97 protein-coding genes and 1 pseudogene (2 of these 98 cut by a window edge) are annotated in these 115,343 nt (G+C 63.8%); 62 read left to right on the forward strand and 36 right to left on the reverse strand.

Annotation, left to right across the window (positions count from 1 at the left end; translation table 11 throughout):
* Window positions 1-411, forward strand: partial view of a glutathione S-transferase family protein gene (locus tag RQX22_RS13995; RefSeq protein ID WP_315727327.1) — the 3' portion only. The gene continues 261 nt to the left of window position 1, outside the view; only the last 411 of its 672 coding nucleotides appear in the window; its start codon lies off the left edge, out of view; it ends in the stop codon at window positions 409-411.
* Window positions 412-568: 157 nt separating this feature from the next.
* Here the strand turns inward: RQX22_RS13995 and RQX22_RS14000 are convergent, their stop codons facing one another.
* Window positions 569-1,225, reverse strand: a complete 657-nt coding sequence (locus RQX22_RS14000) for a TetR/AcrR family transcriptional regulator (RefSeq protein ID WP_315727170.1) — start codon at window positions 1,223-1,225, stop codon at window positions 569-571.
* Between the two features lie 143 nt (window positions 1,226-1,368).
* Between RQX22_RS14000 and RQX22_RS14005 the strand changes: the two genes are divergently transcribed.
* The 15 genes from RQX22_RS14005 to RQX22_RS14075 all read left to right on the forward strand — a co-directional run bounded on the left by RQX22_RS14005 (window position 1,369) and on the right by RQX22_RS14075 (window position 21,645).
* Window positions 1,369-3,624 (forward strand): TonB-dependent receptor, encoded by a 2,256-nt coding sequence (locus tag RQX22_RS14005; RefSeq protein ID WP_315727171.1) that lies wholly within the window; start codon window positions 1,369-1,371, stop codon window positions 3,622-3,624.
* 18 nt (window positions 3,625-3,642) lie between these two features.
* Window positions 3,643-5,613 (forward strand): S9 family peptidase, encoded by a 1,971-nt coding sequence (locus RQX22_RS14010; protein ID WP_315727172.1) that lies wholly within the window; start codon window positions 3,643-3,645, stop codon window positions 5,611-5,613.
* Between the two features lie 5 nt (window positions 5,614-5,618).
* Window positions 5,619-6,974 (forward strand): MFS transporter, encoded by a 1,356-nt coding sequence (locus RQX22_RS14015; protein WP_315727173.1) that lies wholly within the window; start codon window positions 5,619-5,621, stop codon window positions 6,972-6,974.
* A 255-nt stretch (window positions 6,975-7,229) separates the two neighbouring features.
* Window positions 7,230-7,907, forward strand: coding sequence for a transposase (locus RQX22_RS14020; protein ID WP_315727174.1), 678 nt, complete (start codon window positions 7,230-7,232; stop codon window positions 7,905-7,907).
* A 176-nt stretch (window positions 7,908-8,083) separates the two neighbouring features.
* Entirely contained in the window at window positions 8,084-10,528 is a 2,445-nt protein-coding gene (locus RQX22_RS14025; RefSeq protein WP_315727175.1) for a LuxR C-terminal-related transcriptional regulator, read from the forward strand.
* 163 nt (window positions 10,529-10,691) lie between these two features.
* Window positions 10,692-12,824 carry a TonB-dependent receptor gene (locus RQX22_RS14030; RefSeq protein WP_315727176.1) on the forward strand — a complete coding sequence of 711 codons (2,133 nt, stop codon included), beginning with the start codon at window positions 10,692-10,694 and terminating at the stop codon, window positions 12,822-12,824.
* Window positions 12,825-12,826: 2 nt separating this feature from the next.
* Complete coding sequence (locus tag RQX22_RS14035) at window positions 12,827-14,392, forward strand: hydantoinase/oxoprolinase family protein (protein WP_315727177.1); 1,566 nt, start codon at window positions 12,827-12,829, stop codon at window positions 14,390-14,392.
* A 20-nt stretch (window positions 14,393-14,412) separates the two neighbouring features.
* Window positions 14,413-15,510 carry a DUF917 domain-containing protein gene (locus RQX22_RS14040; protein WP_315727178.1) on the forward strand — a complete coding sequence of 366 codons (1,098 nt, stop codon included), beginning with the start codon at window positions 14,413-14,415 and terminating at the stop codon, window positions 15,508-15,510.
* 83 nt (window positions 15,511-15,593) lie between these two features.
* Window positions 15,594-17,261 carry an MOSC domain-containing protein gene (locus RQX22_RS14045; RefSeq protein WP_315727328.1) on the forward strand — a complete coding sequence of 556 codons (1,668 nt, stop codon included), beginning with the start codon at window positions 15,594-15,596 and terminating at the stop codon, window positions 17,259-17,261.
* Window positions 17,262-17,389: 128 nt separating this feature from the next.
* The gene (locus RQX22_RS14050; RefSeq protein WP_315727179.1) at window positions 17,390-19,213 is read left to right on the forward strand and encodes a CocE/NonD family hydrolase; all 1,824 of its coding nucleotides are present in this window, start codon (window positions 17,390-17,392) and stop codon (window positions 19,211-19,213) included.
* A gap of 25 nt (window positions 19,214-19,238) precedes the next feature.
* On the forward strand, window positions 19,239-19,778 hold the full coding sequence (locus RQX22_RS14055) for a DinB family protein (RefSeq protein ID WP_315727180.1): 540 nt from the start codon (window positions 19,239-19,241) through the stop codon (window positions 19,776-19,778).
* Window positions 19,779-19,890: 112 nt separating this feature from the next.
* Window positions 19,891-20,067, forward strand: a complete 177-nt coding sequence (locus RQX22_RS14060) for a hypothetical protein (RefSeq protein ID WP_315727181.1) — start codon at window positions 19,891-19,893, stop codon at window positions 20,065-20,067.
* The gene (locus tag RQX22_RS14065) at window positions 20,054-20,344 is read left to right on the forward strand and encodes a plasmid stabilization protein (RefSeq protein ID WP_315727182.1); all 291 of its coding nucleotides are present in this window, start codon (window positions 20,054-20,056) and stop codon (window positions 20,342-20,344) included. The genes RQX22_RS14060 and RQX22_RS14065 overlap by 14 nt, the downstream gene beginning before the upstream one ends.
* A gap of 253 nt (window positions 20,345-20,597) precedes the next feature.
* Complete coding sequence (locus tag RQX22_RS14070) at window positions 20,598-21,359, forward strand: Crp/Fnr family transcriptional regulator (protein WP_315727183.1); 762 nt, start codon at window positions 20,598-20,600, stop codon at window positions 21,357-21,359.
* 100 nt (window positions 21,360-21,459) lie between these two features.
* Complete coding sequence (locus RQX22_RS14075) at window positions 21,460-21,645, forward strand: hypothetical protein (protein WP_315727184.1); 186 nt, start codon at window positions 21,460-21,462, stop codon at window positions 21,643-21,645.
* Window positions 21,646-21,660: 15 nt separating this feature from the next.
* Here RQX22_RS14075 and RQX22_RS14080 read toward each other — a convergent pair whose 3' ends face one another.
* Window positions 21,661-24,891: an EAL domain-containing protein gene (locus tag RQX22_RS14080; RefSeq protein WP_315727185.1), complete on the reverse strand. Its 3,231-nt coding sequence runs from the start codon at window positions 24,889-24,891 to the stop codon at window positions 21,661-21,663.
* 235 nt (window positions 24,892-25,126) lie between these two features.
* On the opposite strand from RQX22_RS14080, the gene RQX22_RS14085 reads away from it, so the two are divergent.
* Entirely contained in the window at window positions 25,127-26,257 is a 1,131-nt protein-coding gene (locus tag RQX22_RS14085; RefSeq protein ID WP_315727186.1) for a dipeptidase, read from the forward strand.
* A gap of 172 nt (window positions 26,258-26,429) precedes the next feature.
* Window positions 26,430-27,003 (forward strand): annotated as a pseudogene (locus RQX22_RS14090) (transposase).
* 35 nt (window positions 27,004-27,038) lie between these two features.
* On the opposite strand, the gene RQX22_RS14095 reads toward RQX22_RS14090, so the two are convergent.
* A complete protein-coding gene (locus RQX22_RS14095; protein ID WP_315727187.1) occupies window positions 27,039-27,830 on the reverse strand; it encodes a hypothetical protein in 792 nt (263 codons plus the stop codon).
* Window positions 27,831-27,989: 159 nt separating this feature from the next.
* Entirely contained in the window at window positions 27,990-29,945 is a 1,956-nt protein-coding gene (locus tag RQX22_RS14100; protein WP_315727188.1) for a serine hydrolase domain-containing protein, read from the reverse strand.
* A gap of 192 nt (window positions 29,946-30,137) precedes the next feature.
* Here RQX22_RS14100 and RQX22_RS14105 point away from each other — a divergent pair, with 192 nt between their 5' ends.
* Window positions 30,138-30,920 (forward strand): alpha/beta fold hydrolase, encoded by a 783-nt coding sequence (locus RQX22_RS14105; RefSeq protein ID WP_315727189.1) that lies wholly within the window; start codon window positions 30,138-30,140, stop codon window positions 30,918-30,920.
* 244 nt (window positions 30,921-31,164) lie between these two features.
* Here RQX22_RS14105 and RQX22_RS14110 read toward each other — a convergent pair whose 3' ends face one another.
* Window positions 31,165-31,491 (reverse strand): hypothetical protein, encoded by a 327-nt coding sequence (locus tag RQX22_RS14110; RefSeq protein WP_315727190.1) that lies wholly within the window; start codon window positions 31,489-31,491, stop codon window positions 31,165-31,167.
* Between the two features lie 183 nt (window positions 31,492-31,674).
* On the opposite strand from RQX22_RS14110, the gene RQX22_RS14115 reads away from it, so the two are divergent.
* Together RQX22_RS14115 and RQX22_RS14120 are read left to right on the forward strand one after the other, a co-directional pair.
* On the forward strand, window positions 31,675-32,865 hold the full coding sequence (locus tag RQX22_RS14115; RefSeq protein ID WP_315727191.1) for a tetratricopeptide repeat protein: 1,191 nt from the start codon (window positions 31,675-31,677) through the stop codon (window positions 32,863-32,865).
* Window positions 32,866-32,954: 89 nt separating this feature from the next.
* Window positions 32,955-33,371 (forward strand): VOC family protein, encoded by a 417-nt coding sequence (locus tag RQX22_RS14120; RefSeq protein WP_315727192.1) that lies wholly within the window; start codon window positions 32,955-32,957, stop codon window positions 33,369-33,371.
* A 39-nt stretch (window positions 33,372-33,410) separates the two neighbouring features.
* Here RQX22_RS14120 and RQX22_RS14125 read toward each other — a convergent pair whose 3' ends face one another.
* The 3 genes from RQX22_RS14125 to RQX22_RS14135 all read right to left on the reverse strand — a co-directional run bounded on the left by RQX22_RS14125 (window position 33,411) and on the right by RQX22_RS14135 (window position 36,458).
* A complete protein-coding gene (locus RQX22_RS14125) occupies window positions 33,411-33,830 on the reverse strand; it encodes a DUF4345 domain-containing protein (RefSeq protein ID WP_315727193.1) in 420 nt (139 codons plus the stop codon).
* 96 nt (window positions 33,831-33,926) lie between these two features.
* The gene (locus RQX22_RS14130; protein WP_315727194.1) at window positions 33,927-35,375 is read right to left on the reverse strand and encodes a serine hydrolase domain-containing protein; all 1,449 of its coding nucleotides are present in this window, start codon (window positions 35,373-35,375) and stop codon (window positions 33,927-33,929) included.
* Window positions 35,376-35,555: 180 nt separating this feature from the next.
* Window positions 35,556-36,458, reverse strand: a complete 903-nt coding sequence (locus RQX22_RS14135) for a TSUP family transporter (protein WP_315727195.1) — start codon at window positions 36,456-36,458, stop codon at window positions 35,556-35,558.
* Window positions 36,459-36,693: 235 nt separating this feature from the next.
* Here RQX22_RS14135 and RQX22_RS14140 point away from each other — a divergent pair, with 235 nt between their 5' ends.
* The 4 genes from RQX22_RS14140 (at window position 36,694) to RQX22_RS14155 (ending at window position 41,929) form a co-directional block, all read left to right on the forward strand.
* Window positions 36,694-37,449 carry an energy transducer TonB gene (locus tag RQX22_RS14140; RefSeq protein ID WP_315727196.1) on the forward strand — a complete coding sequence of 252 codons (756 nt, stop codon included), beginning with the start codon at window positions 36,694-36,696 and terminating at the stop codon, window positions 37,447-37,449.
* A gap of 66 nt (window positions 37,450-37,515) precedes the next feature.
* Window positions 37,516-38,331, forward strand: a complete 816-nt coding sequence (locus RQX22_RS14145) for a MipA/OmpV family protein (RefSeq protein ID WP_315727197.1) — start codon at window positions 37,516-37,518, stop codon at window positions 38,329-38,331.
* A gap of 230 nt (window positions 38,332-38,561) precedes the next feature.
* Window positions 38,562-40,109 (forward strand): serine hydrolase domain-containing protein, encoded by a 1,548-nt coding sequence (locus RQX22_RS14150; protein WP_315727198.1) that lies wholly within the window; start codon window positions 38,562-38,564, stop codon window positions 40,107-40,109.
* Window positions 40,110-40,174: 65 nt separating this feature from the next.
* Window positions 40,175-41,929: a DUF885 domain-containing protein gene (locus tag RQX22_RS14155; RefSeq protein ID WP_315727199.1), complete on the forward strand. Its 1,755-nt coding sequence runs from the start codon at window positions 40,175-40,177 to the stop codon at window positions 41,927-41,929.
* Window positions 41,930-42,014: 85 nt separating this feature from the next.
* On the opposite strand, the gene RQX22_RS14160 is transcribed toward RQX22_RS14155, so the two are convergent.
* From RQX22_RS14160 to RQX22_RS14175, 4 genes are all read right to left on the reverse strand, one after another.
* Window positions 42,015-42,479, reverse strand: coding sequence for a GreA/GreB family elongation factor (locus RQX22_RS14160; protein WP_315727200.1), 465 nt, complete (start codon window positions 42,477-42,479; stop codon window positions 42,015-42,017).
* On the reverse strand, window positions 42,476-42,850 hold the full coding sequence (locus tag RQX22_RS14165; protein WP_315727201.1) for a reverse transcriptase-like protein: 375 nt from the start codon (window positions 42,848-42,850) through the stop codon (window positions 42,476-42,478). Before RQX22_RS14165 ends, RQX22_RS14160 begins: the two co-directional genes overlap by 4 nt.
* A 155-nt stretch (window positions 42,851-43,005) precedes the next feature.
* Window positions 43,006-44,505 carry a tetratricopeptide repeat protein gene (locus tag RQX22_RS14170; RefSeq protein WP_315727202.1) on the reverse strand — a complete coding sequence of 500 codons (1,500 nt, stop codon included), beginning with the start codon at window positions 44,503-44,505 and terminating at the stop codon, window positions 43,006-43,008.
* Between the two features lie 11 nt (window positions 44,506-44,516).
* The gene (locus RQX22_RS14175) at window positions 44,517-47,624 is read right to left on the reverse strand and encodes a calcium-binding protein (protein WP_315727203.1); all 3,108 of its coding nucleotides are present in this window, start codon (window positions 47,622-47,624) and stop codon (window positions 44,517-44,519) included.
* Window positions 47,625-47,980: 356 nt separating this feature from the next.
* Here RQX22_RS14175 and RQX22_RS14180 point away from each other — a divergent pair, with 356 nt between their 5' ends.
* The 7 genes from RQX22_RS14180 (at window position 47,981) to RQX22_RS14210 (ending at window position 58,728) form a co-directional block, all read left to right on the forward strand.
* The gene (locus RQX22_RS14180; RefSeq protein WP_315727204.1) at window positions 47,981-48,577 is read left to right on the forward strand and encodes an RNA polymerase sigma factor; all 597 of its coding nucleotides are present in this window, start codon (window positions 47,981-47,983) and stop codon (window positions 48,575-48,577) included.
* Window positions 48,574-49,545, forward strand: a complete 972-nt coding sequence (locus RQX22_RS14185) for a FecR family protein (protein WP_315727205.1) — start codon at window positions 48,574-48,576, stop codon at window positions 49,543-49,545. The genes RQX22_RS14180 and RQX22_RS14185 overlap by 4 nt, the downstream gene beginning before the upstream one ends.
* A gap of 100 nt (window positions 49,546-49,645) precedes the next feature.
* On the forward strand, window positions 49,646-52,561 hold the full coding sequence (locus RQX22_RS14190; RefSeq protein ID WP_315727206.1) for a TonB-dependent receptor: 2,916 nt from the start codon (window positions 49,646-49,648) through the stop codon (window positions 52,559-52,561).
* Window positions 52,562-52,877: 316 nt separating this feature from the next.
* Window positions 52,878-55,019 carry an alpha/beta hydrolase family protein gene (locus tag RQX22_RS14195; RefSeq protein ID WP_315727207.1) on the forward strand — a complete coding sequence of 714 codons (2,142 nt, stop codon included), beginning with the start codon at window positions 52,878-52,880 and terminating at the stop codon, window positions 55,017-55,019.
* Between the two features lie 232 nt (window positions 55,020-55,251).
* Window positions 55,252-57,315, forward strand: a complete 2,064-nt coding sequence (locus RQX22_RS14200; protein ID WP_315727208.1) for a S9 family peptidase — start codon at window positions 55,252-55,254, stop codon at window positions 57,313-57,315.
* A 65-nt stretch (window positions 57,316-57,380) separates the two neighbouring features.
* Window positions 57,381-57,590 (forward strand): alpha/beta hydrolase family protein, encoded by a 210-nt coding sequence (locus RQX22_RS14205; protein WP_315727209.1) that lies wholly within the window; start codon window positions 57,381-57,383, stop codon window positions 57,588-57,590.
* A 520-nt stretch (window positions 57,591-58,110) separates the two neighbouring features.
* The gene (locus tag RQX22_RS14210; protein ID WP_315727210.1) at window positions 58,111-58,728 is read left to right on the forward strand and encodes a peptidylprolyl isomerase; all 618 of its coding nucleotides are present in this window, start codon (window positions 58,111-58,113) and stop codon (window positions 58,726-58,728) included.
* A gap of 120 nt (window positions 58,729-58,848) precedes the next feature.
* Here the strand turns inward: RQX22_RS14210 and RQX22_RS14215 are convergent, their stop codons facing one another.
* Window positions 58,849-60,165 (reverse strand): spinster family MFS transporter, encoded by a 1,317-nt coding sequence (locus tag RQX22_RS14215; protein ID WP_315727211.1) that lies wholly within the window; start codon window positions 60,163-60,165, stop codon window positions 58,849-58,851.
* A 386-nt stretch (window positions 60,166-60,551) separates the two neighbouring features.
* On the opposite strand from RQX22_RS14215, the gene RQX22_RS14220 reads away from it, so the two are divergent.
* The 12 genes from RQX22_RS14220 (at window position 60,552) to RQX22_RS14275 (ending at window position 80,688) form a co-directional block, all read left to right on the forward strand.
* Window positions 60,552-62,864, forward strand: a complete 2,313-nt coding sequence (locus RQX22_RS14220; RefSeq protein WP_315727212.1) for a TonB-dependent receptor — start codon at window positions 60,552-60,554, stop codon at window positions 62,862-62,864.
* Between the two features lie 180 nt (window positions 62,865-63,044).
* Window positions 63,045-64,280 carry a metal-dependent hydrolase family protein gene (locus RQX22_RS14225; RefSeq protein ID WP_315727213.1) on the forward strand — a complete coding sequence of 412 codons (1,236 nt, stop codon included), beginning with the start codon at window positions 63,045-63,047 and terminating at the stop codon, window positions 64,278-64,280.
* Between the two features lie 193 nt (window positions 64,281-64,473).
* Window positions 64,474-65,085, forward strand: a complete 612-nt coding sequence (locus tag RQX22_RS14230) for an RNA polymerase sigma factor (RefSeq protein ID WP_315727214.1) — start codon at window positions 64,474-64,476, stop codon at window positions 65,083-65,085.
* A complete protein-coding gene (locus RQX22_RS14235) occupies window positions 65,069-66,052 on the forward strand; it encodes a FecR family protein (protein WP_315727215.1) in 984 nt (327 codons plus the stop codon). The genes RQX22_RS14230 and RQX22_RS14235 overlap by 17 nt, the downstream gene beginning before the upstream one ends.
* An 83-nt stretch (window positions 66,053-66,135) precedes the next feature.
* Entirely contained in the window at window positions 66,136-68,658 is a 2,523-nt protein-coding gene (locus RQX22_RS14240) for a TonB-dependent receptor (protein ID WP_315727216.1), read from the forward strand.
* A 64-nt stretch (window positions 68,659-68,722) separates the two neighbouring features.
* Window positions 68,723-71,101, forward strand: a complete 2,379-nt coding sequence (locus RQX22_RS14245) for a S9 family peptidase (protein WP_315727217.1) — start codon at window positions 68,723-68,725, stop codon at window positions 71,099-71,101.
* A gap of 8 nt (window positions 71,102-71,109) precedes the next feature.
* Window positions 71,110-72,513, forward strand: coding sequence for an amidohydrolase family protein (locus RQX22_RS14250; RefSeq protein WP_315727218.1), 1,404 nt, complete (start codon window positions 71,110-71,112; stop codon window positions 72,511-72,513).
* 145 nt (window positions 72,514-72,658) lie between these two features.
* Window positions 72,659-73,225 carry an RNA polymerase sigma factor gene (locus RQX22_RS14255; RefSeq protein WP_315727219.1) on the forward strand — a complete coding sequence of 189 codons (567 nt, stop codon included), beginning with the start codon at window positions 72,659-72,661 and terminating at the stop codon, window positions 73,223-73,225.
* Window positions 73,222-74,184, forward strand: coding sequence for a FecR family protein (locus RQX22_RS14260; protein ID WP_315727220.1), 963 nt, complete (start codon window positions 73,222-73,224; stop codon window positions 74,182-74,184). The genes RQX22_RS14255 and RQX22_RS14260 overlap by 4 nt, the downstream gene beginning before the upstream one ends.
* Before the next feature lie 74 nt (window positions 74,185-74,258).
* Window positions 74,259-76,739: a TonB-dependent receptor gene (locus tag RQX22_RS14265; RefSeq protein WP_315727221.1), complete on the forward strand. Its 2,481-nt coding sequence runs from the start codon at window positions 74,259-74,261 to the stop codon at window positions 76,737-76,739.
* Window positions 76,740-76,780: 41 nt separating this feature from the next.
* Window positions 76,781-79,282 carry a S9 family peptidase gene (locus tag RQX22_RS14270; protein WP_315727222.1) on the forward strand — a complete coding sequence of 834 codons (2,502 nt, stop codon included), beginning with the start codon at window positions 76,781-76,783 and terminating at the stop codon, window positions 79,280-79,282.
* Entirely contained in the window at window positions 79,282-80,688 is a 1,407-nt protein-coding gene (locus RQX22_RS14275; protein WP_315727329.1) for an amidohydrolase family protein, read from the forward strand. Before RQX22_RS14270 ends, RQX22_RS14275 begins: the two co-directional genes overlap by 1 nt.
* Before the next feature lie 140 nt (window positions 80,689-80,828).
* Here RQX22_RS14275 and RQX22_RS14280 read toward each other — a convergent pair whose 3' ends face one another.
* From RQX22_RS14280 to RQX22_RS14290, 3 genes are all read right to left on the reverse strand, one after another.
* Complete coding sequence (locus RQX22_RS14280) at window positions 80,829-81,269, reverse strand: hypothetical protein (RefSeq protein WP_315727223.1); 441 nt, start codon at window positions 81,267-81,269, stop codon at window positions 80,829-80,831.
* Between the two features lie 34 nt (window positions 81,270-81,303).
* Window positions 81,304-81,651, reverse strand: coding sequence for a RidA family protein (locus tag RQX22_RS14285; RefSeq protein ID WP_315727224.1), 348 nt, complete (start codon window positions 81,649-81,651; stop codon window positions 81,304-81,306).
* Between the two features lie 151 nt (window positions 81,652-81,802).
* Window positions 81,803-81,952 carry a hypothetical protein gene (locus tag RQX22_RS14290; protein WP_315727225.1) on the reverse strand — a complete coding sequence of 50 codons (150 nt, stop codon included), beginning with the start codon at window positions 81,950-81,952 and terminating at the stop codon, window positions 81,803-81,805.
* A gap of 239 nt (window positions 81,953-82,191) precedes the next feature.
* Between RQX22_RS14290 and RQX22_RS14295 the strand changes: the two genes are divergently transcribed.
* The 3 genes from RQX22_RS14295 (at window position 82,192) to RQX22_RS14305 (ending at window position 86,142) form a co-directional block, all read left to right on the forward strand.
* The gene (locus tag RQX22_RS14295; protein WP_315727226.1) at window positions 82,192-83,982 is read left to right on the forward strand and encodes a tetratricopeptide repeat protein; all 1,791 of its coding nucleotides are present in this window, start codon (window positions 82,192-82,194) and stop codon (window positions 83,980-83,982) included.
* A 63-nt stretch (window positions 83,983-84,045) separates the two neighbouring features.
* The gene (locus tag RQX22_RS14300; RefSeq protein ID WP_315727227.1) at window positions 84,046-84,747 is read left to right on the forward strand and encodes an alpha/beta fold hydrolase; all 702 of its coding nucleotides are present in this window, start codon (window positions 84,046-84,048) and stop codon (window positions 84,745-84,747) included.
* Window positions 84,748-84,933: 186 nt separating this feature from the next.
* Window positions 84,934-86,142, forward strand: a complete 1,209-nt coding sequence (locus RQX22_RS14305) for a dipeptidase (protein ID WP_315727228.1) — start codon at window positions 84,934-84,936, stop codon at window positions 86,140-86,142.
* 285 nt (window positions 86,143-86,427) lie between these two features.
* Here the strand turns inward: RQX22_RS14305 and RQX22_RS14310 are convergent, their stop codons facing one another.
* From RQX22_RS14310 to RQX22_RS14340, 7 genes are all read right to left on the reverse strand, one after another.
* A complete protein-coding gene (locus tag RQX22_RS14310; RefSeq protein ID WP_315727229.1) occupies window positions 86,428-86,685 on the reverse strand; it encodes a hypothetical protein in 258 nt (85 codons plus the stop codon).
* An 87-nt stretch (window positions 86,686-86,772) separates the two neighbouring features.
* Window positions 86,773-88,170, reverse strand: a complete 1,398-nt coding sequence (locus RQX22_RS14315; protein ID WP_315727230.1) for a M20/M25/M40 family metallo-hydrolase — start codon at window positions 88,168-88,170, stop codon at window positions 86,773-86,775.
* An 87-nt stretch (window positions 88,171-88,257) separates the two neighbouring features.
* Entirely contained in the window at window positions 88,258-88,827 is a 570-nt protein-coding gene (locus tag RQX22_RS14320; protein WP_315727231.1) for a type II toxin-antitoxin system VapC family toxin, read from the reverse strand.
* The gene (locus RQX22_RS14325) at window positions 88,817-89,119 is read right to left on the reverse strand and encodes a hypothetical protein (protein WP_315727232.1); all 303 of its coding nucleotides are present in this window, start codon (window positions 89,117-89,119) and stop codon (window positions 88,817-88,819) included. Before RQX22_RS14325 ends, RQX22_RS14320 begins: the two co-directional genes overlap by 11 nt.
* Window positions 89,120-89,196: 77 nt before the next feature.
* Entirely contained in the window at window positions 89,197-90,684 is a 1,488-nt protein-coding gene (locus tag RQX22_RS14330; protein WP_315727233.1) for a serine hydrolase domain-containing protein, read from the reverse strand.
* Between the two features lie 206 nt (window positions 90,685-90,890).
* Window positions 90,891-91,325, reverse strand: a complete 435-nt coding sequence (locus tag RQX22_RS14335) for a hypothetical protein (RefSeq protein ID WP_315727234.1) — start codon at window positions 91,323-91,325, stop codon at window positions 90,891-90,893.
* Between the two features lie 55 nt (window positions 91,326-91,380).
* Entirely contained in the window at window positions 91,381-92,412 is a 1,032-nt protein-coding gene (locus RQX22_RS14340; RefSeq protein WP_315727235.1) for a glycosyltransferase, read from the reverse strand.
* A gap of 483 nt (window positions 92,413-92,895) precedes the next feature.
* Between RQX22_RS14340 and RQX22_RS14345 the strand changes: the two genes are divergently transcribed.
* Both RQX22_RS14345 and RQX22_RS14350 read left to right on the forward strand, forming a co-directional pair.
* The gene (locus tag RQX22_RS14345) at window positions 92,896-93,285 is read left to right on the forward strand and encodes a hypothetical protein (RefSeq protein WP_315727236.1); all 390 of its coding nucleotides are present in this window, start codon (window positions 92,896-92,898) and stop codon (window positions 93,283-93,285) included.
* A gap of 249 nt (window positions 93,286-93,534) precedes the next feature.
* Window positions 93,535-93,975 carry a hypothetical protein gene (locus RQX22_RS14350; protein ID WP_315727237.1) on the forward strand — a complete coding sequence of 147 codons (441 nt, stop codon included), beginning with the start codon at window positions 93,535-93,537 and terminating at the stop codon, window positions 93,973-93,975.
* Window positions 93,976-94,152: 177 nt separating this feature from the next.
* Here the strand turns inward: RQX22_RS14350 and RQX22_RS14355 are convergent, their stop codons facing one another.
* Complete coding sequence (locus tag RQX22_RS14355) at window positions 94,153-94,845, reverse strand: helix-turn-helix domain-containing protein (protein WP_315727238.1); 693 nt, start codon at window positions 94,843-94,845, stop codon at window positions 94,153-94,155.
* Window positions 94,846-95,261: 416 nt separating this feature from the next.
* On the opposite strand from RQX22_RS14355, the gene RQX22_RS14360 reads away from it, so the two are divergent.
* Together RQX22_RS14360 and RQX22_RS14365 are read left to right on the forward strand one after the other, a co-directional pair.
* On the forward strand, window positions 95,262-96,050 hold the full coding sequence (locus tag RQX22_RS14360; RefSeq protein ID WP_315727239.1) for a NirD/YgiW/YdeI family stress tolerance protein: 789 nt from the start codon (window positions 95,262-95,264) through the stop codon (window positions 96,048-96,050).
* 834 nt (window positions 96,051-96,884) lie between these two features.
* Window positions 96,885-97,526: a PRC-barrel domain-containing protein gene (locus RQX22_RS14365; RefSeq protein ID WP_315727240.1), complete on the forward strand. Its 642-nt coding sequence runs from the start codon at window positions 96,885-96,887 to the stop codon at window positions 97,524-97,526.
* 321 nt (window positions 97,527-97,847) lie between these two features.
* On the opposite strand, the gene RQX22_RS14370 is transcribed toward RQX22_RS14365, so the two are convergent.
* The 4 genes from RQX22_RS14370 to RQX22_RS14385 form a co-directional block, all read right to left on the reverse strand.
* Window positions 97,848-98,564, reverse strand: coding sequence for a hypothetical protein (locus tag RQX22_RS14370; protein WP_315727241.1), 717 nt, complete (start codon window positions 98,562-98,564; stop codon window positions 97,848-97,850).
* 357 nt (window positions 98,565-98,921) lie between these two features.
* On the reverse strand, window positions 98,922-100,265 hold the full coding sequence (locus RQX22_RS14375; RefSeq protein ID WP_315727242.1) for a sensor histidine kinase: 1,344 nt from the start codon (window positions 100,263-100,265) through the stop codon (window positions 98,922-98,924).
* A 28-nt stretch (window positions 100,266-100,293) separates the two neighbouring features.
* Window positions 100,294-100,971: a response regulator transcription factor gene (locus tag RQX22_RS14380; RefSeq protein ID WP_315727243.1), complete on the reverse strand. Its 678-nt coding sequence runs from the start codon at window positions 100,969-100,971 to the stop codon at window positions 100,294-100,296.
* A gap of 67 nt (window positions 100,972-101,038) precedes the next feature.
* Window positions 101,039-102,199, reverse strand: a complete 1,161-nt coding sequence (locus RQX22_RS14385) for a trypsin-like peptidase domain-containing protein (RefSeq protein ID WP_315727244.1) — start codon at window positions 102,197-102,199, stop codon at window positions 101,039-101,041.
* A 613-nt stretch (window positions 102,200-102,812) separates the two neighbouring features.
* Between RQX22_RS14385 and RQX22_RS14390 the strand changes: the two genes are divergently transcribed.
* Window positions 102,813-103,181, forward strand: coding sequence for a hypothetical protein (locus RQX22_RS14390; protein ID WP_315727245.1), 369 nt, complete (start codon window positions 102,813-102,815; stop codon window positions 103,179-103,181).
* A gap of 98 nt (window positions 103,182-103,279) precedes the next feature.
* On the opposite strand, the gene RQX22_RS14395 is transcribed toward RQX22_RS14390, so the two are convergent.
* Window positions 103,280-103,456 carry a hypothetical protein gene (locus RQX22_RS14395; protein WP_315727246.1) on the reverse strand — a complete coding sequence of 59 codons (177 nt, stop codon included), beginning with the start codon at window positions 103,454-103,456 and terminating at the stop codon, window positions 103,280-103,282.
* 163 nt (window positions 103,457-103,619) lie between these two features.
* Here RQX22_RS14395 and RQX22_RS14400 point away from each other — a divergent pair, with 163 nt between their 5' ends.
* Window positions 103,620-104,096, forward strand: a complete 477-nt coding sequence (locus RQX22_RS14400; RefSeq protein WP_410001646.1) for a GNAT family N-acetyltransferase — start codon at window positions 103,620-103,622, stop codon at window positions 104,094-104,096.
* 31 nt (window positions 104,097-104,127) lie between these two features.
* Here the strand turns inward: RQX22_RS14400 and rnk are convergent, their stop codons facing one another.
* Window positions 104,128-104,544, reverse strand: a complete 417-nt coding sequence (gene rnk / locus RQX22_RS14405; protein WP_315727248.1) for a nucleoside diphosphate kinase regulator — start codon at window positions 104,542-104,544, stop codon at window positions 104,128-104,130.
* A 454-nt stretch (window positions 104,545-104,998) separates the two neighbouring features.
* On the opposite strand from rnk, the gene RQX22_RS14410 reads away from it, so the two are divergent.
* The 4 genes from RQX22_RS14410 (at window position 104,999) to RQX22_RS14425 (ending at window position 106,671) form a co-directional block, all read left to right on the forward strand.
* On the forward strand, window positions 104,999-105,607 hold the full coding sequence (locus RQX22_RS14410) for a hypothetical protein (RefSeq protein ID WP_315727249.1): 609 nt from the start codon (window positions 104,999-105,001) through the stop codon (window positions 105,605-105,607).
* A 70-nt stretch (window positions 105,608-105,677) separates the two neighbouring features.
* The gene (locus RQX22_RS14415) at window positions 105,678-105,926 is read left to right on the forward strand and encodes a hypothetical protein (protein WP_315727250.1); all 249 of its coding nucleotides are present in this window, start codon (window positions 105,678-105,680) and stop codon (window positions 105,924-105,926) included.
* Between the two features lie 77 nt (window positions 105,927-106,003).
* On the forward strand, window positions 106,004-106,303 hold the full coding sequence (locus tag RQX22_RS14420) for an autorepressor SdpR family transcription factor (protein WP_315727251.1): 300 nt from the start codon (window positions 106,004-106,006) through the stop codon (window positions 106,301-106,303).
* On the forward strand, window positions 106,300-106,671 hold the full coding sequence (locus RQX22_RS14425; protein ID WP_315727252.1) for an ammonium transporter: 372 nt from the start codon (window positions 106,300-106,302) through the stop codon (window positions 106,669-106,671). Before RQX22_RS14420 ends, RQX22_RS14425 begins: the two co-directional genes overlap by 4 nt.
* 84 nt (window positions 106,672-106,755) lie before the next feature.
* Here the strand turns inward: RQX22_RS14425 and RQX22_RS14430 are convergent, their stop codons facing one another.
* On the reverse strand, window positions 106,756-107,073 hold the full coding sequence (locus RQX22_RS14430) for a hypothetical protein (protein ID WP_315727253.1): 318 nt from the start codon (window positions 107,071-107,073) through the stop codon (window positions 106,756-106,758).
* Window positions 107,074-107,460: 387 nt separating this feature from the next.
* On the opposite strand from RQX22_RS14430, the gene RQX22_RS14435 reads away from it, so the two are divergent.
* From RQX22_RS14435 to RQX22_RS14445, 3 genes are all read left to right on the forward strand, one after another.
* Entirely contained in the window at window positions 107,461-109,080 is a 1,620-nt protein-coding gene (locus RQX22_RS14435) for an alkaline phosphatase family protein (RefSeq protein WP_315727254.1), read from the forward strand.
* Between the two features lie 71 nt (window positions 109,081-109,151).
* Window positions 109,152-110,552 carry an NAD-dependent succinate-semialdehyde dehydrogenase gene (locus RQX22_RS14440; protein WP_315727255.1) on the forward strand — a complete coding sequence of 467 codons (1,401 nt, stop codon included), beginning with the start codon at window positions 109,152-109,154 and terminating at the stop codon, window positions 110,550-110,552.
* Between the two features lie 73 nt (window positions 110,553-110,625).
* On the forward strand, window positions 110,626-110,823 hold the full coding sequence (locus RQX22_RS14445) for a hypothetical protein (protein WP_315727256.1): 198 nt from the start codon (window positions 110,626-110,628) through the stop codon (window positions 110,821-110,823).
* Window positions 110,824-110,917: 94 nt separating this feature from the next.
* Here RQX22_RS14445 and RQX22_RS14450 read toward each other — a convergent pair whose 3' ends face one another.
* From RQX22_RS14450 to RQX22_RS14465, 4 genes are all read right to left on the reverse strand, one after another.
* Window positions 110,918-112,327 (reverse strand): hypothetical protein, encoded by a 1,410-nt coding sequence (locus RQX22_RS14450; protein ID WP_315727257.1) that lies wholly within the window; start codon window positions 112,325-112,327, stop codon window positions 110,918-110,920.
* Window positions 112,324-112,965, reverse strand: a complete 642-nt coding sequence (locus RQX22_RS14455) for an ATP-binding cassette domain-containing protein (protein WP_315727258.1) — start codon at window positions 112,963-112,965, stop codon at window positions 112,324-112,326. Before RQX22_RS14455 ends, RQX22_RS14450 begins: the two co-directional genes overlap by 4 nt.
* Before the next feature lie 103 nt (window positions 112,966-113,068).
* The gene (locus tag RQX22_RS14460) at window positions 113,069-113,233 is read right to left on the reverse strand and encodes a hypothetical protein (RefSeq protein ID WP_315727259.1); all 165 of its coding nucleotides are present in this window, start codon (window positions 113,231-113,233) and stop codon (window positions 113,069-113,071) included.
* Window positions 113,226-113,960: a Crp/Fnr family transcriptional regulator gene (locus RQX22_RS14465; protein ID WP_315727260.1), complete on the reverse strand. Its 735-nt coding sequence runs from the start codon at window positions 113,958-113,960 to the stop codon at window positions 113,226-113,228. The genes RQX22_RS14460 and RQX22_RS14465 overlap by 8 nt, the downstream gene beginning before the upstream one ends.
* Before the next feature lie 378 nt (window positions 113,961-114,338).
* On the opposite strand from RQX22_RS14465, the gene RQX22_RS14470 reads away from it, so the two are divergent.
* Window positions 114,339-114,719, forward strand: a complete 381-nt coding sequence (locus RQX22_RS14470; RefSeq protein ID WP_315727261.1) for a response regulator — start codon at window positions 114,339-114,341, stop codon at window positions 114,717-114,719.
* 58 nt (window positions 114,720-114,777) lie between these two features.
* On the forward strand, window positions 114,778-115,284 hold the full coding sequence (locus RQX22_RS14475; protein WP_315727262.1) for a hypothetical protein: 507 nt from the start codon (window positions 114,778-114,780) through the stop codon (window positions 115,282-115,284).
* A 22-nt stretch (window positions 115,285-115,306) separates the two neighbouring features.
* Here the strand turns inward: RQX22_RS14475 and RQX22_RS14480 are convergent, their stop codons facing one another.
* Window positions 115,307-115,343, reverse strand: the 3' portion of a protein-coding gene (locus RQX22_RS14480) for a hypothetical protein (RefSeq protein ID WP_315727263.1). The gene runs 614 nt beyond the window's last position; only the last 37 of its 651 coding nucleotides appear in the window; the start codon falls outside the window, past its right edge — the gene reads right to left on this strand; it ends in the stop codon at window positions 115,307-115,309.

Here is a 115,343-nt window from a genome sequence, read left to right on the forward strand (position 1 = left end):
GCGCAGCTCGAGGTGCGGCTGCTCGACCGGCTGTTCGACCTTTATGTGATGACGCCGATGCAGCAGATCGTGGCCCAGGCGCTTCGCCCGGAAGAGGAACGCGATCCCCGGGCGACGGCCGAAGCCCATAAGGTACTGGCCATGGCCTATGCCATGATCGACGCGCGGATCGGCGATCGTGCCTGGGCAGCGGGGGCGGCGTTCAGCCTGGCCGATTGCGCGGCGGCGCCGTCGCTTTTCTACGCCAATATCCTGCTGCCGTTCGGCGAGGAGCACAGGCGGCTGGCGGCTTATGCCCGCGCCTTGATGGCACGGCCTTCGGTCCGGCGCGTCATCGACGAGGCCAGGCCCTATTTCCGCTTCTTCCCGCTCCAGGATCTTCTGCCGGCCGAATATAAGGATGAGGCGTGACGCCCAGGGGGGTGGCGGGCGGGCCGCGCTTCTGCTCGACGGCTATTTGCTGCGGCGTGAGCTGAAGCGCGACTGATCCGACCTGACCGGCCACCCCTTCGCGACCCGGTCCTGCCCGCCCATCGGCACGATGACGACCGACACATAGTCAATCTGATTATGCCGAAACCGCCTGCGCCTTCACTTTTCCGATCTCCGGTTTCGCCTCCGCCGGGGACTGGCTGGGCAGTCCACGATACAGAATGGCGGCGAGCGCCTCGCGATAGGCGTCCGCCGTCATCTTCTGATGGACGAGGTCCAGGATCGACGTCCCGGACGCAACGACGGTAAGGAATATCGCGATCGACGCGGGGGGGAGGTCGTCGGGCACTTTTCCCGCCTTTTGATGTACTTCCACCGCTTCGGTCACAAGCGCCTGGGCGCGCTCGGCCGCCTCCTCGAAGGCGGATTTCAAGCCCTTGTTGCGCTGTCCGTAGACGAGCAATTCCATGTAGACGTCGAACGGCATGCCCTGCGCCTCGATCGCCTTCAACGAGGCATATTGAGCATTGATGATCGCATCGAGAAGGTTGGGAACGTCCTTAAGGTTCTCCAGCAGATGGTCGCGCGTGGCATGGGCGTGGACGACGAGGTCGTGGAGCAGTCCGTCACGCGACTTGAAATAATAATAGAGCGTCCCGGAACTGACCTTTGCCGCCCGACAGATGTCGTCGGTCGAAGTGAATTGGACGCCCTTTTTCGCGAAACATCGCAACGCGGCGCGCATGATATGCTCACGCTTCTGCTGAACCATCACCGGGTCCTTCTTACGCATTCGTCACTCCGTCCAATCCAACCATCCGTAGCCGCAATCGCCGGTTGGGCGAAAGGCGCTTGACCAAGTTCTGCATCCACTTCATATATCGGGCGCCCGCCCGAATAAAGAGGGCGTGACGAATATTGTGGGGAGTGAAGAGGATGGCGAGCTTCGAATCAGGACCCGTCTGGTCGGGACGTAGTGCAAATCCGGCAAGCCGCGGGCGGCGGATGAGGTGGCTGGCGACGGCGGCCTTGGCCGCGCCAGCCTTCTGCGCCGCGCCGGCCTTCGCGCAGGGCCAGCAAGCGGTGGGCGAAACAGCACTCCAGGACGAAGCCGAAATCGTCGTCACCGCGCAAAAGCGCGAGGAATCGGTGCGTGACGTGCCGCAGTCGCTGATTGTCGCATCAGGCGAGGAGCTGACCAGCAAGGGCATTCAGAGCCTCGAGGATCTCGCCGGCCAGTTTCCCGGCGTCACCACCTACAGTTTCGGCGGCGCTGGTCAGAACCAGATCAACATACGCGGCGTAACGATCGGCTTCGATACGGCCTCGACGGTCGCCACCTATATCGATGACGTGCCGTTCGGTTCCGGTTCGGCTTATTCCGGCTTGTCGCAGATTGGCCTTGAGCTGGGCACTTTCGACGTCCAGCGTGTGGAATTGCTGCGCGGTCCACAGGGTACCTTGTACGGTGCGACCGCCATGGGCGGCCTGCTCAAATATGTGTTGAACGAAGCCGATCCGGGTGAATTCGCCGCGACGTTACAAGCGGAAGGAACGGCCCATTCACGCAGCGAAGCCTATGCCCTGCGCGGGGCGCTCAACACACCTATCATCGCTGATAAGCTCGCGATCCGCGTCACCGGCCTCCATGCCCGTGATGGTGGCCTGGTCGACAACGTCGCTACCGGCGAAAAGACGGTCGACAGCTGGGACAAGCAGGTGGGCCGCATCTCGCTCGCCTTCACGCCCAGCGACCGGCTCACCTTGCGCGCTACCGCGCTTGTTCAAAATCTTGATCGCGACGGCTCGAGTGAAGTCTATTACAGCCGGGTCACCGGCAAGCCAGTTCATGGCGACTTCACCCACAGCCAGCCAAACGATTCCTTTTTCCGCCAGAAAGGACAGCTTTACTCGCTGAGCGGTGACTATGACCTCGGTTTCGCCAGTCTCCAGGCGACGATCGGCCATCAGCGACTGGAGAACGATCTGCTCCAGGATGTCAGCGAGGCCTATCCGGCGATATTGAGCGCCTTCTTCCCGATCGATGCTGCAACTGTACTGACGCGCCTCTATCTCAAGAAGACGACTGCGGAAGTCCGGCTTGCCTCCAGCGGCAAGCAGAAGCTCGAATATATTGCCGGCCTTTACTATACCGACGAGAATATCGAAAAATTCCAGAACCTCGCCGGCTATTTCGGCGGAGAGCTGCTGCCGATCGACATCGGCACTTTCCGCATCCCGGCCACCTATAAGGAAATGGCCGCTTACGCGAACGCCACCTATCATTTCACCGACCGCTTCGATGCCACCTTCGGCTTGCGTGTCAGCCGCAACGATCAGGATTTCGAACAGTTCGGCTCCGGTTTGATCGGCGCGTCGAACCCGGGATCCTCTGCCAAGGACACGGTCGTCACTTATCTCGGCACCGTTCGTTATCATCTCTCCGACGACAACATGCTCTATGCGCGGGCGGCGAACGGCTATCGTCCCGGAGGCCCCAACCTGGTCGTCTCGGACCCGGTCACCGGCCTGCCGTTGGGCGCGATCGCCTTCGAGCCGGACAGCTTGTGGAATTATGAGATTGGCGTGAAGCTGCGTCCGGCACGCTGGCTGACCGCGGACGTGTCGGCCTTTTACATCGATTGGTCGAACATTCAGCTGGGCGCGATACGCAACGGTATCGGCGTCTTCGCCAATGGCGGTACCGCCAGGAGCCAAGGCATCGAATTCGCCTTCACCGCCCGTCCGACGCCGAAGCTGACGATGAGCCTGCTCGGCGCATGGATCGATGCCGAGCTGACCGAGGATGCGCCCAACGTCAACGGCGTCGACGGTGAGCGGCTGCCAAACACGCCGCGTTGGTCCTTGTCAGCGGCGGCCGACTATCGGATTTTCCAGAGCGACAATATTTCGGGCTCGATCGGCGCGGGCTGGAAATATCTGGGCAAGCGTACGACCGGCTTCGACGCCAATCCGAACTTTCCGCAATATGTGCTCCCGGACTTCCACAGCGTCGACCTGCGCGCGGGGCTGGAAGCCAGGCATTGGACGCTCGATCTCTTCGTCCGCAACCTGTTTGACGAGCGCGGCCAGCTGTCGGCGTCGACCGGCTTCGCATTCGCCGGCGGACCGGCGCGCGTCAATGTCATCCAGCCCCGCACTTTCGGCGCAATCCTGACTACGCGCTTCTGATAGGGAGACGGAGACATCATGATCGCCCCGCCCGAAACACGCCCGACGACGGCGGACGAGCCGCTCGCGCCCGATGACCTTCTCGAATTGCGCTTCGTCCGCGATGCGCAATTGTCGCCGGACGGGCGGCGGGCGGCAGCGATCCTGTCGCGTGCGGACCGCCCCAGCGACGGCGAATTTTTCGAGCTGGTGCTGATCGACACGGCAAGCGGCGCGCACGATCCGCTCGTCACCGCCGATGTCCATGTGGCCGGGCCGTCCTGGTCGCCGGACGGGAGCAAGCTGGCTTATATCCGCCTGGACGGCGGGCCGCCGCGTATCTGCATCCACGATGTCGCCACCGGCGGGATCGCCGAGACGGCGGTCGAGGGCGGCGCGCCGCAGCCGCCGCTGGCCTGGTCGCCGGACGGCGCGCGGCTGGCACTGACCGTCACCAGCGTCCGGCCGCCGGCGCCCGGGATCCATCGCATCACCAAGCTGGGCTACCGGGTCGAGGGGATCGGGTTCGTCGATCAGCTCAGCCAGCGTATCGACATATTGGAGGTGGCCAGCGGCGCGATCGCCTGCATCACCGAAGGGCTCGGCAATTGCTCGAACCCGCAATTCAGCCCGACCGGCGACAGGTTGATGTTCGGCGCGATCGAAGGCGCGGCGCGGCCCGGCGGGGGCAGCGCGCCATTGCCGCACATTCTCCACTTCGCCGATGGTCTTGTGACCCGTCCGCTCGGCGAGGACTGGCATGTCACGACGACATCCTGGCTGCCCGACGGCCGGAGGCTGCTGATATTCGGCGCCTATCGCTCCACCCTGGCGGTGCCGGTCAGCGTCCTTTACACCTTCGATCTCGACACCGGTGCCTTCCAGCTTCGGACCCCGGACCTGCAGGCCCAGATCGGCATGCGCGTTCATGAAGATACGCCGATCTGGGAAATCAGCTTCACCCGCGGCCTCGAAATCATCGACGACGATCATCTCTTCGCAAGCGTCCAGGCCGGCGGCGAGACGCAGATCTGGCGGATCGCGCTCAGTGGCCCGCCGAATTTGGAGCCGGTCGTCACCGGCAACCGCGCCTGCCTCTTGCTGGGCGCGACGGCCGATAGCTTATTGTTCCTGGCGAGCGACGCCTTTCGTCCCGGCGACCTCTGCCTTGCCCGATTGCCGTCGGGCGAGGAGCAGCGGCTGACCGCGCTCAACGACCATGTGCTCGCCGCTTGGCCGCAGCTGGCCATCCGGCACCTCCCGGTCACCAGCCCCGACGGGCTCGAATTCGACGCCTGGTGTCTGGCGCCGAAGGGTGAAGAGGGGCCGCTCCCGACGATCATGTTCATCCATGGCGGCCCGTTCCTCGCGGTCGGCCATGCCTTTCGCTACGATTTCCACATGCTCGCCTCGCGCGGCTGGGGGATCGTATTCGCCAATTTCCGCGGCTCGGCCGGCTATGGCGAGGCCTTCCAGCGCAAGATCATCGGCGATTGGGCCGGCCGCGGCTTTCCCGATCACATGGCCGTGGTCGATGCGGCGGTCGCTTCCGGCCTCGCCGATCCCGAACGGCTCGGCGTCTGGGGCGCGTCGCATGGCGGCCTCGCCACCGCCTGGATCGTCGGCCACACCAGCCGCTTCCGCGCTGCGGTCGCCGAAGCCTCGGTCACCAATTATGCGACCCTTTATTATCTCAGCGACCTTGGCGACGGCTTCGCGCGCGATCTCGGCGGGCTGCCGCACGAAATCCCCGACATGTATCGCTCGCGCTCGCCGCTCACCTTCGCCCATCGCTGCACGACGCCGACCCTGATGCTGCACGGCGAAGAGGATTATCGCTGCCCGATCGCCGAGGCCGAGCAATTCTTTCGCGTCCTGATCGACGTCGGCTGCACCACCGAACTCGTCCGCATCCCGCGCTGCAACCATATGGGCGACGCCCACGGCCCCTTGAGCGCCCGGGTCGGGCAGAACGAGGCATTGGCCGACTGGTTCGAACGTTATTTGTGACGGAGATGAAAGCGGCTGGCGGCGCTGATGCGGTAAAGCCGGCCAGTCCGGAAGCTCGTCGGGTCGCGGCCGGAGGTCCGGGAACAGGCTGGGCCTGGTATGGCTTGGCGGTGCTGATCGGCACCACGGTCTTCGCTTATGTCGATCGTCAGATCATCTATCTTATCGCACCCTCGCTGCAGTTGCGATTCGGCTGGACCGATCTTCAACTCGGCGTGCTACAGGGCCTGGGCCTGGCCTTGTTCGCAAGCGTCGCCGGCTATCCGATCGGCTGGCTTGCCGATCGCTTTGGGCGGCGGCGCGTGCTTGCCGCCTGCGTCATGGTCTGGTCCGCCTCCACGGCAGCCGCCGCATTCCAGAACAGTTTCAGCGGGCTCTTTGCGGCAACCGTCGGGATTGCCGTCGGCGAGGCGGCGCTGACGCCGATCATCTTTGCCATGATCCCGGACCTGTTTCCCGAGCGGCACCGCGGCAATGCCAATTTTATCTTCTGGGGCGCTGCGGCCCTCGGCGCCTCGGCGGGGCTGGGCTTGGGCGGGATCCTGCTCGATTGGCTCTCAGATCATCAACAGCAGCTTCCGGGGCCGCTCGGCGCGATGGAGAGCTGGCGGACCGCCTTGATCCTGGTCGCCGCTCCGGCGCCTCTCGTCCTCCTTCTGCTGACGACGATCAGGATGCGGCCGAGGACCGGTCTGCCTGCCGGATCGCAGGACCCGGGCCCTGACCTCGATCGGATCGCTCCGTTCGCACGGGCGAACATGCGGATGCTTCTGTGCCTCTACGGCGCGGTCGCGGCTTATGGTCTGCCGCTCATGGCGGGTTTCATCTGGTTGCCGGTGGCGCTGCCGCGCATCTTCGGCGTGGCGCCGGCGACCGTTGGAATCGAAATGGGACTCGTCACGGCGGTTGCTGCGATCGCCGGAATGGCGCTGCCTGCTGTGGGAAGCAGGATATTGCGCCAGTCGACGATCCTCAATTCGGTCCGGATGGCGATCGTCTTTTCACTGCTCGGGACCATCCCAACCCTGGCGCTGCCATTCGCGTCCGCGGCCTGGCAGGTCTATGGCCTCGTCGGGGTGCAATTCTCGCTCGGCCTTGCGGTCGGTGCGTTGATGCCTGGATTGGTGCAGCTTATCAGCCCGCCCGGCCTTCGCGCGCGATTGCTCGTCATCCTCGGGGTCGTCGCCGCCTTGGCTCAAGGTCTTTCGCCCGTTTTTGTCGGGGGCATTTCGGGAATGATGGACAGCCCACACGGTGTGCTGACGGCGCTTGCGATCGTAGGGCTACCGGGTTGGTTCCTCACGGCAATCTTGATGATGTTTGCGCGCCGCCCCTTGGCCGCGGCCGTCACGGCGCCATGACCGCAGACGTTCCGACAGAGCCGTAAAGATATGGGCGATGCCAATGCCCTGCGAGCGTGCGGTAGGGCATTGGCCGACCCGACTCGAACGGGGTTTTTCGAGGGCCGGGCCGGATGGTCAGCTGCGGTAAGGAGCGCTCGGTCCGCTCTCTCGTGATCTTGGCATCGTGGGCGGCCCTTCCAAGGATCTTCCCGCTTTTAATAGGGACAGTATATATTTATTGCGCCGTTGGGATCCTCTCGCTATTCCTTTGTGATGCCCCGCACCGCTCGCTTGGTCGTTCCCGGCATCCCGCATCACGTCACCCAACGCGGCAATCGCTGCCAGCAGACCTTCTTCGGCGAGGAGGATTATCGTCTCTATTGCGACTTGCTTGCCGAATGGGCGCAAAAGTCGGGCACCGCGATCTGGGCGTGGTGCCTGATGCCCAATCACGTCCACCTCCTGCTGGTTCCCGCGGACGAGGATGGACTTCGCGCGACGCTCGGCGAGACTCATCGCCGTTACACGAGGCGCATCAATCAACGTGAAGGGTGGCGCGGCCATTTGTGGCAGAGCCGGTTCGCCAGCTTCGCCATGGATGAAGCCTGGTTGCGGGCCGGCTTTCGTTATGTCGAGCTCAATCCAGTGCGGGCGCGCCTCGTCGCGCGCCCCGAGCAATGGCGCTGGTCGAGCGCGAGAGCCCATCTCGGGCTCGCCGCGGACGGACTGACCGACCCTGCGCCGGGGCTGGCGCGGGTCGACGATTGGCCGGCCTTTCTTGCCGAAGGGCTGGGCGACGAGGAGCATGACGCGATCCGGGGACGGGAACGCAGCGGCTGGCCGTTGGGGAGGGCGAAGTTTCTCGATGCGGTTGCGCAGAAGACCGGGCGGGAGGTGGGGCCGAAGCCTCGGGGACGGCCAAGGAAAGTCGCGAGCATTCCAGTCGCTTAAACATATACTGTCCCTATTTGTTGCAGTCGCTTAAATATATACTGTCCCTATTTTGCGCTATTTTGCCTGTCCCTATTTTGCGCTGTCCCTATTTTGTGGGGACTGTCCCCATTTTGCGGGGATCGCGCCGGGCGAAGCGGATTCCCGTGGCCGGGCGGCGCTGCTAAAGCCGGCACATGTCGGTCAACTCCGTTCTGGATCTGAGTGCCCATTCCGGACGGCCGGTGATCCTGCTCTGCGCGCCGGCGGGATTTGGAAAGACGGCGGCGATCGATGCGTTCGCGGCCCAGCGCGATGCGCAGGGAATCGCCCTGCTGCGGCTGGATGCGACGGATCAGGCCGACAGCATTCTGAGCGCAGTGCGTGACCATGCCGCCGCCGGAGCGACCATGATCATCGATGATGCCGATCGCTTGCACGAGGCCGCCCGCAACGGCCTTCGCGAAGCGTTCGAGGCGGGCGCGAAGCAGGCGCGGCTGATCCTTGCGGCGCGTCACGCGGAAGGCCTGCATTTCGGGCGCTGGCACATTTCAGGCAATGCCGTCCTGCTCGACGGACAGGCGCTCGCCCTGCGCCGCAGCCAGTTGACCAGCCTGTGGACCGGGCGGCTGACCGCGGAACAGATCCGCCGGGTCGATCTGCTTGCCGAAGGTTGGGCCGCTCCGGCCCAGTTGCTCGCCTCCTGGGCGGCATCCGGAGGGTCGTTCGACGAGGATGGCCTCTATCTGCGGCGCAGTCTGGTGGCCAATTTCGTGCGCGAGGAGATATTGGCCGACCTCCCCGATGGCTGGCTTCCCCTGATCGAGGCGCTCGGTGTCCCGGCCAGCTTCGATGCGGATCTGGCGAGGCGGCTCGGCGGCGAGGCGATCGGCTTTTCCATCCCGCGCCTGGAAGGGCGGTTCGGTCCGCTGCTGATCGATGGAGAGGAGAAAGGGGTCTATCGCTTCAATGCCTTGCTGCGCCTGGTGCTCGGCCAAGGCCGGCAGGATCGGTCGGCGGAACAGAGACGGCTTTCCGAGCAGCGCATCGCCGATTGGGCGCTCGATAAAGGCGACATTCTGACGGCGGCGCAGATCGGCGCCGCCGATCCGTCCGGGCACCGCCTGATCGATTATGTCCAGCGCGTCGGCGGCCTGCGGCTCTGGCTGACCCGCGGCTATGACGATCTGCGCGCGGTGGTGGCCATCGCCGACCGCCTTGGCGACCGGCATCCCCGGCTACAGCTCATGCGCTGCGTCGTCCTCTTGAAGGACGGGCGGGTCGGCGAGGCCGCGCGCCTGTACGAGGCGGCGGTCGCCGCGCTTCCGCCGGACCGGGACGGCGCGCGCGACGCCGCCTTGGTTCACGCCACGATGCTCGTCTACGGCTGCCGGAGTGCGTCGCCGGACGACGATGCCATCTTCCGCCGGATGCGTGCTTATGAGGGCGATCCGGCGTGGAAGACCATGTTGCCGACCTTGCTGGCGGTGCGCCATTCCCAGCAAGGCGATCTCGATCAGGCGATGGCCGATATCGTCGAGGCGCGCAGCCACGCACAGGCCTCCGGCATCACCTACAACCTCATGTTCCTCGAGGTTCACCGGGCGATCGTCGCGCAGGCGCGCGGGCAATTGGCCGAGGCGCGGACATTGGTCGCCACCGCACGCCGGCGCTGGCGCGCCGCCTATCGCGAGGATCGTGGGGCCGAAACGGCGATTTCCGCCGTCGCCGCCCAGATCGCCTTCGAGCAGGGCCGCTGGGCCGAGGCGGAACGCCATGTCCAGCGTTCCGGACGGCGCCTGCCCGGGTCGGAAGCCTGGTTCGACATCTATATCGCCGCCTTCGAGCCCATGATCCGCCTGCAGGCCTTCGATCATGGCGTCGGCGCGGCGCTTGCCACCCTGGCCAATGTCCAGCGCCAGCTGATGGATCAGAGCCTGGAGCGTGTCGCCCATTTGCTCGACGCGCTCGCCGCCTGTCTGCACGGGGAGGAATGGCTGCGCACCGGCCATCCGGACCATGGCGAGGCACTTGCCTCCGTGTCGCCCGATCCACCCGATGCGCTGGCGACCTGGCAGGAGCGGGAGTTCGGCCTTCTCGCCAAATCCTATGCTGCTTTGGCCGGCGGCGATGTCCCGTTGGCCCGCACCCACCTCGACAGCCTCTTGCGCTTTGCCCGCCGCCGCGGCCTGCGCCGTGCCGAGCTTCGTGCACTGCTGCTCTTGACCGCGGTCGCCGATAGGGAGGGTGACGACAAGGCCGGCGCGCGCGCCTTTCGGTCGGCGCTTGCCCTCGCCGCCGAATGCCAGGCACGGGCCGTGTTCCGGATCATCGGCGGCCCTGCGGTGGCGCGGCACCTCGCCGCGGTCCGGGCGAAGCCGCCGGCGGCCATGGCCGCCTTCGTCGCCAGCCTTCCATCCGCCGCCGATGGCGAAGCCCGGGAATTGCGGCTGACGAAGCGGGAGCGACAGGTTCTTTCGGAGCTGGCGGCCGGCGGATCCGACAAGATGATCGGCCGCCGCATGGGGATGAGCGAGCATGCCGTCCGGTTTCACCTGAAGAATCTGTTCAAGAAGTTCGGCGTCCGCGATCGGGCAGCCGCCGCCTCGCGCTATCAGGCCCTGCCACACGACGTTTCCTGAAAAACCTCCTAAGTAGGATTCGAAACCTCCCAAGATCCGGCTTTGGCTTTCCGCCGCGCTTGTGGCCTTTTGAAGGGGCAGGCCGCGGCCGATGACAAGGCCGGACAGGCTCGAAGGCCAGGCGTCCGGTCCGGGCGCGGCAGGACAATGAAGCCAGGAGGGGATGATGATGAGCAAGAGCAAGGTCTGGAAGGTCGCAATGCTTGCCGGCACGATGCTGGCGGCGCCGGCGCTCGCACAGCCGGCGGCCGACCAGCCTCCGGCCGCTGAAGACGGCGCTGCCGACGACGGCATGGACATCGTCGTCACCGCCCAGCAGCGCAGCGAACGCCTGCAGGAGGTGCCGATCCAGGTGACTGCGTTCAGTGCGCAGCGGATCGAGGATGCCGGCATCAAATCCACCGCCGATGTCATCGCCCAGGTGCCGAACGTCACCTTCGACACCGGCAACAATTATCGCAGCAGCTTCATCACCATGCGTGGGCTGACCCAGATCAACAATGCCGATCCGCCCATCGCCTTCGTGCTCGATGGCGTGCCGCAGACCAACCAGGAGACGATCGGCGTCAGCCTGTTCGACGTCGAGCGGATCGAGGTGCTGAAGGGTCCGCAAGGCGCCTTGTACGGACGCAATGCCGTGGGTGGTGCGATCAATGTCATCACGAAGCAGCCGAGCAATGAGGTCGAGGGCTTCGCCAATGGCAGTTTCGCCAGCGGCCAGGCGATCAACGCGGCCGCCGGCATTTCCGGGCCGATCGTCGACGACAAGCTGCTGTTTCGTGTGTCGGGCAGCTACAAAAGCCGCGACGGGCAGATCGACAATGACTTCCTGGGCGACGAGGTCGACTTCATCGATCACGACGTCTCGGTCCGCGGCCGCTTGCTGTTCCGGCCTTCCGATCCGCTGACCATCGATCTTCGCGCCGAACATGGCGATTATCGTGCCGGCAGCAACTATTATTCCGCCATTTTTTCGGGCGATCCCAACGACTTCGTCGACCCGCAGATGAACTTCAAGGGCTTTTCGGACGGGCGCAATACCGATCTGACCGCGAAGATCGACTATGACCTGGCCTTCGCGACCCTGACGAGCATCACCAGCCACGGCCGCTTCGCGCAGAAGATCCGGGCCGATCTCGACTTCCGCAACCCGGTCGACTCGCCGGGCGGCTTCTTCGGGCTGGGCTTCCAGCTCGGCCAGGGCCAGAACCAGCGCATCACCACCACCAGCCAGGAAATCCGCTTGGTCTCGGCGAGCAACCAGCGGGTGCGCTGGCTGGCCGGCGGCTATTATCTTCACACCAAAAGAAGCCTCGTCACCCGCGGCTTCTTCGATCTGGACGGCGATCCCGGCCAGTTCGACAACCCGGCCTTGTGGCTGATCAACAAGAGCGAGCGCGGCAAGAATGATGCTTATGCCGGTTTCGCCCAGGTCGATTTCGACATCACCCCCAGCCTGACCCTGACCGGCGGCCTCCGCTACGATCATGACCGGCGGCGGCAGACCAATGTGGCCGACGACTCCACCCGAGAGGAAAGCTTCGATCACTGGCAGCCCAAGGTGACGGCGACCTGGAAGATCGACGACGATCGGCTGGTCTATGCGACCTACAGCACCGGCTTCCGTTCCGGCGGGTTCAACGCGCCGGACGTGACCGTGACCCGCTTCGACCAGGAAACGCTCAGGAACTACGAACTCGGCTTCAAGTCGCAATTCGCCGACCGGAAATTCACCCTGAACGGCGCCGCCTTCATGACCGACGTCCGCAATTATCAATTCTTCTATGTCGATGCCGCCACGGCGTCGCAGGTCATCGACACGATCGACAAGGTCCGCATCAAGGGACTGGAGCTCGAGCTGATCGCCCGCCTGGCGCGGGGGCTCGATGCCGCCGTCGCGATCGGCGTCCTCGACAGCGAAATCAAGCGCAGCCTGTTCCCGGAGGATGTCGGCAACAAGGCGCCGCGGACGGTGCCCTTCTCGGCGACCAGCTCGCTCCAGTACCGGACCGCCTTGTCCGGCAATGTCGAAGGGTTCGGCCGGATCGAATGGCAGCATTTCGGCAGGAAATATTGGTCGGCCGACAATGCGGCGGTCCAGAATGCCTATGACATCGTCAATCTGCGCCTCGGCGCCGAATTTGGCGCGATCGGCATTTATGGCTTCGTCAACAACCTGTTCGACGACCATTATTATGGCGAATTCTTCCAGCCGAAATATTCGGGTCTCGACGTCGCCATCGGATTTCCCGGGGCCCGGCGCAGCTTTGGCATCGAAGCGAAGGTGAAGTTCTGATCATGAGCGAGACTGCTTGCAGGATCGGCATCGACGTCGGCGGCACCAATACGGATGCGGTGCTGATGAAGGGCCGCGACGTCATTGCTACCGCCAAGAGCTTCACGACCGCCGACGTTCGCACCGGTGTCGTCAATGCCGTCACCATGATCCTGGATCAGGCGCCGGATCATCGCGGCGCCGTCAGCGCGGTGATGATCGGCACCACCCAGTTCGTGAACGCCTTCGTGCAGCGTCGCGGCCTCTCTCCGGTGGCGATCGTCCGGGTGTCCCTGCCCAAGGCGAACGGCGTGCCGCCGCTGGCCGGATGGCCGGACGACCTGGCCGACACGATCGGCGGTCATATCTACATGATCGGCGGCGGATCGCATTATCATGGCAAGGATTATGCGCCGCTCGACGAGCAAGCAGTGCGGGCGGCGGCGATCGACGCTGGCGCGAAGGGCCTGCGCGCCTTTGCCGTCACCTCCACGTTCGCGCCGATCCGGCCCGATCTGGAGGAAAAAGCGGCGGCGATCATCCGCGAGATCGTGCCCGATGCGCGCATCACCTTGTCCGCCAGGGTCGGCGGCCTTGGCCTGATCGATCGTGAGAATGCGGCGATCATCAATGCCAGCCTGGCCGATATGGCGCGGGACGTCATCGCCTCGCTCAAGGCGGCATTCCAGTCGCTCGGCATCCTGGCGCCCATCTATATCAGCCAGAATGACGGAACCCTCATCTCGACCGAGGTCGCCGCCGATTTCCCGATCCTCACCTGTTCGGCGGGGCCGACCAACAGCATTCGCGGCGCGGCCTTCCTGACCGGCCTCGACGAAGCCGTGGTGGCCGATATCGGCGGCACCACCACCGACATCGGGTTCCTCAAGAACGGCTTTCCGCGGGAAACCACGGCCGCCAATTATATCGGCGGCGTGCGCACCAATTTCCGCATGCCGGACGTCATGTCGATCGGCGTCGGCGGCGGCAGCCTCGTCCGCCAATCCGGCGACGGTTGGCGGACCGGGCCGGAATCCGTCGGCTTCCGGCTGCGCGAGGAAGCCCGCATCTTCGGCGGAGCGACCCTGACCGCGAGCGACATTGCGGTGCGCGCGGGCCAGGCGGACATTGGCGATCCGTCGCTGGTCGCGGACCTTCCGGACGCCGTGGTCGAAGCGGCGCTGGCCGACATTCACGAACAGATTGCCGAGACGATCGACCAGATCAAGACGAGCGACCATCCATTGCCGCTGGTGCTCGTCGGCGGCGGCAGCATCCTCGTTTCCCGCGAGATCCGGGGCACTTCGCAGGTGCTGCGGCCCGACCATGCCGAGGTCGCCAATGCGGTCGGCGCGGCGATCGCGCTGGTGAGCGGCCGGGTCGACAAATTATACGATGTCGTCGCGCTGGGGCGGGACGCCGCGATCGACCTTGCCAAGAGCGAGGCCGTGGCCGCGGCGGTCGAAGCCGGCGCCGTGCCGGGCGAGACCGACATCGTCGAAATCATCGAACTGCCGATGACCCATATGCAATCGGGCGGTACGCAGATCAGGGTGCGGGCGGTCGGCCCGCTGGCAGGCATCTCCTGAGCGGAGAAGGGCGAGACATCATGTTCCTGGTAGATTCCATTATCGACATTCAGGACATGGCGCGCGGCGCCGTGCTCCTCGGCACCGGCGGCGGCGGCGACCCCTATGTCGGCGAATTGTTCGTCCGCGCGCAGATCAAGCTCGGCAATTTCCCGCGCATCGTCGCATCGGAGGATATTGACGACGATGCCTTCGTCCTGTCGATCGCGGCGATGGGCGCGCCGACCGTGGTCATCGAACATCTGGTCAGCGACAGCACATTGTTGCGCCTGCTCGCCCGCGCCGAGGAACATTTCGGCCGGCGCGTCGACGCGCTGATCAGCGCCGAGATCGGCGGCGCCAATTCGATGTTCCCGCTGGCGCTGTCGGCGATTACCGGGCTGCCGGTGCTCGACGCCGACGGCATCGGCCGTGCGGTGCCCCATCTCGAAATGACGACGTTCAGCATCAATGGCTGCAAGGCCACGCCCGCGATCCTGATGGACGATAGCGGCAACGAAGTGATCGTCCAGGCGGTCGACGACAAGACGGCGGAGGAATTGTGCCGGGTCGTGACCGGGGCGATGGGGGCGATGGCGCTCGGCGCTTTCTATCCGATGAGCGGCCGGCAGGCGAAGGAGATCGCCGTGCAGCGCACCTTGACGCAGACCCTGGACATCGGCCGGGCGATCCGCACGGCGCGCGAACAGTCGCGGGACATATTCGCCAGCCTCATCCAGGTCCTGGAGGAACGCGACGGCCGGAAGGCGGCGATCCTGTTCGACGGCAAGATCGTCGATGTGACCCATGAGACGCGCGACGGCTGGCATTGGGGCCGCGCCACGATGCGCAGCCTGACCGATGCCGGGGACGAATTCACGGTCGACATCCAGAACGAGTTCACCGTCGCCCGGCACAATGGCCGGACCGCCGCCATCGTCCCGGATCTCATCACCATCCTCGATCGGGAGACCGGCGAGCCGATGACCGGGGAGATGCTGAGCTATGGACAACGGGTGAAGGTGCTGGGCTATGCCGCGGACGCGATGCTGCGCCTCCCGAACAGCCTTGAAGTGATCGGCCCGCGCGCCTTCGGCATCGACGAGGATTTCGTGTCGCTCGAGGAGCTTGTCGCCTGACCCAGGGGTCCGGAACAGTCGTCGCCGTCAGCACCGCCCGCCCGCGGTGGCAGGACATATATGGCCGCAAGGTCTTTACCGCGATCGTCCGCGACGCCGCCGATGGGCCGGTCCGCTTCGGCAAAAGCGGGCCGGAAGGCAATGAGACCGCCGTCCATACCGAACAGGTCTATGCCTTCTTCGCCGAACATTATGATCATTGGGCCGCGGCGCTGAACGTCGATCGCGGCGCCTGGGCGGATTGCCATTGGGGCGAGAATCTCATGTTGCGGGGATCGTTGCGGGAGGAGAATCTCCATGTCGGCGACCGCTTCAGGATCGGCGAGGCCTTGCTGGAGGTCACGTCGCCGCGCATCCCCTGCTTCAAGCTCAGCTGGCGGCTGGGCCAGCCGGAGCAGTTTCTCGGGCAACTGATCGCCAGCGGGTTGATGGGCGTCTATTTCCGGGTGATCGAGCCGGGCTCGATCGGACCCGGCGATGCGATCGTGCGGGAGCATGAAGCGGCGGAGGCCATCACCGTCCTCGCTCTGTCGAAACTTCTCCACGATCCCACCATCACCGATGTCGACGTGCTGGGCCGCGTCCTGTCCACGCCCGGGCTTGGCGGCCAGGCGTCCGGCATGATCCGAAAGCGCATCAACGCGCTCACCGACGGGCTATTGATGGCGCGCGGCCGCTGGCAGGGATGGCGGCGCTTCATGGTCGACGATGTCCGGGTCGAGGCGGAGGGGATCAAATCCTTCCGGCTCCGGCCGGCGGACGGCGGCCCGATCGGCGGCTATCGGGCCGGGCAGTTCCTGACCGTCCGCCTTCCGGACGAAGCCGGCGGCCATGTCCGGACCTGGAGCCTGTCCGATTATGACCAGCAGGCCGGTCATTATCGTTTGTCGGTGAAGCAGGCGCCGGGTGGCCGCGCTTCGGCCTGGCTGCATGAAAAGCTTCCGGTCGGTGCGGAGGTCGAGGTGCGCCCGCCGGCGGGTCGTTTCGTCCTGGACAGGGGCGGCTTTCTCCGGACCGTCATGATCAGCGCCGGGATCGGCGTCACGCCGATGCTTGCCATGCTGAAAGCCCATGCCGAACGGGGCGCGGAGGCGCCGCCGCTGCTCTGGATCCACTGCACGCATTCCGGGCGCACCCACGCCTTTCGCGAGGAAGTCGACGCGCTCCTGGACAAGCTGCCCGGCGCGGTCCGGCGGATTTTCTACTCCAGGCCCGAACCGGACGATGTGCTCGGCGTGGATTATGATTTCGCCGGGCGCGTCACCGCAGAGGCGGTCGCCGCGATGCTGCAGGAAAGCTACCGGCTCGCCCCGTTCGGCCGCGCCCTCGAGCTGACCGGCGACAATGCCGACTTCTATCTGTGCGGACCGCCGGCCTTCGAACAGGTCGTTCGCGATGCGTTGGGCGCCGGCGGGGTCAATCCCGCCTTGATCAGGTCGGAAAGCTTCAACCCCGCCGGTGCGGCGGGCGCGGCGCTGGACACGCCGGAGCGGTCGGACATCAGCTTCGTCGGATCGAACCGGGCGACTGTCTGGCTGAAAGACGACGATGCCACATTGCTCGAGGTGGCGGAGGCCTGTGGGATCGATGTCGAGAGCGGATGCCGCATGGGCCTGTGCGGGACGTGCGAAGTCGGCCTGCGAAGCGGAGAGGTCGGCTATGTCACGCCACCCGCCGCGCTGCCGGAGAGGGGCCGCGTCCTGCTCTGTTGCGCCCAGCCGCTTTCGGCGAAGGTCGAGATCGAGGCTTGAGATTCGCCGGACGGTCAGTACCCGGCTGGCCACGCATCCCGTCACGCCGCACAAGGGAGGCGAGACCATGTCCGCTCATCCACTTTCGGTTGCGTAACAGCGGCTGTTCCTCGCAACTTTAGCCTCCTATGGTTGAAAGCATCGCGGCGCGGACGGCTCTGCGCGACAGGGGAGGTAATATGGCGAAGATGGCATTGGCATGGGCGGCGCTGTTCGGCTTGGTCGCCGCCGCACCGGCATCAGCGCAGCCCGACCAGTCGGATGGCGCAAAGGTGCGGCTGGAATGGGGCGTCCAGATTCCGATGCGCGACGGCACCAGGCTGAACGCGACCGTCTACAGGCCGAAGGCCGAGGCCAAACCGGATTTCTGCGTCTTCACCCTGACGCCTTATATTTCCGAATCCTATCATGAGCGCGGCATCTATTTCGCCGCGCACGGCGTGCCGTTCCTGACCGTCGACGTCCGCGGCCGCGGCAATAGCGAGGGGCAGTTCCGGCCGCTGATCGCGGAGGGCGACGATGGCCGTGACGTGGCCGAATGGCTGGCCAGGCAGCCGGAATGCAACGGCAAGGTGTCGATGTGGGGCGGCTCCTATGCCGGCCATGATCAATGGGCGACGGCGGTGCGGCGGCCGGCAGGCCTTGCGACGATCGTCCCGGTCGCTTCGCCCTGGGCGGGCGTCGACTTTCCGTTCCAGAACAATGTCACCATGCCTTATGTCTTCCAGTGGATGATGTTCACCGGCGGCAAGGCGCTGCAGCCCAATCTCGCTTTCGACAGCGGCTTCTGGAATGCGATGCTGCGCGACCGATTCGAAAAAGGCCTGTCGTTCCGCAGCCTCGGGCAAAGTCTCGGCGGCGACCAGGCGGTCCTGAAGGAATGGCTCGATCACCCGATGGTCGACGAATATTGGGACAGCTATAATGCGACGCCCGAGCAGCTCGCCGCGCTCGACATACCGATCCTGTCCATCACCGGCAGCTATGACGGCGACCAGCCGGGCGCGCTCAAATGGTATGACGAACATATGAAGGCGGCGACGCCGGAGCAGAAGGCGCGCCACTTCCTGATCATCGGCCCCTGGGATCATGCCGGCACGCGCACGCCGCGCGCCGAATTTGGCGGCCTCAAAATGGGTCCGGCCAGCCTCATAGACATGAACAGGCTTCATCTCGACTGGTATCGATGGACGATGGCGAACGGGCCCAAGCCCGATTTCCTGAAGAAGCCGGTCGCTTATTATGTGATGGGCGCAGACACATGGCGTCATGCCGATAGCCTGGCGGCGGTGACCGCACGCGAGACGGCCTACTTCCTCGATTCCGCGGCCAATGCCGACAAGGTGATGGCGTCCGGGTCGCTCGCGGCGGCGGACCCCGGCAAGGGCAAGCCCGATTCCTACGTCTATGACCCGCGCGACGTCTCGCTTGCCGCGCTGGAATCCGAGGTCGATCCGACCATGCTCAACGACCAGCGCCTGGTCCTCGCCAAGGATGGCAGGCAATTGGTTTATCACAGCGCGCCGTTCGACCGGCCGACCGAGATTAGCGGCTTCTTCAAGCTGAAAGCCTGGATCGCCATCGACCAGCCGGACACCGACATCCAGGCGACGGTCTATGAGATCGATGGCGCCGGCAACAGCATCCAGCTCAGCAGCCAGGTCATTCGGGCGCGCTATCGGGAAAGCCTGCGCGAAGCCCGTTTGGTCACGACCACCAAACCCTTGCTCTATGATTTCGATCGCTTCACCTTCGTGTCGCGGCAGATCGCCAAGGGCAGCCGGCTGCGGCTGGTGGTCGGCCCGATCAATTCGATGTTCGTCGAGAAGAATTTCAACAGCGGCAAGACGGTCGCCGACGAGACGATGGCCGATGCGCGGGCGGTGAAGGTGAGCCTGTTCCACGATCGCGCGCATCCCAGTGCGCTCTACATTCCGTTCGGCCACCCTTGAGCCGCGGGGCAGGGCTGTTGCGAACATGATCGAAAGCCGGACCCGTCTCTTGCTGGTGGAGCAGTTCGACGTCGCCTGGTCCTTGGCCTGCTATCATCTCGAAGGGGTGACGGACGGGGAATGTCTCTGGGAGCCCGCCTCTCCTTGCCTCCATGTCCGCCGCCAGGACGACGGCGCATGGCGTCCGGACTGGCCGGAGACGGAAGGCTATGACATCGGCCCGCCTTCGATCGCCTGGACGACCTGGCATATCTGTTTCTGGTGGACCAACGCCTTCCGGGGCCAGCAAGGCGAGACGCCGCTCGCGCCGCAGGCCGTGACCTGGCCGCGCGATGCCGATCTGATCCGCTCGTCCGTCCGGTCGCTGCACGAGCGCTGGCGGGCGCTGCTCGAGCGATGCGACGAGGCTGGTCTTCAGGAAAGCCGCGCGGAAAGCTGGACGATCCCCAATGCCTCGCTCGAAAGGATCGCCGCCTGGCTCAATGTGGAATTGATGAAGAATGCGGCGGAGATCGGCGTGATGCGATTTCTCCATGCGACGCATCGATCGCCGCGTCCATCTTGAGGCCTGCGCCCGGGAAATTCTCATTAATCTAAATTATTTCAGCCTGTTGCAGCAGGAACTCCCGACCTCGGGCGCACGTTTGGTCGGCGATTTCCATCGCTGGGAGGCATGAATGAAGGACGATGCCCGTTCTTATTTTCGCGATCGCGCGGAGACGGAATTGCAGGCAGGACGATCGGCGGCGCATCCGGAGGCGGCAAAGGCCCACTTCCTGCTCGCCGGCTTCTATTTCGACCGCACGTTCAACAGCGTAGCCGAAAGTGGGGAGACCGATCATGCCCCAGGGTGACAAAGACAAATATACCGACAAGCAGAAGCGCAAGGCGGAGCATATCGCCGAAGGCTATGAAGATCGCGGGGTTTCCAGGAAAGAGGCCAAGTCGCGCGCTTATGCGACCGTGAACAAGGAATCGGGAGGCGGCAACAAATCCGGTTCGGGACGCGGGAAGAAAGACAGCCACGAAAGCGCGCGCAAGGGTGGCCGCAAAGGCGGCGCGACGGCGTCCAGCCGCTCGGCTGCGGCCAGGAAGGGCTGGGAAACCCGTCGCCGCAACGGCAACGGCTAGAGCTTGACAGTTCGAGGTGGAGGCGCTTCGCGCTTCCACCGATCATATTCTTTTTGGGATGTTCAGGGCAGGATTTTCTCCCTCGAGCGGCAGGCTCCGCCACCCGGCATTCACCCTTTGGACGACCTGCCGGAACATAGGTTAATGTTGTTCCGTCGCGCTATGTTAAGGTGCGTCCATCGCTGGAGGTTACACTTCGGGCTCCAGCGGCTGAGAGATCCTATGCGCTCCCGCCCCTTTGCGGAGAGCGACAATGACCACTTCCCAAAATGTTCTGGAACCGATGCTGCGCAAGTTCGAATTGCGCGCCCCGCTCGACGAATCGGACCGTCAGGCATTTCTTGCACTGCCTTGCCGCGTCCAGATGATCGAAGCGAATGTCTATATCCTCAGGGAAGGCGATCGCCCGGACCGATCCTGCATGATCGTTTCCGGGTTCGCCGTCCGTCACAAGGTCACCGTGGAAGGTGCGCGGCAGATCGTCAGCCTGCATATCCCGGGCGATTTCCTGGATCTGGACGGGTCGCTCCTGACCGTCGCCGATCACAATCTGCAAACGCTGACCCGCGGCGAAATGGCGTTCATTCCGCGTTCGGCCGTCCGCGAACTGATCCTCGACCATCCCAAGCTCGGCATGGCGATGTGGATCGATACCTTGATCGATTCCTCCATCTTCCGGGAATGGGTCGCCAATGTCGGCCGGCGCGATGCCCGTTCGCGCATCGCCCACCTGCTTTGCGAGTTCTCCCGCCGGCTCGAAATTGCCGGCCTGACGGAAAGCTACGGCTACGAACTGCCGATGACCCAGGAACAGCTCGCCGACGCCACCGGCCTCATCTCGGTCCATGTCAATCGCGTGCTGAAGCGTCTCGCCGAAGAAGGGCTTATCCAGCGGACGCGGCGGCACGTGGCGATCCCGAACTGGGAAAGGCTGCGACGGGTCGCCGGCTTCAACGAGACCTATCTTCATCTCAACCAGATCGACGCCGCCATGCCTGCCGCCCGTGCGATCTAGGATCCGGACCCTGGCGTTCCGCCATTTTTTTTCGGCGATTCATTAACTATGTAATGGCCGGCTTTCCCACACCCATTATTGATGGTGGCGGAGAAAGGCCATGAGCAGCAACGACGAAAATATCTATCATCAGAGGCGCGCTCGGGAAGAGATGGACCTGGGCTATCGCGCCGATCATCGCTGTGCCGCCGAGTCTCATTTCAGGCTCGCTTCGTTGCACATGCAACGCATCGCCGCGGGAGCGGGCGTCTCCGCCGATGTCCAGGAAATGCTCGTCGGGACGTGATGCCTTCCGCTTGCGCTAAGTCTTCATTGCCGCATCGTTCATGCCGATATCCGATAGCCCGTTGAGGGGCTGAAAGCCGACCTCCGCCATTCCCCATGCTTCGGCAGGGTCGGCGACGTCAGGTTCCACGTCATGATCCGAGGATGCGGCAGCCGGGCAGCCCGGCGAAGCGCCCGCTTCGATACCCTCCTCGGCCTTGAGCAGATCACCCGCCCATGCAGCGCCGTCTCCGATGCAGAGGCGCAGATCGTCAATTTCGAGGTCCGGCAGGCCGGCCTTGCAGCGGATCGTTTCCCAACTGCGCGTCAGCGAACGATAGGGCTGCTGCGTCTTCGCGTTGACGAACAGATGGAGCGCGCCTTCGCTACGGGGCATGTCGCGGATCGAGGCGATGGCCGCTTCCGGCACTTTGATCTCGCGGATCTGCCCCGATCGCGACGGCGGCAGGGTCCAGATGCCGAGATCGAGGTCCAGGTCGCTCCATTGCGCCTGCAGCAGGTCGCGTTGCCGGGCGCCGGTCAGGACCAGCAGGGCCACGATATACCTGAGCTGGCGATTGTGGCTCGCCTTGATCGCATCGATCAGCCGCGCGGCCTCCCGATCCGTAAGCGTCGCGACATGGGCATAAGCCGATTTCAGCGCGGCCTGCGACGGGCGCCCCTCGGCCTCCGCCGCATCGTCTTCCGCATCCTGCGCGGACATGCCCAGATGATCCAGTATCGCCTGCAGCCGCGCCACGATCTCGGGCGGACAGTTTTCGTCATTCGCCTTGGCGGTGAGCCATCCGTCCACGTCCTGGTCGGCGATCTGGTCGCGGCGGAGATGGCCGAAGCGGGGCAGGATATGCTGGCGCAGATGGCGGTCGTCTATCTCCTGCCTTGGGCGATCGTCCTTGAGCTGGTCGAGATAGCGTATCGAAAGCTCGCGCAGCGTCGGCGGCCGGGCCTCGTTGCGGCGGTCCGTCGCCGCTGCCCTTTGCTCCATCGGCCCGTCTTCATTGGCGGGCGCGGCGGCACAGGCGCCGATTTCCAGGCCCAGCCTGGCCGCCAGTTCCTCCGGCGTGATCGGCAGCGCGCCCTCGCCGGTTCGGAACATGTCGAGCTGCGTATCCGTCGGCAGGCCCGCTTTGGCGAGGGCATAAGCCGAAAAGCGGTTGCCGGTGCGCAGGCTATTGTCGCCGTCCAGCATCAGCGGTTCGTGGAAGGAAATGCCGTGGCGCTGGCCGCTCGACCGCCTGACGCGCCCGAAGGCGAGCTCGCCATTGCCGAAATTGATCGCCAGCAGATCGCCGACCGGAATCTCGTCGAGCCCTTCGACCAGCGCCCCGGATTCGGAGATGTTGCGGATCAGGATCGGCTGGTGGCCGCTTGCGGAAATGGCGCTGGCCTTGCGGAACATGGCCTGCCGGTCGCTGCGCTGCCGGGTCGGGCCGGACGGCGGCAATATCCATTCGCCATTTTCGATCTTGCGGCTCAGGACTTCGCTGCGGACCGCCTCGCTATAGACATAGCCCTGGACGTGGGTGGCGCCCAGGTTGCGGACGAGCTGCAGCTGATCGAGGGATTCGATGCCCTCGGCCGTGGTTTCCATTTCGAGCGCGTCGGCGAGCGCGACGATGGCGGCGATGATCGCCCGGTTGCGGGATCCGGGCAGGGTGGCCGCGCGGACGAAGCTCTGGTCGATCTTGATCTTGTCGAACGGAGCCTTCTTCAAATAGCCGAGGGACGAATAGCCGGTGCCGAAATCGTCGAGCGCCAGCCGCACGCCGATCTGCTTCAGGGTGGAGAACATCGCATCGGTCTGCGGGCAATCGTCCAGGAACACGCCTTCGGTGATTTCCAGCTCCAGCCGCTCCGGCGCCAGGCCCGACGCCGCCAGCGCGGACAGGACGATCTTGGGCAGCGAATCGTGGGTGAACTGGACCGGCGATACGTTGACGGCGACGCGCAGCTTGCCGGGCCAGGAGGCCGCATCCTGGCAGGCCTTGCGAAGCACCCATTCGCCCAGCGGGCGGATCAGATCGGCTTCCTCCGCGATCGGCACGAAGATGGTCGGCGAGATCGGGCCGCGCACCGGATGGTTCCACCGGATCAAAGCTTCCACACCGGTGGCGCGATTGGTCCTGGCGTCGACGATCGGCTGGTAGGCGAGCTCGATCTCGTCCCGCGCGAGCGCGTCGCGCAGATCCTCCTCCAGCAGCCTCTTATCCTCGGCGACGCGCAGGAGCTGGCTCGAAAAGAAGCTGAAGCGGCCGCGCCCGCCGGCCTTGGAGGCGTAGAGCGCGAGATCGGCATTGCGGATCAGCTCGTCGCGGGTGCGGCCGTCCGCCGGGGCGATCGCGATGCCGATCGAGGCGCCGATCACGCAGCGGCTGCCGGCCACGGAATAAGGCTGGGCGAGGCTGGCGATGATCCGGGTGGCGATTTCTCCCAGCCGCTTGCGGTCCTCGCAATCGGCGACGATGATCTGGAATTCGTCGCCGCCGAGCCGCGACACATTCTCCCTGTCGCCGATGATCCGCAGCAGCCGCTCGGCGACCTGGTTGAGCAAGGCGTCGCCGGCCGGATGGCCGAGGGTGTCGTTGACCTGCTTGAAGCGGTCGAGATCGATCATCAGGATCGCGCAGGGCCGGCCGTGATGGTTGCTGGCGGCGAGATTGGCTTCCAGCACCTCGGCCATGCGGCGCCTGTTCGAAAGGCCGGTCAGGCTGTCATATTTGGCGAGCTGCGACGCATATTCGGAAGATTTGAGCTGTTCGGTGATGTCGATGGCGCTGCCCCGGAAGCCGGAAAATTCGCCTGTCTGATCATATTGCGGACAGCCGGAGACCGACCACCAGCGTTCCTCCAGCGAGCCGGCGGCGCGAAGCGCGAGCTTTTCGAACCGGGTGCGCTTGAGCAGGACGAAGGGCAGGGTGCGGCCCGTATCGGATCCGTCCTTCATCACCTCGAACAGGTCGGCGAAGTCCGCGCCGATCAGCGCCTCCTGTCCGTTCCGCAGGAATTCGCGGACGGTGTCGCTGAGGTAGGTGAGCTTCCCGTCCCGGTCGGTCGACCAGAACCAGCCCTGCCGGGATTCCTCGAAATTGCGGACGAGCAACAGGGTCTCGGCAAGATCCTGCGAGGCGTTTCCGCTCGGGCTCCGCCGCCCGAGCATGGCGGGCACGCGGCTCAGGAAGTCGCCGGCCGACGCATCGGATTCCGCCGCCTTGCCCCCACGCCCCCATTTCCCCGCAGCCACATTCACCTCGATCCGCCATTCTCCCGACCTCCGTGACAGCGGACATTTCCATTCGGCCTAAGGTACAGGGTTAGCGGGACGGTAAGCATCGTCGGGGGTGTTGCCCCGGGCGAGCGGTTTGAGGCCGGTCGCCGCCATCCCGATGGGACAAATGGAGCCTGTTCAGGATGTGGATGACCTGTTTGCAGAAGTGCCGCGATGTGGCACAGCATCGGTCGACATTCGATCGAGAGGAAGCAACATGAACAATTTTCCGCACGTCAATCGCCGTCACATGCTGGCCGGGGGCGCCGCCGCTGCGGCCGCCGTGGCGCTGACGCCGGGCATGGCCTTCGCGGCCGAAGCCTATTCGGCGCGCGCGCGCCAGCTGATCGATCGATCTTTGGTGATCGACATGCTGGCGGTGCTGCGGATGGATTTCGCGCCGGACGTCCATGCCAGGCCGATGACGCCGACCGAGATCGCCGATTGGCGGGCGAGCGGGATCAATGTGCTCCATAATGCGATCGGCATCGGCGGCCGCGACGCACGGACCGAGACGCTCGAATTCATCGCGGCGTGGAGCGGCTTCGTCGGCCGCAATGCCGGCCTTTTCTCCCTGATCGGAACGGTCGCGGACATGGATCGCGCGAAGGCCGAGAAGAAGATCGGCGTCATCATCGGCCTGCAGAATAGCGAGCATTTCCGCGACGCGGACGATGTCAAAGTCTTTCACAGGCTTGGCCAGCGCTGTTCGCAGCTAACCTATAACAGCCAGAACATGCTGGCATCCGGATCGACCGAACGGGTCGATGGCGGCGTCACCGATTTCGGCGTCTCGATCATCAAGGCGATGAACGAGGTCGGCATGCTGGTCGACGTATCGCATAGCGGCGACAGGACGACGCTGGATGCGATCGCGATCTCGGAAAAGCCGATCGCCTTCACCCACTCCAATTGCCGGGCGCTCACCAACCATCCGCGCACCAAGACCGACGAGGCGATCAAGGCGCTGGCGGCGCGGGGCGGCGTGATGGGCATTACCGGCGTCCGCAATTTCGTGAAGGCCGACGAGCCCACCGACATCAGCCACATGGTCAATCATATCGACCATGTCGTGCAATTGGTCGGCATCGACCATGTCGGCATCGGATCGGACGCCGATCTCTACGGCTATGACGACATGCCGGCGGATCAGTACAAGGCGCTCAAGGCCGGCTACAAATCCAGCTACGCCTTCCGCGACAAGATCGACACGGACGGCTACGATCATCCCCGCAAGAATTACAATCTGGTCGAAGAACTGATCCGCCGCAAATATTCGGACGCGGATATCCAGAAGGTGCTGGGCGGCAATTTCCGGCGGTTGCTGACGACAGTCTGGGGCGGGTGAGGCCACAGCGCTTCCATTCCCTTGCCGTCATCCCGAACTCGATTCGGGATCCAGGGTCGCGGCCGCGCTGCGGCTTTTAATCCGGCTTCCGGATGCGGCCCAGCCTGGACCCTGAATTAGATTGATGTCTATCCCATCGAAACATGTAAGGACATCTGCTATATAGTCATCCATGAGCAACAGGGCCCCCACGCTTCGACAGTTTCAGGACCGCTTTCCGACTGAGGATAGCTGCCTCGATCACCTGTTTCAGGTTCGCTATGGCAGGGACTTCACCTGCCCCAAGTGTGAGCGTCCAGCGAAGTACAGCCGCGTGAAGACCCGTCGCGCTTATCAGTGCAACTGGTGCGCTCATCAGCTTTATCCGACCGCCGGCACGCCGTTCGATCGCACCCGCACCAGCCTTCGCGATTGGTTCTACGTCATGTTCCTATTCACGACGACGCGGAACGGCGTTGCTGCAAAGCGCGTCGAGCGTGAGATCGGCGTGACCTACAAGACCGCATGGCGCATGTGCCATGAGATCAGGAAATATCTGGGCGTGCCTGGATAGCGACGATCCCTTGGGCGGCATTGGCGAGACTGCCGAAGTCGACGAGACGAGGAAGCGCGGGATCAACGGCGCCCACATTCACGTCAGCGGGAAGCATCTCCCGAAGTATCTGGGCGAGTTTGAGTATCGCTGGAACATGCGGGCTGTTCCCCAGCTGATGCTGGACCGGCCGCTTTTTTCCTTCGTGCGGTAGGGGCCTCACCAGACACCATCGCAAACACCAGATCGTCAAATCGTCTGGAGATTGTCGCGTTCGCCATCAGGAACCTCAAAACACTCTTCAAAGCCAGAATATGCTGGGCGCAACAGATAGGCGTTATAGGCCTCGTCTTGCTCACGCCAAACTTCATCATAACCACCGACGCCGTTCAGCCTTGCTCTCGCGTTGAGACGATCAATGGGTGATTTACCCGTAAGGCGTTGCCAAAGCGATCTTCGGGGCCACTCACGTTTCACCTCTTCCTCGTTTAGCATAACGCGGCGATGAAGCACGTTCGCGTGACAGAACGAGTGAGGCGGTTCGCTCAACACCAGTTTATACCAATTGAAATCTCCCAAGGCCCACTCCCTAAAGTTCATATCATAGGGTCCCTTGGAAGGTATTTGTTCACGATATTTTTGATAGCTCCAGCTATTCAAACGACCCAAGCCAAGCCGAAAAACCATTTCTTCACCAACAAGATCCACCCACCGATCATCGGCGTTTGCGGGTAGTGACGCAGCCCAAGCCGAGTGCTGAGCAACCCAGCGAGCCGCCTTGTGAATTGGCATGTTTGGTAGCTTTGGCTGTTGGTCCTCAAATTTTGTCCTGGTCTTATGATACCAGACAAATAGCCACAGGAATGCAAGCCCGGCAAAAATTGACTGCCTCATCCACGGCTCAATCGACCACCTGATATTGGTCATAAAGCCAAGCGCCTGGAACCAGCGCAGCGGGTCGCTGACAGCAGCGATTGCCAGACCGATCGCGCCCGACAAGCCTTTTGAAAAATCCCATGCAGACTGAGCGACTCGGAACATGACGGCTCCGTACCAGATTTGCCGATACATGTCCAAAGGGGATAAGTGCCAACTGAATTCAGGGTGACGAAGAAAAAGGAAAGCCGGCCGATTTGACGTCGGCCGGCTTTCGCTTTGTCGTGGAGGATCGGGAGATCGGCCTGCCTTCCCGGCCGCCCCTTACTTCACCTCGGTATAGGCATATTCGTGCTGGCTGTCGCGGATCGTCAGCGTCCGGCCGGCATCGCTGGTGCCGACCACCGCATCGACGCCGATATTGCCGCCGCCGACCGAGACGATCGAGACGGTGCCGTCGGGATTCTTGCGGGTGGCGAGCGGGCCTTCGATGAAGCCGGCCTTCATCCACTTGCCGCCGTCCTTGTCGCTGATCGTGATGATGCGGCCTTCGCTGTCGCGATAGCGGGTCGCGAGGTTGGCGAAGATGGCGGGATCGCCGGGAACCGTGAGGCGCGCGCGGCGGACTTCGGCGCTCGCCTTCAGCCTTTTGGCCGCGGCGGCGACGGCCTGCGCGGCTTCCGGCTTCCCGTCATAGACGACCTCCAGCAGCCGGCGGAGGAACGGCCCGAGCATGGACGCGCCGGGATCGGAATTGGTGAGCATCACCGCGCCGATCCCTTCCTGGGGAAGGACCCAGAAGCTGCTATGATAGCCTTGCAGCGTCCCGCCATGGGTGACGACCTGGACGCCGGATTCGATCCGGTCCATCAGGCCCATGCCGTACCAGGCGTCTTCGCCGAGCGGCACGCCATGTTCGCGGCGCTTCAATATATTGGCCTCGCTGACGATCCTCTTGCCGTTGGGCGCGATGCCCTTGGTGATTTCGAGCTGGGCGTAGCGCGCCATGTCGGCGGCGGTCGACCAGGCGCCGCCGGCCGGACGATGGGGCACGATCAGATGGTTGAACGTGTTCGGGATCTCGACGAGATTGCCGTTCACGTCCAGGCCGTGCGGACGCGCCCAATTGCCCGTTTCCGCCGCCGCATTGTCGAAGCCCGTATCCTTCATGCCCAGCGGGTCGAAGATCCGCGTCTGCATCGCCTTGTCGAAGGCGGCGCCGATTTCCATGTCCGGATAGGCGAGATGCCCGCCCAGATAGCCGGCGGCCGACGCCATCAGGTTGCTATACTGGAACAATTCGCCGAACTTGCTGGTCGGCTTGGTCAGGGAAAGCTGCCGGAACGTGTCGGAGGCCGGCACGCCTTCGCTGTCCAGGATGAAGGCATAATCCTTTCGCGGCAGGCCGGTGCAGGCGCAGACCAGGTGGCGCACCAAAGTGGATTCGGTCGCCTCGTCGCTGCCCAGCCGGAAGGACGGGTAGAGATCGGTCACCTTCTGATCCCAGCGCAACTTGCCTTCGTCCGCCATCACCGACAGCAGCAGGGTCGCCATGCCCTTGGTGTTCGAAGCGATCATGAACTTGGTATTCTCGTCGACCCGCTCGGTGCCGCCCAGTTCGCGCACGCCGACGCCGCCCTGCCAGACGACCTTGCCCTGATCGATCAGGGCGATGCCGACGCCGGGCACGCCCAGTGTCTGGGCGGACTGGGCGACGAAATCGCGCAATTCCTGGATCTTGTCCGGGGTCAGGCGATGCGCCTTCCTGCCGGCGAAACTTTCCGGCTTGTAGCCGGCCGGGCGGAGGCTGCCCTGGATCAGCCCGGCCGCCGCCGATCTCTTGTTGGCGGTCGCCTCGCCGCCTTCGGCGATCACGACCGTCCAGGCCTTGCCGACCCGCATCGCCGAGGCCGAGGCCATCTTCTTCTCGTTGGGCGAGGTTTCGTAGGCGACGCTCAGCCGCTCGTCCCATCCGTCGCCGGGCGTGCCGGGCACGGTGAGCCGCGGCGTCCGCGCCGCCTGCGGCTTGTAGAGCGACCAGGCCCTGGCGACCGCCGCCGGGCCGTCTGCCGCCTCGCCGATATTGACCACCGCAATGTCCAGATCCCCTTCCGGCGCACTGAAGATGGTCGCCGGACCCTTGACGATCACCGACCAATCCTTGGGCTGGGTGAAGGCGATGCCGGCGGCGGTCTGGCCCGGCGTATCGGCCGGGGCGGGCGCCTGGGCCATGAGCGGAAGCGGCAGGGCCAGCAAAGCGAGGGCCAAAGCGAGTTTCACTGCAAATTCTCCTGTCTGTCTCGGCGCCGCCGAGGGAATTTCCGAATTGCGATTTTTAAGAAATGCAATTTTTCGGGCCAGATTCGTCTTATCTGAAAATAAGCGTCGAGACCAAGCGAATGTCAATGCGGTTCGGCGCGGCTTTACCCGGCCGGCGGATCGCGGCAAGGCGCGTGGCGAAAGATGAGCGGAATGCGAACCGAGGACGTCTGGATCGATGCGCCGCAAGGCCGGCTGTTCGCGCGGGTCTGGCGCCCGTCCGATGGCGAGGCGGGATCGCCGCCGATCATCCTGTTCCACGATTCCCTGGGCGCCGTTTCCCTGTGGCGCGACTTTCCCGGACAGCTCGCCGAAGCCGCCGGCCGGACCGTCATCGCCTATGACCGGCTCGGCTATGGCCGGTCCGACCCCAACCCGCACAGGCCCGGCGCCGGCTTCATCCGTGAAGAGGGGCGCATCAGCCTGCCGGCGCTGCGCGCGCGGCTCGACGTCGATCGGATGATCCTGTTCGGCCACAGCGTCGGCGGCGGCATGGCGGTCGCCGCCGCTGCCGCCTTTCCCGACGATGTGCTGGGCGTCGTGACGGAATCCGCGCAGGCCTTCGTCGAGGATCGCACGCTTGCGGGAATCCGGGACGCGCAAAAGGCCTTCGCCGATCCCGCGCAGATGGAAAGGCTGGCGCGCCATCATGGCGACAAGGCGCCCTGGGTGCTGGCGGCCTGGACCGGAACCTGGCTCGACGAGGCGTGGCAGGACTGGAGCCTGGAAGCGGAACTCCGGCGGCTGCAATGCCCAATCCTCGCCATTCATGGCGACAAGGACGAATTCGGATCGGAGCTGCATCCGGAGCGGATCGTGTCGCAGGTGCCGGCGCCGGGCGAAATGCTGCTGATCCAGGATTGCGGACATGTCCCGCACCGCGAGAAGGCCGATCTGGTGCTGGCGGCGGTGACGGCCTTCGTCGGCAGGCTTTGAGCCAATGCCGGTCCAAAAGCATCGTGCTGAAAAGTGGGTACCGGTTTTCAGCTTTTCACGATGCGATAACGAAGGTCCAAAAGCATCGTGCTGAAAAGTGGGTATCGGTTTTCAGCTTTTCACGATGCGATAACGAGGGTCCAAAAGCATCGTGCTGAAAAGTGGGTACCGGCCGGGGCGTCCAGGCGCGTAGAGTGTGCCAATGCGGCGGGTTCGACCGGCGAGGTCGATATGGACCTCTACGTCAGGCATTGGATTTCCGCTTTCTGATCCGCACGCGCTGTGGAAGGTCCTCGCTCGAAAGCGCGAGCCCGATCGGATCCTGCGCAGGATCGGCCAGATTACCAAGCCCTTCGAGCAGCCCGAGCGCCTGCAGCACTGCCGCATAGATGCCCATGCCGACCGTGGGATCGCCCTTTTCGATCTTCAGCAGGGTCGGTCGCGACGTGAAGGCGCGCTCGGCCACGACGCTCGCCGGCAGATGCCGACGACGCCGGGCATCGCGAATGTCCGCGCCCAATTTGCGAAGTGTGCGCCTGACGTTGACGGTTGGGTGGTGAGGTCGGGTCATAACGTAAACTATATGTTCCCTTAACGGTATTTAATGTAAAATATGAACTACGTTATGTCAATCGCAAGGCGGGCGGTTGCTTCGCTTTGGCTGTGCCGGCTATTCCTCCGGTGGAGAATTGACGTCCAGCGCGACGGCACGATACGGCGCGGCATAAGGCGACGGGCGAATATAGGATCGGCAGTGGAGCGGAGCCTTTTAGCACTGACATTGACGATCTGGCTGGCCTTCGCCGCTTTGGTTCCCGCACGCGCACAGGGGCCGGGCGATCCGGTGCTGGTGCTGACGGGGGCGGAGCTGGTGGCCTCGCGCGGCGAAAGCTTCGCCCGCTATCGGTTCGATGTCGCCAACAAGGATGTGCTGCCTGCGGATCTGTTCGCGGCGGCGCCGACGCTGCCGCCGTGCGGCAATAACAGCAATTCGTCGCGCACCTGGGTCGATTTCTTCGCCCCGGGCGGAAAGCGTCTCTACGGCTTCTGTTCGCTGCGGGAGCCGGCCGATCTCGACACGATCTGGTTCGCGCTGCCGGAAAAGGAGGCGCCGCCCGCCGGCGTCTATATCATCCTCAAGGACAGGCTGACGGGCCGGAGCTACAAATCCAATATCGCGACCATCTCCGCGGAGGCGCTGGTGACGGCGGCGACCGCACCCATTCCCGCCAACGACCGCAACCGGGCTTATGCGACCATGCGGCAGGCGCTGGCGCTGAAGCGGGCGGGTGGGGCGCCTGTCCCCTTGTCCTGGTATCGATCGACCATCGAAGCTGCTTATGCCGCGCAGCGTCCGTCGGCGGCGCTCGCTTTGGCCTCCGGCCTGCTCGCCGACCATGCCAGCTGGGAAAATGCGCGGCTGATCTTTCCGGCGTTCGTCGCAACCCCGGGACTTCGGCTCGACGCCCTCCGGCTGATGCGGCTGACGCGGGTGATGAAGGAGGAAGCTCAATATTGCGAACTTGCCGCCGCTCTGGTGAAGGCGGATCGCCCGGCCGAGGCCAAGGCGGTGCTGGAACGGGCCGCCGAGCTGGACGAGGCGGATCTGGCCGCGCCGCACATCCGCGCCCTGATCGCGGTTGCCGACAAGCGTATCAAGGGCGAAATCCTCGATCCGGCGGAGCTGCGCGCCTGGCCGGTCGACGATCCGTCCCCGGCGCTCAAGCCGGCCGACACGCTCTACGCCGCCGCGCAATTTCAGGAAGCGGCGGTCCAATATCGCGTTGCGCTGGGCCGCGGCCGGGTCGATCCCAACCTGTTCATGCTCCGCTACGGCGCCGCCTTGGTCGGCACCGGCAAGCTCGAAGAGGCGAAGAAGGCGTTCGCGGCGGCCGAAGGCGGCTATGGCGATCTCGCTGCCATGTGGCTGATCTGGCTGCAATGATCCTTTCGCCGATCGGGGGTTTGAGGATTCACCCCGGCGGGCCATCTTCCCGGTGAAGGCGGCCGTGGCCGCGGAAGGGAGGAAATTGCATGACCGTCACGCTCGACCACACCATCATTCACGCCAGCAACCCGCAGGCGACCGCCACCTTCCTGACCGAGTTGCTGGGCTTGCCGCCGCATCGGCAGCTGGGCCATTTCACGATCGTCCGGGTCGGAGCGACCTCCCTCGACCTGCTCGAGACCCAGGAAGAGATTGCGTCGCGCCATTTCGCCTTCCTGGTCTCGGAGCCGGAATTCGACGCGATCTTCGCCCGGATCGAGGCGCGGAACCTGCCTTACTGGGCCGATCCCTTCCATCTGGAACCGGGGCGCATCAACCATTGGGACGATGGCCGCGGCGTCTATTTCGACGATCCGGACGGGCACAATCTGGAGGTGCTCACCCGCTCTTATGGCAGCGGCGGGCTGCAGGCGGAACATGTCAATCCGCTGCTGCGACGATGATGGAGCCTTGCTTGTTTCAAGAGGCGTGCAATCCGACCCCTATTCGGCCGACGCGGTTTCGCGATAGCGCCGCTGGATCCGCGCCTGCCAGATGACGATCAGCGGCACGACGACGAGTTCCATGCCAAGCCCGAACAGGTGGCCGGGGCCTGGCGGGCCATATTGAAGCAGCGAGACCGAGCGGGCGAGACCGCCGGCGACGATGACCAGCCCGAGCGCGCGGAAGACGATGCCGGCCCGTTCCACCCGCGGCAATGCGCACAGGAAGGCGATGCCGATGCCCAGCAGCAGGCCGGAAAGATAGCGGAAATGGCTGTCGAGATCGATCGGCACCGGGGCCCGCACGCCGCGAATGACGGTCGCGCCCGCGACGATGCTGGCCGTCCCCATGCCGAGCGGCACGATCGAGGCGAGGAGGATGGCGAGCTGGAGCAGCCGGCGTTCGAACGAATATGTCATCCGGGCCCAACGCGCGCCGGGTGGGGAAGAGCCGGCGACGGGGACATTGCTACACGACGATAAAGTCCTGGAGAGACTTCTTCCATTCTCGCTTTGCTACTTCGCTTCCTTCACCGCCTCGTACTGGCTGTCCCCGATGCCGAACTTGTAGGTGCCGCCGGCGGGGTCGGCCACCACCCGCATCCCGCTGTCCGGGGAAAAGAGACTGTCGGCCGGTCCGGGCACCATCTCGTCCGTGCCGCCGTCGGGGCTGACGAAGACGAGCTTGCCGCTGGTCCCCGCTTTGATGTGGAACCGGTAATCGGCCATCGCCTTCAGATGATAGCTGCCGACGAAGCGTTCGGAAATGGCGGGCGTGAGCGCAACGGCATCCCGCTCCTCGGACGCCAGCGGATTCGGCCAATGATAGGAATCGGCGATCGCGCGCAGTATCTCCTGGGCGAGGCCCATGCCATTGTCGCTGTTGGTCATCACGGCCGCGCCCTGGCAGGTGTCGGGGAAGGCATAATATTGGGAGCGGAAGCCTTCATTGGCGCCGCCATGGCTGAATTCGCGCGGCTTGCCGGCCTCGTTGAGGGCCGGGCCGAGGCCCCAATTGCCGATCTGCGTCTTCAGCATATCCTTGGCCAGGGCCTGGCCGAGCAGGGCGCCCGGCGCGCCGCGGTCCGACCGGATCACGGCTTCGGCATAATGGAGAAGGTCGGTCGGCGTCGTCCACAGGCCGGCCGCCGCCATTTCCGGATAGGCGTGCCACCGGCCGGGAACCGCCGATCCGTCGCCGCGATGGCCGAGCGCCGCCTCCGATGCGCGGGCGGAGGGGAGGGGCTGTTCGTAGCTGCTCCGGCGCATGCCGGCCGGATCAAGCACCAATTCCTTCATCAGCGCCGGGAAGGGCTTGCCGGCCGCCTCGATCATCATCAGCTGTGCGACCGTGTAGCCGCCGCCGGAATATTGCCATTTGGAACCGGGCGCCATCGCCAGCTTCACCGCGTTGGAATTGGCCGGGGCGGTGCCGTTCAGCACCTGGACGATGGTCGGCACCGGCTTGTCGGCGGCATAGCCGCCAAAGCCGTGGACGGTGAGGCCGGCGCCGTGGCTGAGCAGCCCGCGCAAGGTGACCGGGTGACCGGTGGCGAGCGGGCTTTCGGGCACCTTCCAGCCCTTGAGGACGACATTTGCGTCGGCATCGAGATCGAGCTTGTCCTGCTCGACGAGACGAAGCGCGCCCAGCGCGGCGACCGGCTTGCTGATCGAAGCGGCCTGGAACAGGGTGTCTTTGTCCACCGCCTTGCCGCCCGCTTCGACGACGCCATAGCCCTTCGCGAAGACGATCCTGCAATCTTCCATGATCGCGACGCTGACACCCGGGACCTTGTAATGGGCCATACGGTCGGCGAGACGGAGATGCGCGACCGGCTGCCCCTTGATCGTCACCGCGCGCCGAAGGCCGTTTTCGAAATCCGGCGGGGTCTGGGCCGGCACGGCGATGGCTTGCGTTAGAAGGGAGGCGCTCAGCAACAGCTTGGCGAGGAAGGGGGTGTTCATGTGCGATTTCCCAGGGAGAAAGAGAATGAGGTGTGTTGGGGATGGATAACACCGGTTCCCCGCCAGACGAAAGCCCAATCGTGACTCTTGTGTCCTGAACGCGCTTCACCGGCATGATCCTCCCGGCGCGGCAGAGCGGGATCGGGCGAAGCGACCCGATCCTCGGGATGTTGGGGGGATTCAGAGGGAGGTCGCTGTCTGCTTGTCGGCCTCCGGGGCCCGCTCCGCGGCCCGGCCCTTGGCTGCCTCGCGCAGCATCACCGCGGCCGCATAGACCACCACGACGATGACGAGCCAGCGCAGCATTTCCACCGACATGCTCTTGACGACGAAGGCCGCGATCAGCACCGCCGGAATGCCGCCGATGGCGAAGCTGATCGCCGTGCGAAGATCGACATTGCCGGCCGGGATGTGGCGGGTGCTGACCCCGGCGACGGTGAGCGCGCCGGCCGTCGCCATGATCGGGAAGGCGAGCCGGGGATCCAGGCCCATCAGGCTCAGCATGATCAGCGACGGCGCATAATGGCCGACGCCGAAATTGAGCAGAACGCCCATCAGGAAATTGCCGATGATCGCGACGACCATCAGCGGTATCGGCAGGGACGCCGCCGTCCCGCCGACCGGCATCAGATCCAGGTTGGACAGGGCGTAGAGCAGGGCCGCGATCAGCAGGGCCGTCGCGACCACGATCTGGACGACCCAGACCCGCATCCGCAAGGCCAGGGGCGCGCCGGCCAGGCCGCCGATCAGCAGGGCGATGGCGCTTCCGGCAATCAGCGCCGGATCGACATGGACGCCCAGCAGGATGAGGAAGATCACCGCCTGGACGATGGTCGGCAGTGCGTGGGAGACGAGCATCGTGCCGGGGATGAACCGGTCCGGCACCCGCCCGCGGAACTTGAGCCAGGCCAGGGTCGGCGCGAAGGAGCCGATGCCGAGCGTGTCGAAGAAATTGGTCGCCGCCCCCACCGCCACCGCCTCGCCGCGCGGCCGCAGCGCCTTGCGGGCGATCGCCGTGCGGATCAGCAGCCACGACTGGACGAAGCCGGCGAGCACGATCGGAACCAGCAAGGCGATCAGCATGTCGTCATTTCCTCCCCGAGACCGAGCCTAACACGACCCCCGACGCCATGTCCGACTTTTTTAATTCGGGGACGCTATACTATTTTTCACGGACGATGCGAGGTTGGACTGGCGCCCCGGACAGGAGGAAAAAAATAGTATAGTGTCCCCGAATTAAGGCGGGTGGATTAAAGCGCGTGTTCATCCAAGCGGGCTATTGTAAGATGCTGTTTCTATTGGAACCTTGTGTGGGAGCATGACGATCCTTCGGACCAGGGCGGATGACAGGATCAAGGCGGCGGCCGGCGCGGTGCTGTTGCAGGGGCTGCTCGCTTACTTTCTGCTGTCCGGCATGAAAGTGCCGGTGCCCGAGAGGGTTTCGGAGCCGCTTTCGCTGATTTCGATCCTGCTCGCGCCGCCGTCCGAGCCGATCGTTCCGCCGCCGGTTCGGAACCGCAGGCCGGAAGGCGAAGCGTCGCCGCCCAACATCCGGTCCCGCGCCACCCAGATCGTCGCGCCCCCGCCCGTCGTCACGCTTCCCCTACCGCCGCCATTGGTCGCCGCGCCGGTCGCCGGACCCGGATATGAGCCGACCCAGGGCGCCGCCGACGTGCGCGGCCCCGGCACCGGCGCCGGCGGGGAGGGCGATGGCCGGGGCGGCGGCGGCCTCGGCGATGGCGATGGCGGCGGCGGGCGCGGCATTCCGCCGCGGCTGATGAAAGGGCGGATCCGCAATGCCGATTATCCGGAATCGGCGAAGCGCGTGCTGGCCGGCGGGACGGTCACCGTTCTCTACACCGTGGCGACGAACGGGCGGGTGGTGGATTGCCAGATCCAGCGGTCCAGCGGCCATGCCGATCTCGACGCGACGACCTGCAGGCTGATCGTGGAGCGGTTCCGCTACCGCCCGTCGCTGGACGATCGCGGGCGCCCGATACGGTCGAAAATCATTGCGGACCACCATTGGATCGTCGATGAAAGCGAGGCGGCGCCGCCGCACGCACGCCTCTGAAGCCTATCTATCCTTACCGTCTTTCGACCAGTTGGCATCACGCTCCCGTACGATTAGGGTCGGCTCATGACAAATCCTTCAACACACAAGAAAAATCGGATTCTGGCAGCGCTCTCCGGAAGCCTTCTCGGCCTGCTTGCACTGCCTGCGCCCGCGTCGGCGCAGGAGGCCAAGGGCTGGATCGTGACATTGGGCCCCGGCGCCGCCCTGGTGCCGAAATATCCGGGCGCGAAGAAGGACGAGATCCGCTTCTGGCCGATCGTCGACGTCCGCCGCGCCGGCAGCGAGCCGCGCTTCGAAACGCCCGACGACAGTTTCGGGATCAGCCTGGTCCGCAGCCGCACCTTTCGTTTCGGCCCCGCGCTGAACATCCAGCGCGGCCGCGACGAGGAGGATGCGATCCTCGGCATTGGCGACGTCGGCACCAGCATCGAAGGCGGCGCTTTCGTCGAAGCGTTCCTGGCCGATCATTTCCGCCTGCGCGGCGAGGTGCGCAAGGGCTTTGGCGGCCACAAGGGCTGGGTCGCGGATGTCGGCGGCGATCTGATCCTGGGGAGGCCGGTGGACCGTTTCCATCTGTCGGTCGGCCCGCGTCTTCGGCTCGCGGACGGCAAATATGGACGCGCTTTCTATGGTGTCGACGCCGAACAGGCGCTTGCCACCGGCCTCGGCCCGCACGACGTCGACAGCGGCCTGCACAGCGTCGGCGCCTTGAGCTTCGCCAATTTCCAGCTCAGCCCGCGCCTGGGCATCCAGGGATATGCCCGCTACGACCGCCTGGTCGGCGATGTCGCGGATTCGCCGCTGGTGCGCAGCGCATTCGGCTCGCGCAGCCAATATGAGGTCGGGCTGGGCCTCACCTACAGTTTCAATATCGGCTGAACCGGGGGCGGCTGGACCCACGGCGCCGCCTTGCGCCTGAACCGGAAGCCGACTGCCGATCGCTTTCCCAGGTGCGGCCTTCCGGTGCCGTGAATCTTGCCGCGCCTTGCGCCGCCCACCCGCGCCACACTCTTCTGGCTGCCGTCTCGGCCGAGGGCGGATCAGAAGCAGATTGTCGAGCGCCTCCGGAACGGTCATGATCGGGTCCGGGCAAAGGGGAGGGGAGAGCCATGGCGAACAAGGTCGGGATCATGCTGGCGCGATGCGCGCTGCTCATGCTGCTTGCGTCGGGTTCGCACCTCGCCGCCGGGCAGGCGCCGTCGCCACTGGCGGCCCGCTTCCCGATCGAGGAGCAGAGGCGGTTCGAGCTGCAGCGGCGGGCGCCGGAGAGCGAGGCGGTGCTGCGCGATTTCATCCGGCAGATCCAGGCAGGCACGCCCGATTACGACCGGATGGCACCGCGTTACGCGGCCTGGATCCGCGCCGATGCGCCGGTGGTCGAGCGGGCCAAGGCGGTCGGCACCATCCAGTCGATAAGTTTCCGCGCCGTGGCACCGGCCGCTCTCGGCGAGAATTATCTGCGTCAGGCCTGTCCGCAGGGCTGCCCCGATCCTAAGCCGGTCAGCGCGGCCGACGTCTATCACGTCACCGGCAGCGGCGGCACCAGCGCGTGGTACGTGGCGCTGGCGCCGGACGGCAGGATCGAATTCATCCTGGCCCGTGCGATGGAGGTGCCGCCGGCCGCGCCGCTGCCGCTCGATGCGGCCATCGCGTCGGTTCGCGCGACGCTGGAGAAGCAGGTCGCCGCCGACCAGTTTTCCGGGGCGCTGATCGTCTCGCGCAACGGACGGGAAATATTCGCCTTCGCCGGCGGGATCGCCGATCGCGAGAAGAGGATCCCGGTCGCGGCCGACACCAGGTTCCGGCTTGGATCGATGAACAAGATGTTCACGGCCGTGGCGATCATGCAGCTGGTGGAAGCCGGCAAGGTCGATCTCGACGCGCCCTTCGGCCGCTATCTCGCCGACTATCCGAACCAGGATCTCGCGCGCAGCGTTACCGTCCATCATCTGTTGACCCACACCGGCGGCACCGGCGATATTTTCGGGCCGCAATTCGAAGCCAGGCGGCTGACGCTCCGCACCCATCAGGATTATGTCGACCTGTACGGCACGCGCGCCGCCGACGGCCAGCCGGGCGCCGCCATGTCGTACAGCAATTACGGCTTCATCCTGCTCGGCCGGATCATCGAGCGCGTGTCCGGCCTGTCTTATTATGACTATGTCGACCGCCACATCTTCAAGCCTGCCGGGATGACCTGGTCCGGCTCGGTGCCCGAGGATCAGGCGGTGGCGGGCAGGGCGGTCGCCTATAGCCGCATCACCGGCGCTTTGGCCTCGGCCGCGGACAGCCTGCCCTATCGCGGCACCTCCGCCGGCGGCGGCTATTCGACCGCCGGCGACATGATCCGGTTCGGCCAGGCCTTGCTCTCGAACGAATTGCTGTCGCCGCTGGCCTTCAGATATCTGACCGGCGGCAAGGTGCGGATGGGCGAGGGCTTTTACGGCTATGGTTTCTTCGATTTCGAGGATGCGACAGGCCATTGGACCGGCCATGGCGGTGGCGCGCCCGGCATGAACGGCGATCTTCGCATCTATCCGGAAACCGGAACGGTCATCGTCGCCTTGTCCAACCTCGATCCGCCGGCGGCCCAGAATGCGATGACCGCCGCGGCCAACCAGATCGTGCCGGCCATGAAAGGCGGCGCCGCGAATTGAGTCCGTGTCGCGATGATTTTGAAATGGCGGCCCCGAAGGGTTCGGCCAGGAACTGGAGAGATTAAGTGATCCGCAAGCTGATGATCTGTGCTTCCGCCCTTCTTCCCGTCACCGGCCTTGCCGCCACGGCGGCGCCCGCTTTCGCCGCCGAGGATGGCGGCAATGCGGAACTCGCCCGGCTGTCCGACGCGTTCGTCGCGTCGCAACTCGGTTACGATCCGACCCTCTCCTACATATCCGGACTGCCGGCGCCCGATCACCGCCGCTGGGCGGATCGCAGCCCGGCCGCGATCCTTGCCTTCCGGCGCGAGCAGGATGCCATGCTGCAGCGGCTGAACGCGATCGACGCCAATACTCTCTCGGCGACGGACCGGCGCAGCTACGCGCTGCTGAAGGAACAGCTCGAATCCGAAAACCAGGCGCGGGTCTGCAAGTCGGAGCTGTGGACGGTCAGCCATATGGACGGCTGGCAATTGGCCGCGGTCCGGATCGCGCAGGCGCAGCCGGTCGCGACGGCCGCGGAGCGCGCGCAGGCGCTGGAGCGCTGGGCGGCGCTGCCGGCCGCGATCGATCGGGAGATCGCCAATCTCCGCATCGGCCTCGCCCAGGATTATTCGGCGGCGCGGTCGGTCGTCGCGCGCGTCGTCAAGCAGGTGGACGGACTGGCCACTGCGCCGATCGACAAGTCGCCCTTCATGTCCCCCGCGCAGCGAAGCGAGGATGCGGCCTTCAAGGCGGCCTATCGCGCGGTGATCGCCGACAAGGTCGTGCCGGCGCTCGCACGCTATCGCGACTATCTGAAGACCGAATATCTGCCGCGCGCGCGAACCGCGCTGGGCGTCGCCGCCAACCCGAACGGCGCCTCATGCTATCAGGCGAGCCTTCGTCTCAACACGACCCTCAACCGCACCGCGCAGCAGGTCCATGATATCGGCGCGGCGGCGGTCGCGCGCAACGCCGCCGTCGCCACCGATCTGGGCGAGAAGATGTTCGGCACGCGCGACCTTGGCGAGATCGTCAAGCGCGTGAACAGTGCGCCCGACAATATTTTCGGCAGCGAGGAGGAACTGGTCGCTTATTCTCGCGTCGCGGTCGCGCGCGCCCTGGCGAAGACGCCGCCGCTGTTCCGATCGATGCCGCAGCAAGAAGTGCTGGTCGAACCCTTCCGCGAATTCATGCGCGGCTCCGGCGCGTCCTCGCATTACGAGATCCAGACCGATCCGGCCAAGCCCGCTTATTACCGCATAGGCAGCGAGAATTGGAAAACCGAGACGCGCGGCGGTGCCGAGCTGACGGCCGTTCACGAGGCCTATCCGGGCCATCATATGCAGCTCGCCTTCGCGCAGACGCTACCGCAGACGCCGCTGTCCAAAATCTCCTTCAACAGCGCCTATATCGAAGGCTGGGCCCGTTATTCGGAGATGCTCGCCGAGGAAGCGGGCATGTATGAAAGCCGCTACACGCCGATCAGCCGGCGCGTGTGGCCGGCGCGCGGCATGGTCGCCGATCCCGGACTGCATGTGCTCGGCTGGAGCCGCGAAAAGACGATCGCCTATCTGGCGGAGACCGGCCGGTTCGGCCCGGTCGAGGCGGAGGATATGGTCGACCGCATGGCCAGCCTTCCCGGCCAGCTTACCGCTTATGACAGCGGCGGCCTGGAGATCATGGCGCTGCGCGAGGAAGCGAAGAAAGCGCTCGGCGACAAGTTCGACCTTCGCGATTTCCACCAGGCGGTGCTCGGCGCGGGCATCGTCCCGCTCGGCGAATTGCGCACCCAGATCGAACGCTGGATTGCCGAGACCAGGTCCAGGGGCCTCTGAATCCGCCTGGTTTTTCTTCGTTTCCGTTATTTCCGAGTCGCCATCTGATTCCATCGGCCCTGGAATGTTTCTGGGCTGGTCGGCATCAGGCGTCGTCGCCGATGGCGAGGATCTCGATCGCATCCTCGGTGCCGGCAAAGTCGGCGAAATCGCCAGGGCCCGCGCCCATCATCGCGCGGGCCAGCGGCGCCGAGAAGGCGATGCGCCCTTCCGCCGGATCGGCCTCGTCGTCGCCGACGATATGGATCATGCGCTCGTCGCCCTTGAGCCGGAAGCGCACCCGCGATCCGAAGGCCACTTCGTCTGCCGGCGGCGGCGGCGCCAGCTCCGCCGTCGCATGGCGGGTGCGCCAATAACGCAGGTCGCGCTTCGCCTCGGCCAGGCGCGTCTCCTCCGTCTCGGTGGCCACCGCAGCCTCCAGCGCCGCGACCCGCGCGGCGATCTGGGCCAGGCCTTTGGCCGTCACCAGGTTCGGGCCGGGCGGGATCGGGATCTCGAACTTGGGCTCGAGATGCTCTTCATCGCTCTCGCGGCGAAAGGCGACGCTCATGATCTGGTTTCCTGTCTGATGCCGTACATCGATGCCGATGTAGTGGCTTCGCGGAGCTTTCCCAATGCGATCCCCGCCAGGTTCTGGGTGCGCTTGATATGCCGGACCCGAACTGAGGCGAAGGCGCGCGCTTTCTCCTCGAAGGCGGCGAGGCACTCGCGGATCCGAGCGCTTCGGCAGGGAAGGCGCTTGTTGGCCTGCTCGACTACCGTCAGGCTGTCGCCCAGAAGAACGATGTCCTGCGCCCCCAGCTCGGCGGCGACGTCCAAGGCATGAAGCAAAGCGAGGAACTCGGCGAGATGGCTGGAGCCCTGGCCTTGCGCGGGCCTGTGAAAGACACGCCCGCGTGCAACCACCGCCGTCTCCATCATTCCCGGATTGGGCCGGCAGCCGCCGTCGAAGAAGATTTTCAGGGCGATCGATCAATCTCCGGCCAGCGATGTCATGCCGGTCCGGGTTCGACCAGCCATCGGCCGCAGCGCCGCAACCTTGCTCTCGCGGCAAAGGGCGGTGCGCATGTCAGGGATCAGAACAGGCCGGGTTGGATCGGAAATCGCCTCGTTCCGCCGGCACGTTCGGCCGCCGCGCGAACCTCGGGCCGGGCCTTGAGCATGTCCCAACCAGCCTCGTTGATACTTTGGGGCACCTTGACGGGCGGATCTTCATAGCTGCTCAAGGCCAGCAGGACTCCCACCGCATGGTCCGGCTCCTCGAGCTTGCGGACGAGCAACGCAGCGGCGTCGTCAATCCGATCGTGGCAAAGCAGTCCGTCGAGGTGCAGCATGAAACCGTCTTTCTCGTGCTTTGCCAGATGATCGAGATCCGCCACGGCCTCGCCTGGCCGTTCGAGCCGCGCGAGCGCGCAGCTTCTGGCGCCTCGCAATACCATTTCGCCATAGGGGCTGCGACTGCGCCCTTCCATGGCCTTGAGCGTTTCCAGCGCGTCGGCCGGCCTGCCGTACCGGACCTGGATCATCGCCAGGTTGAGGATCTGGCTGACGTTGAGGCCTTCATTCTCCGCTGTCGCGCCGCCCTTTTTCAGCGCCTCGAAGCCAGCGTCGGCCTTGCCGAGCATGAAATGACTGCTGGCGATTGCATCCCACCACCAGTTCAATTGCTCGTCCAGGTCGGTGAAGGGATTTTCCCCTTCGGTTCGCGGAGCGGGGGCCATCAGCAGATCGAGCGCCTCTTGCGGGCGGCCGAGCCTGTGAAGTTCCGACGCGGCATAGATGATTGGCTCGAGCCGGTCCGGATTGCGGACCATATTGTCCAATTGCCTGCGATAGGACTTTTCCGCGATGGCGCGAAAATCGACATCGTTCGGCAGCAGGCCCCGCAATTTCGGATGAAGACTGGCGTCGATCACCTCCCGGCTATTTTCGAGCCCGGTTACGATCGCGCGCGCCTCCTCGATCTTTCCCTCCTCGACCAGCATTTCGGCAAGCCGATAACGGACCAAGTCCATCGGTATCGACGTGTCAGGCTGGTAGCCGCTGCTCGACATCACGATCAGCATTCTCTTGCGAAGTGGCTTGTCCTTCGCGTCGTCGAGTCTCAGGACGAATTGGAAAAGGTCGGGAAAGGAAAGCGCATTGAGCGCAGCGCCACGCCCTTGGGTCATCTCCTCGATGGTCGTGACCGCGGCATCCTTCATCCCCAGCTCGGTTTCGATCGCAAAGCGAAGGTGCCACATCATGTCGGGGCTGTCGTCGAGCCGGGTCAGGCGGTGGAGGTCGGCGAGTGCGCCATTTGGATCATCGAGGGCCTTGCAGGACAGTTCGGCCGCTTGCGCGGCCTGGCGTATATCCGCGTCCACCGGGGTGTCGGCCTGGAAATCGAGCAACGGCCGGGCGAGCTTGCGGGCGGACTTGCAATCCAGCCGCTCCAGCGCGGCCGCCATTTCCCTCAATCGGTCCGCCGCCTCGGCGATGCGGACCATGTCCGATTTGGCCTGCGCGGGCACGGCCGCCCCGAGCGACGCCGTTGCGACGGCCGTCCACGCGGCATGCGCGAGTTTCCGCTTCATACCGGACGGGATCAAAGCAGGAAGTCATCAGACGACAGCGACGATTGTCCGATCACCAGGAAGGAGAAATCGGCGGTGCCGTTGCCGTCATTGTCGCCTTGTACGAGCAGCCCGTCCGCAGTGGATTGGTAGCGAAGCTGCGGCGCCGCGCCGCCACCACTGAATGCCGCCGTTCCGATAAAGTCGAATGCTTGATCGCCCATCGCCAAACTCGGATCGAGCGCACCAAGATCGATCCTGTCACCCTGCAGCGACGAGAAATCGAGGATCTTGTCCATTGCGTCGGACGGGCCGAAATCGCCGAAGGTCTCGAAGATGAAATCGTCCGCGCCGGTTCCACCTTTCATGGTGTCCGTCCCAGTGCCGCCGATCAGATCATCGTCGCCATGAGCTGCTTCGAGAAGGTCGTTTCCGGAGCCGCCCTTCAATATGTCGTTGTCGATCTCTTCGCTGTTTTCACCTCTGTCGATCAAATGATCGTTACCAGCGCCGCCGTCGAATATGTCCTGGCTCCAGCGGCCCGTGATCGTGTCGTTTCCGCCGCCGGTGGTGACGACGTTTTGACCGTACATGACCATGACATCGAAGGTTTCGAAGTTGAGCAGGTCGAAACCGTAAAGGTCCGTGACCGAACCATTGCCGTTGACCGTCATCACGATGTCCGGCGCACTGACGATGATCCTGGCCACGTCGTTGCCGAGCGCGGCATCCACGATGGCTGTGCCGCCGGTCAATGTCTCGATGCCGATATAGACTTCATTGTCATGTGAAGAGAGTTTGAGGTCGATATGCTCGAAGGCGGAGAATTTGGTAGATGGATAGATGTTGCCGTACAAACCTTCGCGGCCGGATCGGACGCTGGTATCGGGGCCTTCCCTCGGCGGAGGGATATATTGAGAGAAATCGGCATTCAGCGTGTCAAAGCCGGCGCCGCCCCACAAATCGCTCGAATAGCCGGAGAGATTGACAATATCGTCACCGGTGCCACCTTCGAATGTCACGGTTTCGATGCTCGTCAGGGTGACGCCGTTCGAGATGCTGCCGGAACTGCCATTATAGGTGAAGACGAGATCTTCGTCGGAACTGATATAATGTCCGGTCCAGCTGTCCATTCCCGCTCCGCCATCGACCGTGTCCGCACCCCAAGAGTGGATCCTGTCGTCGCCGTCAGCGGTATTGATGATATTGCTGCCGAGGCCGCCGCCTACGAAATCATTGCCGGATGCGAGCGTGACCTGATTGTGCCCCGCGCCAAGATAGAGTTCGAAGATTTCGAAACTCGTATAAGTCCCGGGGGCGCCGGTCAGTGTGCCGTCGGCGACGTTGAGGGTGAGGTCGGAAAAGGATTCCAGGTTCAGCGCAAGATGGTCGCTGCCCGCTCCGCCGTCGACCGATAGGGTCGCGCCGAGCGCGATCGCCCTGGGATCGACAAGGACGAAGTCGTTGCTCTGCGTGGCACGAAAGGTCAGATTCTCGACATTCGAAAAGAAGGTCGAGGCCCCGACACTGCTGAAGCTGCCTTGGAACGACCCGTCGACGCTGGAAATGTTGGCGTTGTAGGCGCCGGCATTGGGCGGAAGTATCCGGTTGGAATAATCGACGGTGAGGCTGTCGGTCCCGCTGCCGCCATTGATATTGTCCGTTCCCGACGATGTCTCGATCCAGTCATTGCCTCCCCCGCTCGACAGCGTGTCGTTGCCGGTTCCACCGATTATCTTGTCGTCGCCATTTCCGGTCGTGACATCATTGGTGCCGCTGCCCAGCTTGATCTCGAACGTCTCGAAATTCTTGAAGGTGGCGCCGGTGGTAGTGGCCGTGTTGCCGGAGACTGCGAACGTGGTGTTGGCGAGGCTCGCCAGATCTATGATCAGCTTGTCCGTGCCGCCGGCGGCATCGATCATCAGGGTCGCGCCGGAGCCGAGCGGAGCCGCATCGACGGAGATCTCGTCATTGTTGCCGGCACCAGTATAGCTCAGCTTCTCCACGCCCTCGAATTTGACGACCGAGGAATTGCCACCCAGGCTGCCCTTGAACGCGCCCGAGCCGTCGGCAAGAATCTGGGTGTAGGGATAAGGATTGCCGGCGGTCGGTGCCGTGAAGCTCAGCGTGTCGAGGCCCGCTCCAAGCCTGATGATGCCGTTGACGTCGCCCGTGAGAACGACCTGGTCGTTTCCGGATCCGCTCGTCAGGTCGACGCGCTCGATATCCACAAGCGTCGTGCCATTGCTCAACGAGCCGGATTTCGTGGCGCCATTGAACGTCAAGCTGAGCGCGGCCGTGGACGTTCCGAATTCGCCTGTCCACCAGTCGAACCCTGAACCGCCATCGACCTTGTCAATGCCTTCGGTGATGATCTGGTCGTCACCCTCGCCGCCACTGACGACGTTCGTACCGGCACCGCCATGGATGCGATCGTTGCCGGCGCCGCTGCTCAACGTGTCGTTGCCGCCACCGCCGTCAAGCACATCGCTTCCGGCGCCGGTAACGAAATCGTCGGCGGCCGCGCCACCATGGATGTACAGATTTTCGAAATTGGCGAACGTGCCGCGATTGCTGGTGACGATGCCCCTGGAATCCACCTTGAACGTCGTCGTACCCGACAGCGCGCTGAAATCCGCGTCCAGCGTGTCCACGCCGCCGCCACCGTCCAGACTGACGCTGTTGCCCCTGGTGGCAAGTGCAGCGCCGTCGAAGGGAACATAATCGCTGCCTCCGCCCAACATGATGTTGAGTCTCTCGATGTTGGAGAATGAGACGGAATGACTGCCGCTGGCGATGCCGCCGTAGAAGGTCCCGCCGCTGGAAACGATCGGGGAGAATGTCTGGGATCCTCCAGGACCAACCGAACGATAATCGACGATCAGCGTATCGGTGCCGCCGCCGCCATTGACGCTGTCGTGGCCCAGCCCTGGTGAAAAGGTCTCGTTCCTCCTCGTCCCGACCAGATTGTCGTCGGCGCTCGGCGGTGGCGGAGGCGGGGGAGGAGCCGGCGGCGGTGGAGGCGGCGGAGGCGGTGGTGGCCCCGGCGGCGGAGGTGGCGGCGGAGGCGGAGGCGGCGGAGGCGGAGGCGGAGGATTCCCGCCCCTGGGAGGTTTTGGAGGTCTTGGATTTTTAGCCACGTCTATTGCCCCGCCCGAAATTCACGGAGACTTTGCCGTCTTTTATTTGGGAAACAAGTAAAAATTCGGAGCCGGTCCATTTCGGATCCTTTCGCATCGGATCGAGTTCGATGCGGCACCTGTGTCGACTTCGGACACATATCCCGTCGGGACGCGGTTTTTCTATTTTTGGAAGTCTAGCGAATCCGGGGACTTGGGTCATGACCAATGGCGGCGGAACCGCCCAACGTTCGGCCCGCGGTCTGCAGATTCTTTTTTTGGCCGCCCGCCTAGGATCGTCAGCGGCCATGTCTCTTGGGAGGAATGGGTCTCTTGGGAGCAAGGGTAAGCCGGTCTAGGATCGGTGCGCTGGACATTTGACGGGAAAGGCAAGGCGGATCGGCGGCAGGGCGAACAGCGAGCGGCGGTTGCGGATCGCGGCGTGGGTGGCGGACAAGGTCATGCCGCACGAAGCCGGCGTGCGTGCCTGGCTGGTGCGGGCGCGCGTGGCCGGCGAGGACGTCGACGATCTGATCCAGGAATCCTATTGCAGCCTGGCCGCGCTCGACAGCGTCGACCATATCGACCGGCCGGACGCCTATTTCTTCTCGACCGCGCGCAACCTGCTTGCCCGCAAGCTGCGCCGCGCGGCGGTCGTGCCGATCGCGACCATCGCGGAAATCGAATCCTTCGACGACGATCGTCCCTCGCCGGAACGCGAGGTGGCCGGACGGCGCGATTTCGATCGGGTGCGCGCCCTGATCGATCGCCTGCCCGATCCGTGCCGCAAGGTGGTGGAGATGCGCAGGCTGGAGGGACGGCCGCAGCGGGAGATCGCGCAGGCGCTGGGGATCAGCGAAGGCATGGTGGAATGGCACGTCCATAATGGCGTGAAGACGGTGATGAAGATGATGCGGAACGAAGCAGCGTCGGGTGCGGATGCCGCGACCGCCGGAAAGGGAAGGCGCGCATGACCCGGCAGAGCGCAGCCCGGATCGAGGACCAGGCCGCCTTGTGGGTGGCCCGGATGGACGGCGATCATTGGGACGAGGGGCTGGCGGCCGAACTGGACGCGTGGCTGGTCGCCGATCCGCGCCATGACGGTGCCTTGCTCCAGGCGCAGGCCGCCTGGGCGATGCTGCGCCCGATAGAGGCGACGGCCGAAGCGGATCCGGGCGATGCACCGCGCATCAGCCGCCGCTGGTTCGTCGGCGGCGCGGGCGCGGCGATCGCCGCTTCGCTGGCCGGCGGGCTCGCCTTGTGGCTGCCCGGCACAACCTACCGCACCGACGTCGGCGAGATCAGGCGGGTGCCGCTCGCCGACGGATCGACGGCGGCGATCAATACCGCGAGCGAGGTCGAGATCGCGTTCGACGCAACGTCGCGCCGGGTCAGCATCGAAGAGGGCGAAGCCTGGTTCCAGGTCGCCAAGGAACCGGCCCGGCCCTTCCTGGTCGAGGCGGGGCGCATACGCGTGCGCGCGGTCGGCACCGCCTTCTCGGTCCGCCGCCGCGAAGGTGGCGCCGACGTGCTGGTGACGGAGGGCGTGGTCGAAGCCTGGACGGACGGCGCCGACGGCCAGGCGATCCGGATCGAGGCCGGCGCGCGCGCCTTCATCGCGGACAATGCCGCCGTGCAACGGGCGCCGGCCGAAGCCTCTTCGGTCGACCGCGCGCTCGCCTGGCGCAGCGGCAAGATCGACCTGGTCGGCCAGCCGCTCAGCGAAGCGGTCGCCGAGTTCAACCGCTACAATCGCCGCAAATTGCAGCTCGCCGATCCGGCACTCGCCGGCGAACAGTTCGACGGCGTCTTCCGCACCGACGATCCGGCCGGCTTCGCCAGGATGATCGAGACCAGCCTGCAGGTGCCGGTCGACCTATCGAACCCGGACGCGATCCGGATTGGCAAGCCGTCTGGCCGCACCGGCGTTCCGCGCGGGTGACAGGATTTTTCTGAAGGACCGCCTAGGAAGTGAAGCACCCCCGGCTCTTGGAGGATGAAGCGGGAGAAGAAGCTCGCGCAGGATCTGGGGGGATTTGAATATGACATATGGCAGGCACGCATTGTTCGCGACTTCGGCTCTAGTCTGCATGGCAGCGGCCATGCCGGCGGCGGCGCAGGTGAAGAGCTTCGACATCCCGGCGCAGGCTGCCCATTCGGGCATCTCGCAATTGGGCCGCCAAGCCGACGTCCAGATCGGCGTCGCCCGCAAGGACACTAGCGGCAAGCGCACCAACGCCGTCAAGGGCCAGATGGACGTCGAACAGGCCCTGGAGCGTCTGCTCAAGGGAACGGGCCTGAAGGCGCGGGCGACAGGCCCGCAGACCTACACCGTGCTTCCCTTGGGAAACGGCCATGATGCGGCGTCCACCGACGATCCGGCACTTGTCGGCGAGGGCGGAGCGACCGATGGTGCCGTGGAGCCCGTACCTGCCGATGACATTGTAGTGACCGGATCGCGGTTGAAGGCCAGCCCCGAGGGCGCCGCGCCTGTGACGACTTTCGCCAGGGAGGATATTGACAGGCTCGGCGCCGCAAGCGTTGGCGAAGTGCTTAATTATCTGCCGCAACGTTCCTATTCGCTCAGCGACAACACCAATTTCGCCGGTGCTCAATCGATCCAATTGCGTGGCCTTGGCCTGGGGACGACATTGGTGCTGATTAACGGCCGCCGCACGGTTACTTCTTCGTTGCAGGGTGCCCGCGCCTTCTTTGACGTCAACAATATCCCCTTGCCGGCAGTGGAACGGATCGAGATCCTCGCCAATTCGGCCTCCGCAGTCTATGGCGCGGATGCGGTTGCAGGCGTCGTCAACATCATCCTGAAGAAGGAAATCGAGCGCCCGGTCCTCGATCTCCATTATGGCTTCACTCCCGATGGAGGAAGCGACGAGAAGCGCGCGTCGTTGAGCTTCGGCATTTCCTCCGATCGCTTTCGCAGCGGGTTCACTTTCGATTATTTCAAGCGCACGCCCTTGTTCGGCAGCGAGCGGGGCCTGACCGCCGATCTGGATTTCCGGCGTTTTGGCGGCGTTGACCGCAGGTCGCTCAATGTCAGCCCCGGTAACGTCATGTCAGTCGATGGCGCTCCGTTGCCAGGATTGACGTCAAGCTTTGCCGCGGTGCCGGTGGGAAGCACGGGCATCGGCCTGACCCCTGCCGACTTTCAGGCAACGGCGGGAATGCTCAACCTGGGAACTCCGACAGGCCTTTCTTCGATTATTCCCGTGGCGCGGCGTCTCAGCGCCGTCGCCTTCGCCGAGTTCGATGTCGCCGATAGCGTGACCATGTTCGGCGAATTCATGTACAGCGATCGCAAGGATAATCGCCTGCTGACGCCGGTGTCCTTATCCAATCTTGTCGTGCCGGCCAGCAATGCATTCAATCCATTCGGGGTTCCGGTTCGAGTGAATTTTCTGACGGGCATGGACCCGAGAGAAGATCAATCGGGCAGCGAATCCTATCGTGCAGTCGCAGGATTCAAGGGGGACATCGGCAAGTGGAACTGGGAGGTGGCGGGACTTCTTACCCATGACGACGGCTGGAGCCAGATTACCAACCAGATCGATATCGCGCGGCGCACGGCTGCGCTCGCCTCGTCGGATTCCTCGACCGCCCTCAACCCGTTTCAGGACGGCCCTGGAGGGAGTGCTGCTCTCCTTGAATCTTTGATTGCGGCACCTGAACGATATGTGTTTGCTTCCTCCGCAAAGCAGATCAGCGCGTTCGTCGCAGGCCCAGTATTCGCTCTACCGGCAGGCGACGTCGAGGTCGTTGTGGGCGGCGAAGCTCGCAAGGAAAGTATTGCATTCGACGCTTACGGAATCGTCCTGGACTCCGATCGCAATACTGTGGCCGTGTCCGGTGAAATTCGCGTGCCCCTTGTGTCTTCGGAAATGGAGGTTCCGCTCGTCCGAGCGCTCACGGCCACGATCGCCGCACGATATGATCATTATGACGACTTCGGCAGCACCTTCAATCCGCAATACGGCATCGAGTGGGACGTCAATGGCGATTTCAGGCTGCGGGCTTCTTATGGTACGAGTTTTCGGCCGCCAACCTTGTTCGAACTCTATCAGCCCGCAACATTCCTGCCCGGATCTCAGACTGTCGTCGATCCCAGACGGAATAACGAGCAATATGTCGTCGACCTTCGTTCCGGCGGGAACGCAGATCTAGGTCCGGAAGATGCCAAGTCCTTTTCTGCAGGCGCGGTGTTCAGCCCGCAAACGATGCGGGGACTCCGGCTGTCCTTCGACTATTGGCGCATCAAGCAGAACCTTCGGGTTCAGCGCTTCACCCCCAACATCGTCGTCGCGAATGAAAGCACTTTTCCGGACAGGGTCATTCGAGGGACGCCGACAGCTGCAGATATTGCTGCAGGGTTTCCAGGACGCATTCTAGAAGTCAATTCGACCAGCGCAAATTTCGGCGGCGTCAAGACGGATGGCTTCGATGCGAAGGCCGATTATCGCTTCGAGACTGGAGCGGGAGTGTTCAATGCAGGGCTTTCCGCCACCTATGTCAACAATTTCGATGCCGCCACTCTTCCAGGACAGCCGGCAATAGAGCGGGCTGGCCGCGCCGGCTCAATCTCCCTGGGTGGATCGATCCCGCGGTGGAAGGCGACAGGCAGCCTTGCTTGGAGCTGGCGGGGTCTGCAATTGTCGACGACTGGCCGCTATATCCACAGCTACAAGGACGTGAACACGTTCGACGTCGAAACCGGTCGAAGGGTCGCGTCCCAGTTCATCGTGGACGCGCAAGTCGGATTCACCTTCGGTAAGGGGATCGGCCCCTCCAATCCTTGGCTCGACGATGTGGACCTTCGCGTCGGTGTCTTCAATCTGTTCAACAAGGCTCCGCCCTTCTCTGAAGTTACGACGGAGGGTTATGACTATACCCAGGCCGATCTCCGCCAGCGCTTCGTTTATTTAAAGCTTTCCAAACCTTTCTGACCGCGGCCGTCACGGCGAGAATTGCGGGCGTACCTTTTCGGAGCAGACTATGAGCTTCTACTCCTGGCGCTTTTGGGTCCTACGAATCCTGCTTGTCTTCTCCGTTCTACTTACAACCGGCTTTCAACTCGCGAAGCCTGCACATGCTGTCATCAACTCGAAATCACCGTCGAGCGCAGAGACGCGGCCGCTCCGCCGCTTCACAGTCCGTGATTCAGTGGAATTTTCCACGTTCGTCAATTCAACGCCCGGCTATGGACCGGGAGCTTCACGAATTGTCTTCTCGCCTGACGGCCTTCATTTCATCGCTGCGACGATGCGCGGAGATCTCAACAGCGGAAAGCGTGAAACGACCCTGTGGCTGTTCGAGACCGCGAGCGCCCGCGAGTTTCTGAAGGGACCGAGCCGGGATCGGTTCAATGGCGGGCGCCCACTGATTCGATTTGCGAGCGGCGCCAATCGTGAGCCGATCAGTGACTGGCGCTGGACCAGTGATTCCCGGGCTCTCTTGTTCCTGGGCGCTGCGGATGATGGAGCAAGGCGGCTCTACCGTGTCGACACGTCTGCAGGCGAACCTGTGCCGCTGAGCAAGCCGAACCAGGACGTGAGCCGGTATGACGAAGCAAAGGGATCCATCGTGTATCTGGCTCACCCCTCGATCAGCGAGGAGACTCTCTATCAGGCGGGCGGAACATCTCTGCCTGATATCGAGATCGGTACGGGCAAGAGCATCTTGCCTTTATTGTTCCCAAATTGGCTGGAAGTGGCCTTCGATACGAGCTCTGGAGCGCTGTGGAGGGTCGACGAAGGCGAAGCGTTGCCGGTACTGGATGTCGATACGCGGGCTGCCGTGCAGCTCAAGGACTCCAAACTCGCTTTGTCCCCCGACGGCAAGCGGTTGATCGTGACAAAATTCGTTCCGCTCATTCCTGGTAGCTGGGAGAGTTACCGACCGCTGATCGAAGGTCCTGCCTCCCGTTTCGTGGCTGATACAGAGGAGACGAAGGGTGGGACAGGTCGGTTCCGTCCTAAACGTTACGTCCTGATCGATCTTCAAAGCGGTAGTCAGCGCGTGTTGCTGGACGCGCCAATCGAAATCGGCGTGTCTCTTTCGGCGATATCGCCGCGATGGAGCGCGGACGGCACATGGCTCGCGCTGCCTGGCGCCTACCCGCCAATCGAGCGGAACGCTGCGGCCGCGCGGGCGTCGATCCTTCCCTGCGAGATTATGGTGATGGAGGTTCGGCAGAAGGATTTTTTCTGCGCGAAGGCTCCAGAACTATCCCGGATGAGCCGAAGCTATGGCGACCGCGAGCAGCTGATCTCGCTGGAATGGCGGACGGATAGGGGTGAATTCTTCGCTTATTATTCAGCCCCGAACGATCCGAATTCAAATCGGGCAGTGATTCTCTCCAAGAGAGGTGCGGGATGGGGTTCAGGCCCCTCCGAGATGGAGGCGCAAGATATGGCTATCGCCGTGGAGGAGGCTCTTGATGAGCCCCCGGTGCTCATCGGGCGCATTGGTGGATCCGCGAAGTTGCTGTTGGATCCCAATCCACAGCTGCGGAATATCGCGCTTGGGAAGGCCGAACTCTATCATTGGCGCGATCGCGATGGCGACGCCTGGTCCGGTGCATTGGTAACGCCGCCGGGTTTCGATCCAGGCACCCGGTATCCGCTCGTAATCCAGACTCACAATTTGGATCGAGCCAAATTTCTGGTCGACGGGCCGTCGGCCACTGGATTCGCTGCGCGCGCACTCGCCGGACGTGGCATCGTCGTCCTTCAGGTCGATGAAATCAGGAAAGATTGGGGTACGCACGAGGAATCGTCGACCGGTGCCGCCGGCTATCGTGCCGCGATCGATCAACTTGCTCGGGACGGCGTCGTGGATCCAGCTAAAGTAGGGATCATCGCCTGGAGCCACATGGGCTCCTACGCGCTGCAGGGCCTCATTGATGAGCCAAACGGATACGCTGCCGCGACACTCGCTGAATCCACTTATATGAGCTTCGGCGAATATCTGATGAACATCGACTATATGGGCGTCGAGCGTGAGAAGATGTTCAGCGAACAAATGGGGGCGAAGCCGTTCGGAGAAGGGCTGAAGCTCTGGCTGGAGCGGTCGCCGGGCTTCCATACCGAGCATGTCTGCGCGCCGGTGCTGTTCCAGTTCAACAGCCCTGTTGCCCTAGTCTATGGCTGGGACATGTATGCGGCGCTGCGCGCGCAGAACAAGCCGGTAGAGATGCTTTATCTCAGAGGTGGCGACCATGTGCTGGTCAAGCCGCTGCAGCGGCTCGCCGAGCAGGGCATGAACGTCGATTGGTATGATTATTGGCTCAACGGCCATGAAGATCCCGATCCCGCCAAGGCCGATCAATATCGCCGATGGGACAGAATGAAGGCGAAGCCGCGGTGCACGGCCGCGGAAGACGGTGCGTCGAACGTCCCATGATCTATCATCACGCGTTCGCGCGGACCGATTGGCGGACATTTCTTAGTCCCGTCGGCAGAAATGCCGTCAGCATGAGTCCCTGAAGCCTCGAACTGTCGGAATGGCGGCGGGAAAGTCGGACGCCGGTTGCGCGATGCTGCCAGGACAGATTTCCGCCGCGCGCCGCGCTGATGCGACGGTCGATGAAAGAAGCGAGCCGACCTGCAAATACGAACCAGATGAGGAACCCGGCATGATCAAATATTTCGACCGCCGCGCCCTGCTGCTTTGCGGCATTGCCTCCTTCCTGCTTGCGTGCGGGGGCGCCATTGCGGGTGACTGCGCAGTGCAGGCCGCGTCTCGGGCTGCGAGTGGGAAGATCGTCATCACTCCCGAACGTCTGCTTGCTGATTATTCGACGGTTTCGGGAAACTTGCCCTCCGCGCAATGGCTCCCAGATGCGCGTCATTTGATCTTCACGACGGCAAGTCTCGGGTCATCCGCCGCGGGCGGGATACCATGGATTGAGAAGATGGAGATCGCGACCGGCAAGCGGGTGCGGTTGGTCCGCGGGTTGCATCCCAAGGTTTCACCCGACGGATCGGCATTACTCTTCATTTCCGGCGAAGGGAAAGAGCGGCAGCTGGCTTTATATGATATTGCCGGCGGCGGGATCAGGAAACTCGTTCCCTTTCCGGAAGGCATGATCGGCGTCGACCAGAGCTTCGCCTGGTCGCCGGATTCACGCCGGGTCGCTTATGGCTACCGGCCAGCTGCGCCGGCGAAGGACATTTCGAAAGATGCCAACGGGAGCTCTGTTCTAGTCGTAGGGTCGGCAGGGGACGTTCCACTGGATTCCGAGATATGGATCCTCGACGTCGCAGGCGGCTCCCCTCGCAGACTGGCGACCGACGCTTCCATGCTGAACGATGCGGGCTGGTCGGCCGACGGCAAATCGTTGATCTTCACCTCGATGGGAGGCTTCGAATATCGAAACGACAATGTGACCGGAAAGATTTTCGCGATCTCCGTTGCTTCCGGCGAAAAGACCGACCTGGTCACGAATGGCGGCGTTCAGGCGCTTCGGCCGGTCGTGTCGCCGGATGGCCGCCAGGTCGCCTTCACCTATGATCCGAACAATCTCATCTACCCTTATTTCTGGAACATCGCGACGATCGCTCCGACGGGCGGACCGGTGCGCCAGCTGACCCGCGAGCTGTTCGTGGCCTCGGGACCGGTCTGGTCACCCGACAACCGCAACATCTACTTCACCTGCAAACGCGCGGTCTTCTCGCAGATTTGCGCCGTAGACCTGGCCGGGAAGGTGAGGGAGCTGACCTCGGCCCCGCGCAATGCGTCGTCGATCGCGGTTTCGCCGCGCGGCGACCGGTTGGCCTGGACGACCCAGGATGCGGAAGGACGGGTGGAGATCAGGGCGGCGCGCACCGATGGCACTGGCGAAAAAGTGCTGGCCGATTTCAATCCCGAACTCGCCAATCTCGCCTTGGGCGATGTCGAAGAGATCAGCTGGAAGAGCCGCGACGGCTTGCGCATACCCGGGCTTCTGATCAAGCCGCTCGGCTATCAATCCGGCAAGAAATACAAGTTGCTGGTCGACATTCACGGGGGCCCTGTCGGGGGTGTGGCGTTGCGCGGCAACATATTGAAATCCACGCCGCTGGAATGGCAGATGTGGGCGGCGAAGGGCTACGCGGTGCTTGTGCCGGACTATCGGGGAAGCACGGTTCCCGGCTGGGGGCCGGTGCTCAAGGCGCGGGAAAACCAGGATTATAATGCGCGCGACATGGACGATGTCATGTCCGGCGTCGATCATGTGATCGCGCTGGGGATCGCCGATCCGGACAAACTCGCCGTGATCGGCCACAGCGCCGGATCGATCCTGACCAATTGGATCGTCACCCATAGCGGCCGCTTCAAGGTCGCGGTCTCCTACGAAGGGTGGGTGGACATGTATCACGGCTATGGATCGGGCCTGAGGGTCGGCGGCAATTCGATCGCAGAATGGATGTACAAGGGCAAGCCGTGGGAGGTGCCGGAGAATTACCGGAAAAATTCGGCCTCCGGATTCGTCAAGGGCGTGACGACGCCGACCATGTTCATCGCCGGGGATTATGGCGGCGGCAGCGGCGTCGAAAATCTCTATCACCACGAATTCATGTACAGCGCGTGGAGACAGCAGAATGTCGACACGCAGCTGCTCATCTACCGTGGCGAAGGCCATGTCATTCAGCAGCCGGAAAACCAGCGGGACATGATGACGCGCATCCTGGACTGGATCGAGTCCCGCATCGAATGAGCCGGCGGCTCTCGCTGCTGGCGACGATCCGAAATTCTCTACGCGCCGGCCATCGGAAGTTTCCTTTGGCCCACTCCCTTTTGTGTGAGTTCTCGCAAAGGGGCGAGGACGCCGCCAAATTCTTCAACGCGCTCCGCCTGCTCGGCAAGCCGGCCGTCCTTCTGGAATATGAAGGCGAGGGACATGTGCCTTCGGAGTGGTCGGTTCCTAACGCGGCCGACCTTGCGGAGCGGGCGGTGAAATTCCTCGACGAACATGTGAAACAGTCGAAATAGACGAACCTGCACTCATTCCCGCATCCCCGCACGGCCACGCCAAGACTGCATGCCGGTCCCCATCAGGTCGCCTTGGCGCCTGACAGCCCTGCCATCATGATGAATATCTTCGATTTTAACCAAGCAATCATTCGTCAGTGCGGCGCAAGCGCCGCCGCCTTCTAATATCGTTCTTGAAATGTTCTACATTTTGTGCTAGGGCGAGTCGATCGAAGCGCACATTTGTGCCTCTCTTCAGGCTCTTTCTTATTGTTCGACCTAATGAGGTCCTGCTGGATGGCAGGCGGCACGAGCAGACATGCGGCGCCGCCTGCCACAGCTCGCCACAAGGTCGTTTTTTTCTGCTCCTTGGGAAGCCGAACTTTCTGAACCTTCGGTCCGTCATTCACTCTTCGGGTGCCGCTATTGGCTAAGCTCGGACAATTGACATTGTCCGATCCTGATCTCATTCGGATTGGACAGATCTACGGAAATCCCTCGGCATCCGCCATCCGTCGATCGTGCCGCAAGGGGAATCCATATGCGCCTGCCACTCGCTTCCGCCCTTGCGCTCCTTGCCCTCACGCAGGCGTCCTGCGACAGCGACGCCAGGGCGGCATGTCAGTCCAACCAGGTCGCCCTCGAGACCGAAGCCGGGACGATCATCGTCGAGGTCTATCCGGACAAGGCGCCGGCAAGCGCCGGGGATTTCCTGAAATATGTGGACGAGGGCCGTTATGCAGGCGCCGGTTTCTATCGCGTCGTTCGTAGCGACAATGACAATGGCGCGCCTGTGATCGAGGCGGTGCAGGGCGGGCTGCTCGATCCGTCGGGGGCGCCTGGCGTCGCCCATGAAAGCACGAAAATGACGGGTCTTCGCCATGTCGACGGTGCGCTCTCGCTCGCGCGGTCGGCGCCGGGCACGGGCAGCGCAGCCGCCTTCTTCATCTCGATCGGCGATCAGCCCGGGCTCGATCATGGCGCCACGCGCAATCCCGACCAGCAAGGCTTTGCCGTCTTCGGCCGGGTGGTTCGCGGCATGGACGTGGTGCGCAAGATCCATTCGGTGCCGGCCGCGCAGCTCGGCGGGACCGATTATGTGAAGGGCCAGATCCTGAACCAGCCGGTCATGATCCGCAAATCCCGCCGCATTTGCTGACTGTACGGTCAGGCCGGGAACTATCCTTGCCAGGCTGGCTTGTCCCAAGCCGATGGCGGCAAAAAGGGAAAGATCATGGTCGAAGCTCGCGCTGCAATTCGCCTGAGCTGACTCGATCCATCAATCCTCCATGTCGGCGCGCAAGGTTCGGGCGGCGCGAAGCATGAAGAAGCCGCTGGGCACGAACACCACCATCACGATCATCAGCGCATAGCGAAGCCCGTCGCCGGGCCCATGGCTCTGCGCGAACCAGTCGCTCAGGGATCCGGCGATGATCGGTCCGAGGCCGAGGCCGATGAGATTCGCGAAGAAGAATGCGATCGCCACCGCCATCGCCCGGCGGCTCGTACCGCAGACCAGATGCAGCGCCGAGAACATCGGCGGGATGACCCCGGTCAGGACGATGCTGGCGATCAGCAAGATCCCCGCCATCAACGGAACGCTGGGCGCGAGGAACGCGCCCCAATAAAGCGGCAAGGCGATCATCAGGCCCCATCCGGGAAGGCGCGCGGTCCAGGCGATGTCCCGTTTGGCGAGGCGATCGGTCCAGATGCCGCCGGCGAGATTTCCGATCACGGCGCCGATCGCGGACATCGTTCCGAACAGGCCGCCGGCTTCGGCGATGGTGAGGCCGTGCACGCGGATCATGAACGATGACGTGAAGACGAGCGCGCCATAGGCCATCAGGAAATAGAGGACCATCGCGTAGATGATGTTGCGGTAGGAGGGCTTCTCGAACAGGGCGCGAAAGGTCGCCATGACGGATTCCTGGCTGTCGGCCCGGATGGCGAATTGCGGCAAATGGCGCGGTTCCTTGATCAGGAAGCGGGTCAGTATGGCCAGGAGCAGGCCCGGCAATCCGACGATCAGGAAGGCGGCGCGCCAGCCGTAATTCTGCGCGATCCAGCCGCCCGCCACCAGACCGAGCACATAGCCGGCCATCGAGCACATCATGTAGATGCCGATCGCCTTGGAGCGCCCGTCCGGCGGGAAATAATCGGCGATCAGGCTCTGCGCCGGCGGGATCGCCCCGGCCTCGCCGGCGCCCACCCCGACGCGCGCCAAAGCGAGCTGCCAGAAATTCTGGGCCATCCCGCACAAGGCGGTCATCACGCTCCAGATCGTCAGCGCCAGGGTGATGATGAATCGCCGGTCGCCGCGATCCGCCCAGCGGGCCACCGGGATGCCGAGCGTCGCATAGAATAAGGCGAAGGAAATGCCGGACAGGAGTCCGAGCATCGTGTCGGAAACCTGGAATTCATTCTTGATCGGCTCGAGCAATACGCCGATGATGTTGCGGTCGACATAATTCGAGGTGCCGACCAGGAACAGGACGAACAGGAAGGTCCCGCGTTGCCGGCCGGTATAGAGATCCCACGGCTTTTGAGGGGTTGCGGGGGAGGGTGCGGCACGCATTTCCGGTCTTGCGTCGCTCATCGACTTCCCTCCCTGCCTCGCGTCCTCACAGGAGGCCGATCATCGATTTGAACAGGATTGTATGATTTGGTCAAGGCCTATGCGCGCGAGGCGCAGGGTGGGCGGATTTCCCGCTCCTAAAGGCACTCGTGCATGATCATCTCCGAGCCTGAACGCTGGCCGACAGCCGGTGGCCCATGACGCGCTTCGGTCGACCCGGGGCCGGTGCCAGTTCATGGTGTAACCCATAAGCTACACTCGCTAATTTAATCGCCCAAGGCTTCTGGTTCCGCGCCGGATTGGCCTCGGGCGCCTTGACAGGTTGGGGGCGCCTGAACATCCTACACTAGTGTATTTAAAGAGTGGGTGCCGTTTTGCGTTTCTCTTGTAATGGCTTGGAGGAAAGAATGTTCAGGATCAGTGGTTCAAAAACGCTTCGTCTCGCTCTCGCAGGCATGTCCTCCCTGGCCTTCGCGACGGCAGCTTCCGCCCAGCCTGAATCGGCCGATGCTTCCTCGCCGAACGACGTAAGCGACCAGTCGGAGGTCGCGCCCGGGGCCGAAGCCACGGCCGACGATATGAGCGGAGAGATCATCGTCACCGCCCGGCGCCGGGCCGAGACCCTGCAGGACGTGCCGATGGCGGTCACCGGTATTGCCGGCGACCAGCTGGAGCGTGAGAATATCACCGAGACCCCGGCCCTGTTCGCGCGCGTGCCGAACCTCTATTTCACCACCGCGGGCGGCGCCTCGCCGTCGGCGGACTTCAACTATCTCGTCATCCGCGGCGTCGGCTATAATGGCGGTCTGGAGCCGGCGACCGGCGTCTTCATCGACGGCATGTACCAGCCGCAGCTCGGCTTCGACATCGCCTTCCTCGATCTGGAGCGCGTCGAGGTGCTGCGCGGGCCGCAGGGGACCTTGTTCGGGCGGAACACCCAGGCCGGCGCGGTCAGCATCATCACGCGCCAGCCCGGACGCGACATGCAGGGACGGTTCGAACTGGAACTGGCCGAATTCGGATCGGCGCGGTTACGCGCTTCGGCATCCGGGCCGGTCACGGACACGCTCTCCGCCGGCTTTGCGTTCCAGGCCGCGCACACCGGCGGCTATATCAACAATCGGGATGGCTCGGACTATAATTTCGCGACGCGGATCGTCGGGCGGGCGAATGTTCGTTGGCAGCCTACCGATACGGTCGAGCTGCTCGCCTCGGTCGATTATAATCATGACGATTTCAACGACCAGGCGTTCGGCGTGCCGCTGGCTCCGCGCCGCTACGTGGCGCAGGTCGATCAGGACGAGGACGATTCCAAGAGCGGCTACGGCGGGCAGGTCACGCTCAACGTCGATCTGACCGACGATATCAAGCTTACCTCCCAGACCGGCCTTCGCTCCGTCACGTCCGACATCCTGATCGATGACGATGCGAACATCACCGATCAGACGCCGCTCACTTTGAGCGCCGTGCCGTTTTCGACCACGCTGCCGCCGGTCCCGCTTTTCGTCGCGCTGCTGCCGATCACGGTGGCCGGAACGGCCCAGCGCGTGGACCTCACCCAGGATTTCTGGAGCCAGGAAGTGCGGCTGACCGGTTCGAGCAGCAATTTCGACTGGCTCGCCGGCGGCTATTATTTCGAACAGAAGATCGATCAGTTCCGCTCCCGCGACGTCGGGCCGGGCGTGCCGTTCGTGCCGCTCTACATCCGCGAATCCTTCTTCGAGAAGCGCGACGGCTATGCCGCTTTCGGCCAGGTCAGCTATCGCCCGCTTCCGCCGCTCGAACTGACGGTCGGCGGCCGTTATTCTAAGGAAAATGTCCGCACCGGCGGCGACCGCGTGCTCAACGTGGCGGATGCGTCGATCAACGCCTTCCAGAAGGATGGCGAGGCGGATTTCAGCAACTTCTCGCCAATGGCGTCGATCTCCTACGACATCAATGACGACATCCTCGTCTATGCGACCTATTCGGCCGGCTGGAAGGCGGGCGGCATCAACCGCTTCCCGAGCCGCCCCAACGCCATCCTCCCTTATGATGCGGAAACGTCGCAAAATTACGAACTCGGCCTGAAGACCAAATTGTTCGATAATCGCGTGCGCGCCAATTTCGCGGTCTTCAACATCGATATCGAGGACCAGCAATTGCTCAATGTCGTGCCCGATCCGAACGGATCGACGCCGGTCACGACCATCGCCAATGCCGCCAAGAGCCGCAGCCGCGGATTCGAGGCCGATATCGAGGCGCGGCTGCTCGACAATCTCCGGATCCGGGGCAGCTATGGCTATGTGGACGCCAAGTTCCGCGAGTTCATCCAAGTCGGCACCGGCGTGACCAAGGATCGCTCGGGCGAGCCTTTCGAGTTCACACCCCGGCACAATGCCTCGGCCTCCGCGACCTACACCGCCAATCTCTCGCCCAGCGCCGGCCTCGAATTCCTGGTCAATTATCGCTACATCAGCGGCTATCGGGTGTCGGACGTCAACCTGACCGCACCTTTGGGCGCGCAATTGCGGGTTCCCGGCTACGATCGCCTCGACGCGAGGGTGACCCTGGCGCTCGATTCAGGCTTCAGGCTTTCGGCCTTCGTGAACAATATCTTCGACTCGTTCGATTATACCAACATCTCGCGCGGCCAATATGATCAGCAATCGAACCCTGCCCGCTATGTCGTGGTCCTGCCGCCGCGCCAGTTCGGGCTGAGCGCCGCCTACAGCTTCTGAAGCGGGCGCGACGTTCGTTGAAATCGGGCAATCCGACGGATGGTTTCCGCCGGATTGCCCGGCCCAGGTCCGCATCGATCGCCGATTGCCGGCGCGGGTGGCATGGGCCATGCCCGGAATCTGCAGGGCAAAGCTATATTAGCCGGACGTACCGGCCCGTCCGCACAAGGGAGTATTGTCATGACCCGCACGCTTTTCAGCAACGCGCTGATCTTCGACGGCGTTTCGCGCGATCTGCGCGAGGGCCATGTCCTGGTCGAAGGCGGCACGATCCGCGAGGTGAGCGACGCGCCGATCACGGCTTCGGCCGATGTCGAGATCGATGCGCGGGGGCGCACGCTCATGCCCGGCCTGATCGACCTCCACGTCCACATCTGGTGCGCGGACATGAATGTCGTGAAGCTCGCCCAGATGCCCACCGAATATTATGCGATGTTCGCCGCCAATTTCCTGCAATCGGCGCTCGACCGCGGCTTCACCACGCTGCGCGATGCGGGCGGCACCGATGCCGGCTTCGCGATGGCGATCGAAAAGGGCTTCATCAAGAGCCCGCGTTTCTACCATAGCGGCCGCTACATTTCGCAGACCGGGGGGCATGGCGATTTCCGCGCCGGCCACGAACAGCATTTTTCGGATTGCATGTGCTGTCCGCCGCGGCACGAACGGTTCACGGCCATTGCCGACGGCGCCGATGCGGTGCGCAAGGCGGTGCGCGAGGAATTCCGGCGCGGCGCCAAGGCGATCAAGATCATGGCGTCGGGCGGCGTCGCCAGCCCGACCGATCCGCTCGACAAGCTTCAGTTCACCGATGCCGAGATCCTCGCCGCGGTGGAGGAAGCGGAGATGCGCGGTTCCTACATCTTCGCCCATTGCCATCCCGATGCCGCCATCCGCCGCTGCTCCGAGCTTGGCGTGCGCTGCATCGAGCATGTCACTCTGGTCACGCCCGAAACCGCGGCGATCATGGCGAAGAACGGGACATATGGCGTGCCGACCTTGGCTGTCGTCCGAGCCTTTTACGACGATGGCCCCAAATTCGGACTGCCGCAGACGGCGGTGGACAAGATGCAGAATCTGCTGGAGGCGATGACCGATGGTCTCGTCCATATGAAGAAGGCGGGGGTGAAGATCGGTTTCGGCACCGATCTGCTGGCCGAACATCATGACCGGCAGGGCATCGAGTTCGCGCTGCGTGCAGAAGTATTGGACCCGTTCGACATCCTGATCTCCGCGACCTCGGTCGCCGCGGAGATCCTGATGGAGGAAGGCCGGCTGGGCGTCATCGCTCCCGGGGCCCATGCCGACATGCTGCTGGTCGACGGCAACCCGATGGAGGATATCACGGTGCTGGGTCAGGACGGCCGCAACTTCCCGATCATCATGAAGGCGGGTGCGTTCCACAAGAACCAGCTATAATCGTCGTTTCATGGCTGGCGCCGCCCGTGGCCACGCGAATTCGCGGGGCGGAAGCGACACGAAGGATGCCGCACAGGGATAGCGGCATGCGCTGAATCGCAGGTCCGCTGACGACACGCTGTCCCGGGACAAGTTTTTTTCGTCCCCGGCCCTCGGAAATCGCTTTGTCCCGCGTCCCTCTTATGTTGAGCTGTTGCAAAGAGGGCAGGAGGGTCGGTCTACGGTCGCGCGCAATTCGCCTGAGCGGGTCGCCTGGGTGGGGAGCCATATCGTTCCCCACGAGGCCGATCTGCGCGTCTGGCTTCGGCGGACCGGTATGCCGGTGCACGAAGTCGACGATGTCGTGCAGGACGCCTATGTGCGGATCGCGCAGCTGGCGGGCGTGGAGCATATCCGCAACCCGCGTTCCTATTTCTTCATCACTGCCCGATCGGCGATGGTCTCCCGCATCCGGCGCGAGCGGATCGTTCGGATCGACAGCATGAACGATATCGAGGCGCTTGCGGTAGAGGATATGGCACCGGGACCGGAGCGCCAGCTTTCCGGCCGGCAGGAACTGGAGCGGGTCGGCCGGATGATCGAGGCGTTGCCGGAACGCTGCCGGGAAATTTTCCGGTTGCGCAGGATTGAGGGCGTGCCGCAGCGCGAGATTGCGGCGCGGCTGGGGATTTCCGAACATGTGGTGGAACAGCAGGCGGTGCGGGGGCTGAAGCTCCTCGCGGCGGCGCTCACCGAAGGCGACGGGACGGCGGAGCGCCGGCCCGCGGGCAAGAAAGAGGCAGATCAAGATGTCCGGCACGACTGACGACGAAGCCCGGCTGTGGGCCGTACGCCTCGAAGCCGGCGGCATGAGCGGCGATGACGAGGCGGCCCTGGATCAATGGCTGGCCGGCGACGATCGGCGGCAGGGCGCATTGCTGCGCGCGCAGGCGATCCTGTCTTATTTCGAGCGCGGCCGCGCGCTTGCGGGCGGGCGGCCGGCCGCCGACGCGCCGGCGCCGGTCGCGGTCGTGGGCCAGGAGACGGCCAAGGACGGTCGTCTCTCGCGCCGACAATTGCTCGCCGCGTCGCTGGTCGGCGGCCTGACGATGGCGGGCGGCACCGGCCTGTGGCTGAGCGAGCGCCGGCCGCGGATCGAAACCGCAGTCGGCGAGGTGCGGCGCGTGGCGCTCGCCGACGGATCGGTGGCGACCGTCAATACGGCGAGCCGTCTGGTCGTCGACATGGGCAAGGAAAGTCGCAAGATCCGCCTCGACGAGGGCGAGGCCTGGTTCAAGGTCGCCCATGATCCGGCGCGTCCCTTTCTGGTCGAGGCGGGCGAGGTGCGGGTGCGTGCGGTCGGCACCGCATTCTCGGTTCTCCGTGACGGCGAAGGCGCCGACGTGCTGGTCACCGAAGGAATCGTCGAAACCTGGCTGGTCGGCCGCGAAGCGGAATCACGGCGTATCGACGCCGGGACGGCGGCGCGGGTCAGCCTCGCTTCAGCGGAGATCGAGACGGAGGCGGCGGCACCGCGGATCGAACGGGCATTGGCCTGGCGACAGGGAGAGATCGCATTCGACGGCCAAACGCTTGGCGAGGCAGTGGCGCAGTTCAACCGTTACAACCAAACCAAATTGCTGGTCTCCGATCCGAAGCTCGGGCGTGAACCGGTGGTTGGCTATTTCAGCGCCACGGATCCGATCGCCTTCGCGCGCGCCTTCAGCCCTCTGGTCGGTGCCGAGGTGAAGGTCGCAGGCGACACGATCAGAATCGAAAAGAATGTGAAATAATTTCTGCGACAGGTCTCGGAACGCCGGAAGCCGAGCGTCCCAGAGTCAGAAGCGGCACGAAGCCGCGACTGACAGGGGGAATTATGCGAACCAATTTTCTGGCGACAGGTTTGATGTCGAGCGCGGCGATCGTCTGCACGGTCGCCGCAGCGCAGCCGGCTTTGGCTCAGACCAAGGCGTTCAACCTGCCGGCCCAGCCGGCCGCCCAGGGCATACCGGCCTTTGCCGCGCAAGCCGGCGTGAAGATCGTGGCCTCAGGGCGTCAGACGGCGGGCAAGCGGACGCGGGCGGTGCGTGGCGAGATGAGCGTCGATCGTGCGCTCGACCTGCTGCTGCAAGGCACCGGACTTACCGCACGGGCCACCGGATCCCAGACCTATGCGGTCGTCCCGCTCGACCGCGTGGCGAGTGCCGCGCCGGTCAAGCTCGCCCTTGCGACCGAACAGGCCCTGATCGCGCAGGACGACGTGCGGTCGACGGCGGGAGGCCCGGCCGAAGCCGTGGCCGATGCGGGTCAGGAGGATATCGTCGTGACCGCCAACCGGCGCGAGGAATCGGTGCAGGATGTCGCCAGCGCCGTAACCGCGATCGGTCAGGCGGAAATCGAAAAGCGCGGCATGGACAGTTTCGAAAGCTTCGCCCGCTCCGTGCCCGGGCTGACGATGAACCAAAGTGTCAGGAATCGCGCCGCCTTCAACATTCGCGGCGTCTCGACCAATCTCACGGGCAGCAACACACAGGACCCGGTCTCGGTCTATATCAACGAAACGCCGGTCTCTGACACTTTTGGCGCCAGTGTCCAGCCGGACCTGCGCCTGTTCGATGTCGAGCGGATCGAAGTCCTGCGCGGTCCGCAGGGCACGTTGTTCGGCTCCGGTTCCCTGGGCGGCACCATCCGGATCATCACCAACAAGCCCGACACAAGCAGGTTCGAAGCGGCTGGCCGGGTCGATCTCGGCACGACCGAACATGGTGGCATGCGCCAGCGCTATGACGCCATGGTCAACATTCCCCTCGTCGATGACACATTGGCCATCCGGGCGGTCGGCTATTATCGCGACGAGGAAGGCTGGGTTCGCAACGTCACGCTCGGCACGCGCAACGATACGGTCGATTGGGGCGCTCGCGTTGCACTGCGCTGGACACCGACCAGCAACCTGACCGTCACCGCCACGGGGATCCACCAGGAAAGCGATCCGGAAGATGGCGATTCCTGGAACCCCGCGCTTGGCAAATTCCGGCGTTCATCGGCGATTTCCGAAGGACGGCCGCTCAATCTCGACAATCTCAATCTTACCATCGACTATGACATCGATGGCTTTGCTACGCTCACCTCGTCATCGACCTATCAGAGCAGCAAGACGGCGGTACGGGGCGATTTAGGCCCGCTGCTTGGGGCAGGAACGCCCAACTTCATCAGCGACTCCGATCCGTGGGCGTCGCGTTATTATGTCCAGGAACTGCGCCTCGTCTCAAACACCCGATCGCGTCTGGAGTGGGTGCTCGGTGCCTTCTACATCAATCGCAGGACCGACGTCGATTACCTGATCACCGCGCCAGGGCTGGACGATTTCTTCGGGGGAATCATCGGCAGCGATCTATATTTCGCGTCGCCGATCACCACCAAGTCGAGCGAATTGGCGGCCTATGCCGATGGCAGCTACGAAATCTTCGATGGGCTGAAGATCCATGCCGGCGCGCGCGTTTTCCGGACCACGGCGGACTATATCGAAGATGGCCGGGTGGCGTTGAACTTCGGAACGCTCGCTTATGATCCGCCGCTCTTCTTCGCGAACAACAGCAAGGGCACCAATCTCACCTGGCGAGCGGGTCTTTCCTACCAGCCGGACAACGATCTGCTGTTCTACGGCAATGTCAGCAAGGGCTTCCGGGTCGGCCAGGTCAATGCCAATTTCGGGCCCAGCCCGGTTGATCCGACAGACTATGTCATCCCAGAAGGCTATGATCCGGATTCTACGATCAATTACGAACTCGGCGCCAAGACCAGCTTCCTGGACAATAGACTGACGGTCAATATCGCCGCCTATCATATCGCTTGGTCGAATATTCAGATCGACGGCACCCGCATCTCCGATTTTCGGACCTTCATCGCCAATGCCGGCAAGGCGCATATCACCGGCGTCGAGGCCGAAATCAATGCGAAGCCGGTGCGCGGCCTGAACCTCTATGCCACGGCGACGGTGCAGGGCGGAAAGATCGACAGCGTGCCGGCCGACATCATCGTGCCGGCGGCGGAAGGCGATCGTCTGCCAGGTCTCGCCAAGCTGAAATTGTCGGGTGGCGCGGAATATCGGTGGGATCTTAGTCGCAACTACGAGGCTTATGTGCGCGTGGATGGCCAATATACCGGCAAGACGCCCAATGATTTCGCCAATAGCGGCCTCAATCCTTTCTATGCGATCAACGATGATTTCACATCGATCGATGCGTCGATCGGTCTCGACACGGCTTGGGGCAATGTCGCCCTCTACGGCGAGAATCTGACCGACAATGATGCGATCATCCTGAAGACGTTGAGCAGCCCAAATCCATACAATACGCTGAGGCCGCGCACCTTCGGCATCCGCCTGACCTACCGGCATTGACGGGAGAATCCCGACGCTGGACTGTGAAGGCAAACCTATCAACAAGTCTCGAAGGGGGGGCAGGATGAAATTCAAAATTGGCCTGATGGGCTTATCGGCGATGATACTCGCGGCGCCGCCCGTGATTGCGCAGACGGCCCTAAGCAAGGCGGATTATGATCGCGCCGTGCGTTTCCTGCCGCAAAATGCGGAAAAGCAGGTTCTGAATGGCACGGTAACACCGCATTGGCTGCCGGGCGGCGATCTTTTCTGGTATCGTCGGCAGACCGCGCCGGATCGCGCCGAGTTCGTCATCGTCGATCCGGCCGCCGGCGGATCGCGGACCCCGGCCTTCGATCATGAGGCGATCGCGGCCGGGCTCGCCAAGGGGCTGGCCAAGCCGGTGGCGGCGGATCAATTGCCGTTCAAGGTCTTTCGCTATGGCGATGGCGGCGCGATCGAGGCGGTTGTCGACGGCAAGCTCTGGTCCTGCGCAGGCGTGCCCGTCGCCTGCACCAGCAGCGCAGCGCCGCCGCCGATGCAGACGGAAATCGCGTCGCCCGACGGCAAGTGGCTTGCCTTCGTCAAGGACAATAATCTGTGGGTCAAGCCGGTCGCGGGAGGCGAAGGCTTCGCGCTGACCAGCGACGGCATCGAGGATTATGGCTGGGGCACGCCGCCCGGCGTCAATTATATAGCGACCGCGATGAAGCAGGCCGGCGCCGGCTATCCGCCGGCTCTGCTCTGGTCGCCGGATTCCTCGCGCCTCCTCATCCATCGGGTCGACGACCGCAAGACGGGAGAGATGGGCCTGGTGCAGGCGGTGCCGCCGGACGGATCGGTGCGGCCGCGCGTCCATCGCTGGCGGATGCCCATGCCCGGCGATGCCAATCTGCCAATGACCGAGACCTGGATATTCGACGTCGCCAGCCGCAAGGCGGTCAAGGTCGATGTCGCGCCCGCGCCATTCGGGATTTCCTCGCCCATCGAGGGGGGCGAGATCTGGTGGACAAGCGACGGCAAGGCGATCGGGATGCTGACCCGCAATCGCTACCTCAAGAAGATGGATCTCTACAGGGTCGATCCGGCCAGCGGCGGCGCGAAATTGCTGGTGTCCGAAGAAGGAAAGACCTTCGTCGAGGCTGGCGGGCTGGGCTTCAAGCCGATGGCGCGGATGCTCGGCAATGGCGAGGTGCTCTGGTTTTCCGAACGCGACGGGCAGGGCCGGCTCTATCTCTACGGCGCCAATGGCAAGGTGAAAAAGGTGCTCGGCACGGGGCCGGGGCAGATCACCCGCCTGATCCATCTCGATGAGGCCAAGGGTCAGGCGATCGTCCGCGCCAATGGTCGCGACAAGGGCGACGATCCCTATGTTTCCAATCTATACCGGATCGATCTTCGTACCGGTGCAATGACGCGGTTGACGCCGGAGGATGGGGAGCATCTCGCCGGCAGGATGGACGGGTTGGCATTGGGTGCCGGCGATCCCTTTGCGCCGCCCGGGACGACCGATAGCGTCTCGCCGAGCGGCCGCTATTTCGTCGACAGCGTTTCGACCGTCGATACGCCGCCGGTGACATATCTCCGCCGCGCCGACGGCAAGTTGGTCACCTTGCTCGAAAAAGCGGACATCCGGCCTTTGAAGGCGGGCGGGTTCACCGCGCCGGAAGCCTTCACCGCGACCGCTGCGGATGGAACGACCAGGCTCTACGGCGTGATGTTGAAGCCGAGCAATTTCGACCCGGCCAATCGCTATCCGATCATCGACCAGATCTATCCGGGGCCGCAGGCGCGGCGGACGCCGAACGACTTCATGGGTGCGATATTCGATCACAGCTTCGCGCAGGCGATGGCCGAACTGGGATTCATCGTCGTGCTGGTCGACGGTCGCGGCACGCCGGGGCGGACCAAGGCTTTCCTCGACGCATCCTATGGCAAACTTGCCAATGGCGGCTTCCTCGAAGATCATGTCGCGGCGATCAAGGAATTGGCACGCAGCCGCCCCTGGATGGATGTCGACCGGGTCGGCATTTACGGCATTTCCGGCGGCGGAAACGCCGCTGCCCGGGCGATGTTCGCTTTTCCGGATTTCTTCAAGGTCGGCGTCGCCCATGCCGGCAATCACGACCAGCGCGGCTACACCTACATGTGGGGCGAATCCTATAATGGACCGATCGTTGGCGACAATTATGCCGCCACCTCGAACGCCGCGATCGCCAAGAATCTGACGGGCAAATTGTTGCTGATGCATGGCGACATGGATTCGAACGTCTCGCCCGCCTTGACGCTGCAGGTGGCGGACGCCCTGATCAAGGCGAACAAGGATTTCGACCTGATGATCATCCCCAATCTCGGCCATGCCTGGGGCAATTACGCCACCCGCATGACCTGGGATTATATGGTCCGCAACCTGATGGGCGCCGAACCGCCCAAGGAATATGCTTTCCCTGCTGAAGAGAAGTGATGTCCACCATGATGAAGTTTCTACCAGCGCTGATGGCCGCTGCCCTATGCGCAACCTCGGCACTCGCGCAAAGTCCGCTCGCCAAGCCCAATGACCGTTCCGGCCTGTTCGACGGCAAGACGGTGACCAGCAACGATTTGCGGCGGGTGCCGGTCGTGCCTGGCACCAATGTTCCCCAGGGCGCCATCGTCATCCGTAATGCGCGCCTGTTCGACGGTACCGGTGCCGCCGCCAGGACCGCCGATCTCGTCATCGAAGGGGACAGGATCACGCGCATCGCCAGCGGCGGGGAGGCGCCTGCCGGCGCCGAAATGATCGATGCGGGCGGCCGCACCGTCATGCCGGGGCTGATCGACCTTCATACCCATCTGACCTATGTCCACGCCTTCGGCCTGCCCGGGCCGGTGTCCGACGAGAGCCAGGCCGGGGCGGCGATCCGTGGCGCCGAGCGGCTGCGCTATTTCGCCGAAAGCGGGATCACGAGCGTTCGTGACGTCGCATCGCACGGCATGGCGCCATTCCTCCTGAAGAACGAGGTCGCATCCGGCGCGATTGCCGGCCCCCGCATCTTCGCCGCGGGGCAGCTGATCGTCGGCGAAGGCGGCCATGGTACCGAAGGCTATGCGATGGCGACCGCGCCCGCTTATCCGGATGCGGCGGTGCGCGAGGCCATCGGGCCGGACGATTGGCGCAAGGCTGTGCGCACCAATTTCAAGCGCGGCGCCGACCTGATCAAGCTTGCCAGCCATTTCAGCCAGGAGGAAGTGAATGCCGCCGTCGATGAAGCCCACAAACTGGGTCTGCGCGTCACGGTGGATTCGGAATCCATCTACACGAAAATGGCCATCGACGCAGGCGTCGACAGCGTCGAGCATCCGCTGCCGCGCAGCGACGAGACGGTGAAATTGATGGCGAAGAAGGGCATCGCGTCCGTGCCCACCTTCGTCCCCTATCAATACATCCTGGCCGGCGGGGGCTATAACGGATCGACCTCGCGCCGTTTCACCTTGTCCGACGAGTCGATCTTCGCGATGGGCGCGAAGCTGAAGGCGGCCGGCGTCAAGATGGGGATCGGCACCGACCTGATCGTCGATTGGCACCATCATCTACCCGACGCCTATATCCAGGAGTTGCGCAACTTCCGCCGCCTGGGCTATTCCGCTCCTGAAGCACTGGTTGCCGCAACCCGGACCGGTGCGGAAATCCTCGGCATGGACGATCGCCTGGGCACGCTACAACCGGGCAAGCTGGCCGACCTGATCATCGTCGACGGCAAGCCAGACCGGGATATCGAGGACCTGAAGAAGGTCGACCTGGTCATCGTCGGCGGCCGCGTCATCGTCCGCGACGGCCGCGCGACCCTGCCGCCGCGCATCGAGGAGAAGGCGCCTTTTTCGAGCTCGAAAGAGTGAGCGTGGCGCAAGCCGCATTCCGTGCTCGTGGATAGAAAATAGGCCCCATGCAAAATTAATCTCGCGGCCGCATACGGGAAATGGCTTTTCCTTTATCTTACCCTCCTAGACCGAGTGACGGACGAGGAGGGCTGCGGCCGCGAAGATGATCGACGCCGAGGCCATCGATGACTGGTTCTGCCGGGAGGTGCTTCCGCTCGAGCCCGCTCTGACGCGCTACATCCGTCGCAACTGGCGGCAGTCGGAGGATGTGTTCGATCTGCTCCATGACGTCTATGCGCTGGCGCTCGGAGGCGCGCGGAGCGGGCTTCCGGATTATACACAAGGCTATGTCTTCACGATCGCCCGCAACCTCCTGACGCAGCGGTCACGGCGAGCACGGATCGTCTCGTTCGAGTTGATCACCGACCTGGAAAGCCTGGAGCCCGACGTCGACATCTTCTCGGCCGACCGCAACATGGTGGCCCGCGACGATCTCCGCCGCGCCGGGGCGGGCATAGACAATCTGCCGCCGCGCTGCCGTGAAGTGGTGCGGCTGCGCAAGGTGGAGGGGCTCACCACCCGCGAAGCGGCGGATCGGCTGGGCGTCGGCATCGATGCGGTCGAGCAGCAATTGACCAAGGGCATGCGCGCGCTTGCCGATTTCATGCTGGGCGGCCCCGGGCACATCGCGCGGCCGTCGCGCCGGGAGAGGCAGGAGAGATCGAAATGAGCGGACCTGCCCATCGGGCGACCGATTTGGCTGCGCTGTGGATCCTTCGCCAGGAGGAGCCGGACTGGACGGCCGAGCAGCAGGCCGAGCTGGATGCCTGGCTGGACGAATCCCTGCTTCATCGCGCGGCCTATCTTCGGCTGCGCGAAGGCTGGCGGCGGGCCGATGCGGTCGCCCGCGACGAGGCGCCAGAAACGCCGGACGAAATCCAGCAGGCTGCGCCACGGCGATGGCAGCCATGGGCTATGGCCGCATCCATCGCCCTTATATTCGGCATTAGTGGCACGACTTGGTGGCGCGCTCCTGCGCCGGTGGCTCCTGTCAATTTTGCAACACCGATCGGCGGTCATCAGACCATCGGATTGGCCGATGGAAGCAGAGTGGAGTTGAACACGGCAACAGCCGTTCGCGCGGCCATCGACGGCGACATGCGCACGGTCTGGCTCGACCGCGGCGAGGCCTATTTCGAGGTCGCCCATCGGAATGGGGTGCCGTTCGTCGTTCATGCCGGCGTGCGCAAGATTACAGTTCTCGGCACGAAATTCTCGGTGCGACGCGAAGGTGACAAGGTGTCGGTCGCGGTTACCGAAGGCCGCGTACGTGTCGAGGATTTGAGTCCTGCCAAGGCGTCGCGGGCGGCCGTCATCACTGCGGGCGATCTGGCGATCGCGCGCGGCGGATCGACGCTCGTCGCCCTCGGTGCGAAGGAAAAGGTCGAAGATGCGCTCGCTTGGCGCGAAGGCATGCTCACCTTTACGAGCACGACTTTGGGGGACGCCGTGGCGGAATTCAGCCGCTATTCTTCCCGGCCGATCCTTATCCCCGACGCCGCGGTCGCCGCGATCCGGATCGACGGCGCCTTCGAGGCGGACAATGTCGACGCTTTCCTGCGGCTCCTGTCCGATGCTTATGGTCTCCGCGTCGAGCAGGATGCGAAGCATGTAAGAATTTCGGCATGACGCATACGGGTTTGGCGGCTTCGATTCTCTTGATCCACAGAACAGATGTTCAGGCTTTTCGGGGGACGCGGATCATGATCAGAACATTGGCAGCCGCTTTGTTGACGGGGACCTGTGTTGTCGCGACGGCGACACCGGCGGTCGCCCAGAGCCGTACGTTCGATATTCCGGCCGGAAGCCTGAAAAATGCGCTCGGCGCCTATGTCCGCCAATCCGGACGGCAGTTGATCTTTAAGGGCGGAGAGATGGGCGGCGTCCGTTCTAACGGCGCGCACGGGGCGATGTCGGCTGAGGCCGCGCTCAGCGCCGTCCTCGCTGGCTCCGGCTTCGTTGCCAAGACCGATGCGTCGGGCGCGGTTGCGATCGTTCGAGCTGCTTCTTCAATCTCCGAAAGCTTCCAGGGCAGAGGCGGAGTTGCGGTCGTCGAGGATGAGGTGGCGGACGAGGAGATCGTCGTCACCGCGCAGAAGAAGGTCGAGAATATCCAGGACGTGCCGGCGTCGATCAGCGTGATCGGCGGGCGGCGACTGGAACGGATCGGCGCGACCCAGCTCTCCGATTATGCCGCTTATGTCCCTGGCCTCGTCGTCGACGGTGGCGGCACGCCGGGCCAGACCCGCATCACGTTGCGGGGCCTTTCGCCGATCACTTATACCAGCATGATCGGCACCTATATCGACGACACCCCATTGGGCTCCAGCGCGGGCTGGGTGCAGGCGCCCTTATTCTCGCTCGATCTGATGCCCTACGACATCGAACGGGTGGAGGTGCTGCGCGGGCCGCAGGGCACGCTTTATGGCGCCAACACGATGGGCGGCCTGCTGAAATATGTGACGAAGAGTCCTGATCTCAACCGATTTTCGGGACGGGCCGGGGCGGAGGTTTCCACAATCGGCGGCACCGACGAGATTGGCTGGGGGGTGAGGGACGGCGCCAATGTACCGATCATTCCCGGCAAGCTCGCCGTCAGCATCAGCGTCTTCAATCAATACACGCCTGGCTATATCGACAATGGCATCACCGGCGAAAAGGACGAGAACGAGGTTGAGCAGACCGGTGCGCGGCTCGCCCTGCTTTGGCAGGTCACCGATGCGCTGAAGATAAGATTGTCGGCGATGGGCCAGAATATCGACGCCGACGGCAATGCGGTGGTTTCGCTGGACCCGGTCACAGGCGAACCACTCTTCGGCGACTTGACCGGCGCGCATGCGCTCGACCAGCCGTTCCGTTCGAAGCTTCGTCATTATGCGGCAACCATCGATTGGGATCTGGGTTTCGCCGATTTCACATCGGCCACCAGCTATTCCAACACCAAAGTGCACAAGGAGATCGACTACACGCTTTTGTTGGGTGCCTATTACCCGATCATCAGCGAGATCCTGCCCGAATTTTCGAACGGCGTCATCATTCCCGCCGGCATGGGCCTGTATGAGGTGAACACCGAGGTGAAGAAATTCACCCAGGAATTCCGCTTGGCTTCCCCTGGCGGCAAGCGGCTCGAATGGCTGATCGGTGCCTTCTATACCGACGAAGATGCGATCATGTTTCAGAACATTACCGCGATGGACACTCTCGGCGTGCCGGTCGCCGCTCCGTTCAATCCGTTCGGTCTCGCCCGCGTTCCCACCAAATATCGCGAGATGGCCGTGTTCGGCAATCTCACCTATAATTTCAGCGAGGCGTTCGACATCAGCTTCGGCGGTCGCTTCGCGAAGAACAAACAGGATTTCACGCTGATTTCCTCGGGGCCGCTGTTCGTCTTCTCCGGCGTGGACGGCACCACCATCGCGAATTCGAAGGAGGATGTTTTCACTTACTCCGTCGCGCCGAGATGGCATATCAGCGAAGATACGATGGTCTATGCGCGGGTTGCGAGCGGCTATCGGCCCGGCGGCCCCAACACGCCGATCCTCGGCATTCCGCCGCAGGTGGATTCGGACCGGATCGTCAATTACGAGATCGGCCTCAAGTCCCAGTTCCTCGATCGCCGTGCGATGGTCGACCTGGCCTTGTTCAGGATCGACTGGAAGGACATCCAGACCGACGCCGTGCTGGGCGTGATCAACTATCAGACCAACGGTGGCAGGGCGCGCAGTCAGGGCGTGGAGTTCAATGCTTCGTTCGCACCGTCCAGGAACGTCCGTCTCGGCATGAACACCGCTTATACCGACGCCAAGCTGATCGATCCGATACCATCGATCGGGGCTGCGGCCGGGGACCAGCTTTCCTACACGCCGCGCTGGAGCGGTGCCGTGACGGCTGACACCGATTTCCCGATCAGCGGCGAATGGACCGGCCAGGCCGGAGGCGGGTTGCGATATGTCGGCAAGCGGCGGGTTGGCTTTCCGGGAGGCGGGAGTCTGGTCGAGCTGGACGCTTATGCGGCGCTCGATCTTTATGCCGGCGTCTCGAACGACATATGGGGCGTGCGTCTCTTCGTGCGCAATGCCACAGACAATCGCGTCTATCTGACGCCGGCAACCTTTCCTGGCCAGATCGAAGCCGCAGTGCTTCAGCCGCGAACAATCGGCCTGGCGCTGGAAGCGAAATTCTAGAGCGCGATGCGCCGCTCCGGCGGTCACTCATTCGGAGGGAAATGGCCGTGCGGAGTCAGGAAGCGGCCGTTATAGTCTGCCCTTCCGTCGCAGCCGCGGATGAGGGTCGCATCGCTTCGGTCGAAGGCGCCGCCAGGAAGAAGGTGACGCGTCTGGGCCTGATCCTTGCGGCCTTGCTTGCGGCCCCAGTCGTCATGGCCGCGCCGGCTGTTCAATCGTCGCCGCCCGGCTTGGGCAAGGCCGATTATGATCGCGCCGCCCGCTTTCTCGACCGAACGAAGGAGCGCTGGGTCCTCAACGCCGCGGTGACGCCGCATTGGCTGGACGGGGATCGTTTCTGGTACCGGCGCGACACGGCGCCAGGCCGTGCGGAATTCTTGATCGTGGATGCCGCGGCCGGAGGATCGCGACGGCCTGCATTCGATCATGCCGAACTGGCTTCGGCATTGGCCAAGGCGCTCGGGCGTCCGATCGAACCGGACAAGCTGCCCTTCGCCATATTTCGCTACGGCGCTGCCGGAACGATCGAGGCGATGGTCGACGGGAAACTCTGGGCGTGCGGCGGGACTATGATTGCGTGCGCCATAGCCCAGGAACCGGCACCGACGCTGGACGCGGCCGCGTCTCCCGATGGGCGTTGGCAGGCTTACATCCAGGACGATGATATCTGGATCAGGCCGAGCGCCGGCGGGCAGGCCTTTGCTCTGACGACCGACGGCGTCTCCGATTTTGGTTGGGGAATCCAGCCCGGGTCCAACGTCATCGCGACGGGCTTTCGGCTGTCCGGGCTGCGCTATCCGCCGGCGCTCTCCTGGTCTCCGGATTCCACCCGCATCCTCACCCAGCGCGTCGACGACCGCCGCACGGGTCCGGTCGGACGGATCCAGTCGGTCCCGACCGATGGCTCGGTCAGGCCGAAGCTTCACACATGGCGCCTGGCCTTTCCTGGCGAAGAGGGCATTCCGACCTCCGAGCCATGGGTGTTCGATGTGGCGACGCGCAAGGGCACCCGGATCGACGTCGCCCCGATTCCTTTCGGTCTGGTGACACCGGTCGAGGCCAAGGAAGCCTGGTGGGCGAAGGACGGCCGGACGATCGGGCTGCTCACCCGCTCGCGCTATTACAAGAACATGACGCTCTACCGCGTCGACCCCGCCACCGGCCGCGCGCAAATATTGGTCAGCGAGGACGCGAAAACCTTCATCGAAGCGGCGGCGATCGCGCAGCGGCCGATGGTCGCGATGCTGGCTAACGGGGACACGCTCTGGTTTTCCGAGCGCGACGGCCATGGGCGTCTCTATCTTTATGGTGCCGATGGCCGGATGAAGCGCGTGATCGGCTCCGGTCCCGGGCAGATCAGCAGCATCTTGCGGCTGGACGAAGCCGCCGGCCTTGCCTGGGTTCGCGTGAACGGCCGGGAGCCGGGCGCCGACCCTTATCTGTCGAACCTCTATCGGCTGGACCTCAGGACCGGAAAGATGCTCCGCCTGACGCCCGAGGGTGGCGATCATATGGTCGGCCTGTCCGACACCAACACATTCCCACCGATCTGGGATCCGATGGCGCCGCCCGAGACAACTACGAGTTTCTCGCCGAGCGGGCGCTATTTCGTCGACACCCATTCGACGGTGGCGACGGCGCCGGTCACCGTGCTACGCGATGCGAACGGGAAGCTGGTTACGTTGCTGGAGCAGGCGGATTGGTCGCGGCTGAGAGCGGGTGGGTTCGTACCTCCGGAGCGCTTCACCGCGACGGCGGCGGATGGCAAGACGAGACTATATGGCGTGCTGCTTCGGCCGAGCAATTTCGATCCTGCCAGACGTTATCCGGTCGTCGACCAGATCTATCCGGGTCCGCAGACGCGGCGGACCCCCAACGGCTTCATGGACGCTTTGTTCGACCACAGCTTTGCCCAGGCCGTTGCCGAGCTCGGCTTCATAGTCATGCTGGTCGACGGCCGCGGCACGCCGGGCCGCGACAAGGCGTTTCTCGATCTGTCATACGGCAAGCTCGCCAAGGGCGGCTTTATCGAGGATCATGTCGCGGCGATCCGGCAATTGGGTGCGACGCGGCCATGGATGGATCTCGACCGGGTCGGCATCTACGGAATGTCGGCCGGCGGCGATGCCGCCGCGCGTGCGATCTTCCTCTATCCCGACGTCTTCAAGGTCGCCATCGCCCATGCCGGCAGTCACGACCAGCGCGGCAATATCCACTGGTGGGGGGAGGCCTATAACGGTCCCGACGACGGCAAGAATTATACGGCCACATCAAACGCGGCGCTGGCCGGCAATCTCAAAGGCAAGCTGCTGCTGATCCATGGCGAAATGGACCCCAATGTCTCGCCGGCTTTGACCGGCCAGGTCGTCGACGCGCTCATCAAGGCGAACAAGGATTTCCAGATGCTGCTCGTCCCCAATCTCGGTCACAGCTGGGACGATTATACGATCCGGATCGCCTGGGATTATCTGGTCGAACATCTAATGGGCGTCACCCATCCGCGCGAATATCGCATGCCATCTGAAGAGGAGCCGACGCCGTGATGAAGTTTATGATGTGGACAGCGTCGATGCTCGCGGCCGCCATCGCGTCCGGAGCCGCGGCAGACCCGCCGTTGGCCAAGCCCAATGATCGCTCCGGCCTCTATGATGCCAAGACGCAGACGACCAACGATCTGCGCCGGCTGCCGGTGGCACCGGGCACCAACGTTCCCAAGACCAACATCTTCATCACCAATGCGCGCTTGTTCGATGGAACCGGCGTGCCGGTCCGCGCGGTCGATTTGTTGATCCAGGGGGATAAGTTGGTGCGGGTAGGAGAACCCGGGGGAGAGCCTCCCGAGGGGGCCGAAGTGATCGATGCGCGGGGTCGGACAGTGATGCCCGGCCTGATCGATCTCCACACCCATCTCACTTATGTCCACGCCTTCGGTCTGCCGGCGCCATTGTCGGAGGAAAGCCAAGCCGGTGCCGCAATCCGCGGCGCGGAGCGGCTGCGTTATTATGCCGAAAGCGGCATCACCAGCGTCCGCGACGTCGCCTCCCATGGCATGGCGCCGTTCCTGCTCAAGGAAGAAGTCGCATCCGGCGCCATCCCCGGCCCGCGCATCTTTGCCGCCGGCCAACTGATCGTCGGAGAGGGGGGACATGGCACAGAATATTATGCCTTGAGCACCGCGCCCGGATATGCCGAGGCTGCGGTTCGCGAGGCCTCTGGACCCGACGAATGGCGGGCGGCTGTTCGTGCCAATTTCAAAAGTGGCGCCGACCTGATCAAGCTTGCCAGCCATTTCAACCAGGAAGAGGTCGACGCCGCCGTCGATGAAGCGCATCGATTGGGCCTGCGCGTCACAGTGGATTCGGAGACGATTTACACGCGAATGGCGGTTGATGCCGGTGTCGACAGCATCGAACATCCGCTGCCGCGTAGCGCCGAAACCGTGACTTTGATGGCGAAGAAAGGGATTGCGTCCGTACCGACCTTCGTTCCCTATCAATATATCAATTCGGGCGGCGGCTATAACGGCTCAACGTCGCGGCGTTTCACCATTTCAGACGAGCGCATGTTCGCATTGGGCGCCGAAATGAAGGCCGCTGGCGTAAAGCTCGGCGTGGGCACCGACGTGACGCTGGACGGCCATCATTATCTGCCCGAGGTCTATGTGCAGGAATTGCGCAACTTCCGGCGGCTCGGCTATTCCGCGTCCCAGGCGCTGGTCGCCGCGACCCTGACCAATGCCGAAATATTGGGAATGGACGATCGCCTGGGCACGCTGCAGCCGGGTAAGCTGGCCGACCTGATCATCGTCGACGGCAAGCCAGACCAGGATATCGAGGACCTGAAGAAGGTCGACCTGGTCATCGTCGGCGGCCGCATCATCGTCCGCGACGGCCGCGCGATCCTGCCGCCGCGCATCGAGGAAAAGGCGCCTTTTACCAGCGCCAAGTAGCTAAATTGCGCCCCAGCTTACTCGAATCCTCTATCAGGAATGTCACAACCGTGTGCACGGCGACATTTCGTACTGAAGATCGAAGGCGTAGCTTTCGGCGTTCGGGGCCTTAGCCCGACGCCGGCTCGCTCGCTGCTGGGTTAGCGCTTACCGGCAAGGGCACGTTCGCGAAGCCTAAGCAGGGCCTGCCGGATTGTGGTCCCATAGCCATCATCCGCCAGGACATGGGATCGCTTCAATCCCAATTCGGCATGGAGGAGCGCCTGATGCGGGTCGCCGGAGCGACGGAAGGCGTCGCCGACATTGAGATGGAGTGAAGGGAGGAAGGTCGCGAGCTCGGCGGAGACTGGATGTTCGTTTTCGCCCGCATCCGCGCCAGTCGCGGCCTTCAGCGCCGCCAGGTCCCAATGCAGCTCCTCGGCGACGTCTTCTTCCGTGTCGGCAAGGAAGTGGGCGAGGGTCGCCCGTTCGATAGGGGTCCCGCCCGTTTCAAGCCGCTCCCAGAGGATATGCATCAATTCACGTGCGCGCGCCTTGTCGCCCGACTGGAGGATGGCGACGGCGTCCATGATCTCGTCCATGTCCGCCGCCTCCGTTTCCGTGCCTGCCTTCGGCTTATTTCTGAGCCGCGACGATGATGATCTCTACCTTGTAATCGGGCGTCGCTAACTTGGCTTCGCCAGTGGCGCGGGCGGGGGCGTTTGCGCTGTCGACCCATTCGTCCCAGACGGCGTTCATGGCGCCGAAATCGGCCATGTCGGCGAGCCAGATCGTTGCCTGCAGGATGCGCGATTTGTCGCTGCCGGCCTCGGCGAGCAGGCTATCGATTCCCTCCAGGATCTGCCGCGTCTGGGTGGGGACGTCGGCGCCGGCTTCGCCGACCTGGCCCGCGAGATAGACGAGGCCGTTGTGGATCACCGCCTGGCTCATGCGCGGGCCGGTATGAAGTCGCTCGATGGTCATTGCTGCTCCCTTGTGGTTCGGGGGCTGCGTAGCGGGCGGCGCCTGGGCCTTCAAGGCGGCCCTCCGACCGATGTCGGATCTGCGCAAGGCGCTTGCCGTCGCGAAAGGCTGCCGGGTGTCTGGCGGTGTGGCGACGTCTTGTCGGGCCGCCTCAGGCGTCGAGCGGCTGCTCCGTCAGGCGCGCCTTGAACTGGCGGGCGAGCTGGGCGTGCCATTCCCTGGCATGCTCGCTGAGGGCGCGGGCGGCGCGCGTTTCTTCCTGCAAGGCGCGGCGCGCATAATAAAGCGAATCTGATTCCATCAGCGAGTCCCCCGGCGACCGCAGCGATGCTTGTCTCCATATAGTTAACAAATCGTAAACGCCGGGCTCTCGCTGAAAGCGTGGGCGTTTCGGCGCGTTCCCGACGCGCCGGATATGGCCCTAGAGCCAACCATATTGTTCGCCCGCAAAAAGTTGAGTGGCTGGACTCAAAATGCTATTGTTCCGAGTCTGGAATAGACAGCCGCATCCGTGTCCGTATCGATCAGAGGACGGTCAAAATGCGTAAGCTATTGGGATCCGGATTCTTAAAAGCCAGCGCCCTTGCCGGGGCGGGTGTCGTGCTCGGCAGCTTCGCGCCTGTGCCTTCCTTCTCGTCGGCGGCTTTGGCCATGATGGACCCGACGCGTCTCGCTTCGGCGCTTTGCGGCGGGCGGGCAGGCGCATCCGGGTCGATGCAGGGGCTGGCGGCGGCGGCGGCCGTCGCGGCATCCGCCGGGGCCGCGGCCAGGCCGATGCCCCTTTATTCCGATCTTGCCGCGACCCGACGGCCGGTCACGACGGCGAATATTCAGGCGCGGCGCTATTTCGCCCAGGGTCTGCTCCTCACTTACGGGTTCAGTCATGCGGGCGCCGTCCGATCGTTTCGCGAGGCGCAAAGTCTCGATCCGAACTGCGCGTCCTGCTGGTGGGGCGAAGCGCTCGCTCTGGGTCCGAACATCAACGCGCCGATGGACGATCGCGACACGGGCGCGGCTCTTGCGGCTTTGGACCGGGCGCTGAAGCTGCGCGCGAGGGCCTCGCCGGTCGAACGCGCCCTGATCGACGCGCTGTCGCACCGTTATTCACGCGACCCGAAGGCGGATCGCGCGGCGCTCGATGCGGCTTATGCCGATCGCATGCTCGATGTCGCCCGCAATTTCCCGAACGACGACGATGTCGCGGTGCTTGCCGCGGAAGCGGTGATGGACACGAGTCCGTGGAATTATTGGCAGGCGGACAAGGTGACGCCCGTGGGCCGCAGCGGCGAGGCGGTCCGGCTCATCGAAACCGTGATCGCCCGCAGCCCCGACCATGCGCAGGCGGCGCACCTCTATATCCACCTGATGGAAAACAGCGCCGATCCGGGCCGTGCCGAGGCCGCGGCCGATAGACTGGCGCGGCCGCTTGCTCCAAGCGCGGGGCATCTCGTCCACATGCCCGCCCATATTTACGGCCGGATCGGCCGCTATCGCGATGCGATCCATGTCAACGTCGCGGCCGCGCGCGCCGACGAAGCCTTCATCCGCGCCACGGGCGATCGCGGCCTCGTCCGCTACGGCTATTATCCGCACAACGTCCATTTCATCGTCTCATCGGCGCAAATGGCGGGCGACATGGCCACTGCGGTCCGGGAAGCCCGCCGGCTGCGGACCTTGCTCGATCCGGATATATCGGCGCGCATCGCCTGGATCCAGGCGATCGATGCGGCTCCCTATCTGGCGATGGCGCAGGTCGCGAAGCCAAAGGCGATCCTGGCCATGCCGCCGGCCGATCCGCGCCTGCCTTATGCGGTCGGGATGCGTCTTTACGCGCGCGCGGTAGCCCAGGCCCAGCGACGCGACCGCGCCGAGTTCGAGCGCGAGATTGCGGCACTCGCGGCGCTCCGCACGTCCGGTGCGTTCGCGGCCATGATCGAACAGGGCGTGCCGGCGACCGAGCTGCTGTCCATCGCCGAGGCGGTCGCGCGCGGTCGGCTTGCGCAGGCGGAGGGGCGTTTCGACGAGGCGGCCCGCCGTTATCGCCAGGCGATCGCACTCGAGGGCAAGATCCCTTATCAGGAGCCGCCTTATTGGTATTATCCGGTCAACCAGTCGCTGGGTGCCGCTTTGTATCAGGCCGGGCGCTATGAAGAGGCGCGCCAGGCTTTCCGCACGGCGCTGCTGCAGACGCCGCGGAACGGCTGGGTGCTCTACGGTCTCGCCCGGACCGAAGAAGCCCTGGGAAACAGGCTGGAGGCGGCTGCCGCGCGCCAGGCGTTCCGGCGCGACTGGGTGGGCAATCGAAACTGGCTGCGCATGGAGCGGCTGTAGATTGGACCCGCGACCCAGCAATTCCTCTTGCGGCCGGGGCCTAGGAATGCTGACGCGGTAATCGTGACCTTGACCCCGCTCATCCTGATCCCGGGCCTGCTCTGCGACGCCATCCTGTGGCAGGCTCAGGTGGAAGGCCTGGCCGATGTCGCCGCGGCGATCGTCCCGGATATGACGCTGGACGAAAGCGTGGAGGTGATGGCCGGGCGGGTGCTCGCGGCGGCGCCGCCCAGTTTCGCGCTCGCCGGCCTGTCGATGGGCGGTTACGTCGCCTTCGAAATCATGCGCCAGGCGCCGCAGCGGGTGACGCGCCTTGCCCTCCTTTCGACCAGCGCAAGTCCCGACAGCGCGGCCCGGGCCACGCAGCGGCGGCGCGGCATCGCGTCCGTGAAGCATGGCCGTTTCCTTGGCGTCACCACCCGGCTGCTGCCGCAGCTGGTCCACACTTCCCGCCTCGACGGGCCGGTGGCGGAAGCGGTGCAGGCCATGGCCGGCCGCGTCGGCGGCGCCGCCTTCCTTCGTCAGCAGCAAGCGATCCTGACCCGCCCCGACAGCCGTCCGACGCTTGCCGCGATCCACGTCCCGACCGTGGTGGCGGTCGGCGACAGCGACGCGCTGATCCCGCCGGCCGAAGCCGAGGCGATCCATCGCGGCATATCGGGATCGAGGCTGCACGTCTTTCCCGAATGCGGGCATCTGCCCACGATGGAGCGGCCGGAGGAGACCAGCCAATTGCTTCGGCAATGGCTTTCGGACCGGGGCTGACGTCGCGGCCCGGGCGATCGGGGCTTGGGCTTGGGCTTGGGCTTTCGCCGGCCAAGCCGGCATGGAAATGCAAAAAATTCTCTCACGGGAAAATCTTCGCTTCCGGCCGGCGCGAATTCGCGTCTATGTTCGCGTTCATAAAGGCGCGCCCGTGGCGGGCGCCGCCGGCATATAGGGAGAGGCAGAATGGATTCGGATCGGACATCTGAAGAACAGGCGGGATTGGGGCGGCGGGCGTTCATGGGCGCAGCGGCCGGGACCATGGTTTCCGCATTGGCGGGCAGCGGCATCGCCGGCAGCGGCGCCGCTCTTGCCCAACCGGCGCGCAGGCGCGGCCAGGGCCGTGTCGACATAAGACGGATGATGATCGTCAACAGTCTCGGCGATCTCGACGATTCCTACGGTCCGCGCCCGCCCGAGCTGGAGCGGGATCCGCGGCTCACGTTCAGCCCGGGGGCGATCAAAGCGGGGCTGGCCTCCGGCCTCACCGCCTTCAACATCTCGCTCGATACCGAAAATTTCGAAAGCTGCGTGGAATCGATCGGGCGCTGCGACAATGCCATCCGCAACAATCCCGACACTTTGATGAAGATCTGGACGACGCGGGACATTCGCCAGGCCAAGGCACAGAATAAGATCGGCGTCATCGAGGGCGTCCAGAACACGACCATGCTCGGCGACAAGGCGGATCGGGTCGACATATTCGCCGATCTCGGCCTGCGCATCATCCAGCTGACCTATAATAGCCGCAACCGGGTGGGCGGGGGATCGCTGGCACCGGGCAATCCGGGGCTCACGGATTTCGGCCGGGAGGTGGTGGAACGATTGAACAATCGCCGGATCCCCGTCGACCTGTCGCATAGCGGCCAGCGCATCTGCATGGACGCGGTGCGCTTTTCGAAGCAGCCGATCTGCATCACCCATACGGGTTGCGCGGCCGTTGCGCCGAATCCGAGAAGCAAGACCGACGAGGAGCTGCGCGCGGTGGCGGAACGCGGCGGCTATGTCGGCATCTATTGGGTCATGTTCCTGGCGCGGCAGAAGGGAAGGCCGGCGGATTCCCACGATCTCGTCGCCCATATCGAACATGCGCTCAAGGTCTGCGGGGAGGACCATGTCGGCATCGGCACCGATTATGGCGTCGCGCCGCTCCACCCCGATCCCCGTATCCAGAATGCGCCCTGGGCGAAGATGGTGGCGGAACGGATCAAGGCCGGCATCGCCGCTCCCGGGGAGGATCCCGCCATCCCGCCTTATGCGAGCGACCTGACCGGGCCCCGGCAATTCCAGGTGCTGGCCGATCGCCTGGCGGCGCGCGGCCATCCCACCCGGCGGATCGAGAAGATATTGGGGCTGAATTTCGTGAATTATCTGGCCGATATCTGGGGCGCCTGAGCGCAACGTCCCCCCCCGAACCCCTCCCCTGACGGAGAGGGGCAAGGGGTGGGGGATGTCCCCCGGTCGCACATTCCAAGATCATTCCAGCGCGTCTTCGCAGGCCTGCGAACGGGGGCTTGAGGAGGAAATAAGAGAGCAGCGCACGCGCCTTTTGCTGCTGGCCGGATATTAGAGCGCGCTGCGTTAAACGTGACGCAATTCGCACGCTCTAAACCTTTGTTGTCGCATCGTGAAAAGCTGAAGACCGGTACCCACTTTTCAGCACGATGCTTTAGGTGGGCTTCAGCGGCCCGGATCTGCCACTCTCCAGGGGCTGGCTATCGTCTGCAGCTCCGAACGATTGGCGGCGTAGAGGCTGGATTGTTCCAGGTCCCAGGCGGCGCGGAGCTCTTCGAGGAAGCCGATGAGGGCAAGCCGTTCGTCGCCCGTCGGATCCGCGGGCGTTTTCGGCCAGGCGCCGGCGAGGCAGCCGAAGGATGCAGCGGCCGAGGTTTCGAACGCGTCGACGACTTCGCCATAGATTTTCGAATGTTCCGACACTCTGCTTCGCTCCCTGGTTCAAGGGACCGATAGGGGGGCTTGGTTAACGATCGGTAACCATGTCCCCCTTGAGCGTATATCGGCCGTCTATTTGCCCGCGGGCCGCGCCCCGCCGAGGTCCACGGCCAGATCGTGGACGTGGTCGATCGCCTCGTAGAAGGCCTTGACCGGGAGCCGTTCGTTGAGGCCGTGGAAGAAGACGTCGCTGTCCTTCATGAACACGCCCGAGCTGGCGAAGGTCGGGATCCCCTTGGTGCGGTAGATCATCCCGTCGGTGCCGCCGGCTTCCAGATAGGGCGAGATCGGGATGCCGGGATATCGGGCATGGACGGACTTAGCGATGGCGGCCATCACGTCCGACCGAGGCTCCGACACCGGGCTGACGACGGGCGCGCCGTCCACCTCCACCACGACATTCTTGTTGCCGGCCGCCTCTGCCAGGCGGCCTTTCACACCCTCGACCGTGTCGCCCGGATAGATGCGGCAATTGACGGTTGCCTTGGCGCGCTGCGGCAGCGCATTTTCGGCGTGGCCGGCGTCCAGCATGGTGGCCACGCAGGTCGTGCTGATCTCATAAGCGACGGTGGGATCGGCCAGCAGATAGGCGGCGGCCTCGGCATCGTCGGGATTGTCGGCGAAGCGGGCGAGCATCTTGCCCTTCTCGCCGGGGGTGGTCTTGGCCGCGAGGCGGAGCGAGGCGCGGGTCAGCGCATTGGCCTGCGCCGGGAATTGCAGAGCCTGGATGCCGTTCAGGACCTTGGCGAGATCGTAGATCGCATTGTCGTTGCGCGGCCGGCTGCTGTGCCCGCCCGGGTTGCGGAGGGTCAGGAAATAGGTCGCATAGGTCTTTTCGGCGCCCTGGACGCCATAGACGGTGGGCTTGCCCTGTTCGTCCAGGGTGCCGCCGCCGGCATCGGTGTTGATCGCATATTCGGCGCCCTTCACCCATTCATGGTCGGCGATCAGCCGGGTCGTCTCCATGCCGGTCTCTTCATCCCCGACGAAGGCGAATGTCAGCGCGCGGGCCGGCATCGCCTTGTCCGCCTTCAGGCGAAGAATGGTCGAGACCAAAGCGGCGACGCCCTGCTTGTTGTCGCCGGTGCCGCGGCCGAAGAAATAGCCATTCTCCTCGACAAGCTTGAAGGGGCTGCGCTCCCAATCCTCGGGCCTGGCGTCGACCACGTCCATATGGGCGGAAAAGAGGATCTTGCGCATCGATCGGTCGCGGCCGGGAATACGGACCAGCATCGCCGCCGTTTCCTTGTGCGGAATGATGACGATATCCTCGGCCGGCACGCCGCCGGCCTTCAGCGTCTCGGCGATATAGGCGGTCATGGCCGGAACCTGGCCATGGCCTTCGGCAGTGCGGAAGGAAATGAGCCTTTCGTAAACGTCGCGCGCCTGGCGCTGATAGGGCGCATCCTGCGCGGCGGCAGGGACGGCGAGCGCGACGAGCGAGACGAAACCGGCCAGAGTCTTCAACATGCGATATTCCTTGTTGCCGCCCCTTGGCGGGAAAAGGGGAGGATGCTGCGGAACAGCCCGGGCCTCAAGCGGATTCGATAGGCGGGTTCATTCCGCCGGTCGGTACAGTAGCAGGCTCCCGCCAGGGACCAGCTGTTGGATGAGATCGAAGTCGCCGATATTTCGCGTCAGCACATTATAGCCCGCCTCCAGCGCCTGCAGGAACAATATGGCATCGTTCAGCAGCGGCTGGCGGTCACTTTTCGCCAATCCTCGGAGGCGGGCGATCGTGCCGCTCACCATTCCGGCCTCGGCCATGGCCTGAATGCTCGGCGCCAACAGCCTGTGGGGCGGCATCGCTTCGACGACGGATGCCACCTTGGCCAAGCTTGTCCGGGTCCTATGATCCGAAGGATCGAGACGTCCGAACAGATGGACGAGTTCGGCAAGGGCGACCGAGGAATGATTCACCACGCGAGCGACGATCAATTGCTTTACTTCGCGAGGTGCTCTTCCCTGCAGCGTATCGATGTAAACGCAGGTGTCGAGGAGAAGGGGCGGACCTGCGAGAGGCGCGTCCCGGGCAAAGTCCAGCTCGGCGTCGGGACGCCGTATCAGCTTTTCCTCCCGCTTTTGCGGCTTCAGTCTCCGGAGCGTCGCGGCAAGGTCAAAACTCAAGATCGAGGTCTCGGCTGACCGAACCTTCGATTGCCATCAATTTCACCGCGAAGTCATCCTCCAGCGCAACCTTGGCCAACGCATATTCAAGCAGCTCGCCGCCATCGAGACCCGATCGCTCGGCAGCCGCCGCGAACAGGCGTTCATGCGCACGGCCCGAAAGGCGCTTGGCTTTCTTTCCGGCCGTCAGTCCAGCCGCTTGCGCGGTCCCAAGCGTTGCCGCGACACGGGCGGCCATGAATGACGATCGCGCGCGCTCGTCCCTTATGTCCTCACGGCTGCGCTTTTTCATCTCTGGCGGCATGGCTCGCTCCTGTCGACCTTGCATGACAAATAAGCCAATCTGTCATGCAAATCAAGTTTTGCCGCTCAGGGAGAAGTCGATTTCCCAAGCGACAGCCAGTGACTGAGCGCGTTGCGGACGCGCGGTCCGGGCGTTCCAACCGCGGTCGCCGCCCCTTCCAGCCGGCTGCCCCGCAGGCGCAGCTTGAGCTGGATCTTGTGGTCGTAAAGATCGGTGTCGGATGTTGCGATCCTGGAGCCGATCGTGCCGGTGAAGACGCCGTCGGCGAAGCGCGGATTTTCGACCAATGCCGTCGCCTGGTCGCCGAACGTGCCGCGCACCTCGCCATCCTGCGCGACGTCGAGCCGGACGGGGACTTCTCCGGCATAGGTCGATAGTTTCCCTTGCCATGGACCGGTCAGTTCGGCGGGGGGGACGAGCGGCGCCGGCTTCGTCTCGGTGGGCGGATCGACGGCCTTCCACCCCTTGAACAGGGTCGCCGCGATCCTGTCGACGAGGTGGCCGGGCAATGTGTTGCGGCTGTTGGTAAGGACGATGATCGCGCTCTTCTGATCCGGGAACATGGTCATGGTGGTGGAAACGCCGCCCATGCCGCCGCCATGGCTGATCATCCGATAGCCGTTCCGGCGATTGCCGGAAAAGCCGAGCCCGTAAAAGGCTTCCGGCTCCTTGGGATTGGACCGGATCGCCGGCCGGTGCATCGCATCGATCGCTGCGGCGGAGAGGATCGCCTTCTGGTCGGCCGGCCCGGCCTTCATGTGGAACAAGGCGAAGCGCGCCATGTCCCGGGCGCTCGAATAGACGGCCGAACCGCCGGCATGGTCGAAATCGTAGAAGGGAATCGGCTTGCCGTCCTGGTCGTAGCGTTCGGCCGCATAGGCTTCGAGACCGGGGCCGATGTCGATCGAACTGTGGGTCATGCCGAGCGGCAGGAAGACCTCGGTACGCATATAATCGGCATAGGCACGGCCGGAGGCGCGGGCGATGATATAGTCGAGTATGCCATAGCCGAGGTTGGAATATTCGAACTGCTCGCCCGGCGGGGTCATAAGGTGCGCATAGCGCAGGATGGTGTCGTCGCGGCTCGGCACGACATGGTCTTCGTCGACATAATAGAATTGATAGTGGAGCGGCAGGCCGGCAGAATGACTGAGCACATTGCGGACCGTCGCCGCGCGGGCATCGCCGACACGGGCAGTGAGCTTGGCGAAGCCGAGATAGTCATTGGCCGGGGCATCGAGGTCGATCTTGCCGGCTTCGACCAGCGTCATGATCGCCGTTGCCGTGATGGGCTTCGAAATGGAGGCGAGGGAATATAAGGTGTCCGGATCGGCCTTGATCCGCTTTTCGCGATTGGCCCAGCCGAAACCTTCTTCCCACACGACACGGCCATTTTCGACCACCGCGACGGCGACCGACGGAATCGATCCGTCCTTCAACTGGTCGCTGATATAGGATCGGACGGGATCGAACCGGTCCCGCGCCTGCGCCGGGGCTGCGACGGCGAACAGGGCCAGCAAGCACAAACCCAGCAGGCGATGAAGGCGGGACATTGTTCTCGATTGGCATTGCCCCCGCCGTCGTCCGTTCGCTTGCTGCCACATGCCGATCTTCCCCCTCGCTCGTTTTCCTGCGCCGACGACTTTGCACGACGCCGAAGGCCGCGCAATCGGGAGCCCGAATTCCTTCCTGGAAAAGCCGGATCGATTTCAAGCCGGACGGAAACGATCTGACGATCCGGAAGCCACGGAAAACGGAATCAGGACGGGCGCGTCACGGTCTTCCTCGCCTTTTCGGCCTCGCGCGGGGGGATGGTTCGGATGGTCGAGGCATATTCCGCGGCCAGGACGATCAGCCAGAATTCGATTCCGGCCCAGGCGCCGGTCGCTGCCGCCTGGAGGATGTCGAGCAGCAGGAAGATGATGGCCAGGATGCGGAACCAGAACATGCTGGTCGTGGGCATGTCGGCGCGGAGCGAGGCCGTCACCATCATGATGATGGAAAGGCCGCCGAAAATGATCGAGGCAAGCCAGGTGTCGGCCCGATAGAAACCGTCGAGCGCGGCGACGAACCAGAACAGGCGCGACACGGCATATTGGCTCTGGCGCGTCGCCTGGCAGAGGCGGATGATCGGCGGCACGAACAATGTCTTGCCGATCCAATGGTCGATCTTCTCGAGAAACATCGCAGCCATTCTAGAGCCGTGGGATCGCGCCACAAGCCTTTGTGTGCTTGCGGTGCCGGCGGCTTCAGTCCCTCCGGAAGGGAAGAGCGGCGTAAGCGAGATCCTTGATCATGGCGCGCGGGCCGAAGCTACACACCCGGGAGCGGGCATAGCCGCCCCCGGCGATCAGCCTCCCCATGTGGCCAAGCCGATCCGCCAGGCGCGGCTTTCGGTAGATTCCGGCGCGCTCGGCGAGGTGGCCGCAAAAGATCCTGATCTTCGCGGCGGCGTCGCCGAGCAGGAACTTCGTCTCCGCATCGTGGGTACGACCGGCCGCTTCCTCCAGCAAATCCGCCGTCCATCCCGTTTCGCGGATCTGCTTCGCATAGAGCGAGCCGTTATTGCCCAGTGCCCGCATCAGCCAACCGGTCCTGCTCACCGCCTCGAGGGTCGTGTCGGGGGAGACATTGGCGTCGTGACGCCGATAGAGTGCAAGCGCCTCACCCAGCAACAGGACCGATCCCGTCGCCAGCGCCAGCGCCGGAATCCAGCGGTCGTGCGTGTTCAATATCCCGTCGCGGCCGTTGCCGGCATCGCCGACCCAGGGCACATCGTCGATCAGCCGCCGGTGAAAGATCTGGCAAAAGCCCGCCGATGCCCAATGCGGCGGCAGGGTCAGCCTGGGCATCAGCTTGGTTCCCCACCAATGCGCCTTCAAATGCCTCGCGCCCAGATCCTCGTCGGTGATGACGGCATTATGCGCGACAAGCCGCAGGTCCGGTCCCGACGCGGCGATGCCGGCGGCGACGGCGGCCAATTTGTCCGGCAGCCAGACATCGTCCTGGTCGCAAAAGGCGATCCAGTCGCCGCTGCATCTCGAGGCCGTCATCATGAAATTGGCGGTGACGTTCAGCCGTTCGGGATTGCGCCGGACGAAGACGGGGAAGGGCGCGTGGCGTGCGAATTCCTCCAATATGGCCAGGCTGTCATCGCTCGAACCATCATCACCGACGTGGAGCTCCAGTGGCAGGTGACGCTGGGCGGCGAGGCTGTCGAGCTGGGCCTTCAGGAAGCGCTGGCCATTATATGTCGCCAGTGCGACCGAAATACGCGTCATGCCGTCCTGACTGCCGCTCGTTGATACTGCCCCATATGTCTCTCCGCCGTGATTATGGCCTGAAAGCTGCGCTTGGAGCAATGCAGCCTCGCACCTTGAAGACGGCTCGTCCAATGTCAGGAAGGGCGTCGCTGCAGGCAGGAGCGACCGCGCAGCGACCCCTATCAAACAGTACCGTTCCAGGTAGGCTAGGACTGAACGGGGCTGCTCCTGAGCCCCGAACTCCCCAACATTCCGAGCATAATTCGACGGAAATCATGAACGGAACAACAAAGCAGGATACTGGTTGGCTTTCTAGCAGGCCTTGAGCCTTGACCGGCAACATCTGGAGAAAACCGATGGGCAGGCAAGTTGTATCGGCAGCATTAGACACCCGCACCCGCGCGGAACGTGTGGTCTGTGCACGGAGGGCGCCCCTGCTCTCCATACGTGTGGTGGAGGCTCTTGGATGCGCTCAATTTGCCGCGGAAAGGATCACATTAGATGATGAGGAACTGGCTGGTGGGTCTTGCGCTGAGCACGTTGATACTGATGGGCTCGTGCAAGGAGAATGGCTTGAGCACAGCCGAAATCCAGGAGGAGGCGAAAGAGCGGGTGCGCGAGCAACTGGGGCTTACCGAGGAAGCCGCGCTGTTCACGGAGATGTTCGTGGGCAAGCCGCTCGATGGAGATACCATTGTGTGCGGCAGGGTAGGCGGCCGCCGCGCGGATGGCACAGTCATCGTTCCGCGTCGCTTCATCGCTGCAACCGATCCAGGACGATGGGTGAAGTTCGAGCCGGTCACTGATTCGACCCTTCCATCGCGGCCCCAGAAATTTGTCGAATGGTACGGAACCTGTGAGTCGAAAGCCGAGGGCATTGCCACCGGCTGATCGAAAACATCGGTCAGGTGGCTTCGGTGCATCTCCCGAGCAAGCACATCTACCTGGAACGGCGAGCCCCGAGAAATAGCAGAACAACTGCCGTCACGGCATGGTCCGCTCCCATCTTCTCAGCCATCGAGCATTCGGAGATATCAAATGAGTGTCAGAAGCGCCTTTCTAACTCTATTTCTGCTGACTGCCTGTGCAGATACACAAGATCCGGACCCTACCCCTGCCGAAACAGATGGGGTCTATAATATGATCGATCCGGTCGTAGACCCTGTGGCGGCAGATCCCTCGCGACCGGAAGCTGGAGAATGGGTGGAGGGCGATGTCGCCGGGAGGAAAGCGATCGTCTTCGACCCTGTTGCAGGCGGGCCGGTCTTTGCAATGTTCTGCGACACTCGGGACGGACTTGTTTTGGAGCGCCGCCGCCTGCTCCCGAGCGGACCACATCGCATGATGGAAATTGCGTTCGGAGACGCCCGGGAATCACTGGCGACGAATGAAGTGTCGAACAACGGGCCTGTGCTTCGTGCACAGCTGCCCTTCAACTCCGAACTGTTCACGCGCCTTCGCGACTTCGAGGGTGCCATCTCGATCACAGTCGGGCGCTCTCAGCCGCTTGTGCTTCCCGCTGATCCGCTCATTCCGGAGTTGGTGCGAAAGTGCATAACTGGTGCGACCGCGGGCGCTTGAGGGTGCTGGCTCGTCACTCGACCCCGGCCCGACAATCGTGCGCACCATCACGCGCCGGACGATCTCGGCTCGACTGGGCAGCGTGGATGTTCATCCGGTCGTTCCTCCAGCGCTGACGTATTGCAACATCAATCTGGTCCGGTCAGGCCGGATGAACAACCTCCTGAAAGCTCACATCTATAAGGCGTAGACCTGCAACTTGGTCTCAGCGGGGTCCGGGTAAGGCTCGGGGCCGCAAAACTCGTCGATTTTCTCGCGATCGCGAACTAGCACCTTCGTACCTCGTACAAATAGGCCGTTATCGGCGAGTATCTGAAAGGTTCGGGACAAGGTCTCTGGAGCGATGCCGACCCGCGAAGCGAGGTGGCGCTTCGATACAGGAAGTACTGCAGCTTCCGGTATATCGCTTTCTTCTATGAGCCGAAGAAGAAAAGCAGCCAGACGCTGAGGAGCGCTTCGGCATTTCAGGTCTATGATCTGGCGCGTGGCCATACGAAATTGGCCGGCAAGGACCCGGCTGACGTTGATCGCGAATTGGTGGCAACGGGTGAGTTCCTGGCGTGCAACATCGGCTCGAAGCAACAGCACCGTCGCGCTGGTCAGGGTCCTTGCCGAGTTCAGATAGGGTTCGTCGAAAAGAGATGCCGCCGGCATGAAGACGTCGCCCTGCGTGAGCAGGACGAGCCCGCACTCATGCGGGCTTTCGCCCTTGTACAGTTCGGCGATCCCCCCGATCAGAAGGTGGAGGAAGTCGGGGCGATCGCCCTCTTTGAACAATATCGTTTCCCGCGGGTAGCTCTGTATCGTGCCGAACTGCAGGACACGGGCCACTTGCTTCTCATTCATGTCCAGGAAGAGCGGCTGTGCCATGGCCGTCTCCAAATTCACCCTTTGCATTGTCCTCGTAGCGATCGTTCAGGATTCCTTGCAGGCGGATTTTCGAGATTGAGACCGCCACACCTGCTCATGAGCAATGCGTGTGGGCCCCGATACAGATATTATAATTGCATTCGGCTCCGCTTGTTCCACGATGATTTGCGGCAGATGCCCGGTGCGATCGCAACGAACGATGCGGCTTGATCCGCCCCGAGACTTGACCGGCGTCAAGTCTTGCAACGGTGGCCACCGATATTTGTTGTTCGTTTGGCAACGACGTAGCGCCGCTCCCTACGAAATCGGAAAGGGCGCGAGAGAAGAAAAGCTATTTTCCGGTGCCTCGGCACCGTCGGCAACTGCCCCGCCGGCCTGCGTCCGCACTCGAAGTTTGAGATATTCACCAGGAGACAATGATGGTCCGGATTCCTTCAACCAGCCTAGCATTGGTGGCCGCGCCCTTGATGCTGGTCGCAGCCTGCGACGACAATGATCGAAATGGAGAGGCCGTGACTGGCGACGAGCTTGCCGTCGGAACCCTTGATCCGGAAACCAGGCTGGCTGCTGCTACCGACCAGAGTTGGATAAATCTCAACGGCACTGTCGTCAGCACCACGACAGATTCATTCGTTCTCGATTATGGAAGCGACACTGTCACCGTCGAGATGGACGATTGGGATTGGTACCGTGAGGGCCAGGCCCTTGCGCCAGGAGATCCCGTAGTAGTCACCGGCAAGGTGGACAGCGATCTTTGGCGGGCAAAGCGGATCGAAGCCAGCAGCGTGTACGCGAAGAACCTGAATACCTATTTCTATGCGAGCGGGGCCGACGAAGAAGATCTTCTCCCCAGCACCGTCTACGTACCACCCAGCCCATCCTCCAGCGACACAACTGGCTACGTGACCGCAGTGGAAGGACAAGAATTTACTATTGGATCGGGTATGACGGCAACCCGAGTGGACACCTCGAAGATCACGGCAAGCAAGAGGCCTGCGGTGAAGGTTGGCGACCGAGTTTATGTCTGGGGCAACCTCGATCTAGACCCACGGGAGAAATCGGAGATAATGGCGGAGGGGATCGTGATCCTAGCCAAGGACAAGACGAAGATCAGTGACGGCGCGAGTGAAAGCGAAAACATAACCGCCGGTGCAGACGGGGATCAGGATCAAGAGCGGACGAATAGTACCTCTACCCGGCTATAACGCGGGGGCGCTGGCTACTAACCCTAAAGTCGCTGAAAGGCGTTGTCGTCCGGACAAGTTATTTCCTTCGGCATGTACAGTCATATATTTTCCTGTTCGATGACTCTGATCAGGCTCATTCGAATGTCGAGACCATGAAACATGCTTTAGCTTGAGTCTGAAATGGTCATGTTCTGAAAGGTGCTTCCAGGCACCCTTGACCTTCCTCAATTCTCGAAACGGCATGTCGATGTGCGAGTTATGAATGTGTGAGACATTGCGTGGTCCCGCCTACGACGCACGGTTGTCCGGCCAACGCCCCAATGTCGGCATTGTCCCTTCTTATAAGGAGATTCTTTATGATCAAGAAAAGACATTTCTATGTGGCTGTCGCTGCGATCTGCCTTGTCGCACCCCCAGCCTTGGCCCAACATCTCGAAGGCGATACGCGCAGCCCCACAATGCGGTGGTCGCGCAGCTTGGCAGAACCCGGCACATTCTGGCTCGATTCACGGGATGATAGAGAGATCATCCGCTATACGACACCACGCGACGTAAGCCTATGTCTACCCCCTCCCCAGGGCGTGGACGCGCCCGATCGCGGATACCCGCTTCGTGTTACCTGGGACCAGATAAACACTCTGACCTTGTACCCAGGCAATTGCCTTTTCTTCGATGCGCGGCAAGTTACGGTGCGACCGGCCACCGATCTTCCGAGAAACGTCGTGTTGACCGGTAAGGTGGAGACAGAACGGGCGCTACAGAAATAGAGCAATAGCAGTCGCCGTATCTTCGGAGGTTGTGATGATCTCTCGCGGTGGCCCGAAATAATTACTGAAAGCAAGGACAACCGTCATGGAAATGACAAAGACAGACGCGCGTGAAGACCCTGGAGCCGCAAATTCAAGTGCCAAAAGCTTGGACGCGCAAAAACAGCAGATGACCTGGAACTGGAGCCGTATTGGTCTGGGCGTGGGTGCTGCGGCGGCGATCGCGGGAGTGGCCTTGGCCGGCCGCAAGGTGACCCGGCACGACGGCGATGACTCGGATTTTCAATATCGACTCGAAACTGATGAAAACGTCCGGCTGATCTCATCACGGAAAGTCGAAGGGACTCGCGTAGTCAACCGCAATGGCACGAAGATCGGGAGCATCGATTCCTTCATGGTCGACAAATATTCGGGCCGGGTCGCCTATGCGGTGATGCGCTTCGGCGGCTCATTCGGTTTCGGCACAAGCCTTTTTCCGCTGCCTTGGCTGCTTCTCGACTATGACGAAGCGAAGGGCGGGTACATGCTTGACATCACCAAGGAGGATCTTGAGGAAGCCCCGCGGTTTGAATCCGACGACCAGCCCGAATTCAGCCCGGAATATCGGCAGCGGGTAATCCTCTTCTATCGACCGGTAAACGCGCGGAACAATGGCAGCACAGGCGGCGCTCGAGCGCATTCGTCTGCATCGTACCTGCCAGGAGCAACGGCAAGTGGAGTTGCGTGATAGCCATGAATCGGGCAGCCCATCGATGCTCAGGTTCGATCATGCAATCCTGATCAATGTTCTCGGGCAAGGTCGAGAAACCGACGGCGGAAGACAAGGAAGAATGGGGGATCGACCCCGTCCGTGTTCGACGCCGATCTCAAGGGTCAGGCAGTCGACGCCTACGGATCCGGCGGCAATTCTCGAGATAACTGGTGATCTGCCTGAAGCGGGCTGATCTGACCGATTGCTGCTTTCGCCCTGCCGGTGGTCTAGCTCATTCATTGCCGTCCTCCGCCGCAGCTTTGGACGTACGGCCAGCGAAACGCTCGTTCAACATGTTCAGTCGACGGAGGTTTCCGCGATTCCGAGGGCTCTCCCCGTGCTCGGGTTGATCAGTTCATATCGCAGCACCAATGGCCGGGCGGAGCGGGGCACTTCTTCGAAGAACAACGCGCCTTCGACACGACCGCCTGAATCGATGATGCCTTCCGGGAGACCACGGCGGCGCATCCCGGTCGTGGGAAGCGGCTTTCCGCCATAACTCGTCTCGTAGAGCGTATAATAAGCCGGATTGAGGCCGACCTCGCCCTTGGCCACAGTGATTCCGCGATAGGCTTCCCGATAGGTTCCGGCGAGTCTGAACCCTGACGTCTTGAATTTGAGCCGGCGTACCTCGAAGGGCGCGCTAAGCTGGGGTTCGCCCTCCGTTGACGGTTTTACATGAAAGAGGGGCAGCGCGCGGAAGGATTGCCCATCCCGTCCCACCAGGCGCAGACGCTCGTACGAGAACAGCACTGGCTCGTCTCCGTGGTTTTCGACCACGACCTCTATCGGCGTCAGTTCAGACGTTATCCGTGCCGGTCCGTCCCACCTGTCGAAATTGTCGGTACTCATCACGACTCTGTGACCCGCGAGGGCTGCCTGCTCCTGGGAGGCTGCCTGAGCATAAGGTGTGGACGTCAGCAGCGCCAGGATACCCGAAGTGATCAGCGCATTGGGTTTAGGGCGAAGTTTAGGAATAATCGGATGGGATAATCGCGACTTCAGTTTCATCATAATCTCCTCTCTTGCTCATGGGCGAACCTGGCATTGCGGCCGATACGCGGCGGCGGCACCGATGCTCACGACGGAGAGCCTGCCATGAATATGAAGGAAGAACGCACACCGCAGCCGGACGTCGATCCGAATTGACCTTTGTCAATTACAGGCATGGAGCCTCTCGGCTGCCTATCGCGGGGCGGCGGCACCGGATGCTAGCTGTTAGCCGCAGCACACGTTCCAGATCCTCGCGCGCAGCCTCTGATCTCCCGCCTGCCATACCTGCTTTGGCAGCCCCGTCAGGGGCGCCGAAGCGCGATCGGGCATGATCCTTCCCAGGCGATCAGCCCCTTGGCTCCCGCTGCCGCGGACGTCTTATGCCGTCTCGGTTTCCGGAAAAAGTACACGCACATTCAATCCAGGCTCGTTATCGGTCAGGACCACCTGCGCATTGTGCACACGCGCCGCGGCCGCCACGATGCTGAGACCGAGCCCCGAGCCGGGCTGCGAACGGCTGGCATCGAGTTGCGTGAAACGCTGCAGGGCCCTCTCTCTCTGCGTCTCAGCTATCCCGGGTCCGCGATCGGCGATCGTCAAGGTGGCGGCACCGTCCTGCACGGTCAGATCAACCCGCACGGTTTCCCCCTTGGGAGAGTGCTTGATCGCGTTGTCGAGAAGGTTGGCCGCCATGCGTGCCAAAAGCGAGCGCGAGCCAGCCAGGGCCACCGGGACGAGGGTGACTTCGATCCCGACGCCGCGATCCTCGGCCAGGGGTTGGTAGAGTTCCACCGCCTCTTGAAGGAGATGATCGAGCTGAACCAGCTCGCGGGGGATATCTGCGATAGCTTCTGCGTGGGCGAGTTCCAGGACATCCAGGATGAGGCGCAGAATGGCGTCGAGGTCGTCACGGCACTCCGCTATGACCGCATGCAATTCCTCAGCATCAGCCTGTTGCATCTCCGCCAGTTCGAGCCGCGCGCGGATGCGGGTAATCGGCGTCTTGAGATCGTGCGCGAGACCGTCGGTCGCGGCGCGCAGGGATCCGATCAGCCGCTCAATCTCTTCGAACGTGCGATTGATCGTTGCCGCCAATCGGTCATATTCGTCTCCTCGGTCGGGGGCGGGGAGGCGCTCATCCAGCTTGCCGCGCAGGAAGCGCTCACCCGCGTCCGAGGCGGCCCGCAGGAACGCGAGTCCGCGCCGGCTGTACCAGAAGCCGAGCGCCAGGCCGAGGAGACCAGTGGCGAGCAGCGACCAGATCAGCGCCGAGAAATAGCGATCCTGCAGGACTATGCTTTCGTCCGACAGATTGCCTACCAGAAGCCGGAAGCCATCTGGCAGAAGGACCGCCCGCGCCTCGATCGCGCTCTCGCGTACCGGGGCGCTGGCGCTGAACACTTCCGTCTCGAAGCGATGATAGCCGGGATGATCCACCGCGCTCGGCCATTCAGCGAGATTGCCCACCAACGGCCTGCCGCCTGGCGTGGCCAGCAGGTAAAGGAATTCGTTGATCCGCGGCACCTCCACTTCCCGGCGAATTGCCTGGGCAATTCCACTGAGCCCCGCGGCTCGATAGCGCGAGACGAGACTGGCCGCCTCGTCGTTGACGAGTGCACGAGTGCGCGCTTCCAGCAGTCGCGCGGTCTGCACATATTGCACGGTCAGCGCGAGGCTGGTCGTGACGAGCGCGATGAGCGTGATCCACAACGCGCCGCTCAACGCTGCGCTGCGAAACAGGGCTGGCGGGCTAAACCGCATCGAGGCGGTAGCCCGCGCCACGGATAGTGCTGATCATTCCCGGTTCGTTTTCACCATCGATCTTGCTTCGCAGGCGGCTGACATGCACGTCGATCACGTTGGTTCCTGGGCTGAAATCATAGTCCCAAATTGCTTCAGTCAGCATGGTTCGCGTAACCACCTGCCCTTCGTGACGCATGAGATACTCGAGTAGCTGGAATTCCTTATTGCTGAGTTCGATCCGGCGTCCGCCCCGGCTGGCAATACGCGACAGCAGGTCGAGGGTGAGTCCGCCCACCCTGATCTGCGCATTGCCCGTCCTGTCGTCAGCCCGACGCCGCGTGATCGCCTCCAGCCTGGCGATTAGCTCCTGGAACGAGAAGGGTTTGGCGAGGTAATCGTCGCCACCAGCCCTGAGGCCGGCGACGCGATCGTCAACCTGTCCCATCGCCGAGAGCAACAGCACGGGCGTGCGGTCGCCCTGCGCCCGTAGCGCCCGAAGAACGGCTAAACCGTCGAGTTGGGGCAGGTTGCGGTCGAGGATGATAGCGTCGTGCACATCACCGAGAGCTGCCGCCAATCCGTCCACGCCGTTACCGATCCGGTCGCAGGCGTGGCCAAGCTCCCGAAGGCCGCGCGAGACGTAGTCGGCGGTCTTCTCGTCGTCTTCGATCAGCAGGAGTTTCACGGCGAACCGGCTCCGAAAGGGCGTTGAATAGGGGGTGCGCCCTTATGCTGTCGAGGTTCCCGCGTTGTCAGGAGTGCTGTGCTTGGCCATTTCCGCCAATTCGCAGACGCAAATTCAGCCGACGCCCGTCGCGCAGGATTTCCACTGGGACTATCGCTCCGCCCTTGGAGTCGGCCACTGCGCGGGCAAAGTCGCCGGCATCCTCGATTGCCTTGTTGCCGAAGCGCCGGACGATGTCGCCAGGCTGAATGCCGGAGAGTGCCGCCGGACCGTCCGGCTCGACACCTGAAATCAGCGCCCCTTTTTCTTCCGCGAGACCCGGTGCCTCAGCCGTCTGCCCCGTGAAGGTCTGCAGCGCCACACCGATCCGGCCGCGCGAAACACCGCCATGTTCCACTATCTGCGTCACCACTTCCCGCGCAAGCTGCGCCGGGATGGCGAAGCCGATGCCGACATTGCCGCCAGATGGTGAGACGATGGCTGTATTGACGCCGACCACCCGCCCATAGGCATCGAACAGCGGCCCGCCCGAATTGCCCGAGTTGATCGCTGCGTCGACCTGAAGGAAGTCGTCATAAGGCCCGGCACCGATCTCGCGCCCGCGCGCCGAGACGATACCCGAAGTGACGCTGTTGCCGAGGCCGAAGGGACTTCCAACCGCGAACACACTGTCCCCAACGCGGGTCGCATCGCTGTCGCCCCAGGCGACGGTGTGGAAGTTCTCGCCGTCTATCTTGACTACGGCAAGGTCGGTCTTGTCGTCACGGCCGAGGACGCGGCCCGAAAGCTCGCGCCCGTCGCTGAGCTGCACGGTGACGGTTTCTGCATCGGCGACGACATGGTTGTTGGTCACCACGATTCCCGACGCGTCGACAATGAAGCCCGATCCCAGTGCGCCGCGAGGTTGCGCCCGTTCCGGGGTCTGGCCGAAGAAGCGACGCAGCATTTCTTCGCGATCAGTCATGCCGGGGCTGCTGGCCGGCGTGATCTTCTCTGCGGGCTTGACCTGAATCTGCACCACGCTTGGGCCGACGGATTCGACCATGTCGGCCAAGGATGCGTGGACCCCGCCGCGCACTATTTGTGCCCCACCGGGAGCGGCGAGTTCGGCAGTGCCAGAAGCTGCGTTGTTCGCCAGTGCCGCGCCGCCGGCAACACCGGCAACGGCGGAGGTGCTGAGGAGAATAGCCGCGACGGCGGGTCGAATGGAGAATTCTCGCTTGTTCATTTGATATCCTGTCCAGAAAAGAGCCTTCAACTGGCAAGACTTATAGCCCGCCTCCTTTACCCAAGAATGAGGCGGAGATTAATTTGATGTAATGATTGCCCGCTTCAGAAATCATGTTCCATGAGTTGGCCGGAAGCGCCGCCTGGCCAAGAAATGCTCATGAGCTGGCGTAGGGGAGGGCGCTGCCGGGTCTATGCCCACGCGGCGGCTCTGCGCGTTATACACGTTCCGCCTGGCGCAGCCGATCCGACCGGTCTGGAATGACCTCATCAACTTCATTATTGGCCACGTAGACTATCGCGGCGATAGCGAATAGCAGAGTGGCTGCTGCCACGCCGATCCAGAACTTCGCGCGGCGCCTGCGAGCTCCCTCACGGGTTGTTTGTTGCAACGCCATTCAACGACTCCCGGTTAAAACTCAACAAAACGGATGAAGGCTGTGCCGGTTGCCTGTTGTCGATGGCCGGTTGCGCACGGACCGCCGGCTGATCCATTCGCTGGAGTGGCCGGCATCATGATGGGGGCGGGCTCTCACGTCGCCCGGCCCCGATCCTCGCGGAACCTGAACATGGTCTCATGCTTTCTTCCATGGGGACAAGGAGATGGCGATCGCATGAAGATATGCTGGGCGTTCCTGACGATCATGGCGTCGCTCTTGGCCGCTCCTCAGTCCATTGCCCAGAACCGGTCAGCCGTCCGCAGCGTCGCGATACCTTTTCCCGATACACTGGCCTTTCTGAAGCGCGAGACGCGCCGGGTTCCGATCGAAAGACCCCTCGCCGAGACGCCGTCCGGATCCTTGTTGCGTGACGGGATCGTCGGCAGCCTGCCGGTCGCGCGCAATATCGATCTGCGCATCGGGCTGCTCAAGGTGCTGCGGGGAAAATCCCGCGAGCCGGCTTTGTCGCGCAGCCATCCGATGCGCGACCTCGCCGGCCGTCACGAGCGTGTCGCCGCGGCGGGACTGAACTTCAACTTCTGATCTGTGCGTCGGTCCTGAAACGCACGGGGGGCTCGCAACTGGAGGGCGTCCGACGGATCATGTGCAGGGCGAAGCGATGATTTCCGCCCCGATCACAGCTACCAGGATCGGGGTTGCGCGCCCGTCCGGCGGCTGGCGGCATTCTCGATCTCCTGGAGCTGCGCGCGCGTCATCGTGCCGCTCGCCAGCAGGGCGCGCATCAGTTCGTCGACGAGGGCGGCCAGGAAATCCAGCTCGAGCCGCTCCGATGTCTGATCTTCGCTGTCGATTTCCATTCCGCTTTTCTCCACAAAATGCACTTCATGCCCTACCGCGGGCGCGGTAGGGTCCGGTATCAGCCTATCCATGGCAGGCAAAATGGAAAGACTTCGTTGCCATGCGCCGATCGCGGAATGAGCCGATGCCGAAAGCACTTGGAAAGCCGGGACGGGGGAGATGATGCGCCAGGCGCCATCTGTGCCGGCCATCAGGCGGGACGACCTTTCGGGCGAGGCGGTGCGCGCGCTGCTGGCGCTTCACCTTGCCGCCATGCACGCCAATTCGCCGCCGGGACATATATTCGCGCTCGATCTTTCGGGCTTGCGCGCGCCGGAGGTAATGGTCTGGACGGCCTGGTTCGGAGATGATCTTGCCGGCATCGGGGCGCTGAAACTGCTGGGCGGCGACGCCGGCGAGATCAAGTCGATGCGGACCGATCCCGGCCATTTGCGTAAAGGCGTCGCCGCTGCCCTGCTCGACCATATCATTGCCGAGGCGCGGGGGCGCGGCCTTGCCAGGTTGAGCCTGGAGACAGGCAGCGGCCCAGCCTTCGAGCCGGCCCTCGGGCTCTACCGGGCGCGGGGCTTTGCCGACGGCGATCCCTTCGCACATTATGTCCGGTCGGACTTCAACCAGTTCCTCCACCTGACCCTGTAGGGAAGGGGGAGCCGCTCGCAGCCGATGCGGATCAAGACCGCTGGTCTACCTTCAGGATCCGCAGGGTGCGCGGGCGGCCGTCCGGGCAGGGCCAGTCTATCTCGTGGCCGGCGCGCATGCCGATCAGGCCGGCACCGACCGGCGTCAGGATCGAGATGCGGCCCTCTTCGATATCGGCCTCCGCCGGCATGACCAGCCGGACACGGCGGACCGTGCCGCTGGCATCATCCAGATATTCGACCTCGGATCCCAGGGCCACGACATCGGCAGGCAGGTCCCTGGCGGGCAAGATGCTGGCGCGCTCGATCTCGTCCAGCAGCAGGCCGGACAGGTCCGGCGACCGGCCTTCGATGCCGAGCGCCAGGCGGGCGATGATATCATGATCGGTGTCGCTGATCTGAAGCGGCGGCCGCGGGTCGGCCGGCCGGGTGGCAGCTTTCTGCATCATTTTGTCCTTATCTGAAGGAAATTCATGGCGACGATGCGCTCAGGCCGGCGCGGGTTCGTCGATTTCAAGTCTCTCCCCAGACCGGCCGCGCTTCGGCGGCGCCGGCCTGGGGCTAGGAAGTGGCGAGCATTTGCCCCGCATGAAGGCAAAATCGAACAAAGGATGGTGCATCCCACATGGGTCCAGCCTAAGCTCGAGCGAGCGCGTGTCAACAAGCCGCGCCGCCGTTCCGGACGATCGCCCCGTGATCGCCGGTGTGGAAGTACGGTGTGCGCCGAGTCGCGCCAGACAGGGCCTCGCTGTTCGCCGCCCCCCGACAGGCAAACGCCGCCGATTCGCATCTTCGTCCCGCACCCGGCACGTTCAGGCGCGTCGGCGGCTCCGGCGGGTTTTTTTCTCGCCGAACGCAGAGCGATAGTCTGGCCATGCCGGCTGTTTCGGCGGGAGTGAGACGATGAGCGATGGGGCAATGGCTTCCGTGCGACCGGACGGCGACATGGGCCGACCAGTGGGCCGGAACGAACTGGCCGAAGGGCTGATGCTGGTCCGGGCAAGCACGCTCAAGGTCGTGCGGCTGCAACTTGCGATGGAGCGCCGGGACCGCCGTACAGCCTTGGCCACGGTCGACGATCTCGTCATGCTGGACGGGCAGATACGCGACTTTCTCGAAGCCATGCCGGCCGAGGGAAAGCCGGGCGTCATGCAGCGCGAGCTCGAAGCGCAACTGGGCGCGCTGGCGCGGGAGAAACTGACGCTGGCGGCCGGCATGAGCGGCCGTGCCGTGGGGGAGCGGCCCTGGATCGAGCCACCGAGGCCGATAAGACCTGCCGGTGCCACCCAGATTCTGCCGGAGCCGGCGACGGACGAAACGGGCGAGGGCGCCGTCCGCAAGATCGCGCCCTCCTGGCTCGGCGCGCCGGAGGATGTCCGGCAGGAATCGGAGCCCACAAGCGGCGGCCGCGTCTACCGGCTGGTGGCCCTGCTGCTGCTCGCCATGGCGCTGATCGCGGCGGCCGTGTCGCAGATTCCCGCCGGCATGGGGATCGTCCGTCTGGTCGGTTAGGTTTTTTGTTGGCCGTGATTCGATCGGTCGGCGGCGTTGCCGGGCTCGAATCACTTCAAGGAGCATGACGATGATCGACGCCACCGATCGGTTGCTCCGCGCTGAGGCGGTCGAGGCCTATGAGGCCATTCCCTCGCTGGACGCGCATGGCGAACTCACCCGGCTGATTCTGGCCGAAGTATCTCTCCTCGCGGTAAAATATCGCAACGTCCGCCGCCACGACGTGCCGCATATTCAGGAGATTTCCGGCCTGCTGGACGTGCTCTGGCAGGAAGTGGAGATGGTGTCGGCCAATCCGGACGAGCATCGCGCCGGATAGCGCCGGCACCGTGATATTTCGTCGGCGCTGAAAGCCGGCCTCTTGACACATTTAGACAATTAGCTAATTGTCGAATCATGAGCCAGGTCTTCAGAGCCCTTTCCGATCCTACCCGCCGGCGCGTGCTGCAGCTTTTGCGCAAGGGTCCGATGAGCGCGGGCGATCTGAGCGACCGGTTCGACGTCTCCAAGCCGACCATGTCGGCGCACTTCGCGGTGCTGAAGGAGGCCGATCTGGTACATGCCGAAAAGGCCGGCAAGTCCGTCATTTATCACCTGAAGCTGTCGGTGCTCGAAGAGGCGCTGCTGGGCTTCGTCCATTCGTTCGGCCTCGGCGCGGAAACGCCGGAGCCAAGGAAGGAGACTGCACGATCATGAAAGAGCCGATTCCCGCCCTCTTATGGGCCGGTGGACTCCTCACCCTGGCGCTCGGCGCCAGCCTGGCGCGCCAGCAGGGCCTCGTCGACGACGACACCGTCAAACGATTGGTGGTAGGCGCCAATGGACTCCTGGTCGCCTGGCTCGGCAATCGCATGCCCAAGACCATAACGCCGAGCGCCTGCGCCCGACAGATCACGCGGGTGGCGGGATGGTCGTTCGTGCTGAGCGGACTCGTCTATACGGGCCTGTGGGCCTTCGCCCCGATCCCGGTCGCCGTCGTGGGCGGAAGCGGCGCGGTCATTGCCGGCATAGCGGTGACGATCGGCTATGGTCTGTGGCTGCGGGCAAAGGCGAACGCCGCCTGATCGGGCTGTTCCGGAGCTCTTGCCCGGCTGCGCCCGGCAGATATTCGGAACGCGGGAAGGCGTCGCATGTCTGGCAGTAGACTTCTAAAACGGGATCTTCACTGCAATCCCGTTGCCGTTGCTGACAAGACTGTGAACGGCTTCCGGTTTGATCTGCACCGATCCGATACTGACGTTCACCAGGCCTTTGAGATCGTCCATCAGCACCGGTGCCTCCGGCAGGGGTGGCCCGAAATCATGGCGATTGTCGTCGCGCCGACCGCAGACCACGATTTCGTCTGCGGCGGATCGTTGGCAGCTCGGCCCGAGCGGCGGCAGCGTGAGCAACAGGTTTCGCGTCGCTTCCGGGCCGGGCGGCGCCTCCGGCAGGATCATGACCTCGGCCGCGGGCGGCTCGATCATCAGGCGTTGGTCGCCACGTTCATGTCATCAGCCTACCATAGTCCCGATCGAACGTCGCCGCCATTTCGGCTGGCCGGTTCGGGTCCTGCTCATGGACTGCGTGGAAGCGAACCGCTCCGAGTTCCAATCGTGGCGGTCCAGCCGGCAGGAACCATCTCCGAAGGCGCGTGCGCCACGATAGGCAGAGTGGCCGACCATCCAGGTCTCGCCGGCGGCTCCGGACCTCATTTTCGCATGGGCAAAATTCCCGCTTCACTGTCATAAAGTGGTTCATGTCTCCGGCTATGCAGGGGTACGGGAGGATGCAGGCAGCTCTTGCCACTGGCGGCACTTCGCTTCGCGCGGAACGCCGGGTTCCATAGGCGCGAAGAAGGATTGTCCAGACCGATGCGTTCATTTCTGTTCGCGGCCCTCTCGGTCGCCGCCGGCATTTGGGCCGCGCCCGCTGCAGCGGGCGATGCCCCGAAACCCAAATTGGTGGTCGCCGTCTCGGTCGACCAGTTTTCGGCCGATCTGTTCGGTCAATATCGCCGGCATTTCACCGGCGGCCTGGCGCGGCTGGCGAACGGCGTCGTCTATTCGTCCGGCTATCAATCCCATGCCGCCACCGAAACCTGTCCCGGCCATGCCACCATCCTCACCGGCGTGCGGCCGGCGCGATCGGGGATCATCGCCAACAATTGGTTCGATCTGCGCGCGGCACGCGCCGACAAGAATATCTATTGCGCCGAGGACGAGCGCGTCCCCGGCACCAGTTCGGAGAAATATGAGGTCTCCACCGTTCATCTGAAGGTGCCGACGCTGGGCGACCATATGAAGCGCGCCGACCCGCGTAGCCGGGTGGCGGCCGTCGCCGGCAAGGATCGGACGGCGGTCATGATGGGCGGCCATGACGTGGACCAGCGCTGGTGGTGGAGCGGTTCGGCCTTTACCGGACCGGGCACCTCGCCGGCCGCCGCCCGTGCCAACCACCGCGTCGCCGAAGCGCTCGCCCGGGCGCAGGATCCGCTGCCGCTGCCGGCGCCCTGTGTTGCGCGCCGTCGCGCGGTGGCGATCGATGGCGGCGACCGCCAGGTCGGGGCCGGGCAGTTCGGTCGCGCGGCCGGCAACGTCAAGGTCTTTCGCGCCTCGCCGGAACTGGACCAGGCGACGCTCGATCTCGCCTCCGGACTCCGTCGGGAGATGCGTCTTGGGGAGGGCGAAGCGAGCGACCTCTTGATCGTCGGCCTCGCCGCCACTGATTATGTCGGCCACACATTCGGCAATCAGGGCAGCGAGATGTGCCTGCACCTGCTGGCGCTGGACCAGGCGCTTGGAGAATTCTTCCAGGAGCTGGATAGGACCGGCCTCGACTATCTGGTCATGCTGACAGCCGATCATGGCGGCCAGGACATTCCCGAACGAAACCGCGAGCATGGCATCACGGAGGCGGCCCGCGTCGATCCATCGCTTTCATTCGAAACGGTCGGCAAAAGGCTGAAGGAGAAGTTTCGGCTGAAATCGTCTCCGCTCCATGGCGAGCTCGCATCGGGCGACATGTATGTCGACCCGACGCTGAAGCCCCGTCTGCGCCGGAAGGTGATTGCGGAAGCGGTGCGGATCTACCGCGCCCATCGCGATGTCGCCGCCGTTCTTACGGCCGACGAGATCGCCGCGGCGCCGCAGCCGGTCGGCCCGCCCGACCGCTGGACCTTGATGGACCGCGCCAAGGCCTCCTTCGATCGGGAACGAAGCGGGGATTTTCTGGTGATGCTGAGGCCCAGGATCGTCGCCTATCTCGACACGAAAAACTATCTCGCGAGCCATGGCAGTCCCTGGGATTACGACCGGCGCGTCCCCATCCTGTTCTGGCGCAAGGGCATGGCGCCGTTCGACCAGATGCTCGCGGTCGAAACGGTCGATATCATGCCGACGCTGGCCGTCCTGCTGAAGCTCCCCATCCCGCCGGGCACGATCGACGGCCGCTGCCTGGACCTGGACGAGGGACCGGAGTCGAGCTGCCGCTGATCGTGAATATGGGCGCAAGATGCGTCTCACTGAGCTGTCGTGCGTTGCCGTTCGCAGAGGAGAAAGGGCTCATGTTGAGAAGCGTCAATCCGGCCACCGGCGAGCAGATTGCGGTCCATGAGGAACTGAGTCCCACTGCGCTGGAGCGGAAGCTCGACCTTGCCGCCTCGGCCTTCCGGCGCTGGCGCGAGACCAGCCTCCAGGACCGTGCCGATTTGCTCGGCAATATCGCTTATTGCTTCGAGGAGAATAAGGACGCGCTGGCGCGGATGGCGTCGCTGGAGATGGGCAAGACCTACAGGTCGGCCAACGCCGAGGTCGAAAAGTCGGCGGCGGGGTTCCGCGTCTATGCCGAGCGCGGGCCGGACATGCTGGCGCCGCGAATGCAGCCTTTGACGGGCGGCGGCACGGCCGAAACGCGATGGCTTCCCCTGGGGCCGGTGCTGGCGGTCATGCCGTGGAATTTTCCCTATTGGCAGGTGGTGCGCTTCCTGGCGCCGGCGATCATGGCCGGCAATGTCGGCCTGCTCAAACATGCCAGTATCGTCCAGGGCGTGGCGGGACTGCTGGAGGAAATGGTGCTCGCGGCCGGCGCTCCGGAGGGCCTGTTCCAGAATTTGGCGATCAGGTCTTCCGCAGTGGCGGCCATCATCGCGGACGATCGGGTCGCCGCCGTCACGCTGACGGGCAGCGAGGGCGCCGGCAAGTCTGTGGCGGAGGCGGCGGGCCGCAACCTCAAGAAGGTGGTGCTGGAGCTGGGCGGCTCCGATCCCTTCATCGTCATGCCGTCCGCCGATCTCGACGCGGCGGTGAAGCAGGCGGTGACGGCGCGCATCCAGAATAGCGGTCAATCCTGCATCTGCGCCAAGCGGATGATCGTCCATGCCGATATTTACGATGCCTTCCTGGAACGGTTCGCCGACGGGATGCGGCGGGTGAAGGCGGGCGATCCGTTCGACGAGGCGAGCGACATGGGGCCGCTGTCCAGCCTCGAGCAGCGCGACACGGTGTTGAAGCAAGTTGAGGAGGCGAAGGCGCTGGGCGCCACCTTGCTGTTCGGCGGCGAGGCCCCGGAGGGTCCGGGCGCCTTCCTGTCGGCGGGCGTCCTGACCGATGTGCCGCTGGACAGCCCGCTGATGGCCGAGGAGATTTTCGGACCGATCGCGATGGTCTTCAAGGCGGCGGATCTCGACGATGCGATCCGGATCGCCAATGACATTCCGTTCGGCCTCGGCTCGTCGGTCTGGACCAGGGACGAAGCCGAACAGGAGCAATTCATCCGGCGCATCGAGGCGGGGATGACGGCGGTCAACCAGATGCTCGCATCGTCGCCCGAGGCGCCGTTCGGCGGCATCAAGAGGTCGGGACATGGCCGTGAGCTCGGACCCTATGGCATGCACGAATTCATGAACCTGAAAACGATCATGCATCCGGCCGCCGGATCGGTCGCGGGATCCGTCGCGACCGAATGAGCGACGCTTCCACCTTTCCTTTACCAGCGCCCGATTAGGAGCGGGCCCGAACGCGACAAGGAAGAGGCGTGACGTGAAGAAATACGAGGTTTGGGGACCGGACGACAAAGGCGCGTCCATTCTGCTCGGCTATGTGAATGCGGACGTTCCGGCGATCGGCGACACAATGTTGGTCCGATCCCAGATCCGAGAGGTCGAGAAGGTGTGGCGTCATCATGTCGGGCCGCAGGCGACCCAGCGCGTCGGCGTGGGCGCGCCGCTGGACCCATAGTCCAAACATTCGAACAGGGCCTGATTCACGTCACCGGTAGAAGCACACGACCAGGCTCTCGGCGACGCCTGAGACGCGGCCTCAGGTCACTGTATCAGGACGCCGAGAAATAGCCGTACCAGAGCACCAGCAGCACCATCCGGGGCGCGAAGGCGCTGCCGCTGAACGCGGCCAGGGCGATGGTGATCAGCGAAGCCGCGCCGCCGGTGGCGAGAGCCAGCAGCAAAGGCTCGGCCGACATAGCCGGGAAGCAGGCGGGAAACGCCATAAGCAGGGCCCAGAGGATGCCGGCAAGCACGAAGGCGGCACGGCGGTGCCAGGGCGTTAGCAAAGTGGTGCCGGCCAGTGGGCGCAGGCCGCGTGCTTCGGTGCGGCCGGCCTGGGCCGTGAGCGCGAAGATCAGCAGCAGCAAGGCCGCCGGGCTTCCGGCGCCGCGATAGTCTCCGCCGAGTCCGAGCAGCGCGACGATCGCCGCCAGCAGCATGAAAAGCCGGCCGCCGCCGATCAGCCGGAATTCGGCCTTTACGAGGCCGATGAAGGGGACGGCTGCCGGGAGTGCGGGCGGGGCTGCAGGATCGGCCGGCGCCGGCGGGCGGGTGCGTGCGAACCAACGGGCGATACGGTCCCGCTTGCGGATGCGGTTGCGGGCGATGTGCGGCTGGTAGACCAGACCCGCGAAGGCGGCGAGCGCCACGGCGATCGCCGCCCAGCTGAGGCGGGACGCCATATAGCCGGGGGCGTGAAGCCCGGCCATGGCATCGAGCGGCACGCGGCCCGGTTCGATGTCGGTGGAGCCGATGCTGAATTGGCCCATTTCCTTCGGGTCCGGCCCGGCCAGCGGTCGAATGAAGCCGGCGGAATCGATCATGTTGGTGGCGTAGGTCGATTTCAGATAGGCCGGATCCGTATCGCTCATCGCGGCGGGCACCGCGATGGAGGCCAGCCAGAAGCAGAAATAGAGGAATTCGCCGAAACCGCGGCGCGTGATCCGCAGGGAATCGAAGAAGATGCGGATCCCCGCCAGCAGCATCAGCGGCGGCGCCGCGACCAGCCACAGCGCCATCGTGATGTGCCAGACGTTGAGCGGTCCTGAACCGATCAGCCAGCCGAGGAACCAGCCGGCAAGGGTCAGCGCGGCGAGCATGGCGAACAGGATCGCGACGTCGGCGGCGAAGCGGCCGAGCATGATCGCGACCCGCGAAGCCGCGGTCACTTCCTCGATCTGCCAGGGCTGAACGCGGGTGACGTTGGACCGAAGGTAGAGAAAGCCGATCGGCAGCAGCAGGGTCGACACGACGATGCCCAATGTGACGCCCAGCGTCGGCGAGGTCATGAAGGGAAGGTGGCCGCCGATCGCGACCTGGATTCCGGCGCCGTCGTCGGGCGCGATCATGAAGCGGGCGCCGACCGGGGCGAGCAGCAGCAGCAGCCACAGGCCCCAGCTGTAGGAATAGCGGCTGAGGCTGGTGACGAGCGACGATCGGGCGACGGCGACGGCGCTCATGCCGGGATCACGCGCCCTTCATCGACCCTCAGCACCTGCGTCGCATATTGGGCGAGTTCGTCGGCCAGATGGGTGGTCACGATCACGGCCGCGCTCTTGGCCTGCTCGATCACCTGGGCGCCGACCCGCCGGGCCGTCTCGCCGTCCAGCTCTGCCGTCGGCTCGTCGAGCGCCAGCAGCTTGGGTGCTCCCAGCAGGGCCTGGGCGAAGATCAGCCGGCGGCGCATGCCGCCGGAATAGGTGATGATGCGGTTGTCGATGTCGGAATGCAGGCCGATCGCGTCGGTGATCGCGCCCAACTGGCGATCGGCGGCGACGAGATCCAGGCCCTTGAGCGCCGCCATGTGCATGGCGAAGGCGCGGGCGGAGAGATCGTCCGGCAGCTCGACCGCCTGGGGCGCGTAGCCGAGCGAACGGCGCAGGGCGGTGCGGGCGGCGGGGAGGGGCGTGCCGTCCCATATTATCGTTCCCCGGCTCGGCCGCTCCGCACTGGCGAGCAACCGGAGCAAAGTCGACTTGCCGGCGCCGCTCGGCCCGATCAGCAAGGTGAGCCCTATCGGGAAACCGGCCGTGACGTCGTCGAGCACGCGCTTGCGGCCATAGGATTTTCGAACCAAATCGAGCTGCAAAAGGGTCATGGAAGTGTGCTAGTGTGCTAATACGCTAGCAGCAAGCCCTGTTTTCGCCGCGCCCGGCGCCGTCCTTTATCGGGACGCGCCCGACATGGGTCGGTCACAGCCTTCAACTGCGGGTGTTGGACCCGGTCACCGGCTCGACGACCCGCAGCCGTGGCGCGGCCTGGCATTTGAATTGCTGCTCGCGGCTGCCACGCCCCATGTCGAGTATTCGCCCGGGCGACGCCGTTCCGGACAGGATGAACGCTTCGATCTTGTCGGTTTCAATCATATTCGGCCTCGTTCGTGGCAGGCGGACTGGCGAGAGGGATGCGCAGATAATTGCTTTCGAAATCGCCCGCCCGGGCCAGCTTCTTCCAATCGTCGATGATCACCGAACGCTTGGTGCGGGAAATCAACCCTTCCCGATCCAGCGCGCGCAACATCCTGTTCACATGTACGGAGGTTAAACCCGTACAATCGGCAAGTTGTTCCTGTGTCATCGGCAATTCATAGGCATTGTGCCGGCCCAGGCCCGCCGCCTCCAGCCGCAGCGCGAATTCGCACAGCAGATGCGCCATCCGCGTCTTGGCATCCCGCCGGCCGACATTGGCGATCCATTCCCGGAAGATCGCCGCGTCGACCAGCGTGTCGTACCACATAGCCCTGCCGATCGTGGGCCGGTCGAACGCGATCCGCCTGACGGCGTCGGACGGGATGAAGGCGAGGTCGCAATGGGTCAGCGCCTGCACATTATGATCGGCCGTGCCGAGCAGCGAATTTTGCAGGTCGATGATGTCGCCCGACATGTGGATCGAGAAGATCTGCCGCATGCCGCCGCTCACGATCTTGTGCCGGTAGGCGAAGCCGGAACGGAGCAGGCAGGTGCTGGACGGCTGGGCGCCCTCGCGGACGATAATCTGGTTCGGCGCCATGGTCGCGAGGCTGTGGGGCAGGGCCAGCAAGGCGGCGCGATCCTCGTGGTTGAACGAGGCCCATTTGCCGAGCTTGCGAAGCATGGGTTCCAACGGGGATTGGGCGGAGTCCGACATGTCGCTTTTGCTGTTTTGACGGGTTGATGCGAGCCGGGCGGAAGCCGGCGGCTGGTGGAGCCGGGCTTGTGCAACATGTTCAAATAGAATGCATTAACCCAGATCAAGCCACTTGCCGGAAGCGGATTGGTGACCGATCGGCGAAAAGGAATCCGTTCCTTCAGGCCCTGTGGGCGGTCGGCGCTTCCAGTCGGGCGCGGGCTCGGTGAAACTGGCTTCGACGGTTCGTCGCCGGCACCGCTCGGTTCGTCTTTCCGCGTGCGGGCAAATGGTCCGGGCGCGCGCCGAGCCGATTCACGCGCCGCGGAAAAAGCTGTTAGCCTGCAGTGGGATGGGGAGTGGGCAATGGTTACCGATATGGAGATACTCGTCGTCGACGATGAGCCGATGATCCTGTCCATGTTGACCGGGGTCTTGGCAGGCGAAGGCTATCGGGTGACCAGCGCCGTCTCGGGCGCGGATGCGATCGCGCGGCTGGCATCGAACGATCACCGGATCGGCCTGCTGGTGACCGACGTCAATCTTGGCGAAGGCGTCGATGGACTGGAGGTCGCCGCCGCGCTCCATCGGCGGGATAGCGCGATCGGGACCATCTTCATGACCGGCGATCCGCCGCGGCAGCATCGGGACCGGGCGCCGGCCGGCGCCGTCTTCCTGGAAAAGCCGTTCCTCCCTTTCGAACTGGTCGACGCGGTCCGCCGTCTCCGCCAGCCCGAAGCGGCATGAGCCCGCCGCCCACGCCCATCGCCAATACGCCATTTCTTGAAGGAGCAACCAGGTTCTGATGAATGTCCAGGAAATCAAGACTGTCGAGCAAGTCGACAACAAGGCCGACCGCTTCGATGCCTTGATGTGCTGCGTGGGGCATCTGCTCTACGAATGGAGCATGCTCGAAAAGGCGCTGGTGGACGAGATACGCCGGTTCCGTACCAAGGGCGGCGACACCGGAACGTCGCTGCGCATCCGGAGCTCCGCCACCGAACGCCTCGCGGAATGGCGGGCGCTGTTGAGCCGGCCGGCGCGGCGGGATCAGCAACTGGCCGATGAAGTGGCCGATCTTTCTTCCTCGTTCGAACGGCTGCGCCGCGACCGCAATCTCATCGCCCACCATTTCGAGGGTGCGGCCGAGGCGGCGGACACGCGCCAGCCCTTCATCACCTGCGGCATGCCTCATGCCGCGGGCTCCGGCCGCGACTTCGCGCGCGCCGACCTGCTCGGCATGATCGACCAGATCCGCAATTGCGGCGCCCGACTGACCAAACTGGGCGCCAAGGTCCGCGAGGAAAGCTGAGGAGCGGCATGCCGGTGCCGGCTCAGGCGCAGCCCTCCACATATTGGATGCTCGGCCCG

Origin of the sequence: Sphingosinicella rhizophila, from assembly GCF_032378825.1 — a bacterium.
In the GTDB taxonomy this organism is placed as follows: Bacteria; Pseudomonadota; Alphaproteobacteria; order Sphingomonadales; family Sphingomonadaceae; genus Allosphingosinicella; species Allosphingosinicella rhizophila.

Bases quoted from the DNA above. Each gene is read 5' to 3' on its own strand.
- RQX22_RS14420 (WP_315727251.1), top strand. From the start codon at position 106,004: ATGAGCCAGGTCTTCAGAGCCCTTTCCGATCCTACCCGCCGGCGCGTG.
- RQX22_RS14235 (WP_315727215.1), top strand. From the start codon at position 65,069: ATGTCCGGCACGACTGACGACGAAGCCCGGCTGTGGGCCGTACGCCTC.
- RQX22_RS14295 (WP_315727226.1), top strand. From the start codon at position 82,192: ATGCGTAAGCTATTGGGATCCGGATTCTTAAAAGCCAGCGCCCTTGCC.
- RQX22_RS14135 (WP_315727195.1), bottom strand. From the start codon at position 36,458: ATGCTGATCGCCTTGCTGGTTCCGATCGTGCTCGCCGGCTTCGTCCAG.
- RQX22_RS14370 (WP_315727241.1), bottom strand. From the start codon at position 98,564: ATGATGAAACTGAAGTCGCGATTATCCCATCCGATTATTCCTAAACTT.
- RQX22_RS14435 (WP_315727254.1), top strand. From the start codon at position 107,461: ATGCGTTCATTTCTGTTCGCGGCCCTCTCGGTCGCCGCCGGCATTTGG.
- RQX22_RS14425 (WP_315727252.1), top strand. From the start codon at position 106,300: ATGAAAGAGCCGATTCCCGCCCTCTTATGGGCCGGTGGACTCCTCACC.
- RQX22_RS14255 (WP_315727219.1), top strand. From the start codon at position 72,659: ATGATCGACGCCGAGGCCATCGATGACTGGTTCTGCCGGGAGGTGCTT.
- RQX22_RS14340 (WP_315727235.1), bottom strand. From the start codon at position 92,412: ATGACGCGTATTTCGGTCGCACTGGCGACATATAATGGCCAGCGCTTC.
- RQX22_RS14355 (WP_315727238.1), bottom strand. From the start codon at position 94,845: ATGGCACAGCCGCTCTTCCTGGACATGAATGAGAAGCAAGTGGCCCGT.
- RQX22_RS14105 (WP_315727189.1), top strand. From the start codon at position 30,138: ATGCGAACCGAGGACGTCTGGATCGATGCGCCGCAAGGCCGGCTGTTC.
- RQX22_RS14415 (WP_315727250.1), top strand. From the start codon at position 105,678: ATGATCGACGCCACCGATCGGTTGCTCCGCGCTGAGGCGGTCGAGGCC.
- RQX22_RS14005 (WP_315727171.1), top strand. From the start codon at position 1,369: ATGGCGAGCTTCGAATCAGGACCCGTCTGGTCGGGACGTAGTGCAAAT.
- RQX22_RS14225 (WP_315727213.1), top strand. From the start codon at position 63,045: ATGACCCGCACGCTTTTCAGCAACGCGCTGATCTTCGACGGCGTTTCG.
- RQX22_RS14220 (WP_315727212.1), top strand. From the start codon at position 60,552: ATGTTCAGGATCAGTGGTTCAAAAACGCTTCGTCTCGCTCTCGCAGGC.
- RQX22_RS14200 (WP_315727208.1), top strand. From the start codon at position 55,252: ATGATCAAATATTTCGACCGCCGCGCCCTGCTGCTTTGCGGCATTGCC.
- RQX22_RS14440 (WP_315727255.1), top strand. From the start codon at position 109,152: ATGTTGAGAAGCGTCAATCCGGCCACCGGCGAGCAGATTGCGGTCCAT.
- RQX22_RS14390 (WP_315727245.1), top strand. From the start codon at position 102,813: ATGAAGATATGCTGGGCGTTCCTGACGATCATGGCGTCGCTCTTGGCC.
- RQX22_RS14110 (WP_315727190.1), bottom strand. From the start codon at position 31,491: ATGACCCGACCTCACCACCCAACCGTCAACGTCAGGCGCACACTTCGC.
- RQX22_RS14215 (WP_315727211.1), bottom strand. From the start codon at position 60,165: ATGAGCGACGCAAGACCGGAAATGCGTGCCGCACCCTCCCCCGCAACC.
- rnk (WP_315727248.1), bottom strand. From the start codon at position 104,544: ATGATGCAGAAAGCTGCCACCCGGCCGGCCGACCCGCGGCCGCCGCTT.
- RQX22_RS14465 (WP_315727260.1), bottom strand. From the start codon at position 113,960: ATGCTTCGCAAGCTCGGCAAATGGGCCTCGTTCAACCACGAGGATCGC.
- RQX22_RS14015 (WP_315727173.1), top strand. From the start codon at position 5,619: ATGAAAGCGGCTGGCGGCGCTGATGCGGTAAAGCCGGCCAGTCCGGAA.
- RQX22_RS14410 (WP_315727249.1), top strand. From the start codon at position 104,999: ATGAGCGATGGGGCAATGGCTTCCGTGCGACCGGACGGCGACATGGGC.
- RQX22_RS14305 (WP_315727228.1), top strand. From the start codon at position 84,934: ATGGATTCGGATCGGACATCTGAAGAACAGGCGGGATTGGGGCGGCGG.
- RQX22_RS14475 (WP_315727262.1), top strand. From the start codon at position 114,778: ATGAATGTCCAGGAAATCAAGACTGTCGAGCAAGTCGACAACAAGGCC.
- RQX22_RS14400 (WP_410001646.1), top strand. From the start codon at position 103,620: ATGCGCCAGGCGCCATCTGTGCCGGCCATCAGGCGGGACGACCTTTCG.
- RQX22_RS14140 (WP_315727196.1), top strand. From the start codon at position 36,694: ATGACGATCCTTCGGACCAGGGCGGATGACAGGATCAAGGCGGCGGCC.
- RQX22_RS14150 (WP_315727198.1), top strand. From the start codon at position 38,562: ATGGCGAACAAGGTCGGGATCATGCTGGCGCGATGCGCGCTGCTCATG.
- RQX22_RS14240 (WP_315727216.1), top strand. From the start codon at position 66,136: ATGCGAACCAATTTTCTGGCGACAGGTTTGATGTCGAGCGCGGCGATC.
- RQX22_RS14250 (WP_315727218.1), top strand. From the start codon at position 71,110: ATGATGAAGTTTCTACCAGCGCTGATGGCCGCTGCCCTATGCGCAACC.
- RQX22_RS14455 (WP_315727258.1), bottom strand. From the start codon at position 112,965: ATGACCCTTTTGCAGCTCGATTTGGTTCGAAAATCCTATGGCCGCAAG.
- RQX22_RS14085 (WP_315727186.1), top strand. From the start codon at position 25,127: ATGAACAATTTTCCGCACGTCAATCGCCGTCACATGCTGGCCGGGGGC.
- RQX22_RS14075 (WP_315727184.1), top strand. From the start codon at position 21,460: ATGAGCAGCAACGACGAAAATATCTATCATCAGAGGCGCGCTCGGGAA.
- RQX22_RS14280 (WP_315727223.1), bottom strand. From the start codon at position 81,269: ATGGACGAGATCATGGACGCCGTCGCCATCCTCCAGTCGGGCGACAAG.
- RQX22_RS14330 (WP_315727233.1), bottom strand. From the start codon at position 90,684: ATGTCCCGCCTTCATCGCCTGCTGGGTTTGTGCTTGCTGGCCCTGTTC.
- RQX22_RS14265 (WP_315727221.1), top strand. From the start codon at position 74,259: ATGATCAGAACATTGGCAGCCGCTTTGTTGACGGGGACCTGTGTTGTC.
- RQX22_RS14065 (WP_315727182.1), top strand. From the start codon at position 20,054: ATGCCCCAGGGTGACAAAGACAAATATACCGACAAGCAGAAGCGCAAG.
- RQX22_RS14035 (WP_315727177.1), top strand. From the start codon at position 12,827: ATGAGCGAGACTGCTTGCAGGATCGGCATCGACGTCGGCGGCACCAAT.
- RQX22_RS14170 (WP_315727202.1), bottom strand. From the start codon at position 44,505: ATGAAGCGGAAACTCGCGCATGCCGCGTGGACGGCCGTCGCAACGGCG.
- RQX22_RS14095 (WP_315727187.1), bottom strand. From the start codon at position 27,830: ATGTTCCGAGTCGCTCAGTCTGCATGGGATTTTTCAAAAGGCTTGTCG.
- RQX22_RS14160 (WP_315727200.1), bottom strand. From the start codon at position 42,479: ATGAGCGTCGCCTTTCGCCGCGAGAGCGATGAAGAGCATCTCGAGCCC.
- RQX22_RS14120 (WP_315727192.1), top strand. From the start codon at position 32,955: ATGACCGTCACGCTCGACCACACCATCATTCACGCCAGCAACCCGCAG.
- RQX22_RS14450 (WP_315727257.1), bottom strand. From the start codon at position 112,327: ATGAGCGCCGTCGCCGTCGCCCGATCGTCGCTCGTCACCAGCCTCAGC.
- RQX22_RS14025 (WP_315727175.1), top strand. From the start codon at position 8,084: ATGTCGGTCAACTCCGTTCTGGATCTGAGTGCCCATTCCGGACGGCCG.
- RQX22_RS14345 (WP_315727236.1), top strand. From the start codon at position 92,896: ATGATGAGGAACTGGCTGGTGGGTCTTGCGCTGAGCACGTTGATACTG.
- RQX22_RS14010 (WP_315727172.1), top strand. From the start codon at position 3,643: ATGATCGCCCCGCCCGAAACACGCCCGACGACGGCGGACGAGCCGCTC.
- RQX22_RS14270 (WP_315727222.1), top strand. From the start codon at position 76,781: ATGGCCGTGCGGAGTCAGGAAGCGGCCGTTATAGTCTGCCCTTCCGTC.
- RQX22_RS14195 (WP_315727207.1), top strand. From the start codon at position 52,878: ATGCGCGGAGATCTCAACAGCGGAAAGCGTGAAACGACCCTGTGGCTG.
- RQX22_RS14040 (WP_315727178.1), top strand. From the start codon at position 14,413: ATGTTCCTGGTAGATTCCATTATCGACATTCAGGACATGGCGCGCGGC.
- RQX22_RS14275 (WP_315727329.1), top strand. From the start codon at position 79,282: ATGAAGTTTATGATGTGGACAGCGTCGATGCTCGCGGCCGCCATCGCG.
- RQX22_RS14325 (WP_315727232.1), bottom strand. From the start codon at position 89,119: ATGAAAAAGCGCAGCCGTGAGGACATAAGGGACGAGCGCGCGCGATCG.
- RQX22_RS14395 (WP_315727246.1), bottom strand. From the start codon at position 103,456: ATGGAAATCGACAGCGAAGATCAGACATCGGAGCGGCTCGAGCTGGAT.
- RQX22_RS14430 (WP_315727253.1), bottom strand. From the start codon at position 107,073: ATGATCGAGCCGCCCGCGGCCGAGGTCATGATCCTGCCGGAGGCGCCG.
- RQX22_RS14290 (WP_315727225.1), bottom strand. From the start codon at position 81,952: ATGGAATCAGATTCGCTTTATTATGCGCGCCGCGCCTTGCAGGAAGAA.
- RQX22_RS14020 (WP_315727174.1), top strand. From the start codon at position 7,230: ATGCCCCGCACCGCTCGCTTGGTCGTTCCCGGCATCCCGCATCACGTC.
- RQX22_RS14470 (WP_315727261.1), top strand. From the start codon at position 114,339: ATGGTTACCGATATGGAGATACTCGTCGTCGACGATGAGCCGATGATC.
- RQX22_RS14000 (WP_315727170.1), bottom strand. From the start codon at position 1,225: ATGCGTAAGAAGGACCCGGTGATGGTTCAGCAGAAGCGTGAGCATATC.
- RQX22_RS14190 (WP_315727206.1), top strand. From the start codon at position 49,646: ATGACATATGGCAGGCACGCATTGTTCGCGACTTCGGCTCTAGTCTGC.
- RQX22_RS14350 (WP_315727237.1), top strand. From the start codon at position 93,535: ATGATCGATCCGGTCGTAGACCCTGTGGCGGCAGATCCCTCGCGACCG.
- RQX22_RS14245 (WP_315727217.1), top strand. From the start codon at position 68,723: ATGAAATTCAAAATTGGCCTGATGGGCTTATCGGCGATGATACTCGCG.
- RQX22_RS14125 (WP_315727193.1), bottom strand. From the start codon at position 33,830: ATGACATATTCGTTCGAACGCCGGCTGCTCCAGCTCGCCATCCTCCTC.
- RQX22_RS14260 (WP_315727220.1), top strand. From the start codon at position 73,222: ATGAGCGGACCTGCCCATCGGGCGACCGATTTGGCTGCGCTGTGGATC.
- RQX22_RS14210 (WP_315727210.1), top strand. From the start codon at position 58,111: ATGCGCCTGCCACTCGCTTCCGCCCTTGCGCTCCTTGCCCTCACGCAG.
- RQX22_RS14030 (WP_315727176.1), top strand. From the start codon at position 10,692: ATGATGATGAGCAAGAGCAAGGTCTGGAAGGTCGCAATGCTTGCCGGC.
- RQX22_RS14070 (WP_315727183.1), top strand. From the start codon at position 20,598: ATGACCACTTCCCAAAATGTTCTGGAACCGATGCTGCGCAAGTTCGAA.
- RQX22_RS14165 (WP_315727201.1), bottom strand. From the start codon at position 42,850: ATGATGGAGACGGCGGTGGTTGCACGCGGGCGTGTCTTTCACAGGCCC.
- RQX22_RS14145 (WP_315727197.1), top strand. From the start codon at position 37,516: ATGACAAATCCTTCAACACACAAGAAAAATCGGATTCTGGCAGCGCTC.
- RQX22_RS14385 (WP_315727244.1), bottom strand. From the start codon at position 102,199: ATGAACAAGCGAGAATTCTCCATTCGACCCGCCGTCGCGGCTATTCTC.
- RQX22_RS14335 (WP_315727234.1), bottom strand. From the start codon at position 91,325: ATGGCTGCGATGTTTCTCGAGAAGATCGACCATTGGATCGGCAAGACA.
- RQX22_RS14185 (WP_315727205.1), top strand. From the start codon at position 48,574: ATGACCCGGCAGAGCGCAGCCCGGATCGAGGACCAGGCCGCCTTGTGG.
- RQX22_RS14360 (WP_315727239.1), top strand. From the start codon at position 95,262: ATGATGGTCCGGATTCCTTCAACCAGCCTAGCATTGGTGGCCGCGCCC.
- RQX22_RS14285 (WP_315727224.1), bottom strand. From the start codon at position 81,651: ATGACCATCGAGCGACTTCATACCGGCCCGCGCATGAGCCAGGCGGTG.
- RQX22_RS14050 (WP_315727179.1), top strand. From the start codon at position 17,390: ATGGTTGAAAGCATCGCGGCGCGGACGGCTCTGCGCGACAGGGGAGGT.
- RQX22_RS14365 (WP_315727240.1), top strand. From the start codon at position 96,885: ATGGAAATGACAAAGACAGACGCGCGTGAAGACCCTGGAGCCGCAAAT.
- RQX22_RS14060 (WP_315727181.1), top strand. From the start codon at position 19,891: ATGAAGGACGATGCCCGTTCTTATTTTCGCGATCGCGCGGAGACGGAA.
- RQX22_RS14315 (WP_315727230.1), bottom strand. From the start codon at position 88,170: ATGTTGAAGACTCTGGCCGGTTTCGTCTCGCTCGTCGCGCTCGCCGTC.
- RQX22_RS14130 (WP_315727194.1), bottom strand. From the start codon at position 35,375: ATGAACACCCCCTTCCTCGCCAAGCTGTTGCTGAGCGCCTCCCTTCTA.
- RQX22_RS14055 (WP_315727180.1), top strand. From the start codon at position 19,239: ATGATCGAAAGCCGGACCCGTCTCTTGCTGGTGGAGCAGTTCGACGTC.
- RQX22_RS14460 (WP_315727259.1), bottom strand. From the start codon at position 113,233: ATGATTGAAACCGACAAGATCGAAGCGTTCATCCTGTCCGGAACGGCG.